Origin of the sequence: Pseudoxanthomonas winnipegensis, from assembly GCF_004283755.1 — a bacterium.
GTDB classification, from domain to species: domain Bacteria; phylum Pseudomonadota; class Gammaproteobacteria; order Xanthomonadales; family Xanthomonadaceae; genus Pseudoxanthomonas_A; species Pseudoxanthomonas_A winnipegensis.
Genome location: NZ_SHMH01000010.1, coordinates 56,650 through 170,789, shown reverse-complemented (window position 1 = coordinate 170,789; position 114,140 = coordinate 56,650). Strand labels below are relative to the sequence as shown.

The window sequence follows — 114,140 nt, the reverse complement described above, 5'->3', positions numbered from 1 at the left end:
CCGCCGCAGCCCATGCCGGCGAAGAAGCGCGCCACCTTGAACTGGGTCGGGTCTTGGGCGAAGCCGGTCAGCAGCGTGGCCACGGTGAACAGCAGGAAGCTGATCACCACCCCCTTCTTGCGGCCGAAGCGGTCGGCCAGCGAGCCGAAGATCAGCGCGCCGAACATCATCCCGAACAGCGCCCAGGCCTGCAGCACGCCGGCCTCGGGCTTGGTCAGTCCCCATTCCTTGATCAGCGTCGGCAGCACCGTGCCGGCGATGAACACGTCGTATCCATCCACCACCAGCAGCAGCCCGCACAGGGCCACCACTGTCCACTGCAGCCGGCCGAAGCGGCCGCGTTCGATTGCCTGGTTCACGTCGACGCTGTGCATGTCTCCTCCCTCCGAAGACCGATGACACTGCTGGTTGACCGCGTTGGCCTGCCGGCAGGCAGGCGCAGCGCGGCGTTGATGGCGTCGCGGCCTGCGTCCCCTCAGGCCGCGACGGTGTTGATGGCCTGGCGCGCCTGTTCCACCTCGGCATCCAGGTCGTGGTTCCAGATCCAGTCGAAGCGCGAGGCCAGCGTGGCGCCCAGCGCCGCGTCGTCGCTGCCGACCTTGGGATCGCGCAGTTCGTAGAGCTCGCCGGCTTCCCACGAGGTGCGCTGCACCCGGCATGCGCGCGGCCTGCGGATCGTGTCGTAGGCCTCCAGCAGCGCCGGCAGCTGGGCCCGCGTCAGCGCGGGGTCGGACAGCAGCCGGGCGAAGAAGTAGGCGTCCTCCAGCCCCTGGCCGGCGCCGGCGCCCTGGTGCGGCAACATGGCGTGGGCGGCATCGCCGATCAGCGCCAGGCGGCCGTGCACGTAGCGCGGCAGCTGCGCCCCCTCGTGCAGCGCCCAATGCGTTGGAGTGTCGATGCACTCGAGCAGCGTGCGCGCGGCGATGCCCCAGTGCGCATAGGCCTCGAGCATCTCGCGGCGACTGGCCTCGCGCACCCAGGGCTGGCCCTGCGGCCACTGCGGGTCCGGATCGCTGCGGTCGGACACGAAGGCCACCACGTTGATCAACCGCCCCTGCTTGACCGGGAAGGTCAGGATGTGGGCGTCGAGCCCCAGGATCATCTGCGGCACATCGACCAGATGCGTGCCCACGCCGGCGGCGATGAAGGCCCGGCGCAGGCGTTCGCTCTCGATCATGCCGCGGTAGGCGCAGGTGCCGGTGAAGCGCGGCGCCACCGGCGCCTGCCCCAGCGGCCGCAGCACCTCGGCGCGCAGCGCCGACTTGATGCCGTCGGCGGCGATCAGCAGATCGCCCTCGTAGTGGCTGCCATCGGCGAAGTGCACGCGGGCCGCGTCGTCGCCCTGCTCCACGCCGACCGCGCGCTTGTCGAAGGCGGTCATCCCCAGCGGCAGGCGCGTGGCCAGCGCGTCGAGGAAATCGGCGCGATGCACCGACGACTGCCCGACCCCGGGCGCACGCGTGGCGCCGAGCAGGCGCGCATCCTCGCCGCGCCGCCATTCGAACCACACATCGCCATGCGGCGCCGGCGTGCGGTCGGCCAGCTCGGCATAGGCCTCGCCCATGCCCAGGCCCTGGATCGCGCGCACCGCGTTGGGGCCGAAGGACACGCCGGCGCCGATCTCGCCGAAGGCGCGCGCGGACTCGAACAGGCGCACCTCCAGATGCGGCCGGCGCGCCAGCCCCAGCGCCAGGCCCACGCCGGCGATGCCGCCGCCGACGATGCCGATGCGCAGCGGCGCCGATGCGCTCATGGCCGGCCTCCGTGCGCGGGCTCGATCGGCGGCATGAGGTATCCGGTGGTGTGCGTGTGGTGCGCGTGCATGTTCCCTCCCAGGTCGTGCGTGGCGTGGATGCGGTCGTTGGCGTGCAATGCTTCAGCCGGTGTCGCCACCGGCTACCGGCAGGATCGAGCCGGTGATGTAGGAGGCCTCGCGCGAGGCCAGGAACAGGATCGGCGCGACCTGCTCGTCCACGGTCGCGTAGCGCTTGAGGAAGGTGGAGGCGGTGACCTGCTCGACCGCCTGCGCCATCCACGCCTGCTCCTGCGCGCTGTCGCCTTCGGCATTGCGCGGCACCCGCCGCGGCGGCGCGGCGGTGCCGCCCGGCGCGGTGGCGACCACGCGGATGTGGTGTTCCCCCAGCTCCATGGCCAGCGACTGGGTCAGCGCATTGATGCCGCCCTTGGCCGCCGAGTACGGCACGCGGTGGATGCCGCGGGTGGCGTTGGAGGAGACGTTGACGATGGTGCCGCCGCCGCGCGCCAGCAGGTGCGGCAGCACCGCGTGGCAGCCGTACAGCGTGGGCATCAGCGAGCGGCGGATCTCCGCATCGATCTGCGCCGGCTCGAAGGCCGCGTACGGCCGCATGCGGATCGCGCCGCCGACGTTGTTGACCAGGATGTCGATGCCACCGAAGTGGCGCGCCGCGAAGTCCATCGCCGCCTGCGCGCCGGCATGGGTTTCCAGGTCGGCGTTGAAGCCCACCGCCTGCGACCCGATCGCCGCGGCGACCTCGGCTACGAAGTCCGCGCGGTCCACCAGCACCACCTGCGCGCCCTCGGCCGCCGCGCGCTGCGCCACGCCCTGGCCGATGCCCTGCGCGGCCCCGGTCACCACCATCACCTGCCCGGCGAAGCGTCCGCTCACGCGGCCAGGTCCTGCGGCGCGCTGGCCGGCGCGTTGGGCGTGAACTTCTCGTAGTAGAAGTTGGCGGGGGTCAGGGCGATCGCGCTGAAGTGGTTGCGCACCGCATCGACCATCGGCGGCGGGCCGCACAGATAGACGTCCACCTCGCCTGCGTGCAGCGCCTCGGCCGGCAGATGGTCGGTGACGTAGCCCAGCTTGGGATGGCGCGAGGCCGGATCGACCACGCAGGTGGTGAAGCTGAAGAAGTCCAGCCGCTCGGCGAAGCGCTGCAGCTGCTCCACCAGCACCAGGTCGGCGCCGCGGGTGACGCCGTACATCAGATGCACCGGATGCGCGCTGCCGGTCTGCGCGAGCTGGGCCAGCATCGACAGGAAGGGCGCCAGGCCGGTGCCGCCGGCCAGCATCAGCACTGGCCGCGTCACGGCGCGCAGGTAGAAGCTGCCCAGCGGACCGGTCAGCTCCAGCACCTGGCCCGGGCTGGCGCTGTCCAGGTAGCCACTCATCAGCCCGCCGGGCACGCGCTTGATCAGGAACGACGGTGTGTCCGAGCCCGGCAGCGAGCTGAAGGAGTACGAGCGCGTCTGCCCGCCGCTGCCGGGCACGGCGATGTTGACGTACTGGCCGGGCAGGAACGCCGGTGCGCCCTCCAGCGCCTCCAGCTTCAATTCCAGCGCGGCGTCCGCGTGCGGCACCACGTCCACCACTGCGGCCTTGAAGCGGGAGGTGCCGGTCTTGCAGGCCGCCGAGGTCGTCGGCACGGCGATCGTGCAATCGCTGGATGGCACCATCTGGCAGGTCAGCACCAGGCCGGCAGCGGCCTCGTCGGCGCTCAACGCATCGTCGATGTAGTCCTCGCCCAGGTCGTAGGCGCCGGCCTCGGCGCGGCACTTGCAGGTGCCGCACACGCCGTCCGAGCAGTCCATCGGCAGGTTGACCTTGGCGCGGAACGCGGCGTCCAGCACCTTCTCGCCGGGATTGCAGTCGATGAAGCGGGTGACGCCGTCCTCGAAGTTCAACGCGATGCGGTAGCTCATGGTGTCCTCCTTCGCGCCCGGCTCAGACGTGGTAGATGTCGATGACCTGGCGGATGTAGTCGTTCTTCAGCACGATCTTCTTGTCGGCGATCAGATAGCCGCCGCCTTCGCGGCGCAGCGTCGCGTAGCAGGTGCCGAAGAAGTGGTCGGTGACCTTGTAGCGGTGGTTGAGCGTGTGGAAGTTGTAGCGCACGTCCACCTCGTCGCCGCGCTCGGCGAGCACCTCGATGTTGGTGGTGTTGTGACCGGTGCGCGGCTCGGGCGTGGACGCGCTGGAGCGCTCGGTCTTGATGCGGAACACGCGGTCTTCCAGGCCGTCGCGGCTGGGGTAATAGATCAGCGAGATCTGCGACTGCGGGTCCTCGGTCAGCCGGTCGTCGTCGTCCCAGGCCGGCATCCAGTAGGTAACGTCCTCGGCGTACAGCGTCAGCCACTCGTCCCACTGGCGATCGTCGAGCAGGCGCGCCTCGCGATACAGGAAGGCCGCGATGGTGGCGATGTCATGGCTCACGCGGCCGCTCCATCATCCTGGCGCGCCAGCGCGCGGCGCATGGCCTGCGCCCAGTACGCGTGCTGACGCACGAACAGGCCCTCGTCCTCGCTGCGGCCGCCGGACAGCAGCGGCTGCATGCCCATCTTCCTGGCGTTCTCGTCCGGCCCCTCCACCCACAGCGGCGCGCCGCGGCTGAGGTCGTTCCACAGGGCCGCCGTGCCGGCATAGCCCTGCTGGCAGGCGCGGAATTCCTCCAGGTCGTCGGCCGTGCCCATGCCCGAGACGTTGAAGAAATCCTCGTACTGGCGGATGCGTGTGGCGCGTTCTTCGGCGCTCTCGCCCTTGACGCCGAAGCAGTAGATGGTGATCTCGGTCTTGTCCACGCTGATCGGGCGGGCCACGCGGATCTGCGTGGAGAACTGGTCCATCAGATAGACGTTGGGGTACAGGCACAGGTTGCGCGTCTGCCGGGTGATGAACTCGGCGCGCTCGGCGCCCACGCGCTGGGCGATCTCCTCGCGGTGCGCCCACACCGGCCGCACCTCGGGGTTGAGCGACTGGGTCCACAGCAGGATGTGGCCGTGCTCGAAACCGTAGACGCCGCCGATGCTCTTGCTCCAGCCGTTGGCGTCCACCGCCTTGGTGCCGGTCTCCTTGCGCCGGCCCATGGTGGCCGAGTAGTTCCAGTGCACCGAGCTGACGTGATAGCCGTCGGCGCCGTTCTCCATCTGCAGCTTCCAGTTGCCGTCGTAGATGTAGGACGAGCTGCCGCGCAGCACCTCCAGGCCCTCGGGCGCCTGATCGACGATCTGGTCGATGATCACCCGCGTCTGGCCCAGATGCTCCTCCAGCGGCAGCACGTCCTCGGACAGGCTGCCGAACAGGAAGCCGCGATAGCTGGCGAAGCGCGGCACGCGCTTGAGATCGTGCGAGCCGCCCTCGCCGAACTGCGGTGGATACTGGGTGGTCTTCTCGTCCTTGACCTTGAGCAGCTTGCCGGTGTTGCTGAAGGTCCAGCCGTGGAAGGGACAGGTGAAGCTGCCCTTGTTGCCGTGCTTGCGCCGGCACAGCATCGCGCCGCGGTGCGCGCAGGCGTTGATCACCGCGTGCAGCTCGCCGGTCTTGTCGCGGGTGATCACCACCGGCTGGCGGCCGATGTAGGTGGTGAAGTAGTCGTTGTTGTTCGGGATCTGGCTCTCGTGCGCCAGATACACCCAGTTCGACTCGAACAGGGCCTTCATCTCCAGCTCGAACAGCTCCGGGTCGGTGAAGATGTCGCGCCGGCAGCGGAAGACGCCGGCCTGCGGATCGTCCTGCAGCGCGGTGGCCAGCAGCTGCTCGACGTCGTGGGTGGGTTCGATGATCGCGGACATGCAGGGTCCTCCCGTTCGAGGATGGCAAGGGCGCCGCGCGCATGCGCGCGGGGCCGAAGGCTTGAAAGGCGCGCGGGCGGCGCGTCCGGCGGCGCCCGCGGGTGGTGCTCAGGCGGCGGCGCGCAGCCGGTGGACGGCCTGGACGTCCTTGCCCGCTTCCAGCGGCAGCAGGTCGAAGTCGAACTCGATGTCCTGGTAGGTCTCGGCCTCGAAGCCCAGCGCCTTGCCGCCCTCGCCGGTCTTCACCGGCGGCACCAGGCCATCGCGCGTGGCGAAGGCGAAGTCGTCCCACAGCAGCGGATCGCCGTCGATGTTGAACTGCGTGGTCAGCCTGCGGTGGTCGTCGCCGCTGACGAAGAAGTGCACGTGCGCGGGACGGTTGCCATGCCGCGCCAGACGGTTGAGCAGCTGCTGGGTGGCGCCCTGCGGCGGGCAGCCATAGCCCACCGGCATGCGGGTCAGGAACTCGTAGCGCCCGTCCGGCCCGGTCTTGACCGTGCCGCGCAGGTTGAACTCGGTCTGCGCCCCGGTCGGGTCGAAGTGCGAATAGAAGCCCTTGGAATTGGCATGCCAGCATTCCACCAGCGCCCCGGCCAGCGGCGCGCCGTCCTGGCCGCGCACCACGCCGTGGATGCGCAGCGGGCCGGCGTCCGGATCGGGATCGCGGTCGATGCGCGCGCTGCGCACGGTGACCGGGGCGCCGGCCACGTACAGCGGGCCCTCGATCGTGCGCGGCGTTCCGCCGTTGATCCCGGCCAGGCGATCCTCCTCGTCCAAGCGCATGTCGATGTAGTGCTCCAGGCCGATGCCGGCGGCCAGCAGCGCCGCCTCGTTGTCCTGGCCGAGCTTGTTGAGATAGTTGATGCCGGCCCAGATCTCGTCCGGGGTCAGGTCCAGGTCCTCGATGGCCTTGAACAGGTCCGACAGGATGCGGTGCAGGACCTGCTTGGTCCGGGCATCGCCGTCCTGGCCGTCCAGATTGGCCACGGTGCGCAGGAAATCCTGCACGTCCTGGCTGGCGAAGATGCTGACGCTCATGCGATGTCTCCTCTTGGTGGCGAAGGCTGCCTTGTGACGTTCCCTCCCAGGGAGCGCACGCGGGAATGCGAAATCTCTAGCGGTCGTCCTCGTGCAGCGAGGACGGATGGCGGCACAGCGGCATCACCGCGATGTCCATGTAGGGGAACAGCGGCAGCGACAGCAGCAGCTCGTGCAGCTGCGCCGGGCTGTCCACGTCGAAGATCGACACGTTCGAGTACTGGCCGACGATGCGCCAGATATGGCGCCACTGGCCGCTGCGCTGCAGCTCCTGGAAGCGCGCCTTCTCGGTGGCCTTGAGCTCGGTCGCGCGGGCCGGATCCATGTCCAGCGGCAGCTTCACGTCCATGCGTACGTGGAAGAGCATGGCTCAGCCCTCCGTACCGGTGGGCGCGACCGTGGTGCGGCTGCGGTCGCGGCGGAAGGCGGCGATGCGCTCCTCGTCCAGGGCGATCCCCAAGCCCGGCGCGCTGGGCACCTCCAGATGGAAGTCGCGGTAGACCAGCGGCGCGGCCAGGATCTCCTCGGTCAGCAGCAGCGGCCCGAACAGCTCGGTGCCCCATTGCAGGCGCGGGAAGGTGGCGAACACATGCGCGGCGGCGATCGTGCCCACGCCACCTTCGAGCATGGTGCCGCCGTAGAGCTCGATGCCGGCCGCATCGGCGATGGCGCCGACCTTCTGCGCGGCGAGCAGGCCGCCGGACTGCTCGGTCTTGACCGCGAACACGTCCGCACCGCCCACCCTGGCCAGTTCGAACGCGCTGTCCGGGCCGGTCAGCACCTCGTCGGCCATCAGCGCGATGGGGAAGCGGCGCATCAGCCGGGTCAGGGCCGCGGCCGAGGCCACCGGCTGTTCGACCAGCTCGCAGCCGGCATCGGCCAGCGCCGGCAGCGCGCGCACCGCCTCGGTCTCGCTCCAGGCCATGTTGACGTCCACGCGCACGCTGGCGGCATCGCCCAGCGCGCGCTTGATCGCGGCCACGTGCGCCACGTCCTCGGCCACCGGCTTGCGCCCGATCTTGAGCTTGAACACGTTGTGCCGGCGCGCGGCCAGCATCGCCTCGGCCTCGGCGATGTCCCGGGCAGTGTCGCCCGAGGCCAGCGTCCAGGCCACGCCCAGGCGGTCGCGCACGCGTCCGCCCAGCAGCTCGGACAGCGGCAGGCCCACGCGCTTGCCCTGCGCATCCAGCAGCGCGGTCTCGACGGCGCACTTGGCGAAGTGGTTGCCCTTGACCAGCTTGCCCACGCGCGCCATCAGCGCCTGCACGCGGCGCGCATCGCTGCCCAGCAGGACCGGCGTGACATAGGTGTCGATGGCCAGCTTCATGCCTTCGGGGCTCTCGGCGCCATAGGCCAGGCCGGCGATGGTGGTGCCCTCGCCCAGCCCGACCACGCCGTCGCTGCAGTGCAGGCGCACCAGCATCAGCGTCTGGCCGCTCATGGTGGCCACCGACAGGCGGTGCGGGCGGATGGTGGGCAGATCGATCAACAGCGTCTCCACCCGCTCGATCGTCGCGGCGGAGGTGGGGACGGGGGACAGGGTGCGCGGTTCCATGGGGTGGATTCTTGGGACCGACAGCGCGCCGCGTCCAAGACATGTTTGATCTGGATCGATACCCTGAAGGTATGATCTAGACCTAGAGCGGCGATTCTTCTGCTTTATTGCGCCGCATCATTACCTTTTCGTCATGGCCAAACTTTGGTCGAATGCCCATGGACCTGCGCCAGCTCAAGTACTTCGTCACCGTCGCCCGCGAGCGCAACTTCACCCGCGCCGCCGAACTGCTGCATATCGCCCAGCCGCCGCTGAGCCGCCAGATCCAGCAGCTGGAAGAGGACCTGGGCGTGACCCTGATCGTGCGCAGCAGCCGCCCCATCCGCCTCACCGACGCCGGCCGGCTGTTCTACGAGGAGGCCCAGCAGGTGCTGGGCCGCGTGGAACAGATGAAGGACGCCGCGCGCCGCGTCGGCCATGGCCAGCGCCGGGTGATCAACATCGGCTTCGTCGCCTCCACCCTCTACGGCGGCCTGCCCACCGTGGTGCGCCGGCTGCGCCAGGCGCTGCCCGACACCGACGTGCGGCTGGTGGAACTGATGTCCGGCCAGCAGGTCGAGGCGCTCAAGAGCGGCCGCATCGACATCGGCTTCGGCCGCCTGCGCACCAGCGACACCAGCGTCGAGCGCCTGGTGCTGCGCGAGGAGCGGCTGGTGGTGGCGATCCCGCCCGCCTTTCCCCTGGCCGGCGACGACGCGCCGCTGTCGCCGGCCGAGCTGAAGGGGCAGAAGCTGATCGTCTACCCCAGCGATCCGCGCCCCAGCTTCGCCGACCACGTGCTCTCGCTGCTGCGCGACCACGGCGTGCGCCCGCCCGAGGTGCAGGAGGTGCGCGAGCTGCAGACCGCCCTGGGCCTGGTCGCGGCCGAGACCGGCATCTGCCTGATCCCCGCCTCGGCGCGGTTGCAGCGCTCGGACCTGCACTACCGGCTGGTCGACGACGAACGCGCGACCTCGCCCATCATCCTCAGCTACCGCCACCACGAGGACGAGGCGCTGATCGGCCTGCTCAAGCGCCTGATCCGCGAGATGTACGCCGAGAAGCCCGCCTGGCTGGATGTGTCCTATAACCGGCTGCATGCGCCTTGATGCATAGAAGCAAGGTCTCGCAGCAGCCTGCCTGTAGAGCGGAGGTTGCTCCGCTGCTCTTCGTTCAGTTCGTGGGAAAGGCCCCAGCGGAGCAAGCTCCGCTCTACAGGGAGGAGCCCACTGAGCCGATCAGTTCGGGCTCGCCGGCGCCGGCCCCACCACATCGGCGACGCTGCTCACGCGCAGCGCCGCCTTGAGCGCAGCAGGGTCCACGCTGGAAGCGACCCGTACCTCCACCGGCTCGCCCGGCAGCAGGGTCAGCGCGTTGTCCGAGACCTGCGCATCCAGCGCGCCGAAGTCGATCCAGGCCATGCGCGCCAGCTGCGGCGAGGATAGCTCCAGCCGCAGGCCGGTATCGTCCTGCATCCAGCGCGCCTGCACCTTCGCCCGCGACCAGGCCAGCGCATAGGCCGGCTTGAAGTACACCACCTGGCGCGCGTCCGGTTCGCCGGCCACCTGCAGTTCGAACACCGCCACCGTGCGCGCCGGATCGGCCCGCCCCAGCAGCTGCGCGTCGCTGTAGCGGGCCACCTGTGTGGCCGACAGCGGCGCCAGCGTCAGCGTGCGGCGCTCCTCGCGCAGCACCTTGCCGTCCAGATCCATCACCCGCAGGCGCAAGGTGCCGGTGCGCGGCGTGGTGCGGTCGGAGATCACGCTCACTTCGGTCTCGCCCTGCGCGCGCAGCGCCGCCACCGTGACCGGTGCGAAGAAGCGTCGCGCCTGGAACTGCAGTGCCTTCCAGCGCCCGAACCAGTCGACCGAGGACCACGACGCGCCCGGCCAGACATCGTTGAGCTGCCAGTACAGCGAACCCATCGTGTACGGCCGGCTGGCGCGGTGATGCAGCGCGGCCAACGCGATGCCCTCGGCCTGCATGGCCTGGCTGGCCTGGACGAAGCTGGGGAAGTCGCGCGGCTGGCCGAACTCCATCGCGATGTAGTGCAGCAGGCGGGTATTGCCCTCGCCGGCCATGAACTTCTGGTGCGCGCGGATCACCGGCGTGTCGACCCCCTGCTCGGCCTTGGTGGCGAACGCGTCGATGGTGCGCAGCGCAGGCCAGGCCTGCAGCCCGTACTCGGACATGAAGCGCGGGGTGATGTCGAGATAGGCGGTCGGCGGCCGGGCCGGGTTGCCCCACACCTCCCAGTAGTGCATGTCGCCGCTGGAGGGGATGTTGGCCTGCTCGGCCAGGTCGTCGCTGGGCGAGCTGGCCCAGTAGGCGATGCCGCCGCCTTCGCGCGCCACCACCTCGCGCAGGTCGGTGCCGAACAGCTGCACATAGCCCTCCCAGACGCGCTGGGCGAAGGCCGGATCGGCCTCCTTCAGCGTCTTGCCCTGGCCCCAGGACTTCCACGCGGTCTCCTCCTCGTTGTTGCCGCACCACAGCACCAGCGAGGGATGGTTGCGCAGGCGGATCACCTGCTGGCGTGCCTCCTCGACCACGTTGGCGCGGAACGCCGGATCGTAGGCCGGCTGCATGCCGCCGCCGAACATGAAGTCCTGCCACACCAGCAGGCCCAGCTCGTCGGCGATGTCGAAGAAATCGTCGCTCTCGTAGTAACCGCCGCCCCAGTTGCGGACCATGTTCATGTTGGCGTCCACCGCCGACTGCAGCACGCGCCGCAGCTGCGCATGCGTCACCCTGGGCACGAACATGTCGAAGGGAATGACGTTGGCGCCCTTGGCGAACACCGGGATGCCGTTGATCACGAATTCGAAGCTGCGGCCGCCGGCGTCGGCCTCGCGGCGCAGCTCGACGCTGCGCAGGCCGATGCGGCGCGTGACCTGCGCCACGCCATGGCCCTGGTCATCGAGCAGCTCGAACGTATAGCGGTACAGCGGCTGCGCGCCGTAGCCGGCCGGGTACCAGCGCGCCGGCCGCGCCACCTGCACCGGCAGGGCGAGCTGCGCCTGGCCTGCCGCCAGCGCGACGCGCTGCTGCGCGGCCAGCGTGCGCGTGCCGTCCGGCGCGGTCTGCCACAGCCTCGCCTGGTAGTCGCCGGCGCGCTGCACCTCCAGCGTGGCCTGCGCGGTGAGCCTGGCGACCTGCTCGGTGACCTGGTCCTGGCGCAGGTGCAGGTCGGCCACCCGCAGCGTGTCCCAGCTCTCCAGCCGCACCGGCTGCCACACGCCGGCGGTGACATAGCGCGGACCCCAGTCCCAACCGTAGTGGTAACCGGGCTTGCGCACGAAGTTGGCCGTCATCGCATCGCGCGGCTCATCGCCGTAGGGCGAGGGATAGTTGCCGGCGATCTTGACCGGCATCGCCTGCACCTTGGGCAGCAGCGTGGCGATCGGCGAGCGCAGCACCACGCGCAGCTCGTTGCCGGTGGCGCGCAGCCGGCCGGTGACCGGCACTCGCCACTGGCGGAAGGCGTTGTCGGCCTGCAGCACGCGCGTGCCGTTGAGCGTCACCTCGGCGAAGGTGTCCAGCCCGTCGAACACCAGCTCGGTGTGCGCGGCCTGGCGCGCGACCGCATCGGCGTCAAACACCAGGCGGTACTCCCAGTCGCCCAGGCCGATCCACTGCAGCCCGGCCTCCGGCGCGCCGACATACGGGTCGGCGATCAGGCCGGCCTCGAACAGATCGGTATGCACCGTGCCCGGCACCTGCGCCGCCTGCCACGCGGTGAACCGGGGATGCGCCGCGGCCTGCGCGCTGCCAGGCAACAGGCGCAGCTGCCAGTGGCCCGTGGCGCCCAGGTCCTGCACGTTCATGGCCTGCAGGGGCGCGACGACCAGCCACAGCAACACGGCCAGCCAGGCACGCGACCACCGCAGCCCGGGCCGGGCGCTCGCCATCACACGTTCGATCATGGTGCTTCCGCCTTCCAGTAACGATCCAAGAACTGCTGGTGGGTCGGCATCGCCGCCACCGCTTCGGCCAAACGCTCGCGCGTGCCTTCGACGTAGCGGGCCAGCGCCTCCTGCGGCATGTCGTCCACGATCGGATGGTAGCCACGCGGCACGACGCCCTGCCCCAGCATCACCTGCACCCAGCTGGGCAGCGCGAAGAAATCCTCGCCGTTGCGGAAGTAGCGCCCGTCGGCGGCGAACAGCTCCATCGCCTCGCGCAGGCTCTCCGGGACCTGCATCGTCCGGCAGTCGCGCCAGAACGGCGTGTCCTCGCGCGTGGTGGCGTGGTAGTGCAGGATCAAAAAATCGCGCACGCGTTCGTACTCGAACGCCGACTCGCGGTTGTAGCGCTGCGCCAGCGGCGGGTCGAAGTCGCGCGTGGGGAACAAGGCCAGCAGCCGGCTGATGCCGGACTGGGCCAGGTACAGGCTGGTCGATTCCAGCGGCTCCAGGAAGCCGGCCGCCAGCCCCAGCGCCACCACATTGCCCTGCCAGAACCTGCGGCGCATGCCGGTCGTGAAGCGCAGCTGGCGCGGCTGTCCCTGCGGCGCGCCATCCAGATGCCCCAGCAGCGTGGCGGCGGCCTGGTCGTCGTCCACATAGGCGCTGGAATACACGTAGCCGTTGCCGGTGCGGTGCTGCAGCGGGATGCGCCACTGCCAGCCGGCGCCGCGCGCGGTGGCGCGCGTGTATGGCGCGATCGGCCCACTGCGCTCACACGGCACGGCCAGCGCGCGGTCGCAGCGCAGCCACTGCGACCAGTCGATGTAGCCGGCCTGCAGGGTCTGCTCGATCAACAGGCCGACGAAGCCCGAACAATCGACGAACAGCTCCCCTTCCACCTGCTGCCCACCGTCCAGCACGAGCGAGGTCACGTGACCGGTCTCGGGATGCTGGTGCACCTGCACGATGCGGCCTTCGATGCGTTCCACGCCACGCGCCTCGGACACCTGGCGCAGGTACTGCGCGTAGAGCCCGGCATCGAAGTGATAGGCATAGGCGATATCGGCCAGCGGCGAACCGGCCGGCGCATTCGCCACGCCCGGCACGAAGCGCTCCAGCGGCGCCATCACCGTCTGCAGCGAATACGCCCCGATCGGTTGCGCGCGTCCGGCCAGGAACCGCTTGAGCCAGAACTGGTGGAACGGCAGCGGCCCCTTGGACTGGCCGATCGTGCCGAAGCCGTGCACATAGCGCTCGCCGATCCGCCCCCAGTCCTCGAAGGCGATGCCCAGCTTGGCCGTGGCCTGCGTGCGCTGGGCGAACTCGCGCTCGTCCAGGCCCAGCACCTGCGCGTTGAAGGTGCGCATATGCGGCACGCTGGCCTCGCCCACGCCGACGATGCCGATCTGTTCGGATTCCACCAGGCGCACGCGCGCCTGCCGGCCCAGGTACGTGGCCAGCGCCGCGGCGGCCATCCAGCCGGCGCTGCCGCCGCCGACCACCACCACGCTGCCGATGCGGTTGTCACCCATGCGTGTATCCGTTGGCGATGCTGTAGCCACTGTTCCGCATCATGCTCGAAGAAGAGGTTTCTTCGCCGGAGTACGGCGACATGCGCTTGCTGACGACATGCGCGGGCCGGTGAGCGGACTTCGCCGACCAGTCTCGCCCCGGTCAGGCGCGGCTCCTCGGCTCGGTCCGCAATCTACGGCGGACTCGCCGCCGCGTTCCATCCTGGCCCGCTCTCCGCGCGCCCGACCGGGTCGAGGCTCTGCAACGAATAGATCAGGACTTCTTAAAACTCGAAGGCATCGAGCAAGCGCTCTGCCCCCTCCCTTTCGCCGCAGGCGAAGGGGAGCTCGAAGTCGCGAACTAGCGACTGAGGGGGTGGGGTGCTGTTGCTTTTGCTTCTGTGGCTTGCCCGGTAAAGCCCCAACCCCTCCCCATCCCTCCCCTGCGCTGCGCGCAAGGGAGGGGGCTTAAACCGAAGCCCTCTAACCCGACGCACGAGGCAGCGGGCCGGCGGGCGGTGGCAGCGACGAGCGAGGCAGGAGCCGAGCGCCCGAATCAGGGCGCCGATGCCCTGATTGAGGGAAAAGCGGACACCGCCCGCCGGACCGCTGCCCTTCCGAAGCCGGAGAATCCGCCCTCCGAAGAAAGCCGCAACACCCCCAAACCAAGATGCCTCAATCCGGAGAAAACCAAAAAAAAAAAGCCCCACGCCCCCGGGGAGAGGCGCGGGAAGTCCCGCATCAGAACTTGTAGGTCAGGCCCAGGAACGCGATCCGACCGGCATAGCCGTTGGAGTTGAAACGCGCCTTGGTGTCGTTGCCCAGGTAGGTGCGCGTCTCTTCTTTGGTCAGGTTGAGGATCGAAGCGGTCAGGCTGAAGGCCGGCGTGAAGTTGTAGGCCGCGTTGAGGTCGATCTGCTGATACGGCTCCTCGTACACGTTCAGACCGCTGACCAGGCCGTCGACCACCTGGCCGCGCCGGTTGTAGGACGCGCGCAGCAGCAGCTTCTCGGTTTCGTAGAACACCGTCAGGTTGGTCTGGTTCTTGGCGCTGCCCACCAGCGGCGACTTGCCGATCTCGGTGCCGTCCTCCAGCGTGACCGGTGCCTCGTTGGTCTTGTTGTAGGTGTAGTTGAACTGCAGACCCAGGCCGAAATCGAAGGTGTGCTGCGCATAGACCTCCACGCCCTCGGACACCGCGTCGCGGCCGCTGGCGGTGGTGGAGTAGTTCTGCACCACCACGCTCTGCCCGCCGATGTTCTGGGTGACGTCCTGGACCACCGGCAGCAGGAAGTTGCTCACGTCCTTGCGGAACAGGCCGACGCCGGCGACCGAACCCGGATGGAAGTACCACTCCAGCCCTAAGTCGTACTGGTTGGCCTTGTAGGGCTCCAGCGCCTTGTTGCTGCCCGAGCCGTACCAGCCGGTCACGTCGCCGCCGCCGATCAGGCGCCGATCGTTGACGTATTCCTGGCTGTAGTACTGCAGGCCGCCGGGCGCGGCGATGTCGCCGTAGCTCGGTCGCGCCATCACCTTGGACGCCGCGCCGCGCAACACCAGGTTGTCGGTCAGGTCGTAGGCGATGTTGAAGCTCGGCAGGCGGTCCACGTAGCTGCGGTCCAGCGAGCTGACCACGAACGAGGAGATGTGGCCGCTGGCCGGGTTGGTCTGGCTGTCCGGCAGCGTGGTGAAGCCGCTGACGCAGCCCGAGCCCGCCGGCGCGCCGGCCGCCGGCAGGTTGCCCGGCAGGCAGGGTGCGGGATTGCCGGCCGCATCGTCGAAGAAGTAGTCGTTGTAGTAATCGACCCGGTCGGTGGAGTCGGCATGCTGGTCGGTGTGCACCAGGCGCAGGCCGATGTTGCCGCGCAGGCGCTCGGTGCGGAAGTTGGCCTGCAGATAAGCCGAATAGATCTTCTCGCCGACGTTGAAGACGAAGTTGTCTTCCTGCCGGGTCTGCATCGGCCCGTAGGTCTTGTTGAGATAGTCGATGTAGGCCGGATAGTTGATCGCCGGGAAGGCGTTGGTGTTGAACGCGCCGGCGATGTTGCCGATCTGCTCCGGATACAGGAACTGCGACTGGAACACCGAGGCGGCCGGATCGCAGCCGTTCTGGAAGCGGCTGTCGTAGTCGGACGGATCGGCGCCCTGGCAGACCCAGTAGTTGTTGCCGGTGCTGCGGCGCGTGCCACCGTCGCGGTACTTCATGCCGAACTGGATCGAATCGAGCACGCTGCCGGTCTCGCCGCGCCAGGTGAAGTCGCTCTGCGCGAACTTCTGCCAGGTGCTGTTGCGCGTCCACGACGAGCCGGTCGAGCCCAGGTCGATCTCGCCGATGCCGTTGCGCAGGTTGTTCATCAGCTCGGGCGAGACCTGCAGCGAGGGCGTGCCGGTCAGATCCCAGGCGGTGTAGTAGTTGCCCAGCGTGTAGGCGCCGGTGCCGTTGACCGTGGTGCCGTTGCTGCCGGCCGTGGTGGGCAGGCGCGGCTTGACCGGCATGGTCATCTGCACCTGCGGGCCGCCATCGGCCCAGGTGCGGCCGGCCTTGACCGCGATGTCCAGCCGCTCGCTGGTCCAGGCCAGCTCGAAGTCGGCCATCTGCGAACGCGCCTTCTCGCGGTTGTAGGAACCGGTCAGCCACGGCGTGGGGATGGTGCAGTCGTCAGGGCCCCAGCCGCCGGGCCGCATGCCGCCAGCCGCGGCGGCCGCCTCGCTGCAGTAGTAGGTCTTGTTCGGGTGCACGCTGTACTGCGCGCCGGTGACCACGGTGCCGCTGGGGTCCATGGTCAGCCCGTCCAGCAGGCGCCCGCCCGGCCAGTTGCCGTCGCCCGAGTAGCGGGCCAGGTTCCACTCCGGCACCGACAAGGTGTTGGTCTGCGAGTTCCGGTCCATGTCGAACCGGAAGTAGTTGGCGGTGAAGGTCAGATCGTCGGTCGGCTTGAACTGCAGGGTGATCTGCCCACCCTTGCGCTCGCGCTCCTCCTTCTCCGACTTGAAGTTCACGACGTTGGGCATCATGAAATTCGTGTAGTACTTGCCGTTCTGGTCGTAGAAGCCCGACTCGCCCCACCAGTAGCTGTCGAAGTTGGAGGGCTTGCCGTTGACGTCGGTGGCCGGATGGGCCTCGTTGTCGTCGCTGTACCAGTTCCAGGCGCTGGTATCCACGCCCAGGGTGCGCACGGTGCGCTTCTGCTGGGTGTAGCCGACGAACACGCCGAAGCGGTCGTCCTTGTCGTGCCAGGAATAGGAGCCGGAGAACTGACCGTCGGTCTTCTTGGTCGTGTCGGCCCAGGTGCCTTCGGCCGAGACGAAGCCGGTATTGGCCTCCTGCTCCAGCGGACGGCGCGTGTGCAGGATCACCGTGCCGCCGATGCCGCCCTCGTCCAGGCGCGCCTCGGGCGTCTTGAACAGCTCGGCGCTGGAGAGCATGTTCGACGGCAGCAGCGTGTAGTTGAACGAGCGCGTGGGATCGCCGTTGGTCTCGGCGCTGGCCACGTAGTTGCCGTTGAGCTCGGTCAGGGTCAGCTCGGAGGACAGGCCGCGCACGCTGACGTTCTTACCCTCGCCACCGTCGCGGGTGATGATCACGCCGGGCACGCGCTGCAGCGCGTCGGCCACGTTCTTGTCAGGGAATTTGCCCACGTCCTCGGCGGTGACCACTTCGACCACCGCATTGGCCTCACGCTTCTGATCCAGGCTCTGCTCGATCGAATAGCGGTAGCCGGTAACGGTGACCTTGTCCAGGTCGGTCGCCTGCTGCGGTGCGCTGGTCTGGGACGCGTCGGTCTGCGGCGCGTTGGCCGGGGCGGCATTGGCGGGCGCGGGCGTGGCGGCCTGCTGGGCCCAGCCTGGCGCGGAAGCCGCCGCGCAGCTGGCGGCGATGGCAAGCGCCAGCAGCTGGCGCTTGGGGAATGAGCTGTCGTTCATTGCGTCTCTCTCTCGTTGAATGAACTTCACGACGATGCGGTGGCGTGTACCAGGCGGTCGCGTCCACGACGGGGCAGCCAGGCCTGGCGATGGCCCGTTCATGAAACCCGCATTTGGATCGATCTAACTGGCGCGGCGTAGAAATATCACGCCGCTTCCGAAAAGGCATGCTGCCCTGCAGCGAACACCGGACAGACACACGATCTGAAAACGCTGCCACGTCCGTGGCGCGTGGGTTTCGTCTGAAAGGCGTGCATCGCGCGCATGTCGCGCAAGCCCGGCGGTGGCGCCGAAGTTCCCTGTGGGAGCAACCGTCCCTCAGATCGAATCGCAGCCCCCTTGTAGAGCGGAGCTTGCTCCGCTGGGGCTTCCAGACGATCTGGCCGAAACGCAGCGGAGCAAGCTCCGCTCTACAAGCGCATCGCGCAGCGACTGTCATCTCCAAAAGTGCGGAACGCTGTGCAAGTGCATCCGCTACGGGTGGATGCGCAACGCGCGGGCACGGCTGCCGCCGGCGCGAAGAAACCACTTCGCGCGCGTTGCGATCGTTGTAGGCAACGCACATCGCCAATGGCGATCACGCACACCCTGCTTTCAGCGCCGCGCCTTCGCCTTGCCGTATGTACTCGCACGCTGGGTCAACAGCGCCGGCACGACACTGGTGCGGCGGGCCATGCCGGGGTGGGCGGCGCGTTCGACCACCATCGCCGCGGCCTGACGGCCGCGCTCGCGTGGATCGGTGCTGATGGTGGTCAGCGGCGGCACGCCCACCGCCGCCTCGGGAATATCGTCGAAGCCGGTCACCGCGAAGTCCACGCCCGGCTGGCGCCCCTCGCGCACCAGGCCCAGCATCAGCCCCAGCGCGACCGCGTCGTTGTAGCAGACCGCCGCGGTGGGCGTAGCGCCATCGGCGAACAGCAGGCCGGCGCGGGCATTGCCTTCCAGCCGCGTGGGCGCGGTCTCGATCATCCAGGCATCGGGCACCTGCAGCCCCGCCGCCGCCATGGCCTCGCGATAGCCGGCGCGGCGCTGGCGGCACGAGCTCGAGTCGGCATGCCCGCCATAGAAGGCGATGCGGCGGTGCCCCTGCGCCAGCAGCAGTTCGGTCGCCGCGCGCGCGCCGGCGCGGTTGTCCAAGCCGATGAAATCGTAGAGGAAGCCCTTGGACGCGCTGCCGGCCACCTCGCGGTTGAACACCAGCAGCGGCGTGTGCCGGCCGATCACCGTCTCCAGGTCGGCGAAGGCGCTGCCCTCGGCCGGCGAGAGGATCACCCCGGCCGGGTTGTGCTCCATCAGCGAGCCCAGCACCTGGCGCTGGCGCTGCGCCGATTCGCCGCTGCTGCCCAGCAGGGTGACATAGCCCTTGGCGCCCAGCGCCTCGTCCACGCCCGCGGCGAACTCGGCGAAGAACGGGTTGGCCAGGTCGTTGACCACCAGCGCCACCGCGGTGGACACGCGCTGACGCAGATTGGCTGCGGCACGGTTGTAGACGTAGCCCTGGCGGCGCATCTCGGCCTCGACGCGCTCGCGCGTGTCGGCATGCACCAGCGGACTGCTGCGCAGGACGAGCGAGACGGTGGCGCGCGACACCCCGCAGGCATGGGCGATGTCGTTGAGCGTGATCCTGCGGGGGGTATCGGCCATGTGTCGCATGCCCTGGGCCTGGCTGGAACGGCCCAGCACCGGCCATGCTGCGCGATGGCCGGTGCCGGCCGCAAGTCGCCGCGTCGGTGGCGCGGCGTCAGGCATGGCGATGGCGTCGTCACCATGGCGGCCGGACGGGATGCCGCGCGCTGGATCCATGTGCGTCCGCAGCATCGGCTCGGTGCATCCTTCGACGCGATCGCCGGTTTTCGCAGGCGTGGCTGACATTTGCGTCGCCTGTGGCCGAATCGGCTTGAAATGTCGATTTGGATCGTTCTAAATCCGGCCGACGCCTGGCTGGCTCCGCCGCCGCGGCGCGCCGCCATTGCATCGATCACGAGGGAAGCACGATGGACCACCCCACCCGCGCGCCGCTGTCGGCCGCCGCCCCCCACGCGCGCCGCCGCGCCCTGCTGCGCCATGGCCGCCGCGCCGTCTGCGTGGCCCTGCTGCTGGCGCTGCCGGCCACCGGCACGCTGGCGCGCGCCGCCGACGACGACCTGGCCGCGCAGGTCAACACCTTCATCGGCACGCGCGATGAGGGCAACACCTTCCCCGGCGCCGCCGCACCGTTCGGCATGATCCAGGTCAGCCCGATCGGCTCGCACTACGCCGGCTGGCGCGATGGCGACGAGCGCATCCGCGGCTTCGGCCATTCCTTCATCTCCGGCGCCGGCTGCTGGGAACAGGGCGGCCAGGTCTCGGTGCTACCGGTGACCGGCCGCATCGGCCCCGGCGGCGACTTCGATACGTCCAAGAACGACGTCTTCGACCAGACCAAGTACGGCGCGCGCTACACGCAGGCCGGCTCGACCGGCCAGGCCGGCGACTATCGCGTGCGCCTGACCGACTACGGCGGCATCGAGGTGGAGACCACCGCCCTGACCCGCGCCTCGGGCGAGCGCTACACCTACCCGGCCTCCGCCGGCGAAGGCCACGTGCTGATCAACGTCGGCCAGGCCAACCAGAAGCATCGGGTGATCGGCAGCCAGGTGCATGTGGTCGGCGATCGCGTGGTCGAGGGCAAGATCACCACGCTGAGCTTCTGCGGCGGGCATCAGTACGCGACCTGGTTCCGCATCGAGTACGACCGTCCGTTCAAGGCCTTCGGCGTGTGGGGCCAGGCCGGCGGTACGCCGGGCGCGCGCGACAGCATGGAAAGCGAGTATGAGCCGCTCAACGGCGCCTGGGTCAGCTTCGACACCAGCAAGAACAAGCAGGTCACCGCGATCACCTCGATCTCGCACGTCGATGCCGAGGGCGCGCGCGTCAACCTGCGCAGCGAGGGCATGCAGGGCGGCAAGCTGCGCGCCTTCGAGCCGATGCGCCGCGACGCGCGTGCGCTGTGGCAGCAGGCGCTGTCCAAGATCCGCATCGACGGCGGCAGCAAGGACGACCGCGCCGTGTTCTACACCGCGCTCTACCACGCGCTGCTGCAGCCGATGACCGGCAACGACGCCGACGGCCGCTACCGCGGCTACGACGACGCCATCCACGAGGCCAAGGACTGGACCTATTACGAGTTCTTCTCGCTGTGGGACACCTATCGCTCGCAGAACCAGCTGCTGGCGCTGATCGAGCCGCAGCGCGCGCGCGACATCGGCCGTTCGCTGCTGGCCATCGACGCGCAGGGCGGCTGGCTGCCGCGCTGGGGCTACGCCAACTTCGACACCAACACCATGACCGGCGATCCGGTCACGCCCTTCCTGGTGGACCTGTGGCGCTACGGCGCGCTCAAGGGCCTGGAGCCGCAGGCCTGGGCCGCCCTGCGCAAGAACGCCTGGGGCGTGCCGCCGCTGGCCTCGCGCCACGAGGGCCGCGCGGGCAACGTGAACTATCTGCAAAACGGCTTCGTGTTCTTCGATCGCACCTTCCCGGCCAAGGGCATGGACGTGGATCCGCAGAACGGCGGCTCGGCCACGCTGGAGTACGCGCTGGGCGACTGCGCGCTGTCGCTGATGGCCGGTGCGCTGGGCCATGGCGACGACGCGGCCGCGCTGCGCACGCGCGGCGGCAACTGGCACAAGGTCTGGGATGCCGACCTGCACGAGCAGGCCTCGGGCTACCAGGGCTTCCCGCGTCCTCGCCTGGCCGATGGCCAATGGTTCACCCCACCCACCGGCACCTACGACCCGCGCTCGCACTACGGCTTCCATGAGGGCACGGCGTGGCAGTACCAGTGGCTGGTGCCGCAGGACATCCCGGGCCTGGCCACGGCGATGGGCGGGCGCGAGGCGATGGGCAAGCGGCTGGACGACTTCTTCGCCTACGACCAGCTCGTGGCCGATCCGCAGGGCGCGGCGCGCAAGGCCTGGGTCGGCGGGCCCTACAGCTACTACGGCCAGTACCGCTATAACCCCAACAACGAGCCGACCATGCACGTGCCGGCGCTGTACAGCCTGATCGGCCAGCCGTGGAAGACGGCCACGGTGCTGTCCTCGGTGCAGACCTTGTTCACCAACGCACCTAACGGCGTGACAGGCAACGACGATCTGGGCACGATGTCGGCGTTCTATCTGTTCAGCACGCTGGGCTTCTCGCCGCTGATGCCGGGCACCGGCCAGATGCTGTTGCACCCGCCGCGCTTCACCAGCGCGCGCATCGACCTGGGCAACGGCCGCACCCTGACCGTGCGCGGCAACGCCGCACCGCAGGCCGGCCCGCGTTACGTACAGGGCGTGCGCTTCAACGGCAAGCCGCAGTCGGCGGTGTGGATGGACGTGGACGCGCTCAAGCAGGGCGGCACGCTGGACTACACCCTGGGCACGCAGCCCGACCCGCAGGGCTGGGGCACCGCCGCCGACGCCGCGCCTGCGGCGGCCTGCCCGGTCTGAGAACGCCTGCCGTCTGAAGCGGCGCGCGTTTCTGCCCCCTCCCTTTGGCCGCAGGCCAAGGGGAGGGATGGGGAGGGGTCGCTCTTCGCGGCAAAGGCAAAGGCAAAAGCACCCCCTCCCAACCTCCCCTTTGCTGCGCGAAAGGGGAGGGGCGGATTTCGGCTTCGGGGGAATGACGCTGGGGATCTTTGAGCGGCGTCGGTCAGCGGTGCCGAGCCGCCGCGGCGCTTATGCCTTCGGCGCGGCGGTCGAGCCGCGCAGCATCAGTTCGAAGGTCAGCGTCTGCTGCAGCGGCACGTCGGCCGCGGCGAGGATGTCCAGCAGCAGCTGTACCGCGCGCGCGCCGATCTCGCGCATCGGCTGGGCCACGGTGGTCAGCGGCGGAGTGAGGTAGCGCGAAGAGGCCAGGTCGTCGAAGCCGACCACCGAGAGGTCGCGCGGTACGCGCAGGCCGCGTTCGCGGCAGGCCGCCAGCACGCCCAGCGCCGACTGGTCGCTGAAGCAGAACGCCGCGGTCGGCGCATCGTCGGTGCCCAGCCAGGCGCTGGCCGCGGCATGCCCCGATTCCACCGAGAAGTCCCCGGGCACCAGCCGCAGCTGGCGCACCCGGCCACGCGCCTTGGCCGCCGCGCGCACGCCCTGCAGGCGCTGCTGGTGCAGCGGGTTGTCCGGCGGACCGCCGACCACGGCGATGCGCGCGTGGCCCAGCGCATAGAGATGCTCCATCGCCGCGCGCGCGGCGGCGGCATTGTCGATATGCACGCTGGGGATGCCCAGCGCCGGATCGAACTCGCAGCCGTTGACCACCGGCGCCGCCGCGCCCAGCTGCTTGACGATCTGCCGCGCGGTCGGCGGCAGCCGGTGGCCGAGCACGATCAGCCCATCGGCCTCGTTCCGGCGCAGCATCTGCGCATAGCGTTCCTCGCGCGCCGGCTGCTGTTGGGTATCTCCCAGCAGCACCGCATAGCCGGCCGCCTGCGCCGCGTCCTCGGCGCCCTGCAGGATCTGGGCGAAGAACGGGTTGGCGATGTCCGGCACGGTGACCAGGATCTTGCCGGTGCGCTGGGTCTTGAGCGTGCGCGCGGCCGCGTTGGGCACGTAGCCCAGCGTGGCCACGGCGCGCTCGATGCGCGCACGCGTTTCCGGCAGCACCTTCTCCGGCCGCGACAGCGCGCGCGAGACCGTGCCGGCCGAAACGCCCGCGTGCTTGGCAATGTCGTAGATGGTCGGCATGGGGCAAGCGTGTCACGTCCTTGGTGGCCATGGCTATGCCGTGGGCAGCGGCGCCCGGGCAGGCGCGGCCTTGCGGTGCAATGCACAACGTGCGCGGCCACGACGCCATGCTAGGATCGTGCAATCGATTGCATCAAGAACGTAAAGCATGCGAACGCTCAAGGGCCCGGCGCTGTTCCTGGCGCAGTTCATTGGCGACACCGCGCCATTCAACCGGTTGGACACGCTGGCGCAATGGGCCGCAGGCCTGGGCTATCGCGGGGTGCAGGTGCCGACCAGCGCACCGCATATCTTCGACCTGGCCAAGGCCGCCGAGAGCCAGGACTACTGCGACGACCTGGCCGGCATGCTGGCTGGCCACGGCGTGCAGATCACCGAGCTGTCGACCCATCTGCAGGGCCAGCTGGTCGCGGTGCATCCGGCCTACGACACGCTGTTCGACGGCTTTGCGCCGGAATCGCTGCGCGGCAACCCGCCCGCGCGCCAGGCCTGGGCGGTCGAACAACTCAAGCTGGCGGCCAAGGCCAGCCAGCGCCTGGGCCTGAAGGCGCACGCCAGCTTCTCCGGCGCCCTGGCCTGGCCGTACTTCTACCCCTGGCCGCAGCGTCCGGCCGGCCTGGTCGATGAGGCCTTCGCCGAACTCGGTCGCCGCTGGCGGCCGATCCTGGATGCGTTCGACGCCTGCGATGTGGACCTGTGCTTCGAGATCCACCCGGGCGAGGACCTGCACGACGGCGCCACCTTCGAGCGCTTCCTGGAGGTGGTCGATCATCACCCGCGCGCCAAGATCCTCTACGACCCCAGCCACCTGCTGCTGCAGCAGATGGACTACCTGGGCTTCATCGACCGCTACCACGCGCGCATCGGCATCTTCCACGTCAAGGACGCCGAGTTCCGCCCCAGCGCGCGCAGCGGCGTGTACGCCGGCTACCAGGACTGGATCGACCGGCCCGGGCGGTTCCGCTCGCTGGGCGATGGGCAGATCGACTTCAAGGCGATCTTCTCCAAGTTCGCCCAGTACGATTTCCCCGGATGGGCGGTGCTGGAATGGGAGTGCTGCCTCAAGCACCCCGAGGACGGCGCGCGCGAAGGCGCGCCCTTCATCCGCGACCACATCATCCGCGTGACCGAACACGCCTTCGACGATTTCGCCGACAGCGGCGCCAGCCCGGAAGCGCTGCGCGGTTTGCTGGGACTTTAAGACACCACTGACCTGGGAGGGGAAGTCATGACGTCCATCCTGTCGCGCCTCGGCGCGATGATGTTCCTGCAGTTCTTCATCTGGGGCGCGTGGTTCGTGACCCTGGGCACCTATCTGGTGCAGGGCCCGCTGCAGGCCAGCGCGGGCCAGGTGGCCACGGCCTTCCTGAGCCAGTCCATCGGCGCGATCGTGGCGCCCTTCCTGGTGGGCCTGATCGCCGACCGCTACTTCGCCGCCCAGCGCATCCTGGCCGTGCTGCACCTGGCCGGCGCGGCGCTGATGTGGGGGGCCTCGGTGGCCACCACGTTCGACACCTTCGCCGCCTGCGTGATGGGCTACATGCTGCTGTTCATGCCTACCCTGGCGCTGGCCAACAGCATCGCCATGCGCCACATGCAGGTGCCGGAGAAGCAGTTCCCGCCGGTGCGCGTGGCCGGCAGCGTCGGCTGGATCGTGGCCGGCGTGCTGATCGGCTGGCTGGGCTGGGAACAGGCCCATCGCCTGGAGCTGACCTTCCGCATGGCCGCGCTGGCCTCGGCGCTGCTGGGCCTGTACGCCTTCACCCTGCCCCACACCCCGCCGCTGGAGCAGCAGCGCAACGCCAGCCTGGGCAAGATGATCGGCCTGGATGCGCTGGGGCTGCTGAAGTCGCGCTCGTACCTGGTGTTCTTCCTGGCCTCGATCGCCATCTGCATCCCGCTGTCGTTCTACTACAACTTCACCAACCCCTATCTCAACGACCTGGGCGTGCGCGGCGCGGCCGGGCTGCAGTCGCTGGGCCAGGTGTCCGAAGTGCTGCTGATGCTGGCCATGCCGTTCCTGTTCGCGCGGCTGGGGGTCAAGACCATGCTGGCGCTGGGCATGGCCGCGTGGGTGGCGCGCTATGCGCTGTTCGCCTACGGCGATGCCGGCGGCGGCTTCGCGCTGCTGGTGATCGGCATCGTGCTGCACGGCATCTGCTACGACTTCTTCTTCGTCACCGGGCAGATCTACACCGATGCCCATGCCGGTCCGGCCTTCCGCAGCAGCGCGCAGGGCTTCATCACCCTGGCCACCTATGGCGTGGGCATGCTGATCGGCACCTTCCTGTCCGGCGCGGTGGTCGAGCACTACACCACCGCCGCGGGGCGCGACTGGCAGAGCATCTGGCTGTTCCCGGCCGGCGTGGCGCTGGTGGTGCTGATCGCCTTCCTGCTGCTGTTCCGCGATCGGCCGGCCAAGGCCGCCGTCGCCTCGGCCACGCATTGAGGAGCGCCACCGCATGAGCCCGCTTGGCATCGTCATCGTCGGCACCGGCATGATCGGCGCGGTGCATCGCCGCGCCGCGCTGCTGGCCGGCGCGCAGGTCCGCGGCGTGGTCGGCTCCTCGCCGGCCCGCGGCGAGGAGGCGGCGCGCGCCTGGAACCTGCCGCGCGCCTACCGCGACCTGGACGAGGCCCTGGCCGATCCGCAGGTGCAGGTGGTGCACGTCTGTACGCCCAACCATCTGCACCGGCCGATGGCGCAGGCCGCGCTGGAATCCGGCCGCCACGTGATCTGCGAAAAGCCGCTGGCCACCACGCTGGACGACGCCCAGGCGCTGGCCGATCTGGCCGCCGCCACGGGCCTGGTGGCCACCGTGCCCTTCGTCTATCGCTACCATCCGGTGGTGCGCGAGGCGCGCGCCCGCATCGCCGACGGCGAACTGGGCCCGCTGCGCCTGATCCACGGCAGCTATCTGCAGGACTGGCTGCTGGATCCGGCCAGCAACAACTGGCGCGTGGACCCCAGGCTGGGCGGCGCATCGCGCGCCTTCGCCGACATCGGCTCGCACTGGTGCGACCTGGTGGAATGGGTCGGCGGCGAGCGCTTCGCCGAGGTGAGCGCAGCCTTCGAGACCGTCATCGCCGAGCGCGGCGCGAGCACCGGCGAGAGCTTCGCCACGCCGGCCGCCGGCGGTGCGCTGCAGGCGGTGTCCAGCGAGGACGTGGCCGCGGCCCTGTTCAAGACCACGCGCGGCACGCTGGCCACGCTGACGGTGAGCCAGGTCTCGGCCGGCCGCCACAACCGGCTGTGGTTCGAGATCGACGGCGCCAAGGCCGCCGTGGCCTTCGACCAGGAGGACTGCGAGCGCCTGTGGATCGGCCGGCCCGACCAGCGCGAGGAGATCTTCGTGCGCGGCCCGGGCGCGGGCAGCGCCGAGCAGCGCCGGCTCTCCTCGCTGCCGCCCGGCCATGCGCAGGGCTATGCGCAGTGTTTCGAGGCCTTCGTCGCCGACACCTACCGCGCCATCGCCGGGCAGACGCCCGAAGGCCTGCCGACCTTCGCCGACGGCCTGCGCTCGGCGCGCATCGTCGAGGGCGTGATCGCCTCGGCGCGCACGCGTGCCTGGACATCCATCGACGCGTGACCACGCGCCGCCATCCTCGATCGTCGAATCTCCGGGAGGACCTATGACGCTCACCCTGCCCCGCCGCCTTGCCGCCACCGCCCTGCTGCTCTGCGCAGCGCTTCCCGCCCTGGCCAAGGAGCGCACCGCCGCGCAGCTGCCCATCGCCGTGCAGATGTACTCGCTGCGCAACATCCCCTCGCTGGAAGACCGCCTCAAGCTGGTCCACGACGCCGGCATCACCGCGGTGGAAACCGTGGGCACGCAGGACACCACCGCGCCGCAGCTCAAGGCGCTGCTGGACAAGTACGGGATCATCGTCACCTCCTCGCACGTGCCGCTGGCCGAGCTGCGCAAGGATCTGCCCGGCGTGGTCGCCTTCAACAAGGCCATCGGCAACCGCGTGCTGGTGGTGCCCTATCTGGACGATGCCGACCGGCCCAAGGACGCCGCAGGCTGGACCGCGCTGGGCAAGTCGCTGGGCCAGCTTGCGACCACGCTCAAGGCGCAGGGCATGACGCTGGCCTATCACAACCACAACTTCGAGTTCGTCCGCTTCGGCGACAAGACCGGCCTGGAGCTGCTGCTCGAGGGCGCCGGCCCGGCGCTGAAGTCCGAGCTGGACCTGGCCTGGGTGGCGCGTTCGGGCAACGATCCGGTGGTCTACCTGGGCAAGCTCAAGGGCCGTCTGTACGCGGTGCACGCCAAGGACAATGCGCCGGAAGGCCAGGCCGCCGACGAGAGCGGCTTCGCCGCGGTCGGCCACGGCGTGCTGAACTGGAAGGCGATCCTGCCCGCCGCCGATCGCGCCGGGGTCAAGTGGTACATCATCGAGCACGACAACCCGCGCGACCCGGCCGCCGTGGTCAAGGCCGGCGCGGCCTATCTGGTCGAGCACCTGCCGGCCGATGTGAAGCGCTGAGGCGCGGCACGCAGGCACAGGACCGGAACGACGGCGCCTTCGGGCGCCGTCGTTCTTTGCAGGTCGTGGTCATCACGGCCTCTGATGCCTTCCACGTCGCGCCATTTCTGTAGAGCGGAGCTTGCTCCGCTGCGCTTCGGCCATCATCGGGAAAGCCCCAGCGGAGCAAGCTCCGCTCTACAGGTGGGAGCAGGCCGCCGAGCAGATCAGCCTGGGCCGTCACTGGCCGCGGCCAGGAGCGGCACCACGATGTCGCTGATTGGCGTCGGGATGCCGTGGACGCGGCCGCGGCGGGCGATGACGCCGTTGCGGATGTCCCATTCCAGCGGTCTGCCGGCCTGGCGGTCGCCGAGGATGGAGGTGCCCAGATCGGGCGGCGAGGACTGGAACTGGTCCAGGATCGCCTGCGGCACCTCGTCGCCGAGCGCGGCGCCCTCGGCCCGCGCCACGGCGAGGCCTTCGCGCAGATACGCCAGGGCGAGTCCGGCGATGTCCGGGCGGGCGAACATGCCGGAGCGGCGCTGCGTCAGCGCCATGAGGCCGGCCACCGCATTCTGCAGCAGCTTGCGCCAGGCCACGGTGTGGAAGTCGGCGACCAGCTCGATGGCGCAGCGGGTGCCGCGCAGCGCCTCGGCGACGACGCCGGCATCGGGCGTGTCCGGCAGGGTGAGGCGCGCCGGCGCACGCAGGCGGACGCTGCCATCGGCCTGCGCCTGTGCGGGAAACCACACGACCGCGGGCACGATCCGTCCCTGCGGGCAGTACGGCGCGAGCGAATCGACCTGCTCGACGCCGTTCTGCAGCGCGCACACCACCGTGCGCGGGCCGCCCAGCGCCGCGAGCCACGGCGCCGCTGCCGCGTTCTGCGTCGCCTTCACCGCCAGGAAGATCAGGTCGACCCTGCGATCGCACTGCGCGGGGTCGGTCAGCACCGGCCCAGGAACGCCGATGCGGCGATCGCCGTCCTGCAGCCACAGCTGGTCGCGGGCCGTGCGGCCGCACAGCAGTGGCGTGCGGCCGACCTCGTGCAGCATCGCCGCGACCGTGGTGCCGATGGCGCCGGGGCCCACGACGGCGACGGTAATGTCGGAAGGATTGGACTGCGTGTGCATCGCGCACCTGTTGCTTGGTGGGAAGGGCTTGCCCTACGCGCGAGTCGCGCGGGCCGAGCCGGATATGTAACATATTCCATATGAGCAAAAAGAAAGGTAACTCCGTTACGCAGGCGGAAGGACGGCTCGGCCAGTGGCTCGGCAGCATCCAGGCGCGCTGCGGCGATCTCGCCGCGAGCGAAGCCAAGTTCGCCGCGCTGCTGCTGGCCGATCCGCTGTTCGTGGGCGCCAGCACCACCGCGGAGGTCGCCGCACGCGCCGGCGTGTCGCCGCCAAGCGTGGTGCGCGCCGCGCGGGCGATCGGCTTTGCCGGCTTCACCGAGCTCAAGCTCGAGATCGCACGCGCCCGCGGCACCGCCGGCTTCTTCGCGCCTCCCGCCGCGCTCGCCGCCGACGCACCGCTGGCCGCCGTGCTGGAGGCGTCCATCCGCGCGGGCACCGATGCGCTGACCGCGCTCGGCGGCGCGGTGGAACCGGCGGCGCTGGGCCAGGCGGTCGGCGTCCTGCACGCCGCGCGCCAGGTCATCGTCTTCGGCGCCGGGCCTTCGGCAACGGTGGCCGCCGATGCGGTCTTCCGCCTGCGCGCGATCGGCGTCACCACCATCGGCATCGCGGATCATCTGTCGGCGATGATCGCGGTGCGCCTGCTCGGCTCGGGCGATGCCGTGATCGCCGTGAGTTCGACGGGGCGCACCGCCACCACGCTCGCCATCGCCGATGCGGCCGCCTCCGCCGGCGCCTCGCTCATCGCCATCAGCAACCAGTACGGCACGCCGCTGGCGAAGCTGGCCGATATCGCGCTGGTCGTCGGCGGGCCACCGCTGCCTGCGCAGATGGCCGCGGCGGGCAGCCGGCTGGCCCAGTTGGTCGTCATCGATGCGCTGGTTGCCGCGCTCGCGCTGCGGGATCCGGCGCGCACGCGCCGCGCGGAGCGGGCGGGCATCGATCTGCCCGACCTGTCCTGATGTCGCCCGGCACGGTCGCGATGGTCCTCGGCGCGGCCGGGGCGCACGCGGTGTGGAACCTCGCCTCCAAGTCCAAGCGCGGTGACGCCTTCCTGTTCGTCTGGGCCTATACCTGGGCGTCCACGCTGCTGTTCGTCCCATTTGGCATTGCGATGGCGATCCGCGAGCAGCAGCCCTTCGATACGCGGCTGGTCGTGGCATCGGTCCTCTCGGCAGGCCTGCACACGGCGTATTCGCTGACGCTGCAGGCCGGCTACGACCGCGCCGCGCTGGGCGTGGTGTATCCGGTGGCGCGCGCGACCGGGCCCATGCTGACGATGGGCTTCGCGGTGCTGGTGCTGGGCGAACGCCTGACGCCGGTGGCGGTGCTGGGCGCGCTGCTCATCGTCGCCGGCATCCTCGTCGTCATCGGCAATCCCTTCCGCACAGGGAGCCGGCATGCGCTGCCGGGGATGCTCTGGGGCGGCGCGACCGGGGCCGCGATCGCGGCCTACACGCTCTGGGACAGCTACGTGGTCACCACCTGGCGCCTGGCGCCGGCGAGCTATTACGCCGGCACCCTGCTGCTGCAGGGCCTGATCATGACGCCGCTGGCGCTGCGCCGCAGGCAGCGGCTTGCGGCGACCCTGCGCAGCGACGCCAGGCCGATCCTGGTGGTGGCGCTGTTCTCGCCGCTGGCCTACCTGCTGGTGCTCACCGCCATGCAGCGCGCACCGGTGGCGCTGGTCGCGCCGCTGCGCGAGTCATCCATCGTCATCGGCGCCCTGCTCGCCTGCTGGCTGTTCGGCGAAGACCATCTCATGCGCCGCGTTACCGGCGCGGTCGTCGTCCTGGCCGGCATCGCGGCGATTGGCTTCTGAAGCGATGCCTTTGTTGGAGCAGCAGCTGTCTCAGATCGAGTCGCTCCCTCCCTGTAGAGCGGAGCTCGCTCCGCTGCTCTTCGCCCGGATCGTCGCGAAAGCCCCAGCGGAGCAAGCTCCGCTCTACGGATGGGAGCTATGCCGCCGCTGGCGAATCGAACCGGCTACAGCTCCCGCACCCAGATGTTGCGGTAGCTCACCTTGGCGTTGTGGTCCTGCAGGAAGATCGGCGCGCAGCCATGCGGTGCGTAGGACGGGGCGCCGATGTATTCGGTCTTGCCCGCGATCACCGTGTCGTTCTGCACCAGCACGCCGTTGTGCAGCACGGTGATGCGCGCCGGCGCGGTCAGGCCGCCGCCCTGCGAGAAGCGCGGCGCGGTCCAGATCACATCGTAGGTCTGCCACTGGCCCGGCGCGCGCGAGGCGTTGACCAGCGGGATGGCCTGCTTGTAGATCGAACCGGCCTGGCCGTTGGAATACGTCGCGCTCTGGTAGCTGTCCAGCACCTGCAGCTCGTAGCGGTTCTGCAGGAAGATGCCGCTGTTGCCGCGGTTCTGCCCTTCCAGGCCCTTGGTCTCGGTCGGCGTGCGCCATTCCACGTGCAGCTGCACATCGCAGAAACTCTTCTTGCTGCGGAGGCCCTTGCTGCCCGGCACCACGGTGACCGCGCCATCGGCCACGCTCCAGCCCGGCTTGCCGCCGTCCTCGCCCTCCCAGGCCGACAGGTCCTTGCCGTCGAACAGCACCACCGCATCGGACGGCGCCGCGCCCACCGGCGTGGCCACGGCCACCGGCACCGGCTTCCACACCTCGGTCTTGGCCGGGTCGCCCTGCGTCTGCTGCGCGCACGCCGGCACGGCGGCCAGCGCACAGGCCAGCATCGCGATCGCTTGCTTGCTCATCTCGTTCTCCCTTGGGCGATGCCGTGGCATCGCACGTTGTTGGCCTTCAGGTCGCCCAGGCCGGGGTGCCCGGCTCGTAGGGCAGATCGCCGTCGAAGCGGCCCGGCACCGGCACATAGCGCAGCACCTTGGTCGCGCCCACCTCGGAGGTGAAGAAGCCGAACAGCACCAGCTGCTTGATCATGGTGAAGTAATGCGGCGGGATCGCCGAGCTGTCGGCGCCCTCGTCGTCGGCCTTTTTCGGATCGGGGCTGGCGGCCCGGGCCTCGGCGGCCAGCTTGTCCAGCAGCTCGGCGCGCTGGGCCGGCTTGAGCGCCAGGAAGCCGCCCTTGGCCCGCTTGTCCAGATCGGCCAGGCCGGCGCGGAACACCGCCTGCTGCTGCGGGTCGTAGCAATCGGTCACGAAGCGGGCCATGAACAACCCCACGCCCGCATCCTTGGCGCCGGGCGTGTCGGTGCGCGGCAGGATGGTCTCGGCGATCTCGTCCAGCAGCGCCACCTGCGTCTTGGAGAAGGCGTTGTTGGCCGGCGGCACCGGCAGCTGGGCCTGGCCGAACACCACCGAGGGCAGGCCGATCATGGCCATGCCAGTGGCGGCGGTGATCATCTTGAGCAGTTCGCGTCGTTGCATTACAGGTTCCCCGCCTTGAGTTCGCGCACGGCATGGTCGGCCGCGCGCGCGGTCAGCGCCATGTAGGTCAGCGATGGATTCACGCAGGCCGCCGAGGTCATGCACGCCCCGTCGGTCACGAACACGTTGGGCGCGTCCCAGACCTGGTTGTGCATGTTCAGCACCGAGGTCTTGCGGTCGCGGCCCATGCGCGCGGTGCCCATCTCGTGGATGCCCATGCCCGGCGCGTAGTCGCTCTCGTAGACCTCCACGTCCTTGACGCCGGCGGCCTCGAGCATCTCGGCCGCGTCGGCGCCCATGTCCTTGCGCATGGCGTGCTCGTTCTCGCGCAGGGACACGTCCATCGCCAGCACCGGCAGGCCCCACTTGTCCTTGACGTTACGATTCAGGCTGATGGTGTTGTCGTGGTAGGGCAGGATTTCGCCGAAGGCGGTCATGCCGATGCGCCACTCGCCCGGCACGGTCAGCGCCTGCTTGAGGTCGGCGCCGATGTTGAGCTCGGCGATGTCGCGCGACCAGCCGGTGCGGCTCGCGCCACCCTGGTAGCCGAAGCCGCGCACGTAGTCGCGCCGCTCGTCTCCCAGATTGCGGAAGCGCGGGATGTAGAAGCCGCACGGCCGGCGCCCGTAGTAGTACTTGTCCTCATAGCCATCCACCCGGCCCGAGGCGCCGACGCGGAAGTGATGGTCCATGACGTTGTGGCCCAGCTCGCCGGAGGACGAGCCCAGCCCGCCTTCCCACACATCGGTGGCCGAGTTCATCAACAGCCAGGTCGAGTTGAACGCCGAGGCGTTGAGGAACACCACCTTGGCCGTGTAGACGTAGGTCTGCCCGGTCTCCGCGTCGATGATCTCCACGCCCTTGGCGCGCTTGCGGTCCTTGTCGTACAGCACTTCCTTGACGATGGAGAACGGCCGCAGCGTCAGGTTGCCGGTGGCCATCGCCGCCGGCAGCGTGGCCGACTGCGTGGAGAAATACGCGCCGAACGGACAGCCCAGGATGCACTTGTTGCGGTACTGGCAGTTGACCCGGCCCTGCTCGGGCTTGGGCTGGGTGATGTTGGCCGTGCGCGAGTGGATCATGTGGCGCGTGCCGCCGAAGGCCTTCTTCAGGCGCGCGGCCACGTCCTGCTCGACGATGTTCAGCGGGATCGGCGGCAGGAACTGCCCGTCGGGCAGCACGTCCAGCCCCTCGGTCGTGCCGGCGATGCCGGCGAAGCGCTCGACATGGTCGTACCACGGCGCGATGTCGGCGTAGCGGATCGGCCAGTCCACCGCGATGCCCTCCTTCGCGTTGGCGCCGAAGTCGATGTCGGACAGGCGATAGCTCTGCCGTCCCCACATCAGCGAGCGTCCGCCCACGTGGTAGCCGCGGAACCAGTCGAAGCGCTTGGTCTCGGTGTAGGGGCAGTCCTTCTCGTCGGCCCACATGCCGTAGGTGCTCTCCGACAGCGGATAGTCGCGCTTGAGGACCGGATGATCGGCCTTCATCTGCTGGGTCGGCGTGTCGTGATGCGGATAGTCCCAGGCCTCCTTGCCCGCGTTGACGTAGTCCTTGATGTGCTCGATGTTGCGGCCGCGCTCGAGCATCAGGACCTTCAGGCCGCGCTCGGTCAGCTCCTTGGCGGCCCAGCCGCCGCTGATGCCGGAGCCGACGACGATCGCGTCGTAGTGGTTGTCTGCCATGGGTGACTGCTTCCCTCGGTGGATAGTGGGTCTCTCACACGTCGCACAGGGCGATGGCCTGGCGCAGCGCGTCGATCGGGTCGGTATGGGCGGCGCTGAATTCGTGCGCCACGTAGCCGCCAAAGCCGGTGTCGCGGATGGCGCGGCAGATGGCGGCGTAGTTGAGCTCCTGGGTGTCGTCCAGCTCATGCCGTCCGGGCACGCCGGCGGTATGGTAGTGGACGAAGTATTCATGGTTGCGACGGATGCTCGCGATGATGTCGCCTTCCATGATCTGCATATGATAGATGTCGAACAGCAGGCCGAAATTGGGCGAGCCGATGCGCTTGCACAGCTCCACGCCCCAGGCCGAGTGGTCACACAGATAGTCGGCGTGGTCCACGCGCGAGTTCAGCAGCTCCATCACCAGCACCACCCCGCGCTTCTCGGCATGGCCCAGCACCCGCTTGAGGCCGACCTCGGCATTGCGCATGCCCTGCACCGGGTCCATGCCGTTGCGGTTGCCGGAGAAACAGATCAGGTTGCGGTAGCCCGCGTCGGCGACCAGGTCGATATGGCGCGTGTAGCGCGCGACCAGCTCGTCGTGGAACTCGGTGCCGGCGAAGCCCTGCTTCAGGCTGATCTCCGCCCCGTTGCACATCGGGCTGTCGATGCCGTGTGCCTTCAGCATCGGCCACTCCTCCGGCCCGACCAGATCGATGGCCGACAGGCCCACCTGCTTGACCGTCACGCACAGCTGGTCGATGGGCTGCTGGAAGAGCCAGCGCGCCACCGACTGCTTAAGCCGGCCCTTGGGCGCGGACGGCGCCGTCGCGGGGACTGCGGCCCACGCAGGAAGCAACGCGGAGGAGGCGAGGCCGACGCCGCCCAGCACGCCCATGCGGAGCAGATCGCGGCGGGTGGGACCGCTGTTCATGCCGGACGCTCCTGGGTCATGGCGCGCGCCTGGGGCGGGCGCCGGCCATGCTGCAGCGAGAGGGCAACGGCCACAGACCTCAGCCCGCGTGTTGCCACAGCGGGCTGGACACTGGAACGAGAAAAAAAGCGCCCCTGCCACGGAGAAGGTTCGCCCTCCGCGTAGATCCAACCCAAGCCCTGCGCACTGTCGCTTCGTGCCATCGCCTCGGCCTCCCAACCGGACATGACGCCGCATGAGCCTCCCCATGCAATCGATTGCACGATAGCAGCCGCCGGGCTGATTGCAAGCCGCAGACCCGCATTCAGGCATGCTGCGAAGCACCATGCGGCGTCGACGGACGCACCCCGCCCGCACCTCACGGCGGACGTTCCAGCCCCCCAGCCCCCACCAGGCCATACGCGCCCGAGACGAGAGACCATCGGCCCTCCAAAAAAGCGGAGTCTATGACGGAGGGTCTTCGCTTCTCGCGGTGCGCCAGGCGCTGACGCGTTGCGCCTGCATGCGCATCCGCGCCACGACCACACCGCACCAGTCCCGCATCCCGCATTCGCGCTCCACCGCGGTCATTCGAGCGCGGTTCACCCGAACACATCCTGTCGCGCAGTTCCCAGCATCGACGCCGGCGCCCTTGACGCTACAATGCTGGCCCCGCAGCGGGCCTATAGCTCAACGGTTAGAGCAGAGGACTCATAATCCTTTGGTTCCAGGTTCAAATCCTGGTGGGCCCACCACATAGACATCCGTAACTGTCCGCAAGAGTCTATTTATCCAGGTAAGTATTGGGTTTTTCGGCGGCATGCTGTCCGGCTGTGTCCGTCGTCATTCGGTTGCATCCACTATAAAAGTGAGTCAGTGTGTGTGTCATCGGGCTGTGTGGCCCTGGGTGACTCACAGGATCTTGACTCACATGCTGACTGACACCAAGTTGCGCGCACTCAAGCCCAGGGAAAGTCCCTTCAGGGTTGCCGACGCCAATGGCTTGTGCATCGAAGTTCGTCCGTCAGGCGCCAAGGTCTGGCGTTACCGCTACCGCCACCTGGGCAAGGCAAGCATCGTCACTCTGGGTGAGTACCCTTCGATGCCCTTGCAGGCTGCCCGAGCCGAGCGGGATCGCCTGCGTACTCAACTGCGCAGCGGTGCAAACCCCGCACAGATGGCCAGGATCGAGAGAGCAGTGCAGGGGGAGCGGTCTGCCAACACTTTCAGTGCCATTGGCCTTGAGCTATTGGCAAAGCGGACGAAAGAAGGGCTGTCTCCTGGATCTGTCTTGCGGGAACGAAGGTTGATCGAGAAGGACCTTGCAGGTCTGGCCGACCTGCCTATCGGTGACGTTAGTGCGCCCATCCTTTTGGCGGCGCTTCGGAAGCTTGAGCAACGAGGGGTCGTTGAGACAGCACACAGGGCAAGGGCGCATGCCGGCAGGATCTTCCGCTATGCCATTGCCACGGGGCGAGCTGATCGAAATCCCGCACAGGACCTCACAGGTGCGTTGGAGCAACCAAAGACCAAGCACTTCGCCAGTGTGACCGAGCCTGCTGCAATCGGTGAGCTCTTGCGCGCTCTCTGGGGCTACCAAGGGGCCTTTGTGACGCAGGCTGCCCTTAAGCTGGCTCCAATGCTGTTCGTGCGCCCAGGAGAGCTGCGGCAGGCTAAATGGGCTGACATCGATCTTGCGGCTGCCGAGTGGCGGTATGTGACCAGTAAGACAAAGACTTCGCACATCGTCCCGCTTTCCAGGCAGGCGGTGGATGTCTTGCAGGGCCTCTACCCCTACACCAAGCGCAGTGAGTTCGTATTCCCTAGTGTCCGTACTGTCCATAAGCCAATGAGTGAGAACACGCTCAATGCGGCCTTGCGCAACCTGGGCTTTGATTCGGACACCATGGTTGGGCATGGATTTCGTGCGATGGCACGAACCGTACTGGATGAGGTGCTTGGCTATCGCCCTGATTACATCGAGCATCAGCTGGCGCATGCCGTAAAAGATCCACTCGGTCGGGCCTATAACCGTGCCACCCATCTGACCGAGCGTCGGAAGATGATGCAGGCTTGGTCTGACTATCTGGATCGCCTGCGCGAAGAACAGCCCAAGGTTTCCCCGTTTCTCGCTAAGCGCGCATAACCGCTAGGGAAGGTCTGATCAAAGCGCTCTGATGCTTGGATTTCAGCGTCAAGGCGCCAAGTCGACCTCGATATGATCGATTTTGCGCCGTTTCTGACGCTTTTCGACGGGTTTCCCCGTCCAACAGACGGATTTACCCCGTCGGCAGCAACAGACGTCGCCGCGCCATCCACAGATTCGACAGCGCGAACAGCGTCAGCACCTGCGCCGTGTTCTTCGCCAAGCCGCGGTAGCGCACCTTGGTGTAACCGAACTGCCGCTTCACCACCCGGAACGGGTGCTCAACCTTCGCCCGCAGGCTGGCCTTGAAGTGCTCCCAGCGCTCGGCGTATTTGCGCTCGCGCATGTTCTTCAGCGCTCGCAACTTCGATGGCTTCTCCGCGATCCAGAACGCAGCCTCCACGCCTTGCAGCTCCTCGCGCTTGTCCGCGCCGGTGTAGCCGCTGTCGCCGCAGATCGTATCTTCCTTGCCGTGCAGCAGCTTGTGCACCTGCGTCACGTCATTGACGTTCGCCGCCGTGCACTCCACGTGATGCACCAGGCCCGATTCCTCGTCCACACCAATGTGCGCCTTCATCCCGAAGTGCCACTGGTTGCCCTTCTTCGTCTGCTGCATCTGCGGGTCGCGCTCGCCGTCCCTGTTCTTGGTAGAGCTCGGTGCCGCAATGATCGTCGCATCGACGATCGTGCCGGCCTTCAAGCTCTGGCCCTTGCGCGCCAGGTGCGCGTTCACGCGCTCCAGGAGCTGCGGCGCCAGATCATGCGTCTCCAGCAGCCGGCGGAAGTTGAGGATCGTGGTCTCGTCCGGGATGGTGTCCAGCCCGCCCAGGCGGGCAAAGCGGCGCATCACCGGCATCTCGTACAGCGCCTCTTCCATGCCCGAGTCGCTCAGCGCGTACCACTGCTGCAGGAAGTGGATGCGCAGCATCGTCGCCAGCGGGTACGGTTGCCGGCCACGCTGGCCCATCTTCGGGTAGTGCGGTGCGATCAGCGCCAGCAATGCGTTCCACGGCACAACCTGCTCCATCTCCGCCAGGAAGATCTCGCGTCGCGTCTTCTTCCGCTTGCCCGTGTGTTCCGCGTCCCCGAAGCTCAGCTGCATCGTCGTCATCCGTCGAACCTTGCGCTATTGTCGCCGAAGGCGATTTGTTCAGAGCATCCCTAGTTCGCCAGGTGATTGAAAAATGCCATTGATATCAATGGCATTTTTCATATCTGGGCTGACTGGGATGCCGCAGGCAGCTGGCTGCGGCTGGACCATTTTGGGCATCGGGGCGCCTGCAAGTGGCGCGCATCGGCCCTTCTGGTTAGAGCAGTGCATGCCTTGGGAGTAGATGGGCAGGGCATGGCCCTCTCGGCACATATGTCGACGGCATACGAGTGCGCTGGGTCGGTGCCGCAAAGCGTCTTGAATCAGCGCATTGGTTTTCAGACAGGCTTGCGAATCCCAGTTGCGATGAGGGCCATCGGCAGCAGCTGGTTATGGTGGTGATCTTGGTGCCGTAGCATCCTGATGGCCGTTCCGCAGTGATCTGCAGGTGGATGGGCTACCTCGAACGGAGATGGTTATCAAAATGCAGCCCTTGTGTGATCATGATGGTAGTGTTCGGGGGTTGCCGGTAGACCGCAGGCTTTCCCCTAGAGCTCGTACAAGGAATTACTGACCCGGATGAGTGATCTTTCCCCGGTATCGCACGGATGACGAACGAACAGCTTGCAGATCTAACCCAGCCACAACGCGACCGGCTCGCGTTTGTGGAGTTGCGCGTGCGCTTCATCGGGGAGATACGCCGTCAGGACTTGGTCACGCGGTTTGGCATCCAGTCCGCCGCCGCATCCAGGGATCTGGCGCTGTACAAGGAGTTGGCCCCGGGCAACATCGACTACGACCCCAAGGGCAAGTCCTACGTCTTGGGGCCGGACTTCCGGCCCGTATTCGACTTTCCCCCAGAGCGGTTGCTGTCGTGGCTGACCCAGGGCTTTGGCGACGGTGAGCCGATGCGGCTAAAGGCGTGGGTGGCTAGCGAGAACCCGTCACGGCTCACGCATCCGGATCTGGATGTGCTGGCGAACGTGACCCGGGCGATACATCAGGAGTGCCCGCTCGGCATCGAGTACCACTCGATCTCCAGTGGCCGTACCGAGCGGGAGATCGTCCCGTTCGCGCTGATCGACAACGGCCTCCGTTGGCACGTCCGCGCCTTCGACCGGAAGTCCCAGGAGTTCCGGGATTTCGTCATCACCCGGATCAAGTGCCCGGTGGTGCTCAAGGGGCAGCCAGTGGCGCCCCACGAGATGAGCGATCAGGACATTCAGTGGACCCGGATCGTCGAGCTGGAGCTGGTGCCGCATCCGGATCAACCCCGGCCGGAGATCACCGAGATGGAATACGGTATGCGCGACGGCCTGCTGCGGATGAAGCTGCGTGCCGCCACGGCCGGATACATCCTTCGCAAATGGAGTGTCGACTGCTCCCCGGATCACAGCCTGCGTGGCCATGAGTACCGGCTTTGGTTGAAAGACCACCTCGCCATCTACGGTGTTCGCAATGCCGTGCTGGCTCCAGGGTATGCGGCGCCAGAAGCCACTGGAGCTGGAGCGGAATATGACTGAAATGCGGATGCCTCTGCCTTACGCCGTTTGCATCGGTAGAACCAATGAAAAAAGAGAGATGAGATGAAGGAATCCTACCTACCGACATTACTGCAGATGAGGATGCTCGTCGGCTTCCTTGGCGAGCGTGCTCAGTGCGCCTGGTGGCCCACGGCGTTCTATGAGTCATCGAGCAAGCTCTTCCTGGAGCCGGTCTTCTCGAAAACGTCTCGCCTTGCTCAGTACCACGGTGTGCTGGAAGCAGCCAGGCGATTGCACGACGAGCATTTGAGTGTGGGTAGCTACCACCTGTTTCGGTTGCCCGAGGAGGTTGAGCAAGACCTGCACGCGACCGTGCAAAGCAGCGTGGGAGAAGAACTCGCCAGCCAGGCACCACAAAGCAAAGAGGCTGCACTGGATGCGTTGAAGCGACTGGCCGCCACAGGCGGTGCGTCCAGCGTCGGTCCAACGGCGGTCGGGGGCATCAAGGACCTCGATTCCACCGACACCCTGAAGGCTATCGCTGCGGCCTATCTATCGGCGTTCACACAGAACGCCAAAACTTATCCGTATCTGGTGGGGTGATCGTGGCCGACAACAAGCCCTACACGACTCAGTTACAAGCAGGCCTCGGGCTCGTCAACGAGACCAAGACGCTGCTCGAGCTGTGGTCGCCAGGCATGTCGGCGAACCAGTTGCATCAAGTCGCGCTGGAGTCTGGCCGATTCCCCGCAGTTACCGCGCGCCGACTCCGCAACATCGTCGTCGAATGCTTTGCCCCGCGCTATCTGGTCAATGGCGGTACACCGGCTGCTCACCTCAAGCGCCTGTCGGCAACAATTTCCACTGTTGATCTGACGCAGCTCATGCTGGTTTTCACGAGCCGCGCCAATCCCATTCTTGGTGACTTCGTGCGCCACGTTTACTGGGCTCGATACGCCGGTGGATACACACAGATCACCAATGAAGACGCCCGCGCCTTTGTCGAGCGAGGCATCGATGACGGCAAGACAGTTAAACGCTGGTCTGAGACGACAGTGCGGCGCGTTTCCGCCTACCTGACCGGGTGCTGCGCCGACTACGGAATGCTTGAGCGCGGTTTGCGTTCGAGCCGCCTCATCCTGCCGTTCCGCATCTCGCCGTCTGCGGCTGCATATCTAGCCTATGAGCTGCACTTTTCCGGCGTGGGTGACAACGCTCTGCTGACCCACGAAGACTGGCAGCTGTTTGGCCTGGCGCGCGAAGACGTGCTGGAGGAAATCAAACGACTCTCGCTGAAGGGGTTGCTCATCGTCCAGGCTGCTGGCGACGTGATCCGCATCAGTTGGAAACAACAAGACATGGAGGCGCTCTGCGATGTCCTCACTCAAAGCTGATTTCGACGAATTGCGCGAGCGCATCCGCCACGGGCGTGAGCTCGGTCATGCGAGCTTCGAGCCGATTTACTACCTCGTCTTCCCACCAGAGCAAATCCTCGAGGTGAAGCGGCAAACGCCCGCCTGGGTGGCCAAACTGCACCAAGAAGGCTGGGACGTGCACACGTTCTCCATCGCCGAACAGATCTGGGCGCTGCTCAAAGACGACCCGTTCTGGTCGCTCTGCGTGATGGAGGACAAGTCCGCTCCGCTGGATTGGCCGCGTACCAACAAGGCGCTGGCGGACATCCTGACGGCGGATAACGGCCTGCTGAAGCGACTTGAGGATGCCCTGCAGCCGCTCGAAGGCCAGCAGAACGCGCTGCTCTTGGTAACGGACCTTGAGGCACTGCACCCATTTATGCGGATCGGTGCCATCGAGAGTCAGCTCCAGGGCAAGTTTCATGTGCCGACGATTTTTCTGTACCCCGGCGTGCGAACCGGCAAGACGCGCCTGAAGTTTCTCGGCTTCTACCCGGAAGACGGCAATTACCGCTCTGTCCACGTCGGCGGCTGAACAGACAAAAGAACCCTGGGATAAACCTATGACCATTCGCTCACTCTTCGACCCAAGCAAGGACATCTACCGGACCATTGAGAAGGTCATCACCTATGGCGCCTCGCAAGAAGGCCGCCTCAAGGCTGAGATCTCCGAATACGTGGTCACCGAAAGCATTGAGGAGCAGTTTCGCAAGCTCCTCGATCGCATGCAGCTCGCGATGGAGTCCGGTGGCGAAAATGAGGTGGGCGTTTGGGTTTCAGGCTTCTACGGCTCCGGTAAGAGCTCGTTCACCAAGTACCTCGGCCTGGCGTTTGACGATCAACGCACCATCGACGGCACGCCATTCATCAACTACCTGCAAGACCGCCTGCACAAGCCACAGACCAAGGCACTCCTCAGCACTGTGGCGAAGCGCTTCCCGGCTGCTGTGGTCATGCTGGATCTGGCCAGTGAAATGCTTGCCGGCGCCACCATGGAAGACGTCTCCACGGTCCTCTACTTTAAGGTGCTGCAGTGGGCCGGCTACTCGCGCAACCTGAAGGTTGCCGCTTTTGAGCGCATGGTCGAGAAGGACGGTCGCACCCCCGAGTTGCACGATCGTATTGCCCAAGCGCTGCCGGGTGCGACCTGGGCCCGCGTACAAAACAACCCGCTCGCTATCGACGGGCTGATCCCCAAGATAGCCCACGAGATGTACCCGGCACTCTTCCCGGAGGCCAAGTCCTTCTCGTCCAGCACCGAGGGCTTCTTCCAGTTCGAAGACCAGCGCGTGCAGGAGATGATCGACATCGTCCGCGAGAAGAGCGGCAAGCAGAACATCATCTTCATCGTCGACGAAGTTGGGCAGTACGTAGCCTCGCGCGACAACCTGATCCTAAACCTCGATGGTCTGGCCAAGAACCTCAAGAGGCTGGGCGATGGCAAGGCCTGGATCATCTCCACTGCGCAGCAGACCCTTACTGAGGACGATCCTCGCGCAGCGCTGAACTCGGACAAGCTCTATAAGCTGAAAGACCGCTTCCCGATCCAGATTGACCTTGAATCGAGCGACATCAAAGAGATCTGCTATCGCCGCCTGCTCGGCAAGTCACCGGCTGGCGAGACCGAACTGGGCAAGCTGTTCGATGCCCATGGTCAGGCGCTGCGACACAACACCAAGTTGCAAGACGCCAAGTACTACCACGCGGACTTCAGCAAAGAGAGTTTCACTAATCTCTACCCGTTCCTGCCAGCTCACTTCGACATCCTGCTGCACTTGCTGGGCGCCCTGGCCAAGTCCACTGGCGGCATCGGCCTGCGCTCTGCGATCAAGGTGATCCAGGACGTCTTGAAAGGCGAAGGCGGCTCGAAGGCGATGGCCGATCAGCCGGTCGGCTGGCTCGCCACCACGGTCACGCTTTACGACGAACTGGAGAAGGACATTCGTCGCGCTTTCACGTCCATCCACCAGGCGGTTGGCAAGGTCCAGATTCACTTCCCGGATTCGCAACTGCATCAGGACATCGCCAAGTCCGTCGCCGTACTGCAGATCCTCGGCAACCTGCCGGTGTCGGTGCAGAACGTCGCCAGTTTGATGCACCCGTCGATCACTGCAGCATCGCAGCTTGATACGGTAAAGAAAGCCGTCGAAGAGATGCTGAACGACGTGCATGTGCCGCTGGGCGAGAAGGATGGCAACCTCGTGTTCCTCAGCGAGAAGCTGCGGGATATCGAGCAGGAGCGTGGCGCCATTGCGTTGCGCACCGTGGATGTGAAGCGCATTTTCAACGATGCGTTGCGCGAGTCCTTCGATCCGCTGCCCCGTGTCAGCCTCCACGGCACGATGGCCGTCGCAACGGGTCTGAAAGTCCAGGCCGGCAGCGCCATCACCAGCCTGGCCGGTGATCAGAGCACCATCCAGACCGTTGTTGAGTTGGTGCCTGCCAGTGACTACGACACCGCCAAGAACCGGATGCTGGATGACTCCCGTAGTCGGGCCGGTCGGAACGTCATCGGGCTCTTGGCTCGCGCCAATTCCGAACTCGACGATCTGGCGAACGAAATCTATCGCTGTCAGCGCATTGCCGAGCTGCACCGCAACGAGCCCGACCAAGAGGTAAAGGACTACTGCACCGGCCAGCTCGACCGTGCTGCCAAGCTGGCGACCCAGCTCCAGAGCAAGATCAAACAAACTCTGCAAGCCGGCTCGTTTGTGTTCCGCGGCCAGGCCACGGCGGTGTCGGCACTGGATGCTGATTTGCTGGAGGCCGCCAAGAAGCTGCTCTCCGACGTTGCCGACCAGGTGTTCGACCGGTACGTAGAAGCTCCGGTACGCGCTGGAACCGACACCGCCGAGAAATTCCTCAAGGTCGCCAACCCCGCCGCCATCGGCAGTGCGCTGGACCCGCTCGGCCTGGTGCAAACCGTGGCCGGTCGCGCCTCGTTCAAGACTGACCACAAGGCGATGATCAGCATCCGCGACTACATCGACAAGCGCGGTACCGTCGATGGCAAGCGGCTGCTCGACGACTTCAGCAACGATCCGTTTGGCTGGTCACCCGATACCACGCGCTACATCGTGGCCGCCATGCTCATGGCGGGTGAAATCAAGCTCAAGGTATCCGGGCGCGAAGTCACGGCAGCCGGTCAGCAGGCGATCGACGCCCTGAAGACCAACAACTCCTTCAAGCAGATCGGCGTCGCCCTGCGCGACGAGCGCCCGTCCATCGAAACGCTCGGTCGTGCCGCTGAAAGGCTCACCGAACTGGTGGGCGACATGGTGATCCCGTTGGAGCAGGAGATCAGCAAGGCGGCGGCGAAGCATTTTCCGCGCTTCCAGCACGACTATGGCTCTTTGGCCGAAAAGCTCAGTGGCCTTGGGCTGGCAGGCAGTGACCGCATCCGCACCTTGAATCAGGACATTGCCGATGTCCTGTTCACCGATGCCTCCGACGCCCCGCAGCGGTTGGGCGCAGAAACATCCGCCATTTACGACAACCTCAAGTGGGCGCTGGAAGTGAAGCGGGCGCTTGACAACGGGCTCGACGCCACGCTTCGCGACTTGCAAGCCCATCGCCGCGACATCGAAGCCTTGCCGGACACCGGCGTGCCAGGCGAGCTGCGCCGCGAACTTGCCGAAGACCTGGGAACCCTGTCTGAGCGCTTGGGCAAGGAGGACTTCTACAAGCACACGGCTGACTTCAATTCGCAGCTTACCCATCTGAAGGGCCGCGTGCGCGATGCGGTCATCACGCTCTCCGATCAGCAGAAGCTCCGTTTGAAGGAAGGTGTCGAGGATCTGCAGCGTATCCCCGAGTGGGAAGAGCTCACCCAGGAGGAGCGCGGCAACGCCGTGAACCGGCTGGACGGGCTCGCCCTGGCCGCTACACAGGATCTGGCCGGACTGAAGAAGCTGCTCGCCCGCGACTACGACATCAACAGCACCCTCGAAGACCTAAAGCGCTCCATCCAGCGCCAAGGCCAGGAGCGGCTTCGCCAGCGCATGGAGGAAGAGCGCTCCAAGAACGGAGAAGAAGGCCCAGCCAAGCTGATCAAGTCGATCGCGATTCCAGTGAAGATGACGTCGGCTGCAGACATTGAGGCGTTGATCCTACAGCTACAGGAAATCAAGGTGCAGCTTGGCCTCTATACAGAGGCGGAAATCAAGTTTGTGATGAATTCTGGGGGCGCCTGAGCTGCATGGAAATACAACTGACCGAAGAGCAGTCCGCCGCGCTGGATGCCATTAAAACCTTTCTACTTGATGACTCTCGAGATGCTTTTGTCCTGCGTGGCAGTGCAGGTACTGGTAAGACCACACTTGTTGCCAAACTGGTCAAAACGCTAGAGGAGATGAACCTCTCCTGCAGTCTCCTGGCGCCGACAGGTAGGGCTGCCCGAATTCTGGGCAATAAGATCAAACAAATCACAGGAAACTCTGGATACGAAGGGTTGACTATCCATCGGGCGATCTACACGCTGACCCATTTGGAGGTGAATGAAGGGGCCGAGACGGCCAACGACCCCGGAATGCGGATGATCTTTCCATTGAAGGAGGATGAGTCGGTTGTTTCCTTGTTCGTGATCGACGAATCGTCAATGGTCGGAGATAAGGAGAATCACGGTGATTTCATGCAGTTCGGTTCCGGCAGATTGCTACTGGATATCGTGACCTTTGCTCGAATGAACAGATCAGGTCGCACAAAGGATCACCTTACCAAGCTGCTTTTCGTCGGCGATCCTGCGCAGCTACCTCCGGTTGGAGAAAATGCGTCACCGGCCTTGTCAGATGCGTATCTGAGTGAGCAATTCAAGTTGAAGGTGGATTCGTTCGATTTGAAAAATGTCATGCGTCAGGCGCAGGGCAGTGCCATTCTCGACCGTGCGACGGAGTTGCGCGACGCGATGCTGGCCGAGCGGTTCAATAAATTTTCACTGCAGCCCAATGGACAGGATATTGAACAGGTAGATGCCCAAAGAGCCGTCGATCTGGTCGTTCAAGGGTTGCAGACAAAAACTTCTAACGTCGCAGTCGTGCACTCTAACGCCAATGCGCTGGACTACAACCGTAACATCAGAGATCGTCGTTGGGGCGATGCCAGTCTGCCTATCCAGGTGGGCGAAACGCTGTTAATAAACAAAAACTCAACAACGCACGAACTCAGCAATGGCGATCTAGTCAAGGTCATGGAGGTGGGAGCAGACGCACAACGTGTGCCAGTAAATCTCAAGGGAGGCCACCATGTTGAGTTGTGGTTCCGCAATATCACCGTTGCTTTTCGTGATGCGGATGGCAGCGTCATCCAGACAAACTGCCTAGTACTAGAGAACTTGCTAGATTCGCCTAACCGTGAATTGACCCCGTTGGAGCAGCGGGCGCTTTTGGTAGATTTTCGAAAGCGCCACCCTGACCTGCATCCAAAGTCGGCTGAATTCCGGAAAGTTATCCGTGACGACCCGTACTTCAACGCGCTCCAGGTCAAGTACGGCTATGCCATGACCTGTCACAAGGCGCAGGGCGGGGAATGGAATACTGTCCTTGTTGACTTCGGGTCCGGGAGGGGCTCTCGCAATGCATCGTTCTTCCGTTGGGCTTATACGGCCATCACGCGAGCAGCCAAGAAACTGATCATCGTGAATCCCCCTGACTTCACACCCACCGGTGACATCGCCTGGACTGGCTCATCAGGCGCGTCTGAAAAACCTGAAAAGGCTGGACTTCAGGAGCTCATGACTGATCCAGACTGGCAGAGGCTTTCGTTCACACCCGCTATTGCCCCCTTGATGAAAACCCATCAGCAGTTACGCCTGGTGTGGGGGGCTCAAGGCATCGAAATTGAACAGTTGCAGCACTTGCAGTATTGCGAGCGCTACACCCTTTCGCGCAATGGCAAACGCGCCGTAGTTCAGTATTACTACAATGGCAAATTACAGGTCGGTCGCTCTGGATCTGTTCCTGGCGCCTTATCAGATAGTCAATTGGCAGAGGATGCGCTCACATCGCTTGGTGTGCTGGCTGCCAAATCCAGCACGGAGCAGCCAAGCCAGTTCATACAAGAGTTTCTGGATGGTCTGGATAAAGCTATTGCCGAATCGGGAATTCAACGTATCGGTCAAAAGTCGATGCCGTATCGGCTGCGATTGAGCTTTGCTGATGCTTGTCGCAAAGGTGAGATTGATTTCACTTACGACGGCGCCTTTACTTGGACGGCTGCTCAGGAAGTCGGCGGCCCAGGCAGTAGCCACGGCCTCTATGAGGAAGTACAGCGCTTGATGACGGCGCAAAAAGAGGAAATCCAGTGAGCTCCGGTGAAATCTTTGCACTTCGCAAGCAAAAACGGCATGCAGAAGCCCTGGATTTGGCCAGGTCGGAGTACCCCCAAAACAATGCTGACGTATGGTTTCTTCGAGCCTACGCATGGGCGCTGTATGACCATGTAAAAGAAATCGTCGATCGTTACGAGACAAAGCAGCTGTCTCCTGCGGCGTTATCTGGCCAACTGTCACCGTACATGCGCGAGTTCTCGCACATGGCTGACGCACTGCGTGGCGATAGTGCTTTTTCACAATTTCTTCGCCTTGCGGGGAAGGCATCCAAGGATTGGTCTGAGTTTCTTCTTTTTGCCCGCTGGGTGGGAAACGAGAGTTTTTCAGAGGAGGACAAGAAGCCTTTCGTCAATGAGGCAGGAAAGACTGTAGATAGTTTGCATAAACGCTTCATACGTGCCGTCTGTCGTGAGACAGCGGCTAAAGCCGTCGATCCACAGTCGGATCAGGCGCTAAACGAGTGGGGCCTTGGCGTTTTGGAGCAAGCGCTAAGGGACGAGCCAAACGACCAATGGCTCAACTACTACCAGAGCAAACTGCACCTGGCCAACGGCGAACCAGACTTTGCGATCAAGCGATTGACGCCAGTGTTGCGCCGCCAGTCGCGCGCGGCTTGGCCATGGGTGCTACTAGGTGAAATCCTGGAAATTGAGCATCCACAGGATGCGTTGACCTGTTATACCCATGCAACTCAGCTGGCTCGGGAGGAGCAGGAAGTCGCAAAGGTGCGTATCCATTTGGCACAGCGCCTCGCCCTTGTGGGCCGTTTCAACGAGGCAGCACACCAGGCGAACCTGGCACTGCAGTACAGGGAGCAGCACGCCTACAAAGTGCCGCAGGAACTACATCAACTGCTTGCCAGTGACTGGTATCAAGACGCACTCGCCAATAACTCTCTACAGCCGCTGCCGAAAGCTGAGTCCAGTGCACGTGCATTGCTTCAACAACTGGAGCGACAAAACCTTACCTACACTCGCGGCGTCATTGACCACATCAATTCAGAAAAGGGACTCAGCTATATAGCGACCGGCGCCACTACCGGCATCGGGCTATTGCATAAAAAATTTCCCACGGTGGCAGGCTTGTTGCCCGGTACCGTGGTGGAGATTGGCCGCGCCGAGTCTGATGGCCACCCTCTGGATTGGCGAATGTCAGAAGTTCAAACCATTCCTGGCCTGTGCGAAATATTTAGCGGCACCTTGGATAGGCAGGAGGGTAAGACATTTGCATTCATCCGTACCAGTCGAGATGACATCTTCGTCGCGCCAGAGATGGCCGAGGCCTTCACTCCTGGAACGCAATACGACGTCACCTGCCAGGCCATCCGGCGCACCAACAAGCAAGGCAAGACCGGCTGGCGTGCCGTGAAATTCATTGAACAAGAAGACCAGCAGCTCTCTGCTGACTTCTAAGAGATAGGCAAACATGGCTTTCGACCAAACAACAAGAAACCGCCTGCAGCGCTTCGTCAACGACGCGCGCCGTGTGCTGGAAGAGGAGTTCACCCGCCAGCTGCAGAACGACTACGGCATGGACCCGAATGCGGGATCTGTCGCCGAGCTTGCCAGTCTGCGCCATATCAACGACGCCCAGCGCGAAACCGCCCGCATCCTGCGCGATACCCTGGCGCACTACACCGCTAGTGGTGATATGAACGCCATGCAGGGTCTGGATCGCATCGTGCGTGAGCAGGCCTTCACCGTGCTCAACCGACTGGCGGCGCTGCGTATGGCGGAAGCGCGTGGCCTGTTGGTCGAATCAGTTGGCAACGGCTTCCAGGCCAAGGGCTTTCAGCTCTACGCGCGCCTGGCCGGCACCGGCCTGGGCGAAACCGGCGATGCCTACCGCGTGTATTTGTTCAGCGTGTTCGATGAACTCGCGCAAGACTTGCCCGGCCTGTTCGACCGCTACTCACCGCAGGGCCGCCTGTTCCCGCGCGAGGCTGCACTGCTGCAAGTACTGACCCTGATCAACGATGCCGACATCGCCCCGCTGTGGAGCGAGGACGAAACCATCGGCTGGATCTACCAGTATTTCAACTCGAAGGAAGAGCGCAAGGCGATGCGCGATGCCAGTCAGGCACCGCGCAACAGCCGAGAACTGGCGGTACGCAACCAGTTCTTCACGCCGCGCTATGTGGTCGAGTTTCTGGTGGACAACACCCTCGGGCGTCTCTGGTTCAACGCCACGGGCGGGGCCACCGGCCTGCGCGATCGCTGCCAATACTTGCTGGTGAAACCGGACGAAACGCCACAAGCCGCCACCAAGCTGCGTGACCCGCGCACCCTCAAGCTGCTGGATCCGGCCTGCGGCTCCATGCACTTTGGCCTATACGCCTTCGATCTTTTCACCGAGATATACCGTGAGGCATGGGCTTGGGAACAACAGCACGGCCCCGGCTCGTTGGATGTCTCGACTCAGCCCCAAGCCGCTCTGAAACCACTGAGCCAGACCTACGAGGGCGAGGCGGCATTTCTGCGCGACGTTCCGCGCCTGATCATCGAGCACAACATCTACGGTGTGGACATCGACCCGCGTGCCGCGCAGATCGCCTCGCTGGCGCTGTGGCTGCGGGCGCAGCGCGCTTGGCACGACGCGGGGGTGAAAGCCAAAGACCGCCCCCTGATTGGTCGCGGTCATGTGGTCGCCGCCATTGCGCCGCCTGCCGAACGCGAGTTGCGCCAGCAGTTTGCGGCCAACCTCGATAAGCGCGATGCCGAGCTGTTCGAGAAGACCCTGCAACTGCTCAAGGGGCTCCCGGAGTTGGGCGTTCTTCTTCAAGCAGAGAAAGACCTCCCGAGGTTAACGAGAGAGATTTATGTAGGGAAAGGCACCGGGCTATTTGCCGAACAAGAACAAGAGACTTGGCAGCAAGCTGAAACTAGATTGCGGGAGGCACTTCTTGATTTCTCTCATGCAGCGAAATCGACATATCAAGCGCGGCTGTTTGCCCAGGATGCTTTGGATGGACTCCGCCTGATTGATCTCGCGCGCGAGCGATTCGATGTCTTGGTAATGAATCCACCGTTTGGCGAGCCTGCACGCTCGACAAAATCCTACCTCGAAGAGACGTTGCCACGATCCAAAGGAAATATCCTCACGCAGTTTATCGAGCGAGCAACCCAATTGGTTCGCTTGGGTGGGCGTGTTGGAGCGATCGTCAGTCGCACATGTTTTTACCTGCAAAGCTTCTCAGCATTTCGCAAGTCGGTACTGGCTGAGGATCTTGCAATGGAGACCTTTGTTGATCTTGGACAAGGGGTTCTTGATGCGATGGTCGAAACGGCGGCTGTTACTTGGGAGAGGAGTCACGGGAAGGCAGATGAAGCCATCTTTTTCCGGGAGCTCAATAGGATCGACAAGAACAGCGGTTTACTCGAATCAATTCACTTGCTGAAGAGCGGGCGCGACGGAGGCAATTTTTTCAGGAGGCGAGTCGAACAGTTTTCTGTATTTGATGACATGCCGTACGTGTATTGGATCAATGACTCGATAGCAAGAAAAATCGCGGCGCGCCCCGTAGTTGAGCCGTTGGAATGCTCTATTCGGGTTGGGTTACAGACTGGAGATGATTTCAGATTCCTGAGGCTTTGGTGGGAGGTGAGTGATGGCCAAGTCATTATTCCTACTAAAAAGCATGATGTAGAAGAACTTCGAAAGCAGTCCATTGAGTTGAGAAAAGGAAGATGTGGGCGTGGTATTCGAAAACTGAATCAGCGTCACCAGTCCTCTCCTCAATACACCTATATGTAAACTGGTCTGATGATGGAGCCGAGATAAAGGCCTATCACGTTGGAAATGGCCACTCCGCGTCAAAGTACGTAATGTCTGAGTCAATGTACTTCAGGCCCGGCTTCAGCTACATGCTTCGCTCAAGTCGCTTGGTTCCCTACATCGTGCCTTTGGGAGTCATTCCGACAGCTGGCCGAAGCCAGGTCTACCCCAAAGAAGGCTCTGAAATCTGGCTTGCTACCCTCTTGTCATCCAATCTTGCCACTGCTGTTGCTCGGTGGTGCAGCCGCGTCAGCTGGCCGAGCGAGAGGCCGCCGGCGAAGTACGCGCCGGCGCCGAGCACCCACGGCAGCAGCTGCACGCCCTGGTTGCCGGTATCGGTGGCCAGATTGACGCTGAAGGTATGGCGCACCACCTTGCGCCAGTTCTGGCGGATGCGGCCGAAGGCACCGCCCAGGCGGCGACGCTCGGACGCCTCGCCCGCGTAGAGCGCGATGGGCTCGGCGTTCTCGCGCACGCGCACCAGGGCGAAGCGGTAGTCGCCCTCGCGCGCCTGCTGGCGATAGCGGGCGCGCAGCAGCGGCCGCCCCAGCCATTCCACCAGGCCGGTGCTGAGCAGGCAGAAGCCCAGGAACACGAAGACCACCAGCCCGGGAATGGCCACCTGCTGCCCGGCGACGGTGAAGGCGATATCGCGCGAGAGGTTCCACAGCACGCCGGTGAAGACCACCACCACGCCCATCTGGTGCAGGAACTCGAAGCCCTTGGTCACGCCCTTCTCGGTCAGGATCTGCAGGTCCTCGGACAGGCGCTGGTCCGGGTTGTCGATGCTGCCGGCGCGGTCCATCCGGTAATAGGCCTTGCGCGCCAGCCAGCGGTCGGAGAAGTACGCGTTGAGCCAGGTGCGCCAGCGCATGTAGAGCAGCTGCATCAGCCACTCCACCACGGTATGGGCCAGCACCCAGGTGGCCATGACGGCGCCGGTGAGGATCAGCTGCCGCCAGAACACGCTGGCCTGGCGATCGCCCAGCGCATCGAACATCACCCCGTAGATGCGGTTCTGCAGCAGGCCCTGGTAGACCATCACCCCGTGCAGCGCGGGGATGGACAGCAGCAGGAGCCAGGCCATGAGCCGGTCGTCCGAGCGCCAGTAGCCGCCCAGCAGGCGCCAGAGCTGACGCGCCGGGACCTTCGGCAGGTGCCTTTCGTCGTGGTCGGTGTCGTTCATCGAGGCTCCGTGGCAACGGCGGCGGGCAGAGCGCGATGGCCCCAGGTGGCAGCGCGCCGCGCCACGGGCCGCCTGGACGGCGGCCAGCACAACGGGCGTCTGCGAAAGCGTTCCCCTTCTCCTCGGACGGCCCCTCCGCCGGTCCGGTCCCTGTCCTTCATCCTCCGCTGCGGCGTCCCCCCGCTGCAGCGTCGGTGGCCTGTGCGTGCTGGCGGTTGGCCGGGCGCCTGCGGCACGCGTCGAACGCGGGCCGTAGGCGCGCCGTCATTCCGCCAGGCGCAGGCCGGTCATGCCTCAGGCGGCCAGCACGGTGAAGCCGGCGTCGGTGATCACATGCTTGATCGCCTCCACGTCGATGCCGGCCTCGTCGAAATCGACGGCGACCTGCTTGGTCTCCAGCACGATCTGCGTGGCCTGCACGCCGTCGGTGCCTTCCAGCACGCGCTTGAGGCGGCCGGAGCAGCCTCCGCACTTCATGCCGTCTACGGTCAGTTCGATATGCATCTTGGGCTTTCCTTGGGTGTGGGAAGTGGGACTTCGAAGCGGGCCGGCCCGGGCGATCCGATCACTTCGGACGCCAGCGGTTGAGCAGCACCGAGTTGCTCACCACCGAGATCGAGCTCATCGCCATCGCCGCGCCGGCGATGACCGGATTGAGCAGGCCGAACGCGGCCAGCGGGATGCCGAGCACGTTGTAGAAGAAGGCGAAGAACAGGTTCTGGCGGATCTTGCGCAGCGTGGCGCTGGACAGGTCGATGGCGGTGGCCACATGGCGCAGGTCGCCCTTGACCAGCACCACGTCGGCCGCCTCGATGGCGATGTCCGAGCCGGCGCCGATGGCCAGGCTCACATCGGCCGCGGCCAGCGCCGGCGCGTCGTTGATGCCGTCGCCGACCATGCCCACGTGCCCGCCCTGCGCCTGCTGCAGGCGCTTGACCTCATCGGCCTTGTGCTGCGGCAGGACTTCGGCGAAGTAGCGCGTGATCCCGGCCTGGCGCGCGATCGCCTCGGCGGTGTGGCGGTTGTCGCCGGTCATCATCACCACGTCCACGCCCATGGCCTGCAGCCGGCGCACGGCCTCGCGCGAGGTGTCGCGCAGCTGGTCGGCGATGGCGATGAAGCCGGCGGTCACGCCGTCCACCGCGACGCCGACCACGGTCTTGCCCTGGGCCTGCACGGCCTGGGCGCGGGCTTCCAGCGCGGTGCTGGTGCGGGCCTGCTCGGCCGCCAGCCAGGCCGGCGAGCCCAGGATCGCCTGGCGCCCGTCGATCACGCCGCGCACGCCCTTGCCCGGGATCGTCTCGAAGTCGGTCACGCCCGCCGCCTGCACGCCGGCCGCCTCGGCGGCCTGCATGATCGCCCTGGCCAGCGGATGCTCCGAGCCGGCCTCCAGGCTGGCCGCCAGCCGCAGCAGCGCGTCGCGTTCGGTCTCCGCGCTGGGCAGCAGGTCGGTCACCTGCGGCTTGCCTTCGGTCAGGGTGCCGGTCTTGTCGACCACCAGGGTCTTGAGCGCGCGGGCGCGTTCGAGCACCTCGGCGTTGCGGATCAGGATGCCGGCGCGCGCGCCCATGCCGGTGCCGACCATGATCGCCGTCGGCGTGGCCAGGCCCAGCGAGCACGGACAGGCGATCACCAGCACCGCGACCGCGTGCACCAGCGCGACGGAGAAGCTGCCGGTCACCATCCAGGTGATGGCCAGGGTCAGCGCGGCGATGGCCACGACGACGGGCACGAAGATGCCGGCGATCCGGTCGACCAGGTGCTGGATCGGCGCCTTGGAGCCCTGCGCCTCGTCGACCATGCGGATGATCTGGGCCAGCATGGTGTCGGCGCCGATGCCGGTGGCGCGCGCGCGCAGCATGCCGTACTGGTTGACCGTGGCGGCGAACAGCCGGCTGCCGGGTTCCTTGTTCACCGGCATCGACTCGCCCGAGAGCATCGCCTCGTCCACGCTGGAGGTGCCGCTGAGCACTTCGCCGTCCACCGGCACGCTTTCGCCCGCGGCGACCACGAACACATCGCCCACCACCAGGCTGCCGGCATCGACCTCGACCAGCTTGCCGTCGCGTTCGACCTTGGCGGTCTTGGGCTTGAGGTTGAGCAGCGCGCGGATCGCCGAGGAGGTCTTGCGCTTGGCGCGCGCCTCCAGCAGGCGTCCGAGCAGGATCAGGGTGATGATCGAGGCGCTGGCCTCGAAGTACACATGCTGGCCCGGCAGATCCAGCACCGTCACCACCACGCTGTACAGATAGGCCATGGAGGTGCCCAGCGCCACGAGCACGTCCATGTTGGCCGTGCCGCTGCGCAGCGACTTGAAGGCCGCCTTGTAGAAGCGCGCGCCGATCCAGAACTGCACCGGCGTGGCCAGCACCAGCTGCAGCCAGCGCGGCAGCAGTTCGGTGTGGTGGCCGCCCAGCGCGTGGCCCAGGTCGGCGAAGTCGAACATGGTGAACATCTGCGCGAACAGCGGCAGGGTCAGCACCACCGAGGCCACGAACATCCAGACCTGGCGGCGCCAGGCCGCGCGTTCGCCGGCCTCGCGCGCAGCCATCTCGGCCTCGCCGATCTCGCGCACCTCGCTCGCGCCGAAGCCGGCCTTGCCGATGCGCTCGACGATCTGCGCCACGTCGACCACGCCCGGGGTGTATTCCACCCGCGCCTTGGCCGAGGCGAAGTTGACGTTGCCGGCGATCACGCCGGGCGTCTTGGCCAGCACGCCTTCGATGCCGGCCGCGCAGGCGGCGCAGCTCATGCCGGTGATCTCCAGCGCCACGGTCTCCGGCGGCACCGAGAAGCCGGCCTTGTCCAGCGTCTCCACCAGGGCCTGCGGCTGGACCTGGGTGCGGTCGTACTGCAGCTGCACGCGTTCGCTGGCGAAGTTGACCGTCGCCTTGACGCCCGGATGCTTGTTGAGCAGCTTCTCGATCGTGGTCGCGCACGCCGCGCAGGTCATGCCGCGGACCGGGAAGTTCAACGTGGTGGCTGCCGCCTGAGTCATGAATCGTGGTTCCTGTCTTTGAGATCCGCGCCGCAGCACGAGGCCGGCGCGGGCGAAGGCGCGGCCGCCGCGTCGTTCGCCTCGGGCGGCGCGCCGTGGATGCTGGAGAGGATCGGGCAGCCTTCCGGCTCGCCGCAGCCGGGGCAGGCGTCGATCAGCCGCGCCAGGGCGTCGCGCATCTCGGTGAGCTGGGCGATGCGCACGTTCAACTCCTGCAGGCGCCGGCTGGCGCGCTGCTTGACGCCTTCCACGCCGTTGACCCGATCGGATTCCAGCGCCAGCAGCTCGCGGATCTCCTCCAGGCTGAAGCCCAGCTCCTTGGCGCGCAGGATGAAGCGCATGCGCTCGACCGACTGCGTGTCGTATTCGCGATAGCCCGAGGCGCGGCGATAGGCGGGCGAGAGCAGCCCCTCGCGCTCGTAGTAGCGGATCGTGTCGATCGCCACCCCGGACTGCTGGGCCAGCACGCCGATCGTGAAGTGGGAACGTGGCGGTGTGGAGTTCATGAGGTGAACCCTAAGACTTGGACCTAAGTCCAGAGTCAACGTGATTGTTGCATTGCGAGATGGACATTCATCATTCGTTCATTCCACGAACGACTATGCGTCGTGCAGAGCCTTGTGGAGTGGGCTTCAGGGTTCTGTCCTATCTGGGGCCACGCGCGGCGGTTGGCTTGCCCGTGCGGATCTCTTGGTTATCCTGCGGCCATTCCTCGCTGCTTCCGCATCCGCCTTGTCGCTGCCGTCCGCCCTCCTGCGCCTGCTGCTGTGCACGATCCTGCTGCTGAATGGCGCAGGCGATGCCGCGGCGCGCGCCTGGGCGCAGGCGGCGGCGAATGCGCACGGGTCGGCCGCATCGTCGGCATCGCGCGGCCATGAGGCGCACGCGTCGATGCAGCATCGTCCCGGCCACGCGCAGGCCGATTGCCAGATGCACCCGCGCGCCGCGCCGGCCTGCGGGCAGGCGATGGAGGGCGCGCATCAGAAGCATGGCGAGCACTGCTGCGCCTCGTCCGAATGCCACTGCGCCGCGGCCTCGCAGGTCATCGTGCCGGCGCTGCCGACCCTGGTGCACCCGCACGCACCCGCCAGCCGCACGCTGGCGTTCGACGCGCGCACGCGCGGCGCGCCCGCCGTGCCGCCGCTGATCCGTCCCCCGATCCGTTAGCGCCCGCTCGGCCGCGTCTGTCGCGGCCTGGATCGCAGTCGCAGCCCGGCCCTGGCCTGGCGCACTGCGCCTGCATTTCGTGCCGCATCGGCACGGCTTTCGATCGAGGCGTCTATGCCATCACGCTTTTTCTCCGGACCCGATCGGGTCCCGGACCCTTCCCGCCGTACCTTCGTCACCGGCCTGGCGCTGGGCGGCGCCACGCTCGGCCTCGGGCTGGCGCGGGTACCCGCCTTCGCCCAGGACCGCCGTGCGGCCGCCAACGAACTGCGCGGCACCGCATTCGACCTGGCCATCGGCGCGAGCCGCGTCAACTTCACCGGCCGCGAGCGGCCGGCGATCACCGTCAACGGCCGCCTGCCCGCCCCGCTGCTGCGCTGGCGCGAAGGCGACACGGTCACCATCCGCGTCAGCAATCGCCTGGCCGCCGGCACGCAGACCTCGGTGCACTGGCATGGCCTGCTGCTGCCGGCCAACATGGATGGCGTGCCGGGCCTGAGCTTCGACGGCATCTATCCTGGCGAGGCCTATCTGTACCGCTTCAAGCTGCGCCAGTCGGGCACCTACTGGTACCACAGCCATTCGCTGCATCAGGAACAGGCCGGGCTGTACGGGCCAATCGTCATCGAGCCGGCCGCGCCGCCGCCGTACCACTACGACCGCGAGCACGTGGTGCTGCTGTCGGACTGGACCGACCTGGATCCGGCCGCACTGTTCCGGCGGCTGAAGAAGATGCCGTCCTACGACAACTACTACCAGCGCACGGTGGGCGACTTCGTGCGCGATGCGCGGCGCGACGGGCTCTCGGCCACGCTGGCCGACCGCGGCATGTGGGGCCGGATGCGGATGACGCCCAGCGACCTGTCCGACGTCAACGGCCACACCTACACCTATCTGATGAACGGCACGACGCCGGCGGCCAACTGGAGCGGCGAGTTCCGCCCGGGCGAGAAGGTGCTGCTGCGCTTCATCAACGCCGCCAACATGACCTATTTCGACATCCGCATCCCGGGCCTGAAGATGACCGTGGTCGCGGTGGACGGGCAGTACGTCCATCCGGTCAGCGTGGACGAGTTCCGCATGGCCGTGGCCGAGACGGTGGACGTGATCGTCGAGCCGCGCGGCCAGGACGCCTACACCGTCTTCGCCCAGGACATGGGCCGCACCGGCTATGCGCGCGGCACGCTGACCACCCGCCTCGGGCTGGAGGCGCCGATTCCCGCGCTCGATCCGCGCCCGCTGCTGAGCATGGGCGACATGGGCCACGACATGGGCGCGATGGGCGGCATGGACCATGGCGCGGCCAGACACGACATGGCGGGCATGGACCATGCGGCGATGGGGCACGGCGACATGGCCGGCATGGATCACGGCGCAATGGGCCATGGCGCCGGTGGCATGCCCGCGCATCCGGCCAGCGAGACCCGCAACCCGCTGGTGGACATGCAGTCGATGGCCACCGCGCCCAAGCTGGACGACCCCGGCATCGGCCTGCGCGACAACGGCCGCAAGGTGCTGACCTATGCCGACCTGCGCAGCGTGTTCGACGATCCCGACGGGCGCGAGCCCGGCCGCGAGATCGAGCTGCACCTGACCGGCAACATGGAGAAGTTCGCCTGGTCGTTCAACGGCATCCCGTTCGCCAGCGCCGAGCCGCTGCGGCTCAACTACGGCGAGCGCGTGCGCATCGTGCTGGTCAACGACACCATGATGCAGCACCCCATCCATCTGCATGGCATGTGGAGCGATGTGGAGGATGCGCAGGGCCGCTTCCAGGTGCGCAAGCACACCGTGGACATGCCGCCGGGAACGCGCCGCAGCTATCGCGTGCGCGCCGACGCGCTGGGCCGCTGGGCCTACCACTGCCACCTGCTCTACCACATGGACAGCGGCATGATGCACGAAGTGCGGGTGGAGGAATGAGCATGCAGACCTTCCCCCGCACCGCAGCGGCCATCGCCCTGGGCCTGCTCGTTTCGTCGCCGGCGCTGGCCGGCCAGACCGCCGCGGAGACGCCGCAGGCCACCTGCAAGAAGACAGCGCAAGCGCAAACCAATGGACAGTCTTCGTCCTCGCCATGCCCGCACAGGCCGAAGCAGCACGCCTCGTCCATGGGAGGCGCTGCGATGGACCACTCCACGATGGACCACTCCACGATGGACCACTCCACGATGGACCACTCCACGATGGATCACTCCACGATGGAGCACTCCTCGATGGATCATTCGACGATGGACCACGGCGCATCGCAGGAACCGCGCGAGCCCATTCCCGTCCTGACCGACGCAGACCGCGCGGCCGCCTTCCCGCAGCTCTCGCACGCCTCCATGGCGCATGGCCCGACGCTCAACTGGCTGGTGCAGCTGGATCGCCTGGAGGCATGGAACGCCAGCGATGCGCACGGCCAGGCCTGGGAAGCCAGCAGCTGGATCGGCGGCGACGTGAATCGCCTGTGGCTGCGCAGCGAAGGCGAGCGCAGCGCGGGACGCACCGAATCGGCCGATCTGGAAGTGCTCTACGGCCGCAGCATCACGCCCTGGTGGGATTTGGTCGCCGGCGTGCGCCAGGACTTCCGCCCGCGCGACGGGCGCACCTGGGCCGCGCTCGGCATGCAGGGCCTGGCGCCGTACAAGTTCGAGGTCGCCGCCACGGCGTACCTGGGCAGCGCGGGCCAGCTCGGCGCGCGCCTGGAGGCCGAGTACGAACTGCTGCTCACCAACCGCCTGATCCTGCAGCCGCGCATCGAGGCCGACCTGTCGGCCAAGGACGATCCGCGCACCGGCCAGGGCAGCGGGCTCAATAGCGTCGAGGCCGGCCTGCGCCTGCGCTACGAGGTCACCCGCCGCTTCGCGCCCTACATCGGCGTGAACCACACCCGCTCCTTCGGCGGCAGCGCCGACGCGGCCGACCACCCGCGCGAGACCGCGCTGGTGGCCGGTGTGCGCGTGTGGTTCTAAAGGTTCCCTTTCTTCTCCCACCCCAAGAGGCTCTCCATGAAACATCCGTTCTTCGCTGTCTCCCTCGTATGCGCCGGCCTGCTCTCCGGCACCGCCTGGGCCGGTCCGCAGGCGCACCAGCACGGCGACCATGCCGCGGCCGCGCCGGCCCAGGGCGAGTTCGCCGCGCTGGACAGGAACCACGACGGCTTCATCGACAAGGCCGAGCTGCCCAAGGACCATCCGCTGGCGCCGCATTTCGGCATGATCGACATGGACCGCAACGGCAAGCTCAGCCCGGCCGAGTACGACGCCGGCCTGAAGATGCTGCGCTGACCTCAGCGCAGTTCAAGGCAAGCCCGGCGCGTCGGAACGCATGAGCGACGCGCCGGGCCCGCCATCACGCGCACACGAATCCTCGCCGCGCGCCTACAGCGCGATCCGCTCCAGCGAGATGATCCCGCGCTGCAGGGCGATGGTGACCGCATGCGTGCGATCGCGCGCGCCGAGCTTGGCCATCAGACTCTTCATGTGCGCCTTGACGGTCTGTTCGGAGATCGACAGGCGCTGGCCGATGGCCTTGTTGGTCAGCCCGCTGGCGGCGGCCGACAGGACCACGGTCTCGCGCTGGGACAGCCCGTCGTCGGCCACGTGGCAGGCGATGCCCTCGGCGATGTGCATCGGCATGCGCGGGCGCTGGCCGGCGAAGACCGCGCGGATGGTGTCCAGCAGGTCGTGGCGCAGCATGTCCTTGAGCAGATAGCCGGCCGCGCCGGCCTGCAGCGCGCGCACCGCTCGCGCATCGCCGCTGTAGGTGGTCAGCACCAGGATGCGCGCACGCGGATCGTGCCGGCGCAGCCGCTCGATGGCTTCCACGCCGTCCATGCCGGGCATCTGCAGATCCATCAGCACCACATCGGGCGCCAGCTGCGCGTAACGCTCCAGGGCCTGGTGGCCGTCGCCGGCCTCGCCCAGCAGGCGCATGTCCGGCTGCGCCTCGAGCATGGCGCGCAGGCCGTCGCGCAACAGCGGGTGATCGTCCACCACCAGCACGCCGATCTGCGATTGCATCACGCGTCCTCCTGCGAAGCCCGGCGCAGGCGCTGCCACCAGCGCGTCCGTGCCACAGCGTAGGCGCGTGCGGCCGGGACCGAAAGGGCGATCTCCGTGCCCATCCGCTGCGCCGACCACACCTGCAGCGTGCCGCCGATGCGGGCGGCGCGCTCGCGCATGCCACGCAGGCCGAAGTGCGCACTCCTGGCCTGCGCGTCGGCCGGCATGCCCAGGCCGTCGTCGCGCACGCGCAGGTGCAGCGCCTCGCGGCCGTAGCCGATCTCCACTTCGATGGCCTTGGCCTGGGCGTGGCGCAGCGCGTTGGTCAGCGCCTCGCGCCCGATCAGGAACGCCTCCTCGGCCACGCAGGTCGGCAGCGCGCGCGGCTGGCCTTCGATCAGCAGGCGCAGGCTGGGCGCCGGGCCGTCGGCCAGGCGCTTGCCGACCGCCGCCAGGCGCGCGCCCAGCTCGATGCGGGTGTCCTCGCCGCGCAGGCCGACCACCCGCTCGCGCCCCTCGCGCAGGGTGGACTCGGCCAGCTCCAGGGCGTGCTCGACCTCGTGCCGCACCGGCTCGGTCGGCGGCAGCCGCTGGTTGGCCGCATGCAGCCGCAGCACCAGGCCCTGCATGCCCTGCAGCAAGGTGTCGTGCAGGTCGCGGGCGATGCGTTCGCGCTCGCCGTGGCGTTCCTCCAGGCGCGCGCGCCAGCGCGCGGCCAGCGCACGGCTGCGCAGGACGATGACCGCGGCGATCACCAGCGCCAGCAGCACCAGCATCGCCACGCGGAACAGCCCGGTCTGGGTCCACGCGGGGCGGATGGCGAAGCCGGCCTGGACCGGCACGCTCCACACGCCGTCCTCGTTGGCGGCCATGACCTCGAAGCGATAGCGCCCCGGCTGCAGGTTGGCGTAGCGCACCTGCGCCAGCTCACCCATCTCGCGCCAGTGCGCATCCACGCCCTCCAGGCGGACCCGGTAGCGCACCCGGTCCGGGCGCGCGAGGCTGGCGGCGGAATAGTCCAGCTCCAGCTCGCGCGTGCGCTTGGGCAGGACGAGCCCGTCGATCAGCGGCTGCCGGCCCTGGCCCGACACCACCTCGCCCAGGCGGACCTGCGGCGCGACGCGGTTGCGCGCGATGGCGTTCACGTCCAGCCAGGCCAGGCCCTGGTTGCTCGCCATCCACAGCAGCCCGTCCTGGCCCAGCGCCAGCGTGGGCACCGCGTTGGCCTGCAGCGCGACACCGGGCAAACCGTCGATGGCGTCGAAGGCGCGGGCCCGGTCCAGCGGCAGGCCGGTGGCGGCACTGCGCCGAAGGTCGTCGGGCGAGACGCGCACCAGCCCCCGGATGCCGTAGAGCCACAGGTCGCCTTCGCCCTGGCGCACGATCCCGCTGATGCCGAGCAGCAGGTCCTCGCGCAATCCGCGCACCCGGGCATAGCCGCCCGCCGCGTCGGCCAGCGCCAGGCCTTCCTCGCCCGCGACCAGGGTCAGCGCCTGGTCGCGGTACAGCCCGGTGATCGGCCCGACGCCGGCCTGCGACACCGGCACCGGGCCCTGCGCGTTGTCTTCCAACACGGCGACGCCGCCGTCCGGGTAGCCGACCAACAGCGCGCCGCGCGCATCCACCTGCAGGGTCGAGCAGCGCCGGTCGGGCAGGCGCGTCTCGCGTACCCAGCCGCTGCCGGCGTTGCGCAGCACGCCGCCCGCGGTCGCGCACATCCACACGGCCTGCGCGGACTGGATCAGGGCCGAGACCTCGCCCGGCCCTGCGTCGGACGGCGCTGCGGCCATCGCGGCCGGATGCGGCGAACGCACGATCCGACCGCCTTGCCAGCGCCAGACCGCTGCGGCGTCCTGCGCCGGCATCGGGCGTTGCCCCTGGCCCAGCGTCGCCAGGCGGGCGCGGTCCAGCGGCCAGACGGTGCCGGCCTCGCCATAGGCGCGCACCTGCTGCCACGGCAGCGTCATCAGCGTGTCCGGCGCATCGCGCCCCGGCCAGGCCAGGCGATGGATCAGGTGTCGGCGGAATCGCGACAGGCCCAGATTGGTGCCGATCCAGACATCGTCCTCCAGGTCTTCCAGCACCGGCGAGGCATAGGTGGAAGGCAGGCCCTGGCCGACATCGAAGCGTTCGATGCGCGGCAGGACGCCGGCGCGCTCCCAGCGCAGCCGCACGATCCCGCCGCCGCCCAGCACGCTGCCCCACAGGCTGCCATCGCGCTGGAAGGCGAAGCGCTGCAGGCGCAGCTGCGGCAGGGCGCGCCGCTGCCGCGCGTCTTCCGGCAGCAGCCCGGCGCGGTCGGCCACCGGCCACAGGCCGCGCCTGCGATCGGCCACCCACACCGTGCCGTCCGGCGCCTGCGCCAGGGTCGCGTAGCGGGTCAGCGGCACGCCGGCATCCAGGAACTTTTGCCCTGCGCGCGGCAGATACAGCAGGCGATCGGCCGTGGCCACCCACAGGGTACCGCCCGCGTCGCACAGCACCCAGTACGCCTCGCCCGCGGCGAAGCCCTGCCCGGCCTGCGGCGCGCGCCAGCGCTGCCCGTCGAACCAGCGCAGGCTGTCGCCGTTGGCCACCCACCAGCGCCCCTGCCCGTCGCGCGCCATCGAGAACGCGATCCCCGGCGGCAGGCCTTGCTCGGGGCCGTAGCGCTGCAGCGTCTGGCCGTGCAGATGGAAGACGCCGGCATCGTAGGTGCCGGCCCAGACGCCATCGGCGCCGTCGTCCTTGAGCACGGTGAGGTTGTTGGAGGGGAAGGCTTGCCCCGGCGGCGGCGCGGTGCGCATGAAGCGCTGCCCATCGAAGCGGTAGAGCCCGCTGCCCGTGCCCAGCCACAGGGCGCGATCGCGGCCCTGGAACATGTCCCAGATATCGGCCGGGGCGCCGCGTTCGAGCGTCCAGCTGCTGTGGTCGAACCCGGACAGCGCCGCGTCCGGGCGCGCGTCTTCAGCATGCACGACGCACGGCCACAGCCAGGCCAGGACCAGCCACGCCGAGCACGCGCGGATGATCCAGCTCCCTCGGTGTCCCTGCACGCCGGCGCCCCTCATGGATCGATTGTGTCAGGACAGGGGGGCGCGCTGACGCCTCTTTCGGGGGATGCGCAGCGCGCCGGGACCATGCGCCCATCGCCGGCGGAGGTGGCCATGCAGCGACTGTTCTCGATGTTTCCCGACCGGGGGCCCGGCATGGGCCTGCTGCTGCTGCGCGTGGCGCTGGCGGTGGCGCTGTGGCAGTCGCGCACGGCGGGCAGCCCGGCGTGGACCGGTGTGGCACTGGCGGGCGGCCTGCTGCTGATCTGCGGCTGGCTCACGCCGCTGGCGCTGCTGCTCGCCTGCGCGCACGCGCTGGCGCACCTGGCCGTCGATCAGGCGCCGACCCTGCTGCTCATCGCCGGCCTGGCCTTGCTGGGCCCCGGCGCGTACTCGCTGGACGCACGGCGCTTCGGCCGCCGCGTCGTCCACCACGACGCCGCGTCCCCCGAAAGAGGGAGCGACGGCCGCCACCAATGAGGGTAGGCGGCCCGGTGTCGCTGGCGACACGATGGCCTTCGCCCCACCGCGCCTGACCGGGCGGCATTCCCGCCGAAGGAGCCCTTCGCATGTCGCACGACCCGCACGATCCCCTGACGTTCACGCGTCGCCAGACCCTCCAGGCCGGTGCCGCCCTGATCGCCACCGCCGTCCTGCCGGCCGTGGCCCTGCCACGACCGGCCCCCTCGACCGCACAAGGAAATCCGCCCATGACCAGCAGCTACGTCCAGACCAAAGACGGCGTCCAGATCTTCTACAAGGACTGGGGCCCGAAGAATGCCCAGCCCATCGTGTTCCACCACGGCTGGCCGCTGTCCTCGGACGACTGGGACGCGCAGATGATGTTCTTCGTCCAGCACGGCTACCGCGTGGTCGCCCATGACCGGCGCGGTCACGGCCGTTCGGCCCAGGTCAGCGAAGGTCACGACATGGACCACTACGCCGCCGACGCCTCGGCCGTGGCCGAGCACCTGGACCTGCGCAACGCCGTGCATATCGGCCACTCCACCGGCGGTGGCGAGGTGGCGCGCTACGTGGCCAAGTTCGGCCAGCCGCAGGGCCGCGTGGCCAAGGCCGTGCTGGTGAGCGCCGTGCCGCCGCTGATGCTCAAGACCCCGACCAGTCCGGAAGGCCTGCCGCTGGAGGTGTTCGACGGCTTCCGCAACAGCACCGCCGGCAACCGCGCCCAGTTCTTCCTCGATGTGGCCGCAGGCCCGTTCTACGGCTTCAACCGGCCCGATGCGAAGGTCTATCCCGGCGTGGTCCAGAACTGGTGGCGCCAGGGGATGATGGGCAGCGCCAAGGCCCACGTCGATGGCGTCAAGGCCTTCTCCGAGACCGACCAGACCGAGGACCTCAAGGCCATCACCGTGCCGACCCTGGTCCTGCACGGCGACGACGACCAGGTGGTGCCGATCCAGGCCTCGGCGCTGAAGTCGATCAAGCTGCTCAAGAACGGCACGCTCAAGGTCTACAAGGGCTACCCGCACGGCATGCTGACCACGCACGCCGACGTCATCAACCCGGACCTGCTCGCCTTCGTCAAGAGCTGAGCCAACGCGCGCAGCGTCGGCGCAGAAACGAAGGTGGGAGAGTGGAACTGAGGGAGTGGGGCCGGAAGTCGGAGCGAGTCGAGGTGTGAGCCGGCATGCCGGCGATGAGGCTTTCCCGATAAAGCCCCTCGCCTCCCTGGCGGCTCCCACCTGTAGAGCGGAGCTCGCTCCGCTGGGGCCTTCACCGCGAACCGAACGAAGAGCAGCGGAGCAAGCTCCGCTCTACAGCCACGCCGCTGCGAGATTTGAGGAAACAGTTGCCTCCACGCTCTTTCCCACACCCGCACAAGCGCGCGACGCGACACGTCGCTTCATCAGGAGAAATCGTCGATGGCACAGGCTCCCAATCCCACCGTCGTCCTGGTGCACGGCGCCTGGGCCGACGCCTCCAGCTGGCGGGCCGTCATCGCGCGGCTGCTGCGCGCGCAGCTGCAAGTGGTCGCCGTGCAGAACCCGACCACGTCGCTGGCCGACGACGTCGCCGCCACCCGCCACACCCTCCAGGCCATCGATGGCCCGGTCGTCCTGGTCGGGAACAGCTGGGGCGGCACGGTCATCACCGAGGCCGGCAACGACCCAAAGGTGCGCGCGCTGGTCTACGTGGCGGCCTTCGCGCCCGATGCCGGCGAGTCGACCGGCGATCAGGTGGGCCAGCACCCGCCGCCGCCCGGGCTGGGCGGGGTCGTGCCGTTCGGCGACGGGTTCCTCAAGATGGGCGAGGCAAGCTGGATCGCCAACGTCGCCCAGGACCTGCCCGAGGAAGAGGCGCGCACGCTCGCCGTCGTGCAGACGCCGCTGGCGCTGACGACCTTCAACGACAGGATCGGCCATCCAGCCTGGCGCGACCGGCCGAACTGGTACGTCGTGTCCAGTCAGGACCGCGCAGTCAGCGTCGAACTTCAGCGCGCGTTGGCCACGCGCCTGCAGGCCCGCACCACCGAGCTGCCTGCCAGTCACATGTCGCTGCTGTCCATGCCGGACGCAGTGGCCGAGGTCATCGCGCAGGCGGTGGCCGCCGTTTCCAGTCAGGACGCCTAGGCGTTCTGGTCGAGTGCCACCGGCCTGCCGGAGCAGGCCGGTGAGATAGGCGAGCACGCGTCGCTTTCAGCCCTTCTGGATGAACTCCAGCAGGTCGGCGTTGACCTGATCGGCATGCGTGGTCGGCACGCCGTGCGGGGCGCCCTTGTAGGTCTTCAGCGTGCCGTTGCGCACCAGCTTGGCCGACAGCACGCCCGAATCCGCGTACGGCACCACCTGGTCGTCGTCGCCGTGGATCACCAGCACCGGCACGGTGATGGCCTTGAGATCCTCGGTGAAATCGGTCTGCGAGAACGCGACCACGCCGTCGTAATGCGCCTTGGCGCCGCCCATCATGCCCTGGCGCCACCAGTTGTGGATCACCGCGTCCACGGGCTTGGCGCCCGGCCGGTTGTAGCCATAGAACGGGCCGGCCGGCACGTCGTGATAGAACTGCGGGCGGTTGGTGGCGACCTGCTTCTGGAAGTCGTCGAAGACCTCCTTGGGGGTGCCGCCCGGATTGCTCGCGGTCTTGACCATCAGCGGCGGCACCGCGCTGATCAGCACCGCATGGGCGACCTTGTCCTGGCCGTGGCGCGCGATGTAACGCACCACCTCGCCACCGCCCGTGGAATGGCCTACGTGCGTCGCCTTGCTGATGCCCAGATGCTCGACCACCGCCGCGACATCGTCGGCGTAGTGGTCCATGTCGTGCCCGTCCCAGACCTGCGCCGAGCGCCCGTGGCCGCGCCGGTCGTGGGCGACCACGCGGAAACCCTTGGCGAGGAAGAACATCATCTGCGCGTCCCAGTCGTCCGAGGACAGCGGCCAGCCGTGGTGGAAGAAGATGACCTGCCCGTCGCGCGGGCCCCAGTCCTTGTAGAAGATCTCCACGCTGTCTTTGGTCGTGACTGTCGGCATACGCTTGACTCCTCGCTGATGGTGGATGTGATGGGACCGGCGGCTATCGCGCACGCGCATGGCAGGGCGCGTCACGGAAAGGGGGACCGCTGTCCGGTGGATCGTTCGTCGGCATGCACTGCCTCGGGATCCGCCACTGCTTGAGGACCCCTCATCGACTGGCCCATTAGATACAACCGCCGTGTTCGGATGGCGTCGCCGCTTCGTCAAGAACAGGTGGAGGCTCTTGCATTAAAGGCATCGCAGCTCCGTGCCGGAGCGCATCGTTGGCGGCCGGCCGGGCTGTTGTTCAAAGACGCGGCAAATCACCGGCGACGGTGGCCACGGTTCACGAGGGCGCGATGCTCGCGTGCCTCACCTTGCGCTGCACGCACTCCCGCACGCCGCTTCCGGCGATGGGCGAGCGACGAGATGGCCCTGCCGTGTCTCAGACGCGATCGGAATTCCGCCAGCGAGCCGCTAAACCGATCGCTGCCGAAGCGATCAGTTCGCTTCCGCAGCGGCCTCGGCTTCGGCCTCGATGCGCTGGCGCAGGCGGCCGGCGCGGACCAGAATGGCGGGCGGGCGCGTTTCTTCGGGGATGCTGAGCAGCTTGAGCCGGCGCAGCGCCTGCCCCGGTCCACGTGCCGAGGTCAGTGCCACGATCGGGATCGACAGCACCAGGCCGGCGATCACCGGCGACATCCACAGCGCCAACGAAGGCGAGACGAAGTACGCGGCCGCGCCCATCAGCACGCCGAACACCGACAGCCCGCCGTAGCGGCGCACCAGCAGGCCCCACGGCATCGAGCCATCGTCGCGGCGCTGCGCGTCCCAGCCCGAGTCCTTGCCGGCCAGCACCTCGGCCACGCCGCGCGACTGCACGTACATCACGATCGGCGCCATCAGCGCGGCCAGCACGCTCTCGATCACGATGCTCACGATCATGCGGAACCAACCGCCGCAGCCGCGCCGCACCTTGCGGTCGGCCAGCACCGCCAGGTATCCCATCACCTTGGGCGCGAACAGCGCGAACATCGTCGCCTCGAACACGTACAGGATCCGGTCCGGGTCGAGCGAGCGCCAGTAGCTCACCGGCGAAAAATGCGCCAGGTCCGACAGGCTCAGCAGCGTGCCGGCCTGCTCCAGCGGGATGGCGATGCCGATCAGCATCATCATCGCCCACATCGGCGCGGTCAGGTAATGGCCGATGCCGATCATGAAATGGGTGCGGCTGATCCAGTGCAGCCCGCGCGTGGGCAGGATGCCCACGTGCTGCAGGTTGCCCTGGCACCAGCGCCGGTCGCGCACCAGCAGGTCGGTCAACGAGGGCGGGCCCTCCTCAAAGCTGCCGCCCAGCGCCGGCGTCATGTGGCAGGCCCAGCCGCCGCGGCGGATCAGCGCCGCCTCGACGAAGTCGTGGCTGAGCACATGGCCCTTGAACGGGCGCACGCCGCCGAGCTTGGGCAGGCCGGCATGGTCGGCGAAGGCCTGGGTGCGGATGACCGCGTTGTGGCCCCAGTAGTTGCTCTCGGTGCCATGCCACCAGGCCACGCCGTGCGCGATCACCGGGCCGTAGACGCGCCCGGCGAACTGCTGCATGCGCGCGAACAGCGTGCTGCCGTTGACGATCAGCGGCAGCGACTGGATCAGCCCCACGTCCGGGTGGGTCTCCATGCCCCAGGCCAGGCGCACGATGGTGTCGCCGGTCATCAGGCTGTCGGCGTCCAGGATCAGCATCTGCGGATAGGCCGCGCCGAAGCGCCGCACCCACTCGGCGATGTTGCCGGCCTTGCGCTCGGCGTTGTCGGCGCGGTGGCGGTAGTAGAGGTTGGGCGCGCCGCCCAGGCGCTCGCGCAGGCGATGGAACTCCTCCACCTCGTCCATGCGGATCGGCCCGCGCGTGGTGTCGGAAAGGATGAAGAAATCGAAGCGGTCGATATGCCCGGTCTCGCGCACCGACTCGTAGATCGCCTGCAGGCCGGCCATCAGCCGCTGCGGCTCCTCGTTGTAGGTGGGCATCAGCAGCGCGGTGCGCACGGTCGGCGTGGGCAGCGGATCTTCCGGCCGCAGCCCCAGCCGGCGGCGGCGGCGCGTGACGATCAGCAGGAAGCCGGCCAGCGCGCTGCAGAAGGACAGCGACACCCAGGCGAACAGCAGCGCGAACAGGGTCAGGAACAGCCCCTCGAGCAGGTTGATGCCATCGGTCGCCATTACCCGGAACATCTGGTACAGGCCGGCCAGGGTGATCGCCAGCGTCCCGCCGAAGATGTAGAGCCGGCGCAGCGCCATGTTCGGCGGTGCCGAGGGCATGGGCGGGCTGCGCAGCTTGCCGGTGCGCAGCGACTGCTGCGGCATCTCCAGCGGCGCCGGCGGCGGCAGCAGTTCGTAGGCGAAGGCCTGCTCGTCGATGACGTGCTCGGGATAGGGCACGCGGATGGGTTCGGCGATCTTCATTCGGTACGACGCGCGGGGCCTGGCTGCGGGAGAGGAATCACGCGCGCGATCGCCACGCTGGCGTGCAGGCGCAGCGGAAGGAACACGACAGGGTCGGACGCGGGGACATGCGCAGAAGAATACAGGCGCCGGCGCGCTTGGCGAATCCGATCCGCCGGCAAAAGCGATTCAGGCCGCGGCGCGGACGGGGGGCGTTGCGGGAAGACCGCGATGGAGACACCGCAGTCGGCGGCGTTGGCACGCACGCAGACTCCTTGTTGGGGGGACAAGAACGCCGATGCTAGACGATGGAACGTTAGGGTTTTGCCGGACGGCGCGCGCGCCGCCGCCGCAGAACGCGACAGGCCCGCCGATGGCGGGCCTGTCGTGGATCGCGTCGCGGGGCCTGGACGGTCCCGCGCCTGGCCTGGATCAGTCGATGTCCAGGAAGCTGCGCAGCGTCTCCGAGCGCGAGGGATGACGCAGCTTGCGCAGCGCCTTGGCCTCGATCTGGCGGATGCGCTCGCGGGTGACGTCGAACTGCTTGCCGACCTCTTCCAGGGTGTGGTCGGTGTTCATGTCGATACCGAAGCGCATGCGCAGCACCTTGGCCTCGCGCGGGGTCAGCCCGGCCAGCACGTCGCGCACCGTTTCCATCAGGTTGATGTTGGTGGTGTTCTCGATCGGGGACTCCACGTTGGTGTCCTCGATGAAGTCGCCCAGGTGCGAGTCCTCGTCGTCGCCGATCGGGGTCTCCATGGAGATCGGCTCCTTGGCGATCTTCATGACCTTGCGGATCTTGTCCTCGGGCATGTCCATCTCCTTGGCCAGCTCCTCCGGCGTGGCCTCGCGACCGTACTGCTGGAGCATCTGGCGCGAGATGCGGTTGAGCTTGTTGATCGTCTCGATCATGTGCACCGGGATGCGGATGGTGCGCGCCTGGTCGGCGATCGAGCGGGTGATCGCCTGGCGGATCCACCAGGTGGCGTAGGTCGAGAACTTGTAGCCGCGGCGGTATTCGAACTTGTCCACCGCCTTCATCAGGCCGATGTTGCCCTCCTGGATCAGGTCCAGGAACTGCAGGCCGCGGTTGGTGTACTTCTTGGCGATGGAGATCACCAGGCGCAGGTTGGCCTCGACCATTTCCTTCTTGGCCTTGCGCGCCTTGGCCTCGCCGTAGGCCATCTGCCGGCTGATGTCCTTCAGGTCGGCCAGGGTCAGGTACATCGCCTGCTCCACCTCGATGGTGGCCTGCTGCTGGGCGATGATCTGGTCCTTGACCTCACGCAGGCCCGAAGACCACTTCTGCTTGCGCTTGAGCGCCTCGTCGACCCACTCCAGGTTGGTCTGGTTGCCTTCCCAGGAGCGGATGAAGTCCTTGCGCGGCATCTTGGCGGTGACCGTGGACAGGTGCAGCACGCGGCGCTCCTGGTCCTTGATCTGCTGCAGGACGTCGCGCACGTGCTTGACCAGGTTGTCGGTCAGGGCCAGCGGCAGCTTCAGGGTGACGAACACTTCGGCCATCTCGGCGCGCAGCTTGGCGCCGGTCTTGCTGTCGGCGCCGCTCTTGGCGTAGCCCTTCTTGAACTTGGCCATGGCGGCGGCCATCACTTCCATGCGGCGCGCCACTTCCTCCGGGTCCGGACCGGTCGGGCCGGCTTCCTCTTCGGCGCCGCCCTCTTCGTCCTCATCCTCGTCGTCGGTGTCGGCATCGGCATCGGCGTCGCTGACGTCGGTCGCCTCGACCGCGGGGGCCTCCGGCTCTTCGACGATGTCGTTGAAGCCCACGACCACCTCGGCCAGGCGCTTCTTGCCGGCCTTGTGCAGCTCGTAGTCCTCCAGGACCATGTCCACGATCGACGGCAGCAGGCCCAGCGAGGCCTGCACCTGGCCCAGGCCTTCCTCGATGCGCTTGGCGATGGCGATCTCGCCCTCGCGGGTCAGCAGCTCGACCGTGCCCATCTCGCGCATGTACATGCGCACCGGGTCGGTGGTGCGGCCACCCTCGGTGTCCAGCGAGGTCAGCGCGGCGGCGGCTTCCTCGGCGGCGGTCTCGTCGACCTCGCGGTTGCCGCTGGCCTCGCCGGCCAGCAGCAGGGTCTCGGCATCCGGCGCCACTTCATGGACCTGGATGCCCATGCCGTTGATCATGCCGATGATGTCTTCGATCTGCTCCGGATCGACCATGTCGTCAGGCAGGTGATCGTTGACCTCGGCATAGGTCAGGTAGCCTTGTTCAAGGCCCTTGCTGATCAGCAGCTTGATGTCGGATGCCTGGGCAGGACGTTCGTTGGCCATGAGTGCTTGCGCCGCCTAAAAGAAAGGTCTGGAGAACCACGTATTATACCGCGCCTGGCTGCAAATAGTTCACCAGCCAGGTCACCGCGCCGCCGCGCGCCCATATCCCTGGGCCGCGAGATTTGACGCTTTCGCGTCTTGACACATTTGCAGCAGCTCAGGGCCGCAGCAGGAAAGTCACCGGGCCGTCGTTGACCAGGTCCACCACCATATGGGCGCCGAAACGCCCGGTTTCCACCCCCCCGTGCCGCGCCCGGCAGACCTCCACCAGCCGGTTGAAGCCGCGTTCAGCCTCTTCCGGCGGGGCGGCGGTGGTGAAGCTGGGCCGCATGCCCGAGGCCGTGTCGGCCGCCAGGGTGAACTGGCTGACCAGCAGCAGGCCGCCGCCGGTGTCGGTCAGCGAGCGGTTCATCCGCCCGGCGTCGTCGGCGAAGACCCGGTAGCCCAGCAGGCGCTGGGCCATGCGCTGGATCTGCGCCTCGCCGTCGCCCGGCTCCAGCCCGACCAGGGCCAGCAGCCCGGGGCCGATCGCGCCGACGGTCTGGCCGTCCACCGTCACGCTGGCGCGGGTCACCCGCTGGATCAGCGACAACATCGGCTTGAAACTCCTCGGGCACCGGTCTCGGCCGCCCAAGGTGCGGACGGGGGCCGGGCTTTGCAATCCCCGCCCGGTTGACACCGCCGATAGACTGGCACGATGAAGCCGCACCTGCTGGCCGCTGGCGCCTACCGCGCCGCCGCCGCCCTCACCTCCCTGCCCTGGCCGCTGCTGCGCCGCCTCGCCGATGCCCTGGCCTGGACCTGGGGCCGGCTGGACGCGCGCGAGAGCCGGGTGGCCCGCCGCAACCTGGAGCTGGCCTATCCCGAGCTGCTGCCCAGCCAGCGCGCCGATCTGCACCGGCGCATCCTGCGCGGCACCGCGCGCCAGGCGCTGGAGACGCTGCGCTTCTGGACCCGACCGCACGCGCGGAACCTGGACGAGCACCTGCGCCAGCGCCACGGCCAGGACCTGTACGACGCGGCGCTTAAGTCCGGGCGCGGGGTGATCGTGGCCGCGCCGCATTTCGGCAACTGGGAGCTGCTGAACCAGTGGCTGGCCTCGCGCGGGGACATCGCCATCGTCTACAAGCCGCCGGCCTCGGCCGCCGGCGACGCCTTCCTGCAGCGCGTGCGCGGGGCGGAGAACATCCGTCAGGTGCGTGCCGAGGGCCCGGCCGTGCGCCAGCTGTTCAAGGTGCTCAAGGAAGGCGGCGCGGTCGGCATCCTGCCCGACCAGCAGCCCAAGGCCGGCGACGGCGTGTTCGTGCCGTTCTTCGGCGTGCCGGCGCTGACCATGACCCTGGTCAACCGCCTGGCCGAGCGCACCGGCGCGATCGTGCTGCTGGGCTGGTGCGAGCGCGTAGGCAGCGGGCTGGACTTCGCCCTGCACGTCGAGCCGACCCCGCCGGGCATCGGCGATGCGGACCCGGTGGCGGGCACGGCGCTGCTCAACGCGCAGATCGAGCGCGTGGCCCGGCGCGATCCGGCCCAGTACCAGTGGACCTACAAGCGCTACACGCTGCGCCCGCCAGGCAGTGGCCAGACCGACCCCTACTGGACCGCCAGGCACCCGCACTGACGGCCCAGACCCGCATCGTTCCGCTGGCGTGGCCGCCGCCGCACGGCGGATCGGCGAAAATGCCTGTCCAGGCCGCATTGGCCCCATCGCACGCCGCCTCCCGTTTCTCGCCCCGCCGCTGATTCCGACCGCCATGACCGCTTCCCACCTCCACCTCGCCCTGTTCGGCCATCCCGCCGCCGTGGCGTGCGAGCGGGCGGCCGCCGAGCTGCGCGCGGGCCGGCCGCTGCGCGTGGTCGATGCGCAGGGCAGGCAGACCGCCGTGCTGGCGGTGGACACCGCGTCCCCGGACAGCTTCCACGGCTTCCTGGAGGCCAGCGGCAGGCGGGCGACGCTGTCGATCGGGCCGATCCGCGCCGGCGTGCTCGGCCTGGACGCGCCGCAGGGGGCGCGCCTGGCGCTGGACGGGCGCTTCGATCAGCTCGCCGACCTGAGCTATCTGCCGGCCCAGCCGCACGGCGACGCCTGGCACCCGGCCAACGCGCGCGATGCCGCCGGGCTGCAGCTGGCGCGCCTGGGGCTGCTGCTGCCGGCGCTGGTGGTGCACGACCTGGACGCGCAGGCCGGTCCGTTCGACGCCTGTCTGGCCATCACCCTGGACCAGGTCGAGGCCGGCCAGGCCGACGCCGGGCAGGACTGGGAGGAAGTCGCCAGCACGCGCGTGCCGCTGCGCGGGCTGGGCGATGCACGCTTCGTGGTGTTCCGCGGCGGCGTGGCCCAGCGCGATCAGGTGGCGATCATCGTCGGCACCCCGGACTTCAGCCGGCCGGTGCCGGTGCGGGTGCATTCCTCGTGCCTGACCGGCGACCTGTTCGGCTCGCTCAAGTGCGACTGCGGCGACCAGCTGCGCAACGGCCTGGCCAAGCTGGCCGAGCTGGGCGGCGGCGTGCTGCTGTACCTGGACCAGGAAGGCCGCGGCACCGGCATCGCCGCCAAGATGCGCGCCTACGGCTACCAGCACCTGGGCCTGGACACCATCGATGCCGACGCGCTGCTGGGCTTCGGCCCGGACGAGCGCCGCTACGGCACCGCCGCGGCCATGCTGCGCGGCCTGGGCGTGCATCAGGTGCGGCTGCTGAGCAACAACCCGTCCAAGGTCGAGCGCCTGCGCGCGGTCGGCGTGGAGGTGGTCGAACGCCTGCCGGTCACCGGCCGCATCACCACCGACAACGAGCAGTACCTGCGCACCAAGGCCGCCCGTGCCGGGCACGCGCTGGATGTGGACGCGCTGCTGTCTTCGCTGTCCTGATTGCTGGCGGCTTTCACGATCGTCATTTCCGCGAAAAGCGGGGATCCAGTGCTTTGGGAAGTTGTGCGTAAGGTCCATGGGTTCCCGCTTTCGCGGGAACGACGGTAGGGAGTGCGCGGGTCGCGCAAGCGGCGAAGACGCCTGGGCCGAGGGCGCGACACCGGGTCGAGGTGTCCTGAGACGGCCTCGCGCTCACCTCCGGGGCCACCGCACGCTCTAGACTCGGCGGCGCTTAGCTCCCGCCCTCCCCGTCCAGGCTCCGCGTGTCGTCCTCGCCTCCGCTTCCCGAAACTGCTCCGCCACCCGCACCCGCCACCGCGCTGCCCGATGGCTGGCAGGCGCTGCCGCCGCGCGGCGCCGGGCTGGCCGCGCTCGGCGCCTTCATCGGCACGCTGGTGGCCGGCGCCTTCGCCCTGGGCGTGGCCTGGCTGTCCGCGCCGGGCCTGACGCCCTGGCTGGACGAGGGCGCGATCGCGGTCGCGGTGATCGCGCTGGGCGCGGCGGTGATCGCCTATCGCCGCCATCGCTTCATCCGCTGGCGGCTGGACGCGCAGGGCTTCGCGCTGATGCAGGGCCGGCTGTGGCGCAGCGAGACCCATGTGCCGATTTCGCGCGTGCAGCATCTGGACGTGCGCCGCGGTCCGCTGGATCGCGCCGCGCGGCTGGCCACGCTGGTGGTGCATACCGCCGGCACGCGGCTGAACGCGGTGTCGGTCTCCGGGCTGGACCAGCGCGATGCCGAGCGCCTGCGCGAGCGCCTGGCGCACCAGCTCGACCGCGACGACGACGCGCTGTGAGCGCGCCGCCTGACGCCATGCAGCGCGGTCCGCGCGACCAGCGCCTGCATCCGTGGTCGTGGCTGTTCGTGCTGCTCCAGCAGCTCAAGCAGTTCCTGCTGCCGCTGCTCGTGCTGGTGGTGTTCGGGGGCGGGCGCGATGGCGACTCGGACCGCTACAACCGTGTCGCCACGCTGGTGGTGATGGCGATCCTGGTCGGCACCTCGCTGCTGCGCTATCTGACCTACCGCTACCGCATCGGCGCCGATGGCCTGAGCATCCGCAGCGGCCTGCTCAACCGCAGCCGGCGCGAGATTCCCTTCGCCCGCATCCACAACGTGGCGGTGCATCAGAGCCTGCTGCACCGGCTGTTCGGCGTGGCCGAGCTGCGCCTGGAGTCGGCCGGCGGTAGCAAGCCGGAAGCGCAGATGCGCGTACTACGGCTGGACCAGGCGCTGGCGCTGGAGTCGCTGGTGCGCCATCGCGGCCAGGCCGGTGCCGAGGCCGTGCCCGAGGCGCAGGAAGGCACCACCCTGCTGGCCCTGGGCGCCGGCGAGATCGTGCGCCTGGGCCTGATCTCCAACCGCGGCATGATCGCGATGGCGGCCACGGCCGGCGCGCTGTACCAGCTGTTCCCGCAGCGCGTGGTCGCCGATGCGATCGAACGCTACGGCCGGCAGGCGTTCGGCTTCGCCAGCCATCTGCACCTGGGCTGGCTGACCTGGCTGCTGACCGCGACCAGCGTGCTGCTGCTGGCGCTGGCGCTGCTGCGGGCGCTGTCGATCGCGCTGGCGGCGCTGCAGTACCACGGCTTCCGCCTGAGCGAAGCGCAGCAGCGCCTGACCGTCGAACGCGGCCTGCTGGCGCGCGTGCGCTCCAGCGCGGCGCGGCGCCGGATCCAATCCTGGACGCTGCGCGAGGGCGTGCTGCATCGCTGCTTCGGGCGGCGCAGCCTGGACATCGACACCGCCGTGGTCGGCAGCTCCAACGAACAGGACCGCGCGATCCGCGAACTGGTGCCGCTGGCCACGCCAGAACGTTGCGATGCGCTGCTGCAGCACCTGCTGCCCGACGCGCAGTGGCCACCGGCGCAGTGGCATGCGATGCCGGTCGGGCAATGGTGGCGGCTGTGCCTGTGGCCGGCGTTCTGGCTGATCGTCCTGGCCGCGGCGCTGTGGCCGCTGCTGGATGTGCTGGCGCTGGTCGTGCTGGCGTGGTGGCCTTGGTCGGCGTTCAAGGCGCGGCGGCAGATGCAGCACATGGCCTGGAGCGTGGACACACGCCTGGTGGCCGTGCGCGGCGGCTGGTGGACGCGCTGGTGGCGCTTCGCCGAAGTGGACAAGCTGCAGGCGCTGCGCCTGAGCCGCTCGCCGCTGGACCGCCGCTGCGGCACGGCCACGCTGCTGCTCGATTCGGCCGGCGCCGCCCACCAGGGACCGCGCCTGGAGCTGCGCCTGATGCCGCTGGACCAGGCCCGCGCCCTGCACGATCAGCTCACCGCCACCCTGGCACGGCGCCGGCTGCGCTGGTGAGGAAGCCATCGCTTGGCAGGGTGGAAGCAACTGTCTCCTCAAATCTCGCAGCGGCCTGCCTGTAGAGCGGAGCTTGCTCCGCTGCTCTTCGTTCGGCTCGCGGAGGAAGGCTCCAGCGGAGCAAGCTCCGCTCTACAGGTGGGTCAGGGCCGGGCGCCGGGTCCCCAGTAGCCCAGATCCTTGCGGATCTGCAGGGCGCGCAGGCGTGCGGCGAAGGGCTTGGGCCCGAGCACGCCCAGCTCGCCGGCGATGAAGTCCTCGGTCGCGGCGATCACCCGCTCGGCGCTGAAGCCATCACGATCGGGATGGATCGAATCGGCATAGCGCACGATCGCCTCCATCAGCGCCGGCGCTGGCTGCAGCGCGCGCTCCAGCTGCGCCGGCAGCTGCGCCGGGTCGTCGAAATCCAGCATGTGCGGCTTGGGCGCGCGGTTGCGCAGGGTCACCACCGGTTTGTGCTGGACGACGAACTCCGAGACGATCGAGGAGGTATCCGACACCAGCACATCGGCCGCGCGCTGGGCGGCCATCACCTGCTCGGGCTCGACGAACGCAGCGTTGGCACCGGCCAGCGCGCGGTAGCGATCGAACAGCGCCGGCGGACACTTGGGATGCAGGGTCAGCAGCCAGTAGCGCTGGCCGCGCGCGATGTCGGCGGCGATCTGGTCGACCAGCACCGGCGCGGCACTCAGGCGTTCGGTGAAGGTCGAACCGAACAGGATCACCGGCCGCTCGCCCGCCGGCGCGCGCAGCGCGGCGCTGGCGCCGCCATCGTCGCGGAACAGCGGATCGAGCTTGGGCCAGCCGGTCTGGGCCACGGCGAAGTGCCCTTCGCGCTCGGCCAGCGCGCGGAACGGCGCGGTGGTGGCCGGCCCCTGCGTGCAGTACAGGTCGAACAGCCCGCGCACGCGGAAATGGCCGCGCCCGTCGGCGCGCTTCTCCACGTTGAAGCCATGGAACAGCTGCACCTTGGCGCCGGCCACGAAGGGCGGCACCCAGTTGGCCGCACTGAACACCGCGCGCGGGCGCAGCGCCACGGCGCCCTTCAGATCGACCGGGCGCACGCACGGCGCCACCTGCGTCTCCAGCCCACGCGCGTTGCCTTCGAACCACGCGTGGACCTGCTGTCCGGACGCGTGCAGCGCCTGGGCCAGAGGCGCCAGAATAGGCAGGGCGTACCGTTCGGTCGCAAACAGCAGGTAGTCGGCCATGAGCGTGTTATGTCCTTGACGTCGCCACACGACCCGCGGCCGCGCATTTCGGCCTGCATTATCACGTTCAACGAAGCCGATCGCATCGGCGACTGCCTGGACTCGCTGACCTTCTGCGACGAGTGCGTGGTGGTGGACTCGCATTCGACCGATGCCACGGTCGCCATCGCCCAGGCCCGCGGCGCGCGCGCGCTGCTGCGCGACTTCGAGGGCTATCGCAGCCAGAAGGACTTCGCGGTGCGCAGCGCCGCGCACGACTGGGTGCTGTGCCTGGATGCGGACGAGCGCGTGGACGCGAAGCTGCGCGCGGCGATCGAGGCCGCGCGCGAGGGCGGCTTCGCCGGCGCGGCGGGCTATCGCTTCAACCGGCTGTCCGATTACTTCGGCCGCTTCCTGCGTCACGGCAACGCCTATCCGGACCGGGTGCTGCGGCTGTTCGACCGCCGGCGCGGCGGCTGGCGCGGCCAGCGCGAGATCCACGAGGCCGCCAGCGTCGAGGGCCCGGTCCGCACGCTGGCCGGCGACCTGATCCACTACCCGTACCGCTCGCTGGAGCAGCAACTGGCCAAGACCCAGCGCTATGCGCAGATGATGGCCGAGCACGAGTTCGCCCGCGGCAAGCGTGCCTCGCTGGCCAAGCTGGTGGTGTCGCCGGCGTGGCGCTTCTGGCGCGGCTATGTGTTCCGGCTCGGCTTCCTGGACGGCTGGCGCGGCTTGGTCTACGCCTACGTGCGCGCCAACTACGTGCGGCAGAAGGCGATCATGCTGTGGCTGCTGCAGCACGGGCAGCCGGTGGGGAAGCAGAAGTGAGCGCAGAGCAGTGAGGAGAGCACATGCTTCCTCCGCTCCACGCACGCCTCGCCCCTAGGGCCTGTCATCAATTCCTGGGTGGGGCGCGCCGCCCTTGCGCGTGCCCGGGGCAAGGAAGCGGGAGGGAGTGGACGTCCGTCCACGACCGAGCAATGACGCAGTCCCGGGTGCGCGCAAGGGCGGCCCTTCGGGTTGGCGCTGCAAGGCCGCCATCTTCGCGCCGCGCGGCTTGACCTGACGGCCAGTCAGGCCTGCGCCACGCGGCGCAAACCTGACGGCCTTGCAGCGCCAACGCGACCCACCCAGGAGTTGATGACAGGCCCTAGCCCTTCCGCGGATCCTCGCGCAGGCTGAAGCCCAGCAGGATGCCGACCAGCGTCAGATAGGCGCCGCCGCTGAGCTGGTGGGCCCACATCGACTGGCTCAGCCCGCACAGCACGAAGGACACCACCGTCATCAGCCCGGCCAGCGCGGCGCTGCGCGAGCGGCGCGGGAACGGCCGCATCCGCAGCTGGCGTACGAACAGCCAAGCCGGCACCCCGTACAGCGCCAGCAGCGCGACGATGCCGGGAATGCCCATGGTCGCGCCCCATTCGGGGAAGTCGCTGTGCGCGTGGTCCAGGTCGCACCAGCTCAGCGGCTCGGGCGGCTGGCACTCGGGCGAGGCCAGCACCACGCGTTCGAAATGCCCCACGCCCACGCCGGTCCACGGCTGGCGCTGGAGCTCGTCCACGGCCATGCCGATCAGCTCGATGCGCGCCCCGGAGGACGAATCCGCATCGCCCACCGCATAGCGCTGGATGTCGCCGCGCAGTTCCTCCACCCGCTGGCTGACATGCGGCAGCAGCGCGGCCAGGGCCACGACCGCCAGCCCCGCCAGCGCCAGGAATTCCCAGCGTCGCGCCTTGCCGCCGTTGGCGCGCGAGATCAGCGCGATGACCAGCACCAGCAGCGCCGCCGGCCAGGCCCCGCGCGTGCCGCTCAGCACCACCGTCACCAGGCCGGCGCAGGTGGCCGCGATGGTCAGCAGCAGCCGCCCGGACGGCCGCAGAAACACCACCAGCCCCATCAGCAGCACCGTCAGGTCGCCGAAGGTGATGGCATTGATCCAGCCATCGGAGCGGGCCACGCCCTGCCACAGCTGGACCAGCGCCACCGCGCAGGCGCCGAACAGGCCCAGCACCGCGCCGCTCCACAGCGCCGCCCGCGGCGGCGCCAGGCCGATCACCAGCAGCATGGCCAGTGGCATCACCAGCACGCGTCCGCGGTTGCCAGCCTCGCTCCAGCGGTCGTGGTGGATCAGCGTCGAGGTGCTCACCACCACGGCGACCAGCGCCACGGCCAGGAGCATCCACAGCAGCGGCCGGCCGGCATCCAAGCGCGCCGCCCAGATCCGGTCCGGCGCCAGCAGCACCGCCAGCAGCGTGCACACCGCCGCCGGCAACAGGCCGAGGGGCGTGGCGATCAGGCAGAACGGCAGCAGCACCAGGGCCAGCGTGTACAGCGCGCGCGCGGCGCGCAGCCGCGGCGAGGCGGGAAAGGGCTGGAACCGCAGCGATGTCCGCTCAGGCGCGTTCGGCATCGGGCCCGTGTACGCCAGTCATCCACAACATCGCGTTACTCACCCTGGGCCTCGACCTGCGCCTTGCGCGCCGAATCGTCGAACGGAATCTCCGGCGAGGCCGGACAGCCCGTGCGCGCGGCCATCGGCACCAGCCACCAGCCGCGGCGACCGGCCTGCCCCGCGTGCCGGGCCACGCCGCGGTCGATGCAGGCCGGCAGGGCGATGTCCTGAACCAGCAGCCAGCGCCGCTGCGGCGCCTGCGCCTGCCAGGCCAGGCCCTCGCGCAGCTGGTCCTTCCACAGCTTGCGGAAGCCGAAGGTGGTGGTGTTGGACTGGCTCATGAGCAGGTTCTGCTCCTTCCAGGCCACCAGGCCCAGCTCGGCCTGCGGACCGATGGCCTGGGCCACCTCGCGCATCACCCCACGCGCGGAGCTTGAATCGTTGAGCAACGGGCACACCACCATCCCGTACAGGACCCAGGTCGCGCCCAGGGTCGAGCACATCGCCACCGCCGGCCGTCGCCAGAACGCCAGCAGGCTGCCCAGGCCCCAGGTGCCGATCGCCACCAGGATCCAGGCCAGCGCATGGGTCGCGGCCTGGTCCAGGTCGCGGTCGCGATGCAGGCCGCGTTCGAAAGAGGGCTCGCCGGTCAGCATCGCGATGCCCATCCCCAGCGTGGCCAGCACCAGCACCGCGGTGAACGCATGCAGCACCCCGCGCACGTCGCGCCGCCGCAGCAGGCCCGGCAGCAGCGGCGCCAGCGCCAGGCACAGCATCGGCAGCGCCGGCATGATGTAGACGTCGCGTTTGCCGTGCGGGATGGAGAAGAACACCATCACGATCAGCCACCACGCAAGCGGCACCAGATAGCGCGGATCGCGGCGCAGGCGCAGGCGCCGCGCCCACGGCGCGATCGCCCAGGGCAGCGCCAGGATGGTCGGCGCCCACATCAGCAGCACCTGCAGGAAATACCACCACGGCTGCGGGTGGTCCCAGGAGCGCGCATAGCGCTTGGCGGTCTGCCGCAGCAGGATGTCGTTGAGGTAGGCGCGGTGTTCCGGATCGCCCGACAGCAGCACCGTGGTCACCATCGGCACCAGCCAGATCGACACCGCCACCAGGAAGGCCAGCGGCCCCAGCCAGAAGCGCCGGTCGCCGGCCCACACCTTGACCCCAGGCCAGCCGCGCACCGAGATCACCGCCGCCGGCACGATGCTCAGCAGCGCCAGGAAGCCCACGCCCTTGGTGATCGTGCCCAGGCCGGCGAAGAACCAGCCCAGCACCCACATCTTCCAGTCCGGCCCCTTGAGCAGATGCCGCAGCAGGCCGTAGTTGGCCAGTGTGATCATGCCCAGCACCAGCGCGTCGATCTGCGCGCGCTTGGCCTGATAAGTGAACTGGAAGGCGAACAGCAGCGCCCAGCCCGCGTACAGCCCGACCTTGCGCGTCCACAGCCGCTGGCCCAGATCCTTGACGCACCAGATCGCGCCCAGCGTGGCCAGCAGCGAGGGCATCAGGAAGGCCACGCGCCAGTTGCCGGTGAGCAGGAAGAACAGCCCCTCCAGCCACATCAGCATCGGCGGCTTGTCCGAGTACAGCTCCACGCCGCGATGCGGGAACAGCCAGTCGCCGCTCTCCACCATGTGCTTGGCGACCAGTGTGAAGCGCGGCTCGTCGGCCGGCCACGGATCGCGCAGGCCGATGCCCGCACCGATGACCAGCAAGGCGGTGATGAACAGCAACCAGGTATCGAGCGAGCGGGTCTTGGCGTAAGTCATGGGACGCATGGCGCGGGATGATAGCGAGGCGATGTCGGAACGCCGTGGTGAGGCGAGGCGCGCCGTCGGCTCAGGCGGCGGCCTTGCGCAGACGGGCATAGAAGAAGCCATCCATGCCGTCCTCGCCGGTCAGGCGCTGGCGCCCGCCGCCGCTGGGGTGGCCGAAGGCTTCACCCGGATCGTGCAGCTGCGCGGCGTCGTGACGCGCGAGGAAGGCCTCGATCTGCTCGGCGTTCTCCGCGGCCAGCAGCGAGCAGGTCGCATACACCAGCGTGCCGCCCGGCGCGAGCACCGCCCAGGCCGCGTCCAGCAGGCGCGCCTGCAGCGCGGTCAGCGCGGCGATGTCCTCGGGCCGGCGATGCAGCAGCACGTCGGGCTGGCGGCGCACGATGCCGGTGGCCGAGCACGGCGCGTCCAGCAGCACGGCATCGAACGGCACCCCGTCCCACCAGACGCTCGGATTGCTGGCGTCGGCCGCCTTGAGCGTGGCCGTCGCGCCGACGCGCTGCAGGGTCTGTTCGACCCGGCGCAGGCGGCGCGCATCCACATCGAGCGCCGTCAGCCGCAGGCCCGGCTGGCGTTCGAGCAGATGCGCGGCCTTGCCGCCGGGCGCGGCGCAGGCGTCCAGCACCCGCGCCTGGTCGGCCAGGGCGAACAGATCGGCGACCTGCTGGGCCGAGCCGTCCTGGACCGACACCACGCCCGAGTCGAAGCCCGGCAGGCCGCCGACGGCGGTCGATTCGGCCAGCCGCAGGCCGTCGGGCAAGGCGGCGACGGTCTCGGCCTGGATCCCGGCCTCGGCCAGCTGCGTGCGATAGGCGTCGCGGCCGCTCATGCGCCGGTTGACCCGCAGCCACAGCGGCGCGGCCTGCGCGCTGGCGGCGAAGAGCGCATCGGCCTGCGCTGGCCAATCGGTGCGGATGCGCTGCTGCAGCCACTGCGGCCAGGCCGCCGACGCATCGGCCGCCGGCACGCCTTCGCGCTGGGCGCGGCGCAGCAGCGCGTTGACCATGCCGGCCTGGTGCGGCCGGCCCAGCGTGCGCGCCGCCTCGACCGTGGCCGACAGCGCCGCGTGCGCCGGCAGCTGCAGCGCGTCGAGCTGGGCCAGGCCGGCCAGCAGCAGCGCGCGCAGTTCGTTGTCCCTGGCCTGCAGCGGGCGCGGCATCCAGCCGCTCAGCGCCGCGTTGTAGGCCGTGCGCCGGCGCAGCGCGGCGAAGCAGATCGCCTCGAGCAGCGCGCGATCGCGCGGATCGGCCAGCTGCGGCAGCGCGGTGGCCAGCTCGGCCTTGAGCGAGCGGCCGCGATGCAGCACCGCGTCCAGCACGCGGGCAGCCGTGACCCGCACCACCACGCCGGCCTGGCTGCTCATGCGCCGGACAGATCGCGGCGCGCGTTGAGGTAGTCGGCGGCGGTGATCGCCTTGCCGCCCTCGCGCTGGACCACGCGCAGGCGCAGCGCACCCTGACCACAGGCGATGTCCAGGCCCTGGCGGGTGGCGGCCAGCAGCGTGCCGGGCGCGGCGTTATGGGCCAGGTCGATGGCGATGGCGCCGTGGATGCGCAGGCGTTCGCCGGCCACCTGGCCTTCCGCGATCGGCCATGGCACGAAGGCGCGCACCTTGCGCGCCAGCACCTGCGCCGGCTGGGTCCAGTCCAGCCGCGCCTCGGCCTTGTCCAGCTTGTGCGCGTAGGTCACCCCTTCCGCGGGCTGCGGCCGCGGCACCGGACGCATGTCGGCGCGCAGCAGGCCCAGGCCGTCGGCCAGCACCTGCCCGCCCAGCTCGGCCAGGCGGTCGTGCAGCTGGCCGCCGGTGTCGGTCTCGGAGATCGGCGTGGACAGCGACAGCAGCACCGGCCCGGTGTCCAGGCCGGCCTCCATCTGCATCAGGCACACGCCGCTCTCGGTGTCGCCGGCCTCGATGGCGCGCTGGATCGGCGCGGCGCCGCGCCAGCGCGGCAGCAGCGAGGCGTGCACGTTCCAGCAGCCGTAGCGCGGGATCTCCAGCACGGCCTTGGGCAGGATCAGGCCGTAGGCGACCACCACCATCACATCCGGCGCCATCAGCCGCAGCGCGGCCTGGGTCTCGGGGTTGCGCAGCGTCTCGGGCTGCAGCACGGGGATGCCGCGCTTGATCGCCTCGAGCTTGACCGGCGAGGCGGTGAGCCCGCGCCCGCGCCCGGCGGGACGGTCGGGCTGGGTGTAGACGGCGACCACTTCATTGTGGCGCACGGCCGCGCGCAGCGACGGCACGGCGAAATCCGGCGTGCCGGCAAAAACGATCTTCATGCGGAGAGGCGCAACTCTGGGTTCGGAGCGAAAGACGGGGGACGCGTGCGTGGCTGATGCGTCGGCAGGACCGACCGGCCGGTTCCCAGGTCCGAAGACCCGCGCCCCGGCGTCATCTCATGCCGCATTCCGTCGCGCCTTGGCCAGCTTCTTCTTGACCATCTCGCGCTTGAGCGGGGACAGGTAATCGACGAACAGCTTGCCGTCCAGGTGGTCCATCTCGTGCTGGATGCACACCGCCAGCAGGCCGTCCACGCGCAGCTGCTGCGCCTCGCCGGTGCGGTCGAGGAACTTCACCGTGATCGCATCGGCGCGGGTCACGTCGGCGAAGATCCCGGGCACCGACAGGCAGCCCTCCTGGTAGACCTGCTCGCCGGCCTTGTCCAGGATCTCCGGGTTGATGAACACCTGCGGGGCGTTCCTCTCCTCGCTCACGTCGATGACCATGAAGCGCTGGTGCACGTCCACCTGACTGGCGGCCAGGCCAATGCCCGGTGCCTCGTACATGGTCTCGAACATGTCGTCGAGCAGGGTCTGGAACGCCGGTTCGGCGATCTGCTCCGCGCGCACGGGCACCGCCTTGGTGCGCAGGCGCGGATCGGGGAATTCGAGGATGGGCAACTGGGCCATGGCGAGCACCTGGTGGGGAGGCCGGGATGCGGTCCGGCGACGGACCGCACATTGTAGGGCTTGTCCTCCAGCACCGGGTAGGCCGCGTCGGGCCGGCAGGGCAGTCGAGCGCAGCGCATGACGCGGGACGGACCGTAGCGCATTTCACAGCGCGCCTCTCGACCGTGGCCGTCCTGCCGACTCAACCCGAAGGGCCACCCCCGGGAGCAGGCCTGTGACGGCGTCATTGCTCGGTCGTGGACCCAAGTCCACTTCCTCGCGCTTCCTTGTCCCGGGCGCGCCCGAGGGCGGCGAGACCCACCCGCCGCCAGAGGACAAGCCCCCGCGCAGCGCCCCCCCACCATCGCTTGCGTCGGCGGGCTTTTTCTGGACTATAGTGGCGACCACCTGTAGGGGAATCAGGTACATACCGCCATGTTCAAACAATGCCGCACAGCTGTGGCTGTCGCGTTCCTGACCCTTGCCGCCTTCGCCACGGCCCAAGAATTCGCCGGCAACCACCCCGACACCTACGTGGTGCGCAAGGGCGACACGCTGTGGGATATCTCGGCGCGCTTCCTCAAGAAGCCCTGGCTGTGGCCGGAGATCTGGCAGGCCAACCCGCAGATCGCCAACCCGCACCTTATCTACCCCGGCGATGTGATCAGCCTGGCCTATCTGGACCGCGTGGCCCAGGCCCAGGTCAAGCCGGGCCCGCGTCAGGACGCGCCGATCACCGGCGTGCCGCTGTCGGACATCGAGCCCTTCCTGCGCCACCTGCGCGTGGTCGACAGCATCGACGATCTGCCCTACATCGCCGGCCTGCAGGACGACCGCCTGCGCGCCTTCGGCGGCCAGGACGTCTATGCCGTCGACCTGGAAGCCCCGCAGGTCGGCCAGCGCTACGCCGTGGTGCGGCCGACCAAGTACTACGACGAGCCCAAGCCCAGCACCGACCTGGATTACCGCGGCGAGCGCACGCTCGGCGAGGGCAACCTGTGGAAGGAGTTCCAGGCCCCGAACGACAACGACGACTTCCTCGGCTACGAGCTGGAGCAGATGGCCATCGGCACCGTCACCGCGGTCGATCCGGAGGGCAACGCCACCACGCTGCATCTGGAAGGCAATGGTCGCGAGGTCCGCGCCGGCGATCGCCTGATCCCGGTCGAGGCCCAGCCCTTCGACCTGCAGTTCTTCCCGCATCCGCCGCGCACCCCGCTGGTGGACGGCAAGGTGCGCATCATGTCGATCTCCGACACGCTGTCCTACGGCGGCGCGCACGACGTGGTCGCCCTGTCCGGCGGTAGCCGCGAAGGCCTGGACAACGGCACGGTGCTGTCGGTGTGGCGCCCGGGCAGCTACAAGCTCGACCCGTTCAAGGGCTCGACCTCGCGCATCGCCGAGACCAAGAAGCCGGGCCAGGGCCGCAACAAGCTGCCCGACCAGTACACCGCGCACGTGATGATCTTCAAGACCTACGAGAAGGTCAGCTACGGCCTGATCATGGAAGGCTCAGCGCCCTCGCGCGTGGGCTACTTCCTGCGCGACCCGGACGCCGGCATGCCGAACACGGCCACCGCCAGCGTCGACTGATCCGACTTTTCCTACGCAACACCACGACGGCGCCCGAGGGCGCCGTCGTCGTTTCCTGGGCCACGCTGGCGGCCATGGACGATGAAGACACCCGCGCCTGGCTGGCCCTGGTGCTCGCGGGCGGCGCCACCGCGCCACGCCGGCAGCTGGTCGAGACCCATGGCAGCGCCGCCGCCGCGCTGGCCGCCGGGCCCTCGGCCTGGAGCCAGGCCGGGCTGGAGGCCAAGCGCTGTGCGCGCCTGGCCGCCCCCTGCGCCGCGGCCCTGGCGCGCTGCCTGGCCTGGCTGGCCGGGCCGCGGCGGCGCCTGCTCCATTGGGGGCATGCCGACTACCCACCGCTGCTGGCACAGACGGTCTCGCCGCCGCTGGCGCTGTTCGTCGAAGGCGACGCCGACCTGCTCTGGCACCCCGGCGTGGCGGTGGTCGGCAGCCGCGCGCCCACCGCCGGAGGCCGCGACAACGCCGCCGACTTCGCCCATGCGCTGGCCTCGGCCGGCTGGGCGGTGCTCAGCGGCATGGCCGCCGGCATCGACGCCGCCGCGCACGAGGCCGCGCTGGCGGTAGCCGATGGGCGCACGGTGGCGGTGGTCGGCACCGGGCCGGACCTGGCCTATCCGGCCGGCCACGCCCGCCTGCGCGCGCGCCTGGCCGAGCGCGGCGCGGTGGTCAGCGAGTTCCCGCCCGGCACGCGGGCGCGGGCGCCGCACTTCCCCAGCCGCAACCGGGTCCTGGCCGGGCTGGCGCTGGGCACCGTGGTGATCGAGGCGGCCGAGCGTTCAGGCGCGCTGATCACCGCCCGCCTGGCGGCCGAGGCCGGACGCGAGGTCTTCGCCCTGCCCGGTTCGATCCACAACCCGATGGCGCGCGGCTGCCATCGCCTGATCCGCGACGGGGCGACCCTGATCGAGCACCCCCGGGAAATCCTCGAAGGCCTGGCCCAGGCCGCCGGCGACCTGGCCAGGGGCCTTGCGGCACCCGGCGGCCGCCCCCATCCAGGGGACGATCCCGCCAGGACGCACCTGGACCCCGACTACCAGCGCTTGTGGGAAGCGCTTGGCCACGACCCAACCGGTATGGATCAACTCGTCGCGCGGACCCGATTGACGACCGCTGAAGTGTCCTCCATGCTGCTGGTCATGGAACTGGATGGGCAGGTGGCGGTCCAACATGGCCGTTACGCACGCAGATCGTAGTTTTCCCACCTCCACAGTGCTTTTGAGCACAGGCCGAGGGCAATGAAAGAGAGCATCCTGGACGTCCTGCTATACCTGTTCGAACATTACTTCACCGAAGACGCCGATCCGGTCCGCGACCGCGACTCCCTCCAGAACGGCCTGATCCAGGCCGGTTTCAGCCCCACCGAAATCAATAAAGCCTTCGACTGGCTCGATGCGCTGGCCGAGCAGCGGCCCAGTGCCGGCGAGCCGCGCGTGGACGGCCCGATCCGCATCTTCCACGGCCTGGAGCTTGAGAAGCTGGACGTGGAAGGCCGCGGCTTCCTGATGTTCCTCGAGCAGCACGGCATCCTGGACGCCGACCAGCGCGAGCTGGTGCTGGACCGCGCCATGGCGCTGGACCAGGACGAACTGGATCTGGACGACCTCAAGTGGGTCGTGCTGATGGTGCTGTTCAACCAGCCGGGGTCGGAAGCGGCCTACGCCTGGATGGAAACCCAGATGTTCGCCGACGAGCCGGAGCCGGTGCACTGACCGATCAACCGGCCTGCGCCCAGGCGCAGGCCGCGCAGGGACGCGGGGAGAATCGATGAGTCAGTGGTATTACCGGCACGAGGCCCGGACCGAGGGTCCGGTGCCGACCGAAGACATCCTGCGTCTGCTGCGCGACGGGACGCTCGGCCAGCAATCGCTGCTATGGCGCGAAGGTCTGGCCCAATGGCACCCGCTGTCGACCCTGCGGCCCGAGCTGGGCCTGGGTCCTGCGCTTCCGCCCGCCCCTCCGCCGCTGGCGGCCGCGTCCTCAGCCCAGCGCACGCCCGCCCGGCGCGGCCTGTCCGGCTGGGCGATCGCCGCGATCGTCGCGCTGGCCTGCCTTGCGCCGATCGCCGTCCTGGCCGCCATCGCGTTCCCCGCTTACCAGGACTACCTCACCCGATCAGTGATCGCCCAGGCCCTGAGCGAGGCGGCACCGGTGCAGGCGCAGGTCCAGCAGGCCATCGCCCAGGCACCGTCGGGATCCTGTCCGGCCAATGGCCAGCCGCCTTTCCGCGCACCTGGCGATTACGCAGGGCGCGCGGTCTCGGCGATCACAATCGGCAAGTTCCCGGCCAGCGGCGCCTGCGGGCTGGAGATCGTCCTGCGCAGGCCCGGACAGGCGCGCCTGGACGGCAAACGGATCTGGCTGGAAGCCGATGGCGCGGGCGGCTGGCGCTGCCGCTCGGAACTGCCGCGCCGCCAGCTGCCGGCCCAGTGCCGCGCCGGCGGGCGCTAGCGCCCCTCCCGGGCAGGGCCTGGGTTCGCCCACCCGCCTGGGTTAACGTGGCGCCCGGGGAATTGGAAGCAACACGGGGATCGCATGTCGAACTGGTACTACGCAGACCGTGACCGCCAGCGTCACGGCCCGATGGACGCGGCCGCGCTGGCCCAGGCCTTCAACGCCGGCCGCATCGGCCAGGACGCGCTGGTCTGGCGCGAAGGGCTGCCCGACTGGCAGCCGCTGGGCCGGCACGCGGCCGAGCTGGGCCTGCTGGGCGACGCGCCGGTCGCGCCGCCGCCGGCGGAGCCGGCGCCATTCGCCGCCGAACCCACCCCGCCCGCCAACGCCGACTGGCGCTCGGCCGTACCAGGGGCCACGGTCGAACCGGCCTCGCCCTACGCCGCCCCGCGCGCCACCATCGCCCGCGAGCAGGACGTGGTCGACGGCGGCGAGATCGTCTACGCCGGCTTCCTCAAGCGCTTCGCCGCCTCGATGCTGGACGGCCTGATCGTCGGCGCGGTGATGCTGGCGGTGCTGGCGATCGTGGTGGCGGTCATGGGCATCGGCGGCCATCTGTTCTCGGACATGGAGGCCGGGCGCGCGCCGATGCTGGGCGTGACCTTCGTCCTGCTGTTCTACCTGGTGCCCTTCCTTGTGCAGGCGGCTTATTTCACCCTGATGCACGCCTCCGGCAGCCAGGCCACGCTGGGCAAGCTGGCGGTGGGCATCAAGGTGGTGCGCTCCAACGGCGAGCGGATCTCGGTGTTGCGCAGCTTCGGCCGGTTCGCCGGGCTGGTGCTGCTGGGCGCGGTGACCTGCAACCTGACCCTGCTCGCCTCGGCCATCATGAGCGGCATCACCGCGCGCAAGCAGGGCCTGCACGACATGATGAGCGACACCCTGGTGGTGGACCGCTGGGCCTTCACCGCCCACCCCGAACGCCAGCGCCGCGAGCTGGGCGCGGTGACCATCACCATGCTGGTCCTGGCCGGTCTGGTGCTGCTCGGCTACGTGGCCATCATGGTGTTCGCGGGCATCGGTGCGGCCATGAGCCACCGGTGAGCCGCGACCGGGCCGGCTTGACAGCCGGACCATGGCCGTGATTCCACTATAAAAAGCCACAAGCTGAACGCCCGGGGCCGAAAGGACCGGGCGTCGCCTTCTGTCCTCCCCCGATCTGCCCCACACTCGCCGCCCCGCACGGCCCGCATCGAACCTCCCCAGCCAATGCCCAAGCACCTGCTCATCGTCGAGTCGCCCGCCAAGGCCAAGACGATCAACAAATACCTCGGCAAGGACTTCACCGTCCTGGCCAGCTACGGGCATGTGCGCGACCTGGTGCCCAAGGAGGGCGCGGTCGATCCGGACAACGGCTTCGCCATGCGCTACGACCTGATCGAAAAGAACGAGAAGCACGTCGATGCGATCGCCAAGGCGGCCAAGGCGGCCGACGACATCTATCTCGCGACCGACCCGGACCGCGAGGGCGAGGCGATCAGCTGGCACATCGCCGAGATCCTGAAGGAACGCAACCTGGTCCAGGGCAAGCCCATGCACCGGGTGGTATTCACCGAGATCACGCCGCGCGCGATCAAGGAGGCCATGACCAAGCCGCGCAGCATCGCCGCCGACCTGGTCGATGCGCAGCAGGCGCGCCGCGCGCTGGACTACCTGGTGGGCTTCAACCTCTCGCCGGTGCTGTGGCGCAAGGTGCAGCGCGGCCTGTCGGCCGGCCGCGTGCAGAGCCCGGCGCTGCGCATGATCGTCGAGCGCGAGGAGGAGATCGAAGCCTTCGTCGCCCGCGAGTACTGGTCCATCGCCGCCGAGTGCGCGCATCCCAGCCAGCATTTCAGCGCCAAGCTGGTGAAGCTGGACGGGCAGAAGTTCGAGCAGTTCACGGTCACCGACGGCGACACGGCCGAGGCCGCGCGCCTGCGCATCCAGCAGGCCGCGCAGGGCTCGCTGCATGTCACCGACGTGGCGAGCAAGGAGCGCAAGCGTCGCCCCGCCCCGCCGTTCACCACCTCGACCCTGCAGCAGGAGGCCTCGCGCAAGCTGGGCTTCACCACGCGCAAGACCATGCAGGTGGCGCAGAAGCTGTACGAGGGCGTGGCCATCGGCGAGGAAGGCACGGTCGGCCTGATCTCCTACATGCGTACCGACTCGGTGAACCTCTCGCAGGACGCGCTGGACGAGATCCGCGACGTCATCGCCCGCGACTACGGCACCGCCTCGCTGCCGGACAAGCCCAACACCTACCAGACCAAGTCCAAGAACGCCCAGGAAGCGCACGAAGCCGTGCGCCCGACCTCGGCCCTGCGCACGCCCGCGCAGGTGTCGCGCTACCTGTCCGACGACGAGCGCCGCCTGTACGAGCTGATCTGGAAGCGCGCGGTGGCCTGCCAGATGATCCCGGCCACGCTCAACACGGTCAGCGTCGAGCTGGCCGCCGGCAGCCAGCACGCCTTCCGCGCCAGCGGCACCACCGTGGTGGTGCCCGGCTTTCTGGCCGTGTACGAGGAAGGCAAGGACACCAAGAGCGCCGAGGACGAGGACGAAGGCCGCAAGCTGCCGGCGATGAAGCCGGGCGACACGGTGCCGCTGGACCGCATCAACGCCGAGCAGCACTTCACCCAGCCGCCGCCGCGCTTCACCGAAGCGGCGCTGGTCAAGGCGCTGGAGGAGTACGGCATCGGCCGTCCCTCCACCTATGCCTCGATCATCCAGACCCTGATCTTCCGCAAGTACGTGGAGATGGAAGGCCGCAGCTTCCGGCCTTCCGATGTCGGCCGGGCGGTCAGCAAGTTCCTGTCCGGGCACTTCACCCGCTACGTGGACTACGACTTCACCGCCAAGATGGAAGACGAGCTGGATGCGGTCAGCCGCGGCGAGGAGGACTGGGTGCCGCTGATGACGCGCTTCTGGGAGCCCTTCATCCAGCTGGTGGACGAGAAGAAGGAATCGGTCGACCGCGCCGAGGCCAGCGGCGCGCGCGAGCTGGGCACCGATCCCAAGACCGGCAAGCCGGTCAGCGTGCGGCTGGGCCGGTTCGGGCCGTACGCGGCCATCGGCAGCACCGCCGAGGACGCCGAGGAGAAGCCCAAGTTCGCCTCGCTGCGCCCGGGCCAGTCGATGCACACCATCACCCTGGACGAGGCGCTGGAGCTGTTCCTGATGCCGCGCGCGCTGGGCCAGGACAAGGGCGAGGACGTCAGCGTCGGCATCGGCCGCTTCGGCCCGTTCGCCCGGCGCGGCAACACCTATGCCTCGCTGAAGAAGGAAGACGACCCGTACACGATCGACCTGGCCCGCGCGGTGTTCCTGATCGAGGAGAAGGAAGAGATCGCGCGCAACCGGATCATCAAGGAGTTCGACGGCAGCGATATCCAGGTGCTCAACGGCCGCTTCGGCCCGTACATCTCCGACGGCAAGCTCAACGGCAAGATCCCCAAGGATCGCGAGCCGGCGTCGCTGACGCTGGACGAGGTGGTCAAGCTGCTGGAAGAGACGGGCAAGCCGGTGCGCAAGGGCTTCGGCGCGAAGAAGACCGCGGCCAAGGCGCCGGCCAAAAGCGCCAAGGCCACCAAGGAACCTGCGGCGAAGAAGGCCGCCAAGAAGGCGCCTGCAAAGAAAGCCGCCAAAAAGGCGGTGAAAAAGGTCGCCGCCCAGCCCGAACCGGCCGTGTCGATGCTCTCGTCCAAGGCCATGCCGGTCTCGGGCAAGAAGACCGTGATCAAGAAGAAGCCGGCCGACGACGCCGCACCGTTCTGACGCCATGCCGGTCTCGACCCTGTCCCTGGACGCCGCCGTCGCGCTGCTGCGCGAGGGTGGTGTGCTGGCCTATCCCACCGAAGGCGTGTGGGGCCTGGGCTGCGACCCGCTGTCGCAGCCGGCCGTGATGCGCCTGCTGGCGATCAAGCAGCGCAGCGTCGACAAGGGCCTGATCCTGATCGCCGCCGAGCGCGACCAGCTCGCCCCGCTGCTGGACTGGGACGCGCTGCCGGCCGCGCGCCAGGCCGCGGTGCTCGACAGCTGGCCTGGCGCCAACACCTGGATCGTGCCGGCCTCGCCGCAGGCGCCGCGCTGGGTCACCGGCGTGCACAGCGGCATCGCCGTGCGCGTCACCGCCCGTCCGCAGGTGATCGCGCTGTGCAACGCCTTCGGCGGGCCGCTGGTGTCCACCAGCGCCAACCTGGCTGGCGAGCCGTCGGTGCGCCGGTTCGAGGATCTCGACCTGCGCCTGCTGGCGCGCGTGGACGGCGTGCTGGAAGGCCGCACCGGCGGCCTGGATCGCCCCAGCGTGATCCGCGACGCGCGCACCGGCCAGGTGCTGCGGGACTGAACCGTCACCCCGACGAGACTTCCCGGCCCGCAGGCCAGCGCGCAAGATGCGCGCATGTCGCGCCCACCGCTGCCGCCGCTGTTGCTTGTGCTCGCCGCCCTGGCGGCGAGTGAGGCGGGCGCGGCCGATCCGGTCACGATCTACCGCTGCGTGGGCCGCGACGGCACGGTGACGCTGAGCGACGCCAAGTGCCCGCCGGGCCAGCGCCAGGAAGTGCGCGAGATGCTGCGCCCGCAGGATCCGCCGCCGGTGCCGGCCTCGCCCGCGGCCCCGGCTTCACCAGCCCGCCCCGCCGCCCCACCGGCACCGGCGCAGGTGGTGATCTATCGCACCCCGCCGCGGCCGATGTACCTGTGCACCAGCGACGACGGGCGCAGCTACACCAGCGACAATGGCGACGGGAATCCGCGCCTGGTGCCGCTGTGGTCGCTGGGTTATCCCGGCGGCGGCTGGGGCCCGCCCGGCCATCATCGACCCGGCGGACCGGTGGTGGTCGGCAACACCTGGGTGCGCGACGCCTGTCACCAGCTGCCGCAGGCCGAGGTCTGCGACAGGCTGCGCGACCGGCGCTACGAGATCCAGCGCCAGTACCACAGCGCGCTGCAGAGCGAGCGGCATGCGCTGGACATCGAGCAGCGCGGTCTCGACGCGCGCCTGGACAACGATTGCGGAGCAGGTTGATGGGAGTGAGGAACTGGGCGCGCGTCGCCCTAGCGGCGACGGCGCTGGGCCTGGCGTGGCCGCTGCTGGCGCAGACCACGATCTACCGCTGCACCGATGCCAAGGGCGAGATGACGGTGCAGAACGCGCCGTGCCCGGCCGGGACCAGGGAAGACAAGCGCCAGGTCGGCGAGGTGGCGAGCCGGCCGCTGCCATCTTCGCTGCGCAACGCGCCCGCGCCTGCGGCCGCATCGACGGCGCCGCCCGCGCGCAGCGTCGAGGCGGCGCCGGTCGCGTTGCCTGCTCCTTCCGGGCCACCGCCCGCGCCACTGCACCTGAGCGCCACCCCGGATCCGACCGTGATGCCGCCCGCGCCGACCGGGCCGGCGACGACGATCTACCGCTGCACCGATGCCACCGGCGCGCTGACCGTCCAGAACAGCCCCTGCCCGGCCGGCAGCAAGACCGACAAGCGCGCCGTGCAGGGCGTGGCGAGCATGCCGCTGCCAGGCAACAAGCCCGCCGCCGCAGCGCCGCCGGCGACCGCGGTGCCGGCGGCACAGGCGGGGGCGCCAACCGCGGCGCAGACCGCTCCATTCGCTGCGCCGGCGGCGGGGCGCCAGGGCGCCGAGCGCGCGCGCGATTCGGCCATCGTTCCGGCGGCCGACGACACGCAGGTACTGCAGACGATTCCCGGCATGACGCTGATCCAGGACCCGACCCTGCACAAGGACGACGCGGCCGCCGACGCGCTGGCCGGTCGCAAGCCCGCGCAGGCCAGCCAGGCCGCGGCCGGGCTGGTCACCGGCTCGGCGCCACCGATCCTGTTCCAGTGCACCACCTACGACAGCGGCACCTACCTGACCGAGGAAGCCAACCCGCAGTCGCGCTGCGCGCCGCTGAACACCGTCGGCCTGGACGGCAACCCGGCCGGCGGCGCGGGCCGCGCCTGCGAGGTGATCCACGACGTCTGCGCCCGCGTGCCCGACCAGCGCCTGTGCGCGGCATGGAACAAGCGCCTGGGCGAGGCCGAGATGGCCTGGCGCTACGCCAAGCCCGAGAACCAGGCCGACAGGAAGGCCGACTACGACCGCGTGCAGCGCATCGTCACCGATGCGCATTGCAAATGAGGCGCGCGGCGGGCGAGTAAGAGCGGACAAGCGCGGATCGAAATAGCGAAGAAGACCCGTCATTTCCGCGAAAGCGGGAAGTGCGTTTCGGCAGGCGCATGCCTGATCACCCAGCGGCTTTCATGCGCAGTGCCGACGTCCATGGATTCTCGCCTTCGCGGGAATGACGGTAGATGGTTGGCGAAGGCTTTTAGATTGGACCGCGCTTCAAGGCACGGCCCGATGCCTTTAGGAACGCTTCAGCCCTGCGCCTTGTCGCTTATCAGCTGCACCACGCTGGAGAAGTCCAGGCCGCCGCGGCCGGCCTGTTTGTTCATGGCGTAGAGGTTGCGCGCCAGTTCGCCCAGCGGGATGGTCGCGCCCACGCCCATGGCCGCCTCCACCGCCAGGCCAAGGTCCTTGAGCATCAGGTCGTTGCCGAAGCCGCCGCTGTAGCCGCGCGAGGCCGGTGCGTTCTCCAGCACGCCCGGCCACGGGTTGCAGACCTCGGTGGCCCAGCTGCGCCCGGTGCTGACCGCCATCATCTGCGAGAGCACCTTCGGGTCCAGTCCGTGCGCCACACCCAGGCCGATGGCCTCGCCGGTCACCGCCATGATCACGCCCAGGGCCATGTTGTTGCACAGCTTGGCGACCTGGCCGGCGCCGCTGGTGCCGACGTGGAAAATGTTCTTGCCCATCGCCTGCAGCACGGGGCGGGCGCGTTCGAGCACCTGCGCCTCGCCGCCGACGATGAAGGTCAGCGTGCCGGCCTGGGCGCCGGCGGTGCCGCCGGACACCGGCGCGTCGAGCATCGCCAGGCCGCGCGCGGCCGCGGCCTGGGCGACCTTGCGCGCGCTGGCCGGGGCGATGGTGCTGCAGTCGATCACCAGCGCGCCGGCGGGGATCTGGTCGAGCAGGCCGCCGTCGCCCAGGTACAGGCCTTCGACATGCCGGCTGGCCGGCAGCATCGAGATCACCACCTCGGCGCCGTCCAGCGTGTCGAGGGCCGAGGCGGCGGCGTGGGCGCCGGCGGCCTTGGCCGCCTCCAGCGCGGCGGGCGCCAGGTCGAACACCGACAGCGTGTGCCCGGCCTTGACCAGGTTGGCGGCCATCGGCCCGCCCATGTTGCCCAGACCGATGAAGGCGATATGTGACATTGGTGAGGCCCTCCCGGGGCATAGTGATATCGATGCGTTGTAGAGCCGAGCTCGCTCGGCTGGGGCTTTCCCGGCAGAGCCGGAGCCGGGCAAGCTTGGCTGGAGCTTTCCCGGTAGAGCCCCAGCCGAGCGAGCTCGGCTCTACAGGGTATTCATGCGAGGTCGGCCAGCGGATGCGCTTCGGCGGGCCAGGGCGAGATGAGGAAGCCCTGCGCCCATTGCGCGTCGGCCTGGGCCAGGGTGGCGGGGTTCCAGCGCGGCTTGCGGTCCTTGTCGATCAGCAGCGCGCGGATGCCTTCGGCGAAGTCGCCATGCGCAGCCACGTGCAGGGCGGCGATGCATTCCAGGCGGAAGGTGTCGGCCAGGCTCAGGTCGGCGGCGCGGCGCTGCAGTTCCCAGGCCAGGCGCGCCGAACCCGGCGCACCGGCGGCCAGCGTGGCCTGCGCGGTCTGCAGCCACGGGTCGTCGTCGCTGGAGGCGGCGCCGATGGCGGCTACCACCCGCTCCAGCGAACCGGCGCCGACCAGCGCCTCGACCTGCTCGGCATGCGACTGCAGCGGCCCGGGCGGTGCCGGCGTGGACATGCCGGCCAGCAGCTTGGACAGCGCGGCGCGGTTGGCCGCAGGCGCCTCCTCCCAGGGCTGCGCGACCAACGCGTCAAGCAGCGCGGCGTGCCGCCCGCTGTCGATGCACACATCGGCCAGGCCTGCGTAGATCGCATCGCCGGCGTTGAGCGGCGCGCCGGTCAGCGCCAGGAACAGGCCCGCGCCGCGCGGCACGCGCGCCAGCAGCCAGCTGCCGCCGACATCGGGGAACAGGCCGATGCCGATCTCCGGCATGGCCAGCCGCGAGCGCTCGGTGACCACGCGGTGGCTGGCGCCCGACATCAGGCCGATGCCGCCGCCCATCACGATGCCATGGCCCCAGCACAGCAGCGGCTTGGGATAGGTGTGGATGAAATAGTCCAGGCGGTATTCCTCTTCGAAGAACGCCGCCGCGTACGCGTTGGAGGTGATGTCCTCGCCGCCGCCATCGCGGTACTCGCGCATGCTGCGGTACAGGCCGTGCAGGTCGCCGCCGGCGCAGAAGGCCTTCTCGCCCGCGCCCTGCAGCACCACGCAGGCGATGGCGGCGTCCTCGGCCCAGGCGCGCAGCTGCGCGTCCAGCAGGCGCGTCATCTCCAGCGACAGGCCGTTGAGCGTCTTGGGCGCGTTGAGCGTGGCGATGCCGATGCGCTTGCCGCCTGCACCCTCGCGGGTCTCGAACAGCACCGGCGCCTCGACCACCGAGTCGTGCGGATTCATGCGTTGGTCCATTGCGGCGCGCGCTTTTCAAGGAACGCGTTGACGCCCTCGGCCTGGTCGGCGGTATCGAACAGGTCGACGAAGGCCTCGCGTTCGGCCACCAGCGCCGCGGCGAAGCTGCCGCTGCGCGTGGCCTGCACCAGCGCCTTGCACGCGGCCACGCTGGTCGGGCTCTGGCGGCCCGCGCTGCGCGCCCAGTCCAGAGCACGTGCGCGGCCCTCTCCCCGCGGCACCACCTCTTCGACCAGGCCGATGCGCAGCGCGGTGGCCGCGTCGACGCGCTCGCCGAGCAGGATCATGCGCTTGGCCCAGCCCTCCCCGACCAGCCGCGGCAGCGCCTGTGTGCCTCCCGCACACGGCAGCAGGCCGACGGCCGCTTCGGGGAGGGCGAGCTGCGCGTGCTCCTCGGCGATGCGCAGGTCGCAGGCCAGCGCGCATTCCAGCCCGCCGCCCATGGCATAGCCGTTGATCGCGGCGATGGACACGCCCCGGAACGCGGCCAGCGCCTCGAAGGCCTCGCCGAAGCGGCGCGCCGCCTCCCGCGCGGCCGCCTTGTCGCCGGAGGCGAACTGCTTCAGGTCCGCGCCGGCCGAGAAGAACTTCTCGCCCTCGCCGGTGATCACCAGCGCGTAGATGTCGCGGTCGGCATTGAGCGCGGCGACCAGGTCGCGCAGCGTGGCCAGGCTGTGCACGGTCCAGGTATTGGCCGGCGGGTTGGACAGGGTGACGAGGGCGACATGGCCCTCGGCCTCGACCTTGAGCCCGGTGTGCTCGGTGTCGCGCCAGCTCATCGCAGCGCCTCGTCGCTGCTCAGCAGATGGCGCGAGATGATCACGCGCATGATCTCGTTGGTGCCCTCCAGGATCTGGTGTACGCGGCAATCGCGCAGCAGGCGCTCGACCGGGTACTCGCGGATGTAGCCGTAGCCGCCGTGCAGCTGCAGCGCATCGTTGCAGACCGAGAAGCCCGCATCGGTGGCGAAGCGCTTGGCCATCGCGCACCACACGGTCTTGTCCGGCGCGTCGGCGTCGAGCTTGCGCGCGGCGGTGTGGACCATCTGGCGCGCGGCGACCAGCTCGGTGGCCATGTCGGCCAGCTTGAACTGCAGCGCCTGGAACTCGCCCAGCTTCTTGCCGAACTGGCTGCGCTCGCCCAGATAGCGGCGCGCCGCATCCAGCGCGCCCTGGGCCGCGCCCAGCGAGCACGCGGCGATGTTGATGCGCCCACCGTCCAGCGCCTTCATCGCCAGGCGGAAGCCGTCGCCCTCCTGGCCCAGCAGGTTGGCGGCCGGCACGCGCACGCCCTGGAAGGTGATGCCGCGCGTGGGCTGGCTGTTCCAGCCCATCTTCTCTTCCTTGCGGCCGTAGCTGATGCCCTCCGCATCGGCCGGCACGACGAAGGCGCTGATGCCGCGCGCGCCGGGCTCGCCGGTGCGTGCCATCACCACCAGCACGTCGGTGGCGCCGGCGCCGGAGATGAAGGCCTTGGCGCCGTCGAGCACGTAGTGGTCGCCCTCGCGCACGGCGCGGGTCTTGAGCGAGGCCGCATCCGAGCCCGCGCCCGGTTCGGTCAGGCAGTAGGAGGCCAGCTTCTCGCCGGCGACCAGCCCCGGGCACCAGGCATCGCGCACGGCCGGCGTGGCATTGCTGGCGATCAGCCAGGTGGCCATGTTGTGGATGGTGATGAAGGCGGAGGTCGAGGGATCGACGCTGGCCAGCTCCTCGAACACCACCGCCGCATCCAGCCGCGACAGCCCCAGCCCGCCGACGGCCTCGGGCGAGTACAGCCCGCAGAAGCCCAGCTCGCCGGCCTTGGCGATGGCCTCGCGCGGGAAGATGCATTCGGCATCCCAGTGCGCGGCGTGCGGGGCGAATTCCTTGTCGGCGAAGTCGCGCGCGGCCTCGCGGAAGGCCTGCTGCTCCTCGGTGAGTTCGGCCGCGTCGTGCGGGAGTTTCATCACTGCATTCATGGCATCGCCCTTGTGCGAAGGCTCACTTGAGACTGATCGTGGTGTTGACGCCGTGGCTGAGCGTGTCGTCGTCGAACCAGCGCGCGGTCACCGTCTTGGTCTGGGTGTAGAACAGCACCACCTGCTTGCCGTACGGACCGAGGTCGCCCAGCTTGGAAGCGCGCGAGCCGGTGAAGGAGAACAGCGGCACCGGCACCGGGATCGGCACGTTGATGCCGACCTGGCCCACGTCGATGTCTTCCTGGAAGCGGCGCGCGGCCGCGCCGGACTGGGTGAACACCGCGGTGCCGTTGCCGTTGGGGTTGGCGTTGACGAAGGCGATGGCCTCATCGAGCGTGTCGACCTCCACGATCACCAGTACCGGCCCGAAGATCTCCTCGTCGTAGATGCGCATGCCCGGCTTGACGCCCGAGAAAATGGTCGGGCCGACGAAGTTGCCCTGCGCGTGGCCCTCGACCTGCGGCTTGCGGCCGTCCAGTTCGAGCTTCGCGCCCTGGGCGATGCCCGATTCGATCAGCGATTCCACGCGCGAGCACGCGGCAGTGGAGATCAGCGGGCCGACGTCCACGCCGCTGGCGTTGCCCGGGCCCACTTTCAACGTCTTGGCCTTTGCGACCAGATCGGGGATCCAGTCGCGCGCCGCGCCCACCACCACCATCGTCGAGGCGGCCATGCAGCGCTGGCCGGCCGCGCCGAACGCCGCGCCGGCCATCGCATTGAGCGTCTGCTCCTTGTTGGCATCGGGCAGGACGACGGCGTGGTTCTTGGCGCCCATCATGCACTGCACGCGCTTGCCGGCCAGCGAGGCGCGGTTGTAGACATGCGTGCCGACCTTGGTCGAGCCGACGAAGGACACCGCCTTGATGTCGGGGTGATCGCAGATGGCGTTGACCACCTCCTCGCCGCCGTGGACGACGTTGAGCACGCCCTTGGGGATGCCGGCCTCCAGCGCCAGTTCGACCAGGCGCATGGTCACCATCGGGTCCTGTTCGGAGGGCTTGAGGATGAAGGTGTTGCCGGTGGCGATGGCCATCGGGAACATCCACAGCGGGATCATCGCCGGGAAGTTGAACGGGGTGATGCCGGCGCACACGCCCAGCGGCTGCATGAGCGTGTAGGTGTCCACGCCGTTGGCCACGTTGTTGGCCAGCTCGCCCAGCTGCAGGTTGCCGATCGCCGCGGCGTGTTCGACCACCTCCAGCCCGCGGAACACGTCGCCCTCGGCATCGGGCAGGGTCTTGCCCTGCTCGGCGGTGAGGATCGCCGCCAGCTCGCCCATGTGCTCGCGGATCAGCTGCTGGTACTTGAGGAAGATGCGCGCGCGGGTGCCGATGGGCGTCTTGCGCCAGGTCTTGAAGGCCTCCCTGGCGGCGGCCACGGCGCGGTCCACCTCGTCCACGGTGGCGAAGGGCACCTGCCCCAGCACTTCCTGCGTGGCCGGGTTGACGATGTCCTTCCAGGTGGAGGTGCGCGATTCGACGAAGGCACCGTCGATCAGCAGAGACACGCGCGGCAGTTCAGCGTTCATGGGCGGCCCTTGGGGCGATGGCGAATGACAGGATTCGCATCTTTCGCAAGATCGGGGCCGATTTCAGCCCAAATTCTGCTTAATCCGGCCAATGACCGGGCGGATTTCTGCGAAGATTGCGAAGATGAGCCCCCACCGCCGCCTCGAACTCGGCCTGCGCCTGCAGCGCCTGCGCCAGCGCCACGGCCTGTCCCAGGCCCAGCTGGCCCAGGCGCTGGGCCTGTCGCCCAGCTATCTGAACCAGATCGAGCGCAACAAGCGCCCGCTGACCCCGGCCGTGCAGCAGCGCCTGCGCCAGGTCCTGCAGGACACCGCCGGCCTGTTCGACGCCGACGACCCGGCCGCGCTGATCGACCCGCTGCACGAGACCCTGGTCGCGCTGGACCGGCCCGGCGTGACCACGGCCGAGCTGCGCGCCCTGGCCGGCAACCTGCCCCAGGTCGCCCATGCGCTGCTGGACCTGCACCGCGAGCATCGCGCCCTGCGCGAGCGCGCCGCGGCGCTGGAACTGCAGATCGGCGATGCGACCTCCGGCGCGCCGGCCCTGCTGCCGCCCGGCGACCAGGTGCGCGACTACTTCAACCGCCTGCGCAACCACATCCCCGAGCTGGACACGCTGGCCGAGGGCCTGTTCGACGAACTGGGCCTGGTGCCCGGCCACACCGCGCCGCGCCTGCGCCAGCGCCTGGCCGACCGCCACGGGGTGCTGGTCGAGGTCCACGGCGGCGGCCAGATCAAGCGCCGCCTGGACACGGCCGCGCGCGTGCTGCACCTGCCCGACTACCTGCGTCCGGGCCAGCAGGCCTTCCAGATGGCCGCCGAACTGGTGCTCCTGGAACATCCGGGCCTGATCGCCGCGCTGACCGCGCGCGCCGGTTTCGATGACGCCGAGCGCGTGGCGCTGGCGCGCATCGGCCTGTCCAACTACTTCGCCGGCGCGCTGGTGATGCCCTACGGCGAGTTCCTGCGCAGCGCCGAGCAGAGCCGCTACGACATCGAATGGCTGGCGCACCGCTTCGGCGTGGGCTTCGAGGCGGTGTGCCATCGCCTGTCCACGCTGCAGCGCGAGGGCGCGCCGGGCCTGCCGATCTTCTTCATGCGCGTGGACCGCGCCGGCAACGTGTCCAAGCGCCATTCGTCCACCGACTTCCACTTCTCCCAGGTCGGCGGCTCCTGCCCGCTGTGGATCGTGTACGAGGCCTTCAACCAGCCCGGACGCGTGCTGACCCAGGTCACCCGCCTGCCCGACGGCCGACGCCACTTCTGGCTGGCCCGACAGGTCAGCACCGGCCCGGTCGGCTACGGCCAGCCGCGCAAGACCTTCGCCGTCACGGTGGGCTGCGACCTGCGCCACGCCGAGCGCCTGGTCTACGCCCGCGGCATCGACATCCGCCCCGAATCGGCCGTGCCCATCGGCCCGGGCTGCCGCACCTGCGAATGGAGCGACTGCCTGCAGCGCGCCTTCCCCGCGCTGCCGCAGCTGGGTGCGGTGGCGCGCTGAAGAGTGGCCGCCCGAGCGTGCGCCGCGGGGCACGGGCAGCGCATCTGCTGACGGATCGGCCAGTAGGCCCGAGGAAGTGACTTCCGGCAGACGCGGCGGCGATGCCGTGGCTGAGACGCTCGCGGCTCCAACAGGGGGTTTCGCATGTACTTCCGCAAGACGCTGCTCGCGCTGCTGACCGTGTCGCTTGCTGGCGGCCCGCTATGTCTGGCCGACGCGCGCGCCGCCGAGCGCAGCGCCGAACCTGCCGCCCAGGCGACCTCGATCGATGCGGCGATCAGGCAGCAGATGCGCGAGGGCGGGCTGGTCGGCGTGGGGGCCGCGGTCATCGTGGACGGCAAGGTGGCCTGGCGCGGCGCCTACGGGCTGGCCGACCGCGAGAGCGGGCGTCCGTTCACCACCGCGACCGTCATGAACGTCGCGTCCATCAGCAAGACCGTCGTGGGCGCGGCGATGATGCGCGCGCAGGAGGAAGGCAAGCTCAGCGTCGACGCGGACATCGATGGCTACCTGCCGTTCCAGGTGCGCAACCCGCGTCATCCCGACATCCCGATCACGCTGCGCCAGATCGCCACGCACACCTCCAGCATCACCGATCGCTGGGACGTGTATGCCGCGAGCTACCACTTCGGCCGCAATGCGCCGCAGCCGCTGGGCGACTTCCTGCGCGGCTACTTCGTGCCGGGCGGCGCCGACTACAGTCCGGAGAACTACAACGCCCCCGCGCCCGGCACCGAACGCGACTACTCCAACATCGGCGCCGGGCTGGCCGGTTACATCATCGAGCGCACCACCGGCCAGCCGCTGGATCGCTACACCGAGGACCGCATCTTCCGCCCGCTCGGCATGGACAGCACCCACTGGCGTCTCCAGCCGCGCGATCTGCGCGAGGGCGCCACGCTGTACCTGTCGCAGGACGGCATCGCCGTCGCGCTGCAGCCCTACAGCATCACCACCTGGCCCGACGGCGGACTGCGCACCTCGGTCGACGACCTGTCCAAGTTCTTCATCGCCCTGCTGGGCGGCGGCCAGGCCAACGGCGTGCGCATCCTAAAGAAGCAGTCGGTCGACGATATGCTGCGCCTGCAGTTCACGCCCCAGAACAAGCCTTCCAACGTCAACATCGCCGAGAAGAACTCCGGGCTGTTCTGGCAGACCAAGTACAGCACCCGATACGTGGGTCATGGCGGAAGCGACCCCGGTCTGAAGACCGAGATGCTGGCCACGCCTGACCTGCGCACGGGGATCGTGCTCTTCGCCAACACGGCTGGACCGGAGACCGACAAGGCGTACGAGGCCATCCTCAAGCTGCTCTTCGCCCGCGCCAAGGCGCTGAGCGAATCCGGGGCGTCGCGATAGCAGTCGCCCACGCCGCGGGCGCGTTGAAAGCGCCCGGCAACCGCCTGCGCTGGGCTAAGCTGCCGCCTCGCTCCTCGACCGTCGATCCGATGCAGTGCATGTCCGTCTCCCCCCTGCGCCCGGCTTTCGCGCTGCTGCTGGCGCTGTTCGCCCTGCCCGCCTGCGCGCGGGTGCCGGTGTATGGCGTCAAGGCGGTCAAGACGTATCCGCACGACACGCAGGCCTTCACCGAGGGGCTGTTCTATCTGGATGGCGTGCTGTACGAGAGCACCGGCGAGCTGGGCGAGTCGGTGGTGCGCAAGGTGGAACTGGCCACCGGCAAGGTGCTGCAGGAAGCGGCGCTGCCGCCGCAGTACTTCGGCGAGGGCATCGTCGCGCACGACGGCAAGCTGCTGCAGCTGACCTGGCGCAGCGGCGTGGGCGCAATCCGCGACCTGGCGACCTTGGACATCGTCGGCAGCTTCCGCTATCCGGGCGAAGGCTGGGCGCTGACCCGCGATGAGACGCATCTGTACATGAGCGACGGCACGCCGGTCATCCGCGTGCTCGATCCGGACACCTTGCAGCAGACCGGCAGCATCACCGTCACCGTGGAGGGCAAGCCGCTGCAGCGCGTCAACGAGCTGGAATGGATCAAGGGCCAGCTGTGGGCCAACGTGTGGATGACCGATCGCATCGCGCGCATCGATCCGGCCACCGGCGCGGTGGTGGGCTGGGTCGACCTCAAGGGCCTGTTCGATTACCGCAAGCTGCCCGACCCGAACGACGACGTGCCCAACGGCATCGCCTACGACGCGCAGGGCGACCGCATCTTCGTCACCGGCAAGCGCTGGCCCAAGCTGTTCGAGATCAAGCTGACCGGGCCGCGCTGAGCGCCCGCGCCCACAGACCATGCACACTTTCGACCTGTTTCCCTACAGCTTCGCCGGGCTGCGCCTGCGCGCGCTGCGCCTGGACGATCTGGACGCCTTCCACGCCTATCGCCGCGATCCGGCGGTGGCCCGCTTCCAGGGCTGGCCGCCGATGGACCGCCCGGCCTGCGAGGCCTTCCTGCGCGAGCAGGCCGGACACGATGCCTTGGTGCCCGATGGCTGGCGGCAGCTTGCGCTGGCGCGCGCGCAGGACGACGCGCTGATCGGCGATGTCGGGGTGTGGCTGTCGGCCGATGCCACGCAGGCCGAGTTCGGGCTGAGCATCACGCCGGACGCGCAGGGACAGGGCCATGGCACGGCCTGCGTCCGCGGGCTGCTGGAAAGGCTGGCCTGCCTGCCCTCGCTGGTGGAGATCCATGCCGCCAGCGACCTGCGCAACCTGCCGTGCCTGGCGCTGCTGCAGCGGGCGGGCATGACGCCCTCGCACCGGCGCGAAGACGAATACAAGGGCGAATGGTGCGTCGAGCAGGTCTTCGTGACCCGGCTGGAGCCGCATCGCCACCTCGCGGATACCACCGCACTGCGCACCGACAAAACGTGATCAAGCTGGCCAAGTCCGTCACCTTGGTGAGAGCCCACGTCTCTTCCGATCACGCCGCGCCCTCCCTGTAGAGCGGAGCTTGCTCCGCTGCCTTCCGTTCAATTCGCAGGAAAGCCACAGCGGAGCAAGCTCCGCTCTACAGGCGCGGCTGCGGTATCCCGTCAGTCCGATGGCGGACCATCGCATTCAGGCGGAGGAGCGGCACGCGCATGCAGGCGGCCAGGGCCGCCTTGTCGGCCGCATGCGGCACAGGAAGCGCCGATGCCACGCCGATCGCACTCAGCCAGGCACGCGCACCGCAGCGGGCTTGCGCACCTCGACCACGCGGGTCGGCACCCACGGGCCGCCCCACCACATGCGCCAGCCCAGGCTGCGGCGCTTGGCGGTCACGCCGTGGGTGGCGAGCCTGGCCAAGTATTCGTCGGTCTTGTTGATGTCGGCCAGCAGCAGCACGCCGCCGGGGCGCAGCACGCGCCAGGCCTCGTCGATGGCCTGCGCGCGGCCCTCGCGCGTGGCGATGTTGTGGATGGCCACATTGGAGACCACCGCATCGAAGCTGGCATCGGCGAAGGGCAGGTGGCGCATGTCGGCGGTGTGCAACTCCACGCGCGCGGCCACGCCCTCGGCCTCGGCATTGGCCAGCGCGGCCGCCATGGCGTTGCCCGACTGGTCCTTGCTGCTCCAGATGTCCACGCCGACCGCGCGACCGCGCGGCAGGTGGCGCGCGACCTCCAGCAGCACCATGCCGCGGCCGCAGCCCAGGTCCAGCACCCGCTCGTCGCCGCGCCACGGCTGCGCGGCCAGCAGGCGCTGCCAGACCAGGAACTTCCCGCGCCGCGTGGTGTGCAGGTACAGCCCGGCCATCAGCACCAGGATGATGGCGCTCACCCACCACTGCGGCGCCACGAACACCGCGACGGCCGCACAGGCCACGGCGCCTGCGAGCATGCCGAGCGGGGCATAGGGCGCGTCGATGCCGTAGCGACCGGCGCGAAGCGATGCGGACATGGGCGTGTTCTCCGAAAGGGGCGGCGCCATCGTGCGCGTGCGCCGGCACGCCCTCCAGTGACAGCTGTCATTGCGATGGAGTGCAGCCATGCGCGGGACGGCTCGGGTCCGGCGTCGACCCGTTCCGGTGCGGCCCAGACGCCCGACCGGACGCGTCCGGCGGGGCGTGGACGGGCCGCGGCGGCCATGAGCCCTCGTCGGCGCGCCTCCCCGGTGCGCCGGCACCTCCCGGGCGGGCCCGTCCGGGCCCGCCGGGCCGGCCGTGTAAAATCGCCGTCTTTTTCAGTGCGCCCACCGCGCCCCTCCATGGCCAAACCCCGACAACACGGGCCTGTCCCCGGCCCGGCCTTCGTGCGCCTGCTCGCGCGGCTGGGCCAGGTCGCCGTGCCGGCCCCGCCGCCGGCGCTGCCCGAGCGGCTGGCGCAGTGGGTGAACTGGAACCGCGCGGTCGCCCTGTCGCGGGCGCTGGACGGCGGGCCGCCGCCGGCCGCCGACGGCCCGCGCTTCGACGCCGCCGAGGCCGACGCCTGCCATGCCCAGCGCGCCGCCCTGGCCGCGGCGATCCGCGAGGACCGCGAGCTGGCCGCGGCCATCCAGCGGCGCCTGGACAAGGCTGCCGGCGAAGGCACAAGCCTGGACCTGGCCGTGGACTTCGCCGTGTTCCGCCAACGCTACCTGGCCCACCAGCGCGCCATGCTGGCCACCACCGGCCTGCTGCGCGGCCGCCTGCGCGACATGCTCGGCCACGGCCCGGCGGCGCTGGCGCGGCTGGCCGAGGTCGACGCGGTGATGGAATCGACCCTGAGCCCGCGCGAGCAGACCGCGCTGGCCGCGGCCCCGGCGCTGCTGGAACAGCACTTCCTGCGTCTGCGCCCGGCCGAGGCCGACGCCGTCCCGGCCAGCGCCCCCCCAACCGACGCCGCGCAGATGCCTGCCTGGCTGCAGACCTTCGCCCAGGACATGCAGCGTGCGCTGCTGGCCGAGCTGGACCTGCGCTTCCAACCGATCGATGCGCTGCTCGCGGCGCTCACGCCTTCGTTGATGCCTTCATGCCAAGAACCGTCCTGAACCTGATCGTCTTCCTCCTGGGCCTGCTCGCCGTGGCCTGGGTCGGCGCCGGCTACCTCGGCAACAACGCGCTGGGCGTGGCGGTGTCGCTGGTGATCGCCGCCTGTTACATCGCCGGCGCGATCGAGCTCCACCGCTACCGCCAGGCCACGCGCACGCTGGAGCTGGCCCTGGCCGAGGACCCCGCCGCGGCCTCGGGCGTGGCGGCCTGGCTGGAACGGCTCGCCCCCAGCCTGCGCCAACCGGTGCGCCTGCGCATCGAAGGCGCGCGCGTGGCCCTGCCGGCGCCGACGCTGACGCCGTACCTGACCGGCCTGCTGGTGCTGCTGGGCATGCTCGGCACGCTGCTGGGCATGATGGCCACGCTGCGCGGCACCGGCCTGGCGCTGGAGAGCGCGATCGACCTGCAGGCCATGCGCGGCTCGCTGGCCGCGCCGGTGAAGGGCCTGGGCTTCGCCTTCGGCACCTCGATCGCCGGCGTGGCGACCTCGGCGATGCTGGGCCTGCTCTCGGCGCTGTGCCGGCGCGAGCGCCTGGAGGCCGTGCAGCGGCTGGATGCGGCCATCGCCACCACGCTGCATCCGCACTCGCGCGCGCATCGGCAGGAGGAGGCCTTCCGCCTGCAGCAGGCGCAGACCGCGCTGATGCCGCAGCTGATCGAGCAGCTCGGCGCGCTGATGCAGACCATCCAGACCCACAGCAGCACCACCCACGCGCAGCTGGTCGAACGCCACGAGGTCCTGCATGCCCGGACCGAGGCCGCGCACGTGCAGCTGAGCGAGGTGCTGGCCCGCGCGCTGGCCGCCAGCGTCGCCGACAGCGCGCAGGCCGTGAACGCCGCGCTGCAGCCGGTGGTCGAACGCACCCTCACCGGCCTGGCGCGCGACGCGCAGACGCTGCAGGCCAGCGTGCGCGAGGCGGTGCAGCAGCAGCTCGACGCGCTGGACAAGGGCTTCGCCGGCGCCACCAGCGCGGCCCGCGACAGCTGGACTGCCGCGCTCGATGCGCAGCGCCAGGCCCACGCCGCGCAGGTCGATGCCCTGCAGCAGGCGCTGGACGGCGCCGGCCAGGCGCTGTCCACGCACGCCACGCGCACGGTCGAGGCCATCGGCGCGCGCCTGGACGGCACCGCGCAGCAGCTCGACACGCAGTGGACCCAGGCCCTGGCCCAGCAGCGCGAGCTGCACGCGGCCCAGGCCGCGCAGCACGCGCAGGCGCTGGAGCAGGCCGGGGCCGCGTTCCAGACCCACGCCGCCGCGCTGCTGGACCACGCCCGGCAGGCGCAGGCGCAGCTGCACGACACCCTGACCGCCCAGGCCGAACGCGGCGGCGCGCAGATGGAGGCGGCCAGCGCCGCGTTCGCGCGGCATAGCGCGCAGGCGGCCAGCGCCTTCGACACGCACGCCGGCGCCGTGGCGCGCAGCGCCGAGGACACCCAGCAGCAGCTGCGCGAGGCGCTGGCCCAGCAGGCCGAACAGCACGCGCATCAGCTGCGCGAGGCGGCCGCGGCCTTCGACCAGCACACCGCCACCGTGGCGCAGACGCTGACCCGCTCGCACAGCGCGCTGCAGGACGCGCTGGCCGCGCAGGACGGGCAGCGCCTGGCCGCCTGGTCCGAGGCGCTCGCCTCGACCCATCAGGCCCTGCACGAGGAATGGCGACAGGCCGGCGCCGAGACCGCGCAGCGCCAGCAGGCCATCTGCGACACCCTGGCGCGGACCGCCGAGGCGATCACCGGCCAGGCGCAGACGCATGCGCAGGAGACCATCGCCCAGATCACGCGCCTGGTCGATGCCGCCGCCGAGGCGCCGCGCGCAGCGGCCGAGGTCATCGCCGAACTGCGCCAGAAGCTCTCCGACTCCATGGTGCGCGACACCGAGCTGCTGGCCGAACGCAACCAGCTGATGTCCACGCTGGACACACTGCTGGACGCTGTCAACCACGCCTCCACCGAGCAGCGCGGCGCGATCGACGCCCTGGTCTCCACCTCGGCGCAGCTGCTGGAACGCGTCGGCACGCGCTTCACCGACCATGTCGAGGCGCAGACCGGCAAGCTGGAACAGGCCGCCGCGCAGGTCGGCGCCAGCGCCACCGAAGTGGCCAGCCTGGGCGATGCCTTCGGCGCGGCGGTGGCCCAGTTCGGCCAGGCCAACGCGGAACTGACCGAGCGCCTGCAGGGCATCGAGCAGGCGCTGGACAAGTCGCTGGCGCGCAGCGATGAGCAGCTGGCCTACTACGTGGCCCAGGCGCGCGAAGTGATCGACCTGAGCCTGCTCTCGCAGCGCCAGATCATCGAGGACCTGCGCCAGCTGGGCGATGCCAAGAGCGCGGCGGCATGAGTGGGGAGATCGAGCTGGACGAAGGCGCCGGCACGCCGGTGTGGGCGGCGTTCGGCGATCTGATGTCGGTGCTGCTGGGCGCCTTCGTGCTGATCCTGGTCGGCGTGATCGCCGTGCAGCTGCAGCTGTCGAGCAAGCTGGACGAGGAGGCGCACCGGCGCCAGGCGCTGGAGCAGGCGCTGGCCGGTCCGCTGGCCGCCGGCCGCGTGACCCTCGTCGATGGCCGCATCGGCATCCGCGGCAACGTGCTGTTCGCGCTCAACTCCGACCAGCTGCAGCCGGAGGGGCGCGAGGTGCTGCACAGCCTGGCCGCGCCGCTGCGTCAGTACCTGCACGCGCGCGACGAGGTGCTGATGGTCAGCGGCTTCACCGACGACCGCCCGATCCACGACGACAACCTGCACTACGCCGACAACTGGGAGCTGTCCGCCCAGCGCGCGCTGACGGTGACGCGCACGCTGATCGCCGAGGGCGTGCCGGCGCCCTCCGTGTTCGCCGCCGCGTTCGGGTCCGAACAGCCGGTGGCCTCCAACGACGACGCCGAGGGCCGCGCGCGCAACCGCCGCGTGGAGATCGCGCCGATGCCGCGCCCGTCCAAGACCGCCGCGACGCCCTGACGTGCAGGCGGCGCTGGGCCAACTGGAACGCTGGCGCGCGCAGGGCGCCGACCGCATCGACCCGGTGCGCTTCGCCCTGCTCGACGCCCTGGCCGCACGCACCCAGGCGCAGACCGGCGCGACCCGTGCATTGCTGGAAGCGCGCCTGGCTGCGCTGCTGGACGAGTACCGCACCCGCGTCGAGCAGGCCCGGGCGCGCAAGCGCAGAACGTCCCGCCAGGCCGTGAGCGTGGCCAGCCCGCTGGCCGAACTGCTCGATGCCTTGCATGCCGGCGCGCAGCAGCGATTCGACGCGCGCGACGAGGCGCATGCCGCACCCGCTCCGCTTGCGCCCTCCGGCCCGACGTCCGCGCAGGATCACCGCCGTCGCCAGCCAGGCCAGTCGCGGGCACACGCACCCACCGCGCGTGAGGCCACGGGGGCAATGCGGCCTGCCGCGGCGTCCTATCCGCAGCTGCCGGCGCTGGACGAGTTCCAGCGCCTGTGGGAAGAGGTGCGCACGGCGCGCCAGCTGCGCCAGTCGCTGGAGCCGGCGCCGGAAGATTCGGGCCCGCTCAACTCGCACCTGCTGGTGCACCGCGCCCTGACGCTGATGCACGACACCGCGCCAGGCTATCTGCAGCACGTCCTCGGCTACGTCGATGCGCTGTCGTGGATGGCCCAGCTGCAGGGCGGCACCGACCCCGAGGCCGACGCCCCCCGCCTCCCCAGCGGCGCCAAGCCCTCCAAACCCTCGCGCAGCCGCACCCGCAAAAAGCCCGCATAACGCCTTTGCCCCCTCCCTTTCGCGCAGCGAAGGGGAGGGCTGGGGTGGGGTGCTTTTGCTGTTGCTTCTTGTTGCAAGCAAAAGCAACAGCAACATCAAAAGCCAACCCCTCCCCAGCCCTCCCCTGCTTCGCAAGGGAGGGGGCGGATTCGCGCGAACGGAATGGTTTGCCTGCCGGCTCAACTCCAGGCTTTTGTCTCGACTGACTTTTGCGCTGATCGGCCACTGCCTGCGCCAGCTTCTGCCTGAGTGCCTCTTGGGCTTTGGCTCCTGCCCCCTCCCTTTCGCGAAGCGAAGGGGAGGGTTGGGGAGGGGTGCTCTTGCTGTTGCTTCTTGCTTTAGGCAAAAGCAACGACAACAGCCAACCCCTCCCCCTCAGTCGCTAGCCGCGACTTCGGCCTCCCCTGCTTCGCAAGGGAGGGGGCCGAGCGCTGCGAACGTCGGGATTCGCGGGGGCGGTTAGAAGCCGCTGCAGCCGAAGCCGCCGTCGACGTCCAGGCAGACGCCGGTGATATAGGCCGCCGTCGGCAGGCACAGGAAGGCGATCGCGCCGGCCACCTCCTCCGCTTCACCCAGGCGCTGCAGGGGCGTGCGCGCCAGCACGCGCTCGTGCTGCGCCGGCGAGGCCAGGCGCGCGGCGGTGCGGGGTGTGCGGATGGCCCAGGGTGCGACCGCGTTGACGCGGATGCCGTCCTGCGCCCATTCCACCGCCAGGCTGCGCGTCATCTGGTGCAGCGCGGCCTTGGCCATGCCCTCGACCGTGGCGCCGCGCACCGCGCGCAGGCCGCTGGCCGCGCCCACATTGACGATGCTGCTGGCCGGGTGCCGCGCCAGCAGCGGCTGCGCATAGCGGCACAGCTCGAACGCGGAGAACAGCCCGGTCTCGAACACCGCCCGCCAGGTCGCTTCGTCCAGATCCAGCAGGCTGCCGTTGGCCCCGGCGCCGACGGCGTTGACCAGGATGTGCAGGCCCTCGCCCTGGTCCTCGACCCAGTCCAGCAGCGCGCGCCGCTCCTCGTCGTCGGCCACGTCGGCGGCGAAGCCCTCGATCATCCGCTCCGGGTGGGCATCGGTGAGCTCGTCGCGCGCCGCCTCCAGCGCATCGGCGTCGCGTGCGACCAGCAGCACGTCGGCGCCGAGCGCGAGCAGTTCGGCCGCGGCGGCCAGGCCGATGCCGGCGCTGGCGCCGGTCACCAGGGCGAGCTGTCCGTCCAGGCGCCAGCGGTGGGGATGGGACATCGCGTTCTCCTTCAGCGCACCAGGGCCATGCCGATCGAAGCCGGCGCGGTCGGTGCGAACCCGAACTGCGCATACAGCCGATGCGCCTGGCCGTCGGCAATCAGACTGACATAGGCACTGGCCGGCACCTGCAGGCGCAAGTAGTCGGCGATCGCGGCCATGATGCGTTTACCCAGGCCCTGTCCCTGATGCGCCGGCAGCACGGCGATGTCGACGACCTGGTAGAAGCAGCCGCCGTCGCCGATCACGCGCCCCATGCCCACCGGCTGGCCGTCGCACAGCACCTGCACGGCGAAGCAGGACTGGGGCAGCCCCTTCGCAGCAGCTTCTTCGGTCTTCGCGCTCAGCCCCGCGCCGACGCGCAGCGCGCGGTAGACCGCGACGGTCGGGACGGCTTCGATCAGCGTGTAGCGAGGGGGCATGGCGCGCTCGGCGATGGCGTCGGCGTAGGATAGCCACGCATCCCTCGCGAGGCAGCCGCCATGTCCGCATCCCCTTGCCTTCGCTTGCTGTGCGCCGCCTGCCTGGGCGCGCTCGCGGCCTGCAGCCCGCCGGCCGCGCCGCAGCCGGACAAACCGCCCACGCCGCAGAGCACCGCCGCGGTCCAGGCCCTGCACCGGCCGCTGGACAAGGCCAAGGCCGTCGAGGGCCAGCTGCAGCAGACCAAGGACGCGCAGGACAAGCAGATCGAGGCCGCCGAAGGCCAGTGACGCGTCAGCCCTGTTCGGCGCGCTGCAGCGCCTGCAGCGCCCACTCGCCCAGCAGGCGACGGCCGGGGTTGTCGCCGGCGATCCATTCCTCGGGCGTGAACAGGTCGAACAACCCCACCTTGATCAGCGTGGGCACCGCCAGCTCCAGTTCCCGCTCGACCTCGCCGCGCTCGCCGGCGTTGTAGCGCACGACGTTCTGCAGCATCGCGCCCACGGTGCCGGTCTGGACGCGGCTGCCGTCCTTGAGGCGGACGCTGGGAAGGGATTCTCCCTCCGCCACGATCCGGTGATTGGCCTGGGCAAGGTCCCGGCTGTCGAAATCGGTCGTCTTCATGGCATCTCCTTTCACAGCCCGCAGAAGCAGTACGCCAGCTCGCTGACCGGCTTGCCGCCGGGCTTGCGCTCCAGCGCGTCCTGCACGAACTTCAGCTGCTCGGCGGTGTGCGGGGCGGCCTTGATCAGCAGGCTCTGGGCGAGGTCCGAACGACCCACCAGCGCCTGACCCATCGGGCTGCCGGCCGCGTTGGCCAGGAACTGCTCGAACGGCGACAGCTCCTTCTCCACGTACTGCACCCGGTACTTGTCGGCCGCGCCCAGCTTGGCGCGCGCGGCGGCATCGGCGATGGCGTCCTTCAGCCCGCCCATCTGATCGACCAGGCCGCGCTCCATGGCCTGCTGGCCGGTCCACACGCGGCCACGGGCGATCTGGTCGATCTGCTCGACGCTCTTGTGGCGCGCGGCGGCCACGCGGCCGGTGAAGTCGGCATAGCCCTTGTTGATGACCGACTGGATCATCTGGCTCACCTGCGGATCCATCGGCTTGGTCGGGTCGAACGCGCCGGCGAAGGGCGTGGTGCCCACGCCATCGGTATGCACGCCGATCTTGCCCAGCGCCCGGGTGAAGTTGGGCACCAGGCCGAAGATGCCGATCGAGCCGCTGATGGTCGAGGGATCGGCATAGATGCGGTCGGCGTTCATGCTGATCCAGTAGCCGCCCGAGGCGGCCAG

The 114,140-nt window shown here is 68.8% G+C and carries 93 protein-coding genes and 1 tRNA gene (2 of these 94 only partly in view); 48 read left to right on the top strand and 46 right to left on the bottom strand.

Annotation, left to right across the window (positions count from 1 at the left end):
* From EAT51_RS18315 to EAT51_RS18275, 9 genes are all read right to left on the bottom strand, one after another.
* On the bottom strand, positions 1-374 hold the beginning of the coding sequence (locus EAT51_RS18315; protein ID WP_130516942.1) for an MFS transporter. The gene continues 967 nt to the left of window position 1, outside the view; only the first 374 of its 1,341 coding nucleotides appear in the window; it begins with the start codon at positions 372-374; its stop codon lies off the left edge, out of view.
* A 101-nt stretch (positions 375-475) separates the two neighbouring features.
* Positions 476-1,753 carry a salicylate 1-monooxygenase gene (gene salA, locus EAT51_RS18310; RefSeq protein ID WP_130561877.1) on the bottom strand — a complete coding sequence of 426 codons (1,278 nt, stop codon included), beginning with the start codon at positions 1,751-1,753 and terminating at the stop codon, positions 476-478.
* A gap of 123 nt (positions 1,754-1,876) precedes the next feature.
* Entirely contained in the window at positions 1,877-2,647 is a 771-nt protein-coding gene (gene benD / locus EAT51_RS18305; RefSeq protein ID WP_130561876.1) for a benzoate diol dehydrogenase BenD, read from the bottom strand.
* A complete protein-coding gene (gene benC, locus EAT51_RS18300; protein ID WP_130561875.1) occupies positions 2,644-3,681 on the bottom strand; it encodes a benzoate 1,2-dioxygenase electron transfer component BenC in 1,038 nt (345 codons plus the stop codon). Before benC ends, benD begins: the two co-directional genes overlap by 4 nt.
* A gap of 22 nt (positions 3,682-3,703) precedes the next feature.
* On the bottom strand, positions 3,704-4,192 hold the full coding sequence (gene benB, locus EAT51_RS18295; protein ID WP_130561874.1) for a benzoate 1,2-dioxygenase small subunit: 489 nt from the start codon (positions 4,190-4,192) through the stop codon (positions 3,704-3,706).
* Entirely contained in the window at positions 4,189-5,547 is a 1,359-nt protein-coding gene (locus EAT51_RS18290; RefSeq protein ID WP_130561873.1) for a Rieske 2Fe-2S domain-containing protein, read from the bottom strand. Before EAT51_RS18290 ends, benB begins: the two co-directional genes overlap by 4 nt.
* Before the next feature lie 108 nt (positions 5,548-5,655).
* Positions 5,656-6,585 carry a catechol 1,2-dioxygenase gene (gene catA / locus EAT51_RS18285; RefSeq protein WP_130561872.1) on the bottom strand — a complete coding sequence of 310 codons (930 nt, stop codon included), beginning with the start codon at positions 6,583-6,585 and terminating at the stop codon, positions 5,656-5,658.
* Positions 6,586-6,661: 76 nt separating this feature from the next.
* Positions 6,662-6,952, bottom strand: a complete 291-nt coding sequence (gene catC / locus EAT51_RS18280) for a muconolactone Delta-isomerase (protein WP_130561871.1) — start codon at positions 6,950-6,952, stop codon at positions 6,662-6,664.
* A 3-nt stretch (positions 6,953-6,955) separates the two neighbouring features.
* Positions 6,956-8,140, bottom strand: coding sequence for a muconate/chloromuconate family cycloisomerase (locus EAT51_RS18275; RefSeq protein WP_130561870.1), 1,185 nt, complete (start codon positions 8,138-8,140; stop codon positions 6,956-6,958).
* 158 nt (positions 8,141-8,298) lie between these two features.
* On the opposite strand from EAT51_RS18275, the gene EAT51_RS18270 reads away from it, so the two are divergent.
* Complete coding sequence (locus EAT51_RS18270; RefSeq protein WP_130524331.1) at positions 8,299-9,228, top strand: LysR family transcriptional regulator; 930 nt, start codon at positions 8,299-8,301, stop codon at positions 9,226-9,228.
* A 129-nt stretch (positions 9,229-9,357) separates the two neighbouring features.
* Here EAT51_RS18270 and EAT51_RS18265 read toward each other — a convergent pair whose 3' ends face one another.
* From EAT51_RS18265 to EAT51_RS18250, 4 genes are all read right to left on the bottom strand, one after another.
* A complete protein-coding gene (locus EAT51_RS18265; protein WP_425599594.1) occupies positions 9,358-12,030 on the bottom strand; it encodes a beta-mannosidase in 2,673 nt (890 codons plus the stop codon).
* Between the two features lie 11 nt (positions 12,031-12,041).
* On the bottom strand, positions 12,042-13,559 hold the full coding sequence (locus EAT51_RS18260; protein ID WP_130561869.1) for a tryptophan halogenase family protein: 1,518 nt from the start codon (positions 13,557-13,559) through the stop codon (positions 12,042-12,044).
* A gap of 720 nt (positions 13,560-14,279) precedes the next feature.
* On the bottom strand, positions 14,280-17,462 hold the full coding sequence (locus tag EAT51_RS18255) for a TonB-dependent receptor (RefSeq protein WP_130561868.1): 3,183 nt from the start codon (positions 17,460-17,462) through the stop codon (positions 14,280-14,282).
* A 594-nt stretch (positions 17,463-18,056) separates the two neighbouring features.
* A complete protein-coding gene (locus tag EAT51_RS18250; protein WP_425478225.1) occupies positions 18,057-19,115 on the bottom strand; it encodes a LacI family DNA-binding transcriptional regulator in 1,059 nt (352 codons plus the stop codon).
* Between the two features lie 341 nt (positions 19,116-19,456).
* Here EAT51_RS18250 and EAT51_RS18245 point away from each other — a divergent pair, with 341 nt between their 5' ends.
* Positions 19,457-21,940, top strand: a complete 2,484-nt coding sequence (locus tag EAT51_RS18245) for a GH92 family glycosyl hydrolase (protein WP_130553997.1) — start codon at positions 19,457-19,459, stop codon at positions 21,938-21,940.
* Positions 21,941-22,168: 228 nt separating this feature from the next.
* On the opposite strand, the gene EAT51_RS18240 is transcribed toward EAT51_RS18245, so the two are convergent.
* Positions 22,169-23,173 (bottom strand): LacI family DNA-binding transcriptional regulator, encoded by a 1,005-nt coding sequence (locus tag EAT51_RS18240; protein ID WP_130516917.1) that lies wholly within the window; start codon positions 23,171-23,173, stop codon positions 22,169-22,171.
* A gap of 148 nt (positions 23,174-23,321) precedes the next feature.
* Here EAT51_RS18240 and EAT51_RS18235 point away from each other — a divergent pair, with 148 nt between their 5' ends.
* The 4 genes from EAT51_RS18235 to EAT51_RS18220 are packed head-to-tail and all read left to right on the top strand — an operon-like array spanning position 23,322 to position 27,664.
* Positions 23,322-24,374, top strand: a complete 1,053-nt coding sequence (locus tag EAT51_RS18235) for a sugar phosphate isomerase/epimerase family protein (protein ID WP_130516915.1) — start codon at positions 23,322-23,324, stop codon at positions 24,372-24,374.
* A 27-nt stretch (positions 24,375-24,401) separates the two neighbouring features.
* Positions 24,402-25,622: a nucleoside permease gene (locus EAT51_RS18230; RefSeq protein ID WP_130516913.1), complete on the top strand. Its 1,221-nt coding sequence runs from the start codon at positions 24,402-24,404 to the stop codon at positions 25,620-25,622.
* A 13-nt stretch (positions 25,623-25,635) separates the two neighbouring features.
* Entirely contained in the window at positions 25,636-26,763 is a 1,128-nt protein-coding gene (locus EAT51_RS18225) for a Gfo/Idh/MocA family protein (protein ID WP_130561867.1), read from the top strand.
* Positions 26,764-26,806: 43 nt separating this feature from the next.
* On the top strand, positions 26,807-27,664 hold the full coding sequence (locus tag EAT51_RS18220) for a sugar phosphate isomerase/epimerase family protein (protein ID WP_130516909.1): 858 nt from the start codon (positions 26,807-26,809) through the stop codon (positions 27,662-27,664).
* 206 nt (positions 27,665-27,870) lie between these two features.
* Here EAT51_RS18220 and EAT51_RS18215 read toward each other — a convergent pair whose 3' ends face one another.
* The gene (locus tag EAT51_RS18215; RefSeq protein WP_130561866.1) at positions 27,871-28,776 is read right to left on the bottom strand and encodes an oxidoreductase; all 906 of its coding nucleotides are present in this window, start codon (positions 28,774-28,776) and stop codon (positions 27,871-27,873) included.
* An 80-nt stretch (positions 28,777-28,856) separates the two neighbouring features.
* Here EAT51_RS18215 and EAT51_RS18210 point away from each other — a divergent pair, with 80 nt between their 5' ends.
* On the top strand, positions 28,857-29,741 hold the full coding sequence (locus EAT51_RS18210; protein WP_130561865.1) for a MurR/RpiR family transcriptional regulator: 885 nt from the start codon (positions 28,857-28,859) through the stop codon (positions 29,739-29,741).
* On the top strand, positions 29,741-30,601 hold the full coding sequence (locus EAT51_RS18205; RefSeq protein ID WP_130561864.1) for a DMT family transporter: 861 nt from the start codon (positions 29,741-29,743) through the stop codon (positions 30,599-30,601). The genes EAT51_RS18210 and EAT51_RS18205 overlap by 1 nt, the downstream gene beginning before the upstream one ends.
* 164 nt (positions 30,602-30,765) lie before the next feature.
* Here the strand turns inward: EAT51_RS18205 and EAT51_RS18200 are convergent, their stop codons facing one another.
* The 4 genes from EAT51_RS18200 to EAT51_RS18185 are packed head-to-tail and all read right to left on the bottom strand — an operon-like array spanning position 30,766 to position 34,699.
* Positions 30,766-31,503: a 3-keto-disaccharide hydrolase gene (locus EAT51_RS18200; RefSeq protein ID WP_425599593.1), complete on the bottom strand. Its 738-nt coding sequence runs from the start codon at positions 31,501-31,503 to the stop codon at positions 30,766-30,768.
* 46 nt (positions 31,504-31,549) lie between these two features.
* Positions 31,550-32,134: a gluconate 2-dehydrogenase subunit 3 family protein gene (locus EAT51_RS18195; protein WP_130528337.1), complete on the bottom strand. Its 585-nt coding sequence runs from the start codon at positions 32,132-32,134 to the stop codon at positions 31,550-31,552.
* Positions 32,134-33,819, bottom strand: a complete 1,686-nt coding sequence (locus tag EAT51_RS18190) for a GMC oxidoreductase (protein WP_130516901.1) — start codon at positions 33,817-33,819, stop codon at positions 32,134-32,136. The genes EAT51_RS18195 and EAT51_RS18190 overlap by 1 nt, the downstream gene beginning before the upstream one ends.
* Before the next feature lie 34 nt (positions 33,820-33,853).
* Entirely contained in the window at positions 33,854-34,699 is an 846-nt protein-coding gene (locus EAT51_RS18185) for a hydroxypyruvate isomerase family protein (RefSeq protein ID WP_228257988.1), read from the bottom strand.
* A 694-nt stretch (positions 34,700-35,393) separates the two neighbouring features.
* On the opposite strand from EAT51_RS18185, the gene EAT51_RS18180 reads away from it, so the two are divergent.
* Positions 35,394-35,469 (top strand) — tRNA-Ile (locus EAT51_RS18180).
* 176 nt (positions 35,470-35,645) lie between these two features.
* On the top strand, positions 35,646-36,860 hold the full coding sequence (locus tag EAT51_RS18175; protein ID WP_130516897.1) for a tyrosine-type recombinase/integrase: 1,215 nt from the start codon (positions 35,646-35,648) through the stop codon (positions 36,858-36,860).
* 133 nt (positions 36,861-36,993) lie between these two features.
* On the opposite strand, the gene EAT51_RS18170 is transcribed toward EAT51_RS18175, so the two are convergent.
* Positions 36,994-37,962, bottom strand: coding sequence for an IS5 family transposase (locus tag EAT51_RS18170; RefSeq protein WP_130517624.1), 969 nt, complete (start codon positions 37,960-37,962; stop codon positions 36,994-36,996).
* Between the two features lie 596 nt (positions 37,963-38,558).
* Between EAT51_RS18170 and EAT51_RS18165 the strand changes: the two genes are divergently transcribed.
* From EAT51_RS18165 to pglX, 8 genes are all read left to right on the top strand, one after another.
* Complete coding sequence (locus tag EAT51_RS18165; protein ID WP_130516895.1) at positions 38,559-39,473, top strand: helix-turn-helix transcriptional regulator; 915 nt, start codon at positions 38,559-38,561, stop codon at positions 39,471-39,473.
* Positions 39,474-39,536: 63 nt separating this feature from the next.
* A complete protein-coding gene (locus tag EAT51_RS18160) occupies positions 39,537-40,037 on the top strand; it encodes a BrxE family protein (RefSeq protein ID WP_049622245.1) in 501 nt (166 codons plus the stop codon).
* Positions 40,038-40,039: 2 nt separating this feature from the next.
* Positions 40,040-40,828 carry a DUF1819 family protein gene (locus EAT51_RS18155; protein ID WP_130516893.1) on the top strand — a complete coding sequence of 263 codons (789 nt, stop codon included), beginning with the start codon at positions 40,040-40,042 and terminating at the stop codon, positions 40,826-40,828.
* The gene (locus tag EAT51_RS18150) at positions 40,809-41,384 is read left to right on the top strand and encodes a BREX protein BrxB domain-containing protein (RefSeq protein ID WP_004146420.1); all 576 of its coding nucleotides are present in this window, start codon (positions 40,809-40,811) and stop codon (positions 41,382-41,384) included. Before EAT51_RS18155 ends, EAT51_RS18150 begins: the two co-directional genes overlap by 20 nt.
* A gap of 28 nt (positions 41,385-41,412) precedes the next feature.
* Complete coding sequence (gene brxC / locus EAT51_RS18145; protein WP_130516891.1) at positions 41,413-45,042, top strand: BREX system P-loop protein BrxC; 3,630 nt, start codon at positions 41,413-41,415, stop codon at positions 45,040-45,042.
* A 5-nt stretch (positions 45,043-45,047) separates the two neighbouring features.
* Positions 45,048-47,150 carry an ATP-dependent DNA helicase gene (locus EAT51_RS18140; protein WP_130516889.1) on the top strand — a complete coding sequence of 701 codons (2,103 nt, stop codon included), beginning with the start codon at positions 45,048-45,050 and terminating at the stop codon, positions 47,148-47,150.
* A complete protein-coding gene (locus EAT51_RS18135) occupies positions 47,147-48,586 on the top strand; it encodes a tetratricopeptide repeat protein (protein WP_130516887.1) in 1,440 nt (479 codons plus the stop codon). The genes EAT51_RS18140 and EAT51_RS18135 overlap by 4 nt, the downstream gene beginning before the upstream one ends.
* A 13-nt stretch (positions 48,587-48,599) precedes the next feature.
* Positions 48,600-50,927 (top strand): BREX-1 system adenine-specific DNA-methyltransferase PglX, encoded by a 2,328-nt coding sequence (gene pglX / locus EAT51_RS18130; RefSeq protein WP_130516885.1) that lies wholly within the window; start codon positions 48,600-48,602, stop codon positions 50,925-50,927.
* Positions 50,928-51,111: 184 nt separating this feature from the next.
* Here pglX and EAT51_RS18125 read toward each other — a convergent pair whose 3' ends face one another.
* The 4 genes from EAT51_RS18125 to EAT51_RS18110 all read right to left on the bottom strand — a co-directional run bounded on the left by EAT51_RS18125 (position 51,112) and on the right by EAT51_RS18110 (position 55,638).
* Positions 51,112-52,134: an SbmA/BacA-like family transporter gene (locus tag EAT51_RS18125; RefSeq protein WP_130516883.1), complete on the bottom strand. Its 1,023-nt coding sequence runs from the start codon at positions 52,132-52,134 to the stop codon at positions 51,112-51,114.
* Between the two features lie 294 nt (positions 52,135-52,428).
* Positions 52,429-52,638, bottom strand: a complete 210-nt coding sequence (locus EAT51_RS18120) for a heavy-metal-associated domain-containing protein (RefSeq protein WP_224096475.1) — start codon at positions 52,636-52,638, stop codon at positions 52,429-52,431.
* Positions 52,639-52,699: 61 nt separating this feature from the next.
* Entirely contained in the window at positions 52,700-55,132 is a 2,433-nt protein-coding gene (locus EAT51_RS18115; protein WP_130516881.1) for a heavy metal translocating P-type ATPase, read from the bottom strand.
* The gene (locus tag EAT51_RS18110) at positions 55,129-55,638 is read right to left on the bottom strand and encodes a heavy metal-responsive transcriptional regulator (RefSeq protein WP_130516879.1); all 510 of its coding nucleotides are present in this window, start codon (positions 55,636-55,638) and stop codon (positions 55,129-55,131) included. Before EAT51_RS18110 ends, EAT51_RS18115 begins: the two co-directional genes overlap by 4 nt.
* Positions 55,639-55,864: 226 nt before the next feature.
* Here EAT51_RS18110 and EAT51_RS18105 point away from each other — a divergent pair, with 226 nt between their 5' ends.
* The 4 genes from EAT51_RS18105 (at position 55,865) to EAT51_RS18090 (ending at position 59,571) form a co-directional block, all read left to right on the top strand.
* Entirely contained in the window at positions 55,865-56,299 is a 435-nt protein-coding gene (locus tag EAT51_RS18105; protein WP_130516877.1) for a CopL family metal-binding regulatory protein, read from the top strand.
* A 114-nt stretch (positions 56,300-56,413) separates the two neighbouring features.
* On the top strand, positions 56,414-58,222 hold the full coding sequence (locus EAT51_RS18100; protein ID WP_130516875.1) for a copper resistance system multicopper oxidase: 1,809 nt from the start codon (positions 56,414-56,416) through the stop codon (positions 58,220-58,222).
* 2 nt (positions 58,223-58,224) lie between these two features.
* Positions 58,225-59,256, top strand: a complete 1,032-nt coding sequence (locus tag EAT51_RS18095; protein ID WP_425479880.1) for a copper resistance protein B — start codon at positions 58,225-58,227, stop codon at positions 59,254-59,256.
* A gap of 36 nt (positions 59,257-59,292) precedes the next feature.
* Positions 59,293-59,571: an EF-hand domain-containing protein gene (locus EAT51_RS18090; protein WP_130517617.1), complete on the top strand. Its 279-nt coding sequence runs from the start codon at positions 59,293-59,295 to the stop codon at positions 59,569-59,571.
* 93 nt (positions 59,572-59,664) lie between these two features.
* Here EAT51_RS18090 and EAT51_RS18085 read toward each other — a convergent pair whose 3' ends face one another.
* Positions 59,665-60,306 carry a response regulator gene (locus EAT51_RS18085; protein ID WP_130516873.1) on the bottom strand — a complete coding sequence of 214 codons (642 nt, stop codon included), beginning with the start codon at positions 60,304-60,306 and terminating at the stop codon, positions 59,665-59,667.
* Complete coding sequence (locus tag EAT51_RS18080; protein ID WP_130516871.1) at positions 60,306-63,338, bottom strand: sensor histidine kinase; 3,033 nt, start codon at positions 63,336-63,338, stop codon at positions 60,306-60,308. Before EAT51_RS18080 ends, EAT51_RS18085 begins: the two co-directional genes overlap by 1 nt.
* A 96-nt stretch (positions 63,339-63,434) precedes the next feature.
* Between EAT51_RS18080 and EAT51_RS18075 the strand changes: the two genes are divergently transcribed.
* From EAT51_RS18075 to EAT51_RS18065, 3 genes are all read left to right on the top strand, one after another.
* Positions 63,435-63,800 carry a hypothetical protein gene (locus EAT51_RS18075; RefSeq protein ID WP_130516869.1) on the top strand — a complete coding sequence of 122 codons (366 nt, stop codon included), beginning with the start codon at positions 63,435-63,437 and terminating at the stop codon, positions 63,798-63,800.
* 230 nt (positions 63,801-64,030) lie between these two features.
* Positions 64,031-64,873, top strand: coding sequence for an alpha/beta fold hydrolase (locus EAT51_RS18070; protein ID WP_228257987.1), 843 nt, complete (start codon positions 64,031-64,033; stop codon positions 64,871-64,873).
* Between the two features lie 330 nt (positions 64,874-65,203).
* The gene (locus EAT51_RS18065) at positions 65,204-65,911 is read left to right on the top strand and encodes an alpha/beta fold hydrolase (RefSeq protein WP_130516865.1); all 708 of its coding nucleotides are present in this window, start codon (positions 65,204-65,206) and stop codon (positions 65,909-65,911) included.
* A gap of 66 nt (positions 65,912-65,977) precedes the next feature.
* Here the strand turns inward: EAT51_RS18065 and EAT51_RS18060 are convergent, their stop codons facing one another.
* The 4 genes from EAT51_RS18060 to dtd form a co-directional block, all read right to left on the bottom strand.
* A complete protein-coding gene (locus EAT51_RS18060) occupies positions 65,978-66,811 on the bottom strand; it encodes an alpha/beta fold hydrolase (protein ID WP_130516863.1) in 834 nt (277 codons plus the stop codon).
* A 483-nt stretch (positions 66,812-67,294) separates the two neighbouring features.
* A complete protein-coding gene (gene mdoH / locus EAT51_RS18055; protein WP_130516861.1) occupies positions 67,295-69,247 on the bottom strand; it encodes a glucans biosynthesis glucosyltransferase MdoH in 1,953 nt (650 codons plus the stop codon).
* 411 nt (positions 69,248-69,658) lie between these two features.
* Positions 69,659-71,524, bottom strand: coding sequence for an RNA polymerase sigma factor RpoD (gene rpoD, locus EAT51_RS18050; RefSeq protein WP_130516859.1), 1,866 nt, complete (start codon positions 71,522-71,524; stop codon positions 69,659-69,661).
* Between the two features lie 157 nt (positions 71,525-71,681).
* Positions 71,682-72,119 carry a D-aminoacyl-tRNA deacylase gene (gene dtd, locus EAT51_RS18045; protein WP_130516857.1) on the bottom strand — a complete coding sequence of 146 codons (438 nt, stop codon included), beginning with the start codon at positions 72,117-72,119 and terminating at the stop codon, positions 71,682-71,684.
* A gap of 102 nt (positions 72,120-72,221) precedes the next feature.
* Here dtd and EAT51_RS18040 point away from each other — a divergent pair, with 102 nt between their 5' ends.
* The 4 genes from EAT51_RS18040 to EAT51_RS18025 all read left to right on the top strand — a co-directional run bounded on the left by EAT51_RS18040 (position 72,222) and on the right by EAT51_RS18025 (position 76,699).
* Positions 72,222-73,142, top strand: a complete 921-nt coding sequence (locus tag EAT51_RS18040) for a lauroyl acyltransferase (protein ID WP_130516855.1) — start codon at positions 72,222-72,224, stop codon at positions 73,140-73,142.
* Between the two features lie 133 nt (positions 73,143-73,275).
* Entirely contained in the window at positions 73,276-74,391 is a 1,116-nt protein-coding gene (gene ribA / locus EAT51_RS18035; RefSeq protein ID WP_130516853.1) for a GTP cyclohydrolase II RibA, read from the top strand.
* Between the two features lie 263 nt (positions 74,392-74,654).
* Positions 74,655-75,188, top strand: a complete 534-nt coding sequence (locus EAT51_RS18030; protein WP_130516851.1) for a PH domain-containing protein — start codon at positions 74,655-74,657, stop codon at positions 75,186-75,188.
* 17 nt (positions 75,189-75,205) lie between these two features.
* Positions 75,206-76,699: a PH domain-containing protein gene (locus EAT51_RS18025; protein WP_130517615.1), complete on the top strand. Its 1,494-nt coding sequence runs from the start codon at positions 75,206-75,208 to the stop codon at positions 76,697-76,699.
* Between the two features lie 143 nt (positions 76,700-76,842).
* Here EAT51_RS18025 and EAT51_RS18020 read toward each other — a convergent pair whose 3' ends face one another.
* Positions 76,843-77,910, bottom strand: a complete 1,068-nt coding sequence (locus EAT51_RS18020) for a CDP-glycerol glycerophosphotransferase family protein (RefSeq protein WP_130516849.1) — start codon at positions 77,908-77,910, stop codon at positions 76,843-76,845.
* Between the two features lie 9 nt (positions 77,911-77,919).
* Between EAT51_RS18020 and EAT51_RS18015 the strand changes: the two genes are divergently transcribed.
* Positions 77,920-78,720, top strand: coding sequence for a glycosyltransferase family 2 protein (locus tag EAT51_RS18015; protein WP_130516847.1), 801 nt, complete (start codon positions 77,920-77,922; stop codon positions 78,718-78,720).
* A gap of 322 nt (positions 78,721-79,042) precedes the next feature.
* Here the strand turns inward: EAT51_RS18015 and EAT51_RS18010 are convergent, their stop codons facing one another.
* The 5 genes from EAT51_RS18010 to def form a co-directional block, all read right to left on the bottom strand.
* The gene (locus EAT51_RS18010; RefSeq protein WP_130516845.1) at positions 79,043-80,302 is read right to left on the bottom strand and encodes an O-antigen ligase family protein; all 1,260 of its coding nucleotides are present in this window, start codon (positions 80,300-80,302) and stop codon (positions 79,043-79,045) included.
* A 35-nt stretch (positions 80,303-80,337) separates the two neighbouring features.
* A complete protein-coding gene (locus EAT51_RS18005; RefSeq protein WP_130516843.1) occupies positions 80,338-82,071 on the bottom strand; it encodes an ArnT family glycosyltransferase in 1,734 nt (577 codons plus the stop codon).
* 61 nt (positions 82,072-82,132) lie between these two features.
* Entirely contained in the window at positions 82,133-83,431 is a 1,299-nt protein-coding gene (rsmB, locus tag EAT51_RS18000) for a 16S rRNA (cytosine(967)-C(5))-methyltransferase RsmB (protein WP_130516841.1), read from the bottom strand.
* On the bottom strand, positions 83,428-84,348 hold the full coding sequence (gene fmt, locus EAT51_RS17995; protein ID WP_130516839.1) for a methionyl-tRNA formyltransferase: 921 nt from the start codon (positions 84,346-84,348) through the stop codon (positions 83,428-83,430). Before fmt ends, rsmB begins: the two co-directional genes overlap by 4 nt.
* 117 nt (positions 84,349-84,465) lie before the next feature.
* Positions 84,466-84,978, bottom strand: coding sequence for a peptide deformylase (def, locus tag EAT51_RS17990; protein ID WP_130516837.1), 513 nt, complete (start codon positions 84,976-84,978; stop codon positions 84,466-84,468).
* A 414-nt stretch (positions 84,979-85,392) separates the two neighbouring features.
* Here def and EAT51_RS17985 point away from each other — a divergent pair, with 414 nt between their 5' ends.
* The 9 genes from EAT51_RS17985 to EAT51_RS17945 all read left to right on the top strand — a co-directional run bounded on the left by EAT51_RS17985 (position 85,393) and on the right by EAT51_RS17945 (position 95,115).
* Complete coding sequence (locus tag EAT51_RS17985) at positions 85,393-86,550, top strand: LysM peptidoglycan-binding domain-containing protein (protein ID WP_130516835.1); 1,158 nt, start codon at positions 85,393-85,395, stop codon at positions 86,548-86,550.
* A 74-nt stretch (positions 86,551-86,624) separates the two neighbouring features.
* On the top strand, positions 86,625-87,743 hold the full coding sequence (gene dprA, locus EAT51_RS17980; RefSeq protein ID WP_130516833.1) for a DNA-processing protein DprA: 1,119 nt from the start codon (positions 86,625-86,627) through the stop codon (positions 87,741-87,743).
* Positions 87,744-87,785: 42 nt separating this feature from the next.
* Complete coding sequence (locus tag EAT51_RS17975; protein WP_130516831.1) at positions 87,786-88,259, top strand: DUF494 family protein; 474 nt, start codon at positions 87,786-87,788, stop codon at positions 88,257-88,259.
* 55 nt (positions 88,260-88,314) lie between these two features.
* Positions 88,315-88,998, top strand: coding sequence for a GYF domain-containing protein (locus EAT51_RS17970; RefSeq protein ID WP_130516829.1), 684 nt, complete (start codon positions 88,315-88,317; stop codon positions 88,996-88,998).
* 84 nt (positions 88,999-89,082) lie between these two features.
* Positions 89,083-90,045: an RDD family protein gene (locus tag EAT51_RS17965; protein WP_130516827.1), complete on the top strand. Its 963-nt coding sequence runs from the start codon at positions 89,083-89,085 to the stop codon at positions 90,043-90,045.
* 165 nt (positions 90,046-90,210) lie between these two features.
* A complete protein-coding gene (locus EAT51_RS17960; protein WP_130516825.1) occupies positions 90,211-92,754 on the top strand; it encodes a DNA topoisomerase I in 2,544 nt (847 codons plus the stop codon).
* Between the two features lie 4 nt (positions 92,755-92,758).
* The gene (gene tsaC / locus EAT51_RS17955) at positions 92,759-93,325 is read left to right on the top strand and encodes an L-threonylcarbamoyladenylate synthase type 1 TsaC (protein WP_130516823.1); all 567 of its coding nucleotides are present in this window, start codon (positions 92,759-92,761) and stop codon (positions 93,323-93,325) included.
* 54 nt (positions 93,326-93,379) lie between these two features.
* On the top strand, positions 93,380-94,006 hold the full coding sequence (locus tag EAT51_RS17950; RefSeq protein WP_130516821.1) for a DUF4124 domain-containing protein: 627 nt from the start codon (positions 93,380-93,382) through the stop codon (positions 94,004-94,006).
* Positions 94,006-95,115, top strand: coding sequence for a DUF4124 domain-containing protein (locus EAT51_RS17945; RefSeq protein WP_130516819.1), 1,110 nt, complete (start codon positions 94,006-94,008; stop codon positions 95,113-95,115). Before EAT51_RS17950 ends, EAT51_RS17945 begins: the two co-directional genes overlap by 1 nt.
* Positions 95,116-95,354: 239 nt before the next feature.
* On the opposite strand, the gene mmsB is transcribed toward EAT51_RS17945, so the two are convergent.
* The 5 genes from mmsB to EAT51_RS17920 all read right to left on the bottom strand — a co-directional run bounded on the left by mmsB (position 95,355) and on the right by EAT51_RS17920 (position 101,052).
* The gene (gene mmsB, locus EAT51_RS17940) at positions 95,355-96,251 is read right to left on the bottom strand and encodes a 3-hydroxyisobutyrate dehydrogenase (RefSeq protein WP_130516817.1); all 897 of its coding nucleotides are present in this window, start codon (positions 96,249-96,251) and stop codon (positions 95,355-95,357) included.
* Between the two features lie 152 nt (positions 96,252-96,403).
* Positions 96,404-97,555 (bottom strand): enoyl-CoA hydratase/isomerase family protein, encoded by a 1,152-nt coding sequence (locus EAT51_RS17935; RefSeq protein ID WP_130516815.1) that lies wholly within the window; start codon positions 97,553-97,555, stop codon positions 96,404-96,406.
* On the bottom strand, positions 97,552-98,346 hold the full coding sequence (locus tag EAT51_RS17930; protein WP_130516813.1) for an enoyl-CoA hydratase: 795 nt from the start codon (positions 98,344-98,346) through the stop codon (positions 97,552-97,554). Before EAT51_RS17930 ends, EAT51_RS17935 begins: the two co-directional genes overlap by 4 nt.
* Positions 98,343-99,524 carry an acyl-CoA dehydrogenase family protein gene (locus tag EAT51_RS17925; protein ID WP_130516811.1) on the bottom strand — a complete coding sequence of 394 codons (1,182 nt, stop codon included), beginning with the start codon at positions 99,522-99,524 and terminating at the stop codon, positions 98,343-98,345. The genes EAT51_RS17930 and EAT51_RS17925 overlap by 4 nt, the downstream gene beginning before the upstream one ends.
* Before the next feature lie 22 nt (positions 99,525-99,546).
* Positions 99,547-101,052, bottom strand: a complete 1,506-nt coding sequence (locus EAT51_RS17920) for a CoA-acylating methylmalonate-semialdehyde dehydrogenase (protein ID WP_130516810.1) — start codon at positions 101,050-101,052, stop codon at positions 99,547-99,549.
* A 124-nt stretch (positions 101,053-101,176) separates the two neighbouring features.
* Between EAT51_RS17920 and EAT51_RS17915 the strand changes: the two genes are divergently transcribed.
* From EAT51_RS17915 to EAT51_RS17900, 4 genes are all read left to right on the top strand, one after another.
* Positions 101,177-102,553: a helix-turn-helix domain-containing protein gene (locus tag EAT51_RS17915; RefSeq protein ID WP_205953502.1), complete on the top strand. Its 1,377-nt coding sequence runs from the start codon at positions 101,177-101,179 to the stop codon at positions 102,551-102,553.
* Positions 102,554-102,697: 144 nt separating this feature from the next.
* The gene (locus EAT51_RS17910) at positions 102,698-103,912 is read left to right on the top strand and encodes a serine hydrolase domain-containing protein (protein ID WP_130553995.1); all 1,215 of its coding nucleotides are present in this window, start codon (positions 102,698-102,700) and stop codon (positions 103,910-103,912) included.
* Between the two features lie 98 nt (positions 103,913-104,010).
* Positions 104,011-104,784 (top strand): glutaminyl-peptide cyclotransferase, encoded by a 774-nt coding sequence (locus tag EAT51_RS17905; RefSeq protein ID WP_130516806.1) that lies wholly within the window; start codon positions 104,011-104,013, stop codon positions 104,782-104,784.
* A 19-nt stretch (positions 104,785-104,803) separates the two neighbouring features.
* On the top strand, positions 104,804-105,385 hold the full coding sequence (locus EAT51_RS17900; protein WP_130516804.1) for a GNAT family N-acetyltransferase: 582 nt from the start codon (positions 104,804-104,806) through the stop codon (positions 105,383-105,385).
* A gap of 279 nt (positions 105,386-105,664) precedes the next feature.
* Here EAT51_RS17900 and EAT51_RS17895 read toward each other — a convergent pair whose 3' ends face one another.
* On the bottom strand, positions 105,665-106,393 hold the full coding sequence (locus EAT51_RS17895) for a class I SAM-dependent methyltransferase (RefSeq protein WP_130516802.1): 729 nt from the start codon (positions 106,391-106,393) through the stop codon (positions 105,665-105,667).
* A 306-nt stretch (positions 106,394-106,699) separates the two neighbouring features.
* Between EAT51_RS17895 and EAT51_RS17890 the strand changes: the two genes are divergently transcribed.
* From EAT51_RS17890 to EAT51_RS17875, 4 genes are read left to right on the top strand one after another with little or no spacing between them, the layout of a single operon-like run.
* The gene (locus tag EAT51_RS17890) at positions 106,700-107,461 is read left to right on the top strand and encodes a DUF3348 family protein (RefSeq protein ID WP_130516800.1); all 762 of its coding nucleotides are present in this window, start codon (positions 106,700-106,702) and stop codon (positions 107,459-107,461) included.
* On the top strand, positions 107,443-109,800 hold the full coding sequence (locus EAT51_RS17885) for a DUF802 domain-containing protein (RefSeq protein WP_130561863.1): 2,358 nt from the start codon (positions 107,443-107,445) through the stop codon (positions 109,798-109,800). Before EAT51_RS17890 ends, EAT51_RS17885 begins: the two co-directional genes overlap by 19 nt.
* Positions 109,797-110,417, top strand: a complete 621-nt coding sequence (locus EAT51_RS17880; RefSeq protein WP_130516796.1) for an OmpA family protein — start codon at positions 109,797-109,799, stop codon at positions 110,415-110,417. Before EAT51_RS17885 ends, EAT51_RS17880 begins: the two co-directional genes overlap by 4 nt.
* Before the next feature lies 1 nt (position 110,418).
* Entirely contained in the window at positions 110,419-111,183 is a 765-nt protein-coding gene (locus EAT51_RS17875) for a DUF2894 domain-containing protein (RefSeq protein WP_130516794.1), read from the top strand.
* 459 nt (positions 111,184-111,642) lie between these two features.
* On the opposite strand, the gene EAT51_RS17870 is transcribed toward EAT51_RS17875, so the two are convergent.
* Both EAT51_RS17870 and EAT51_RS17865 read right to left on the bottom strand, forming a co-directional pair.
* Positions 111,643-112,422 (bottom strand): SDR family oxidoreductase, encoded by a 780-nt coding sequence (locus EAT51_RS17870; RefSeq protein ID WP_130516792.1) that lies wholly within the window; start codon positions 112,420-112,422, stop codon positions 111,643-111,645.
* Between the two features lie 11 nt (positions 112,423-112,433).
* A complete protein-coding gene (locus EAT51_RS17865; RefSeq protein WP_130516790.1) occupies positions 112,434-112,844 on the bottom strand; it encodes a GNAT family N-acetyltransferase in 411 nt (136 codons plus the stop codon).
* Positions 112,845-112,904: 60 nt separating this feature from the next.
* Between EAT51_RS17865 and EAT51_RS17860 the strand changes: the two genes are divergently transcribed.
* Positions 112,905-113,132 carry a hypothetical protein gene (locus EAT51_RS17860; protein WP_130561862.1) on the top strand — a complete coding sequence of 76 codons (228 nt, stop codon included), beginning with the start codon at positions 112,905-112,907 and terminating at the stop codon, positions 113,130-113,132.
* A gap of 4 nt (positions 113,133-113,136) precedes the next feature.
* Here EAT51_RS17860 and EAT51_RS17855 read toward each other — a convergent pair whose 3' ends face one another.
* Entirely contained in the window at positions 113,137-113,466 is a 330-nt protein-coding gene (locus EAT51_RS17855; RefSeq protein ID WP_130516786.1) for a DUF7709 family protein, read from the bottom strand.
* An 11-nt stretch (positions 113,467-113,477) separates the two neighbouring features.
* Positions 113,478-114,140: the 3' portion of a signal peptide peptidase SppA gene (gene sppA, locus EAT51_RS17850; RefSeq protein ID WP_130516784.1), read on the bottom strand. The gene runs 1,248 nt beyond the window's last position; only the last 663 of its 1,911 coding nucleotides appear in the window; its start codon lies off the right edge, out of view — the gene reads right to left on this strand; it ends in the stop codon at positions 113,478-113,480.

Excerpts from the sequence above, each read along its gene's own strand:
- salA (WP_130561877.1), bottom strand. The coding sequence starts at position 1,753 with ATGAGCGCATCGGCGCCGCTGCGCATCGGCATCGTCGGCGGCGGCATC.
- benC (WP_130561875.1), bottom strand. The coding sequence starts at position 3,681 with ATGAGCTACCGCATCGCGTTGAACTTCGAGGACGGCGTCACCCGCTTC.
- EAT51_RS18290 (WP_130561873.1), bottom strand. The coding sequence starts at position 5,547 with ATGTCCGCGATCATCGAACCCACCCACGACGTCGAGCAGCTGCTGGCC.
- catA (WP_130561872.1), bottom strand. The coding sequence starts at position 6,585 with ATGAGCGTCAGCATCTTCGCCAGCCAGGACGTGCAGGATTTCCTGCGC.
- catC (WP_130561871.1), bottom strand. The coding sequence starts at position 6,952 with ATGCTCTTCCACGTACGCATGGACGTGAAGCTGCCGCTGGACATGGAT.
- EAT51_RS18275 (WP_130561870.1), bottom strand. The coding sequence starts at position 8,140 with ATGGAACCGCGCACCCTGTCCCCCGTCCCCACCTCCGCCGCGACGATC.
- EAT51_RS18270 (WP_130524331.1), top strand. The coding sequence starts at position 8,299 with ATGGACCTGCGCCAGCTCAAGTACTTCGTCACCGTCGCCCGCGAGCGC.
- EAT51_RS18265 (WP_425599594.1), bottom strand. The coding sequence starts at position 12,030 with ATGGCGAGCGCCCGGCCCGGGCTGCGGTGGTCGCGTGCCTGGCTGGCC.
- EAT51_RS18260 (WP_130561869.1), bottom strand. The coding sequence starts at position 13,559 with ATGGGTGACAACCGCATCGGCAGCGTGGTGGTGGTCGGCGGCGGCAGC.
- EAT51_RS18255 (WP_130561868.1), bottom strand. The coding sequence starts at position 17,462 with ATGAACGACAGCTCATTCCCCAAGCGCCAGCTGCTGGCGCTTGCCATC.
- EAT51_RS18250 (WP_425478225.1), bottom strand. The coding sequence starts at position 19,115 with ATGCGACACATGGCCGATACCCCCCGCAGGATCACGCTCAACGACATC.
- EAT51_RS18245 (WP_130553997.1), top strand. The coding sequence starts at position 19,457 with ATGGACCACCCCACCCGCGCGCCGCTGTCGGCCGCCGCCCCCCACGCG.
- EAT51_RS18240 (WP_130516917.1), bottom strand. The coding sequence starts at position 23,173 with ATGCCGACCATCTACGACATTGCCAAGCACGCGGGCGTTTCGGCCGGC.
- EAT51_RS18235 (WP_130516915.1), top strand. The coding sequence starts at position 23,322 with ATGCGAACGCTCAAGGGCCCGGCGCTGTTCCTGGCGCAGTTCATTGGC.
- EAT51_RS18230 (WP_130516913.1), top strand. The coding sequence starts at position 24,402 with ATGACGTCCATCCTGTCGCGCCTCGGCGCGATGATGTTCCTGCAGTTC.
- EAT51_RS18225 (WP_130561867.1), top strand. The coding sequence starts at position 25,636 with ATGAGCCCGCTTGGCATCGTCATCGTCGGCACCGGCATGATCGGCGCG.
- EAT51_RS18220 (WP_130516909.1), top strand. The coding sequence starts at position 26,807 with ATGACGCTCACCCTGCCCCGCCGCCTTGCCGCCACCGCCCTGCTGCTC.
- EAT51_RS18215 (WP_130561866.1), bottom strand. The coding sequence starts at position 28,776 with ATGCACACGCAGTCCAATCCTTCCGACATTACCGTCGCCGTCGTGGGC.
- EAT51_RS18210 (WP_130561865.1), top strand. The coding sequence starts at position 28,857 with ATGAGCAAAAAGAAAGGTAACTCCGTTACGCAGGCGGAAGGACGGCTC.
- EAT51_RS18205 (WP_130561864.1), top strand. The coding sequence starts at position 29,741 with ATGTCGCCCGGCACGGTCGCGATGGTCCTCGGCGCGGCCGGGGCGCAC.
- EAT51_RS18200 (WP_425599593.1), bottom strand. The coding sequence starts at position 31,503 with ATGAGCAAGCAAGCGATCGCGATGCTGGCCTGTGCGCTGGCCGCCGTG.
- EAT51_RS18195 (WP_130528337.1), bottom strand. The coding sequence starts at position 32,134 with ATGCAACGACGCGAACTGCTCAAGATGATCACCGCCGCCACTGGCATG.
- EAT51_RS18190 (WP_130516901.1), bottom strand. The coding sequence starts at position 33,819 with ATGGCAGACAACCACTACGACGCGATCGTCGTCGGCTCCGGCATCAGC.
- EAT51_RS18185 (WP_228257988.1), bottom strand. The coding sequence starts at position 34,699 with ATGGGCGTGCTGGGCGGCGTCGGCCTCGCCTCCTCCGCGTTGCTTCCT.
- EAT51_RS18175 (WP_130516897.1), top strand. The coding sequence starts at position 35,646 with ATGCTGACTGACACCAAGTTGCGCGCACTCAAGCCCAGGGAAAGTCCC.
- EAT51_RS18170 (WP_130517624.1), bottom strand. The coding sequence starts at position 37,962 with ATGCAGCTGAGCTTCGGGGACGCGGAACACACGGGCAAGCGGAAGAAG.
- EAT51_RS18165 (WP_130516895.1), top strand. The coding sequence starts at position 38,559 with ATGACGAACGAACAGCTTGCAGATCTAACCCAGCCACAACGCGACCGG.
- EAT51_RS18160 (WP_049622245.1), top strand. The coding sequence starts at position 39,537 with ATGAAGGAATCCTACCTACCGACATTACTGCAGATGAGGATGCTCGTC.
- EAT51_RS18150 (WP_004146420.1), top strand. The coding sequence starts at position 40,809 with ATGTCCTCACTCAAAGCTGATTTCGACGAATTGCGCGAGCGCATCCGC.
- brxC (WP_130516891.1), top strand. The coding sequence starts at position 41,413 with ATGACCATTCGCTCACTCTTCGACCCAAGCAAGGACATCTACCGGACC.
- EAT51_RS18140 (WP_130516889.1), top strand. The coding sequence starts at position 45,048 with ATGGAAATACAACTGACCGAAGAGCAGTCCGCCGCGCTGGATGCCATT.
- pglX (WP_130516885.1), top strand. The coding sequence starts at position 48,600 with ATGGCTTTCGACCAAACAACAAGAAACCGCCTGCAGCGCTTCGTCAAC.
- EAT51_RS18125 (WP_130516883.1), bottom strand. The coding sequence starts at position 52,134 with ATGAACGACACCGACCACGACGAAAGGCACCTGCCGAAGGTCCCGGCG.
- EAT51_RS18120 (WP_224096475.1), bottom strand. The coding sequence starts at position 52,638 with ATGCATATCGAACTGACCGTAGACGGCATGAAGTGCGGAGGCTGCTCC.
- EAT51_RS18115 (WP_130516881.1), bottom strand. The coding sequence starts at position 55,132 with ATGACTCAGGCGGCAGCCACCACGTTGAACTTCCCGGTCCGCGGCATG.
- EAT51_RS18110 (WP_130516879.1), bottom strand. The coding sequence starts at position 55,638 with ATGAACTCCACACCGCCACGTTCCCACTTCACGATCGGCGTGCTGGCC.
- EAT51_RS18100 (WP_130516875.1), top strand. The coding sequence starts at position 56,414 with ATGCCATCACGCTTTTTCTCCGGACCCGATCGGGTCCCGGACCCTTCC.
- EAT51_RS18095 (WP_425479880.1), top strand. The coding sequence starts at position 58,225 with ATGCAGACCTTCCCCCGCACCGCAGCGGCCATCGCCCTGGGCCTGCTC.
- EAT51_RS18090 (WP_130517617.1), top strand. The coding sequence starts at position 59,293 with ATGAAACATCCGTTCTTCGCTGTCTCCCTCGTATGCGCCGGCCTGCTC.
- EAT51_RS18085 (WP_130516873.1), bottom strand. The coding sequence starts at position 60,306 with ATGCAATCGCAGATCGGCGTGCTGGTGGTGGACGATCACCCGCTGTTG.
- EAT51_RS18080 (WP_130516871.1), bottom strand. The coding sequence starts at position 63,338 with ATGAGGGGCGCCGGCGTGCAGGGACACCGAGGGAGCTGGATCATCCGC.
- EAT51_RS18075 (WP_130516869.1), top strand. The coding sequence starts at position 63,435 with ATGCAGCGACTGTTCTCGATGTTTCCCGACCGGGGGCCCGGCATGGGC.
- EAT51_RS18070 (WP_228257987.1), top strand. The coding sequence starts at position 64,031 with ATGACCAGCAGCTACGTCCAGACCAAAGACGGCGTCCAGATCTTCTAC.
- EAT51_RS18065 (WP_130516865.1), top strand. The coding sequence starts at position 65,204 with ATGGCACAGGCTCCCAATCCCACCGTCGTCCTGGTGCACGGCGCCTGG.
- EAT51_RS18060 (WP_130516863.1), bottom strand. The coding sequence starts at position 66,811 with ATGCCGACAGTCACGACCAAAGACAGCGTGGAGATCTTCTACAAGGAC.
- mdoH (WP_130516861.1), bottom strand. The coding sequence starts at position 69,247 with ATGAAGATCGCCGAACCCATCCGCGTGCCCTATCCCGAGCACGTCATC.
- rpoD (WP_130516859.1), bottom strand. The coding sequence starts at position 71,524 with ATGGCCAACGAACGTCCTGCCCAGGCATCCGACATCAAGCTGCTGATC.
- dtd (WP_130516857.1), bottom strand. The coding sequence starts at position 72,119 with ATGTTGTCGCTGATCCAGCGGGTGACCCGCGCCAGCGTGACGGTGGAC.
- EAT51_RS18040 (WP_130516855.1), top strand. The coding sequence starts at position 72,222 with ATGAAGCCGCACCTGCTGGCCGCTGGCGCCTACCGCGCCGCCGCCGCC.
- ribA (WP_130516853.1), top strand. The coding sequence starts at position 73,276 with ATGACCGCTTCCCACCTCCACCTCGCCCTGTTCGGCCATCCCGCCGCC.
- EAT51_RS18025 (WP_130517615.1), top strand. The coding sequence starts at position 75,206 with ATGCAGCGCGGTCCGCGCGACCAGCGCCTGCATCCGTGGTCGTGGCTG.
- EAT51_RS18020 (WP_130516849.1), bottom strand. The coding sequence starts at position 77,910 with ATGGCCGACTACCTGCTGTTTGCGACCGAACGGTACGCCCTGCCTATT.
- EAT51_RS18015 (WP_130516847.1), top strand. The coding sequence starts at position 77,920 with ATGTCCTTGACGTCGCCACACGACCCGCGGCCGCGCATTTCGGCCTGC.
- EAT51_RS18010 (WP_130516845.1), bottom strand. The coding sequence starts at position 80,302 with ATGCCGAACGCGCCTGAGCGGACATCGCTGCGGTTCCAGCCCTTTCCC.
- EAT51_RS18005 (WP_130516843.1), bottom strand. The coding sequence starts at position 82,071 with ATGCGTCCCATGACTTACGCCAAGACCCGCTCGCTCGATACCTGGTTG.
- rsmB (WP_130516841.1), bottom strand. The coding sequence starts at position 83,431 with ATGAGCAGCCAGGCCGGCGTGGTGGTGCGGGTCACGGCTGCCCGCGTG.
- fmt (WP_130516839.1), bottom strand. The coding sequence starts at position 84,348 with ATGAAGATCGTTTTTGCCGGCACGCCGGATTTCGCCGTGCCGTCGCTG.
- def (WP_130516837.1), bottom strand. The coding sequence starts at position 84,978 with ATGGCCCAGTTGCCCATCCTCGAATTCCCCGATCCGCGCCTGCGCACC.
- EAT51_RS17985 (WP_130516835.1), top strand. The coding sequence starts at position 85,393 with ATGTTCAAACAATGCCGCACAGCTGTGGCTGTCGCGTTCCTGACCCTT.
- dprA (WP_130516833.1), top strand. The coding sequence starts at position 86,625 with ATGGACGATGAAGACACCCGCGCCTGGCTGGCCCTGGTGCTCGCGGGC.
- EAT51_RS17975 (WP_130516831.1), top strand. The coding sequence starts at position 87,786 with ATGAAAGAGAGCATCCTGGACGTCCTGCTATACCTGTTCGAACATTAC.
- EAT51_RS17970 (WP_130516829.1), top strand. The coding sequence starts at position 88,315 with ATGAGTCAGTGGTATTACCGGCACGAGGCCCGGACCGAGGGTCCGGTG.
- EAT51_RS17965 (WP_130516827.1), top strand. The coding sequence starts at position 89,083 with ATGTCGAACTGGTACTACGCAGACCGTGACCGCCAGCGTCACGGCCCG.
- EAT51_RS17960 (WP_130516825.1), top strand. The coding sequence starts at position 90,211 with ATGCCCAAGCACCTGCTCATCGTCGAGTCGCCCGCCAAGGCCAAGACG.
- tsaC (WP_130516823.1), top strand. The coding sequence starts at position 92,759 with ATGCCGGTCTCGACCCTGTCCCTGGACGCCGCCGTCGCGCTGCTGCGC.
- EAT51_RS17950 (WP_130516821.1), top strand. The coding sequence starts at position 93,380 with ATGTCGCGCCCACCGCTGCCGCCGCTGTTGCTTGTGCTCGCCGCCCTG.
- EAT51_RS17945 (WP_130516819.1), top strand. The coding sequence starts at position 94,006 with ATGGGAGTGAGGAACTGGGCGCGCGTCGCCCTAGCGGCGACGGCGCTG.
- mmsB (WP_130516817.1), bottom strand. The coding sequence starts at position 96,251 with ATGTCACATATCGCCTTCATCGGTCTGGGCAACATGGGCGGGCCGATG.
- EAT51_RS17935 (WP_130516815.1), bottom strand. The coding sequence starts at position 97,555 with ATGAATCCGCACGACTCGGTGGTCGAGGCGCCGGTGCTGTTCGAGACC.
- EAT51_RS17930 (WP_130516813.1), bottom strand. The coding sequence starts at position 98,346 with ATGAGCTGGCGCGACACCGAGCACACCGGGCTCAAGGTCGAGGCCGAG.
- EAT51_RS17925 (WP_130516811.1), bottom strand. The coding sequence starts at position 99,524 with ATGAATGCAGTGATGAAACTCCCGCACGACGCGGCCGAACTCACCGAG.
- EAT51_RS17920 (WP_130516810.1), bottom strand. The coding sequence starts at position 101,052 with ATGAACGCTGAACTGCCGCGCGTGTCTCTGCTGATCGACGGTGCCTTC.
- EAT51_RS17915 (WP_205953502.1), top strand. The coding sequence starts at position 101,177 with ATGAGCCCCCACCGCCGCCTCGAACTCGGCCTGCGCCTGCAGCGCCTG.
- EAT51_RS17910 (WP_130553995.1), top strand. The coding sequence starts at position 102,698 with ATGTACTTCCGCAAGACGCTGCTCGCGCTGCTGACCGTGTCGCTTGCT.
- EAT51_RS17905 (WP_130516806.1), top strand. The coding sequence starts at position 104,011 with ATGTCCGTCTCCCCCCTGCGCCCGGCTTTCGCGCTGCTGCTGGCGCTG.
- EAT51_RS17900 (WP_130516804.1), top strand. The coding sequence starts at position 104,804 with ATGCACACTTTCGACCTGTTTCCCTACAGCTTCGCCGGGCTGCGCCTG.
- EAT51_RS17895 (WP_130516802.1), bottom strand. The coding sequence starts at position 106,393 with ATGTCCGCATCGCTTCGCGCCGGTCGCTACGGCATCGACGCGCCCTAT.
- EAT51_RS17890 (WP_130516800.1), top strand. The coding sequence starts at position 106,700 with ATGGCCAAACCCCGACAACACGGGCCTGTCCCCGGCCCGGCCTTCGTG.
- EAT51_RS17885 (WP_130561863.1), top strand. The coding sequence starts at position 107,443 with ATGCCAAGAACCGTCCTGAACCTGATCGTCTTCCTCCTGGGCCTGCTC.
- EAT51_RS17880 (WP_130516796.1), top strand. The coding sequence starts at position 109,797 with ATGAGTGGGGAGATCGAGCTGGACGAAGGCGCCGGCACGCCGGTGTGG.
- EAT51_RS17870 (WP_130516792.1), bottom strand. The coding sequence starts at position 112,422 with ATGTCCCATCCCCACCGCTGGCGCCTGGACGGACAGCTCGCCCTGGTG.
- EAT51_RS17865 (WP_130516790.1), bottom strand. The coding sequence starts at position 112,844 with ATGCCCCCTCGCTACACGCTGATCGAAGCCGTCCCGACCGTCGCGGTC.
- EAT51_RS17860 (WP_130561862.1), top strand. The coding sequence starts at position 112,905 with ATGTCCGCATCCCCTTGCCTTCGCTTGCTGTGCGCCGCCTGCCTGGGC.
- EAT51_RS17855 (WP_130516786.1), bottom strand. The coding sequence starts at position 113,466 with ATGAAGACGACCGATTTCGACAGCCGGGACCTTGCCCAGGCCAATCAC.